This is a genomic window from Streptomyces sp. NPDC052016 (genome assembly GCF_044548445.1).
Classification (GTDB): Bacteria; Actinomycetota; Actinomycetes; order Streptomycetales; family Streptomycetaceae; genus Streptomyces.
On record NZ_JBIUBX010000027.1, the window covers coordinates 1 to 111,474 of the forward strand.

At 73.1% G+C, this 111,474-nt stretch carries 103 protein-coding genes, 3 pseudogenes and 2 riboswitches (1 of these 108 only partly in view); of the genes and pseudogenes, 60 read left to right on the plus strand and 46 right to left on the minus strand.

Going from position 1 to position 111,474, the window contains the following annotated elements; all coding sequences use genetic code 11:
• Positions 1-213, minus strand: a pseudogene (locus tag ACIHAR_RS29715) (esterase); the annotation flags it as partial.
• Between the two features lie 364 nt (positions 214-577).
• Here ACIHAR_RS29715 and ACIHAR_RS29720 point away from each other — a divergent pair.
• Positions 578-883, plus strand: a pseudogene (locus ACIHAR_RS29720) (amidohydrolase); the annotation flags it as partial.
• Positions 884-999: 116 nt separating this feature from the next.
• Here the strand turns inward: ACIHAR_RS29720 and ACIHAR_RS29725 are convergent.
• The 4 genes from ACIHAR_RS29725 to ACIHAR_RS29740 all read right to left on the minus strand — a co-directional run bounded on the left by ACIHAR_RS29725 (position 1,000) and on the right by ACIHAR_RS29740 (position 7,624).
• Positions 1,000-1,869 (minus strand): helix-turn-helix domain-containing protein, encoded by an 870-nt coding sequence (locus ACIHAR_RS29725; RefSeq protein WP_400022635.1) that lies wholly within the window; start codon positions 1,867-1,869, stop codon positions 1,000-1,002.
• A gap of 504 nt (positions 1,870-2,373) precedes the next feature.
• A complete protein-coding gene (locus ACIHAR_RS29730) occupies positions 2,374-4,278 on the minus strand; it encodes a BTAD domain-containing putative transcriptional regulator (RefSeq protein ID WP_400022636.1) in 1,905 nt (634 codons plus the stop codon).
• An 85-nt stretch (positions 4,279-4,363) separates the two neighbouring features.
• Entirely contained in the window at positions 4,364-7,231 is a 2,868-nt protein-coding gene (locus tag ACIHAR_RS29735; protein WP_400022637.1) for an AfsR/SARP family transcriptional regulator, read from the minus strand.
• A gap of 96 nt (positions 7,232-7,327) precedes the next feature.
• On the minus strand, positions 7,328-7,624 hold the full coding sequence (locus tag ACIHAR_RS29740) for an ANTAR domain-containing protein (protein WP_365470411.1): 297 nt from the start codon (positions 7,622-7,624) through the stop codon (positions 7,328-7,330).
• Positions 7,625-7,905: 281 nt separating this feature from the next.
• On the opposite strand from ACIHAR_RS29740, the gene ACIHAR_RS29745 reads away from it, so the two are divergent.
• Both ACIHAR_RS29745 and ACIHAR_RS29750 read left to right on the plus strand, forming a co-directional pair.
• The gene (locus ACIHAR_RS29745; RefSeq protein WP_365470414.1) at positions 7,906-8,862 is read left to right on the plus strand and encodes a helix-turn-helix transcriptional regulator; all 957 of its coding nucleotides are present in this window, start codon (positions 7,906-7,908) and stop codon (positions 8,860-8,862) included.
• A gap of 251 nt (positions 8,863-9,113) precedes the next feature.
• A complete protein-coding gene (locus tag ACIHAR_RS29750; protein ID WP_400022638.1) occupies positions 9,114-9,914 on the plus strand; it encodes a class I SAM-dependent methyltransferase in 801 nt (266 codons plus the stop codon).
• 36 nt (positions 9,915-9,950) lie between these two features.
• Here the strand turns inward: ACIHAR_RS29750 and ACIHAR_RS29755 are convergent, their stop codons facing one another.
• The 4 genes from ACIHAR_RS29755 to ACIHAR_RS29770 all read right to left on the minus strand — a co-directional run bounded on the left by ACIHAR_RS29755 (position 9,951) and on the right by ACIHAR_RS29770 (position 12,971).
• A complete protein-coding gene (locus tag ACIHAR_RS29755) occupies positions 9,951-10,286 on the minus strand; it encodes an SCO0607 family lipoprotein (RefSeq protein ID WP_400022639.1) in 336 nt (111 codons plus the stop codon).
• A gap of 384 nt (positions 10,287-10,670) precedes the next feature.
• Positions 10,671-11,243 (minus strand): phosphatase PAP2 family protein, encoded by a 573-nt coding sequence (locus ACIHAR_RS29760; RefSeq protein WP_365470420.1) that lies wholly within the window; start codon positions 11,241-11,243, stop codon positions 10,671-10,673.
• A 55-nt stretch (positions 11,244-11,298) separates the two neighbouring features.
• The gene (locus ACIHAR_RS29765; RefSeq protein WP_365470423.1) at positions 11,299-12,324 is read right to left on the minus strand and encodes a YihY/virulence factor BrkB family protein; all 1,026 of its coding nucleotides are present in this window, start codon (positions 12,322-12,324) and stop codon (positions 11,299-11,301) included.
• A 161-nt stretch (positions 12,325-12,485) separates the two neighbouring features.
• Complete coding sequence (locus ACIHAR_RS29770; protein ID WP_365470426.1) at positions 12,486-12,971, minus strand: MarR family transcriptional regulator; 486 nt, start codon at positions 12,969-12,971, stop codon at positions 12,486-12,488.
• Positions 12,972-13,155: 184 nt separating this feature from the next.
• On the opposite strand from ACIHAR_RS29770, the gene ACIHAR_RS29775 reads away from it, so the two are divergent.
• The 7 genes from ACIHAR_RS29775 to ACIHAR_RS29805 all read left to right on the plus strand — a co-directional run bounded on the left by ACIHAR_RS29775 (position 13,156) and on the right by ACIHAR_RS29805 (position 20,930).
• A complete protein-coding gene (locus tag ACIHAR_RS29775) occupies positions 13,156-14,313 on the plus strand; it encodes a PP2C family protein-serine/threonine phosphatase (RefSeq protein WP_365470489.1) in 1,158 nt (385 codons plus the stop codon).
• 325 nt (positions 14,314-14,638) lie between these two features.
• Positions 14,639-14,822, plus strand: a riboswitch (cobalamin riboswitch).
• A 29-nt stretch (positions 14,823-14,851) separates the two neighbouring features.
• A complete protein-coding gene (locus ACIHAR_RS29780; RefSeq protein ID WP_365470429.1) occupies positions 14,852-15,553 on the plus strand; it encodes an energy-coupling factor ABC transporter permease in 702 nt (233 codons plus the stop codon).
• On the plus strand, positions 15,550-15,987 hold the full coding sequence (locus tag ACIHAR_RS29785; RefSeq protein WP_400022640.1) for an energy-coupling factor ABC transporter substrate-binding protein: 438 nt from the start codon (positions 15,550-15,552) through the stop codon (positions 15,985-15,987). The genes ACIHAR_RS29780 and ACIHAR_RS29785 overlap by 4 nt, the downstream gene beginning before the upstream one ends.
• 6 nt (positions 15,988-15,993) lie before the next feature.
• Positions 15,994-16,743 (plus strand): cobalt ECF transporter T component CbiQ, encoded by a 750-nt coding sequence (gene cbiQ / locus ACIHAR_RS29790; RefSeq protein ID WP_400022641.1) that lies wholly within the window; start codon positions 15,994-15,996, stop codon positions 16,741-16,743.
• Positions 16,740-17,597 (plus strand): energy-coupling factor ABC transporter ATP-binding protein, encoded by an 858-nt coding sequence (locus tag ACIHAR_RS29795; RefSeq protein ID WP_400022642.1) that lies wholly within the window; start codon positions 16,740-16,742, stop codon positions 17,595-17,597. Before cbiQ ends, ACIHAR_RS29795 begins: the two co-directional genes overlap by 4 nt.
• 89 nt (positions 17,598-17,686) lie before the next feature.
• Entirely contained in the window at positions 17,687-18,877 is a 1,191-nt protein-coding gene (locus ACIHAR_RS29800) for an amidohydrolase (RefSeq protein ID WP_400022643.1), read from the plus strand.
• Positions 18,878-19,352: 475 nt separating this feature from the next.
• Positions 19,353-20,930 (plus strand): hypothetical protein, encoded by a 1,578-nt coding sequence (locus tag ACIHAR_RS29805; RefSeq protein ID WP_400022644.1) that lies wholly within the window; start codon positions 19,353-19,355, stop codon positions 20,928-20,930.
• Between the two features lie 122 nt (positions 20,931-21,052).
• On the opposite strand, the gene ACIHAR_RS29810 is transcribed toward ACIHAR_RS29805, so the two are convergent.
• Both ACIHAR_RS29810 and ACIHAR_RS29815 read right to left on the minus strand, forming a co-directional pair.
• Positions 21,053-21,325 carry a DUF6355 family natural product biosynthesis protein gene (locus ACIHAR_RS29810; protein ID WP_400022697.1) on the minus strand — a complete coding sequence of 91 codons (273 nt, stop codon included), beginning with the start codon at positions 21,323-21,325 and terminating at the stop codon, positions 21,053-21,055.
• 180 nt (positions 21,326-21,505) lie between these two features.
• Complete coding sequence (locus ACIHAR_RS29815) at positions 21,506-21,826, minus strand: DUF2795 domain-containing protein (protein WP_365470446.1); 321 nt, start codon at positions 21,824-21,826, stop codon at positions 21,506-21,508.
• A gap of 221 nt (positions 21,827-22,047) precedes the next feature.
• Between ACIHAR_RS29815 and ACIHAR_RS29820 the strand changes: the two genes are divergently transcribed.
• Both ACIHAR_RS29820 and ACIHAR_RS29825 read left to right on the plus strand, forming a co-directional pair.
• Positions 22,048-22,290, plus strand: coding sequence for a heavy-metal-associated domain-containing protein (locus ACIHAR_RS29820; protein WP_400022645.1), 243 nt, complete (start codon positions 22,048-22,050; stop codon positions 22,288-22,290).
• A gap of 109 nt (positions 22,291-22,399) precedes the next feature.
• Positions 22,400-24,691 carry a heavy metal translocating P-type ATPase gene (locus ACIHAR_RS29825; RefSeq protein ID WP_400022646.1) on the plus strand — a complete coding sequence of 764 codons (2,292 nt, stop codon included), beginning with the start codon at positions 22,400-22,402 and terminating at the stop codon, positions 24,689-24,691.
• Between the two features lie 36 nt (positions 24,692-24,727).
• On the opposite strand, the gene ACIHAR_RS29830 is transcribed toward ACIHAR_RS29825, so the two are convergent.
• From ACIHAR_RS29830 to ACIHAR_RS29850, 5 genes are all read right to left on the minus strand, one after another.
• Entirely contained in the window at positions 24,728-26,503 is a 1,776-nt protein-coding gene (locus tag ACIHAR_RS29830; RefSeq protein WP_400022647.1) for an FAD-dependent monooxygenase, read from the minus strand.
• A 205-nt stretch (positions 26,504-26,708) separates the two neighbouring features.
• Positions 26,709-27,911, minus strand: coding sequence for a Gfo/Idh/MocA family protein (locus tag ACIHAR_RS29835; RefSeq protein ID WP_400022648.1), 1,203 nt, complete (start codon positions 27,909-27,911; stop codon positions 26,709-26,711).
• Between the two features lie 14 nt (positions 27,912-27,925).
• Positions 27,926-29,269 carry an ABC transporter substrate-binding protein gene (locus ACIHAR_RS29840; RefSeq protein WP_400022698.1) on the minus strand — a complete coding sequence of 448 codons (1,344 nt, stop codon included), beginning with the start codon at positions 29,267-29,269 and terminating at the stop codon, positions 27,926-27,928.
• 16 nt (positions 29,270-29,285) lie between these two features.
• Positions 29,286-30,206 carry a carbohydrate ABC transporter permease gene (locus ACIHAR_RS29845; protein ID WP_400022649.1) on the minus strand — a complete coding sequence of 307 codons (921 nt, stop codon included), beginning with the start codon at positions 30,204-30,206 and terminating at the stop codon, positions 29,286-29,288.
• Positions 30,207-30,225: 19 nt separating this feature from the next.
• Positions 30,226-31,191: a sugar ABC transporter permease gene (locus ACIHAR_RS29850; protein ID WP_365470464.1), complete on the minus strand. Its 966-nt coding sequence runs from the start codon at positions 31,189-31,191 to the stop codon at positions 30,226-30,228.
• A 167-nt stretch (positions 31,192-31,358) separates the two neighbouring features.
• Here ACIHAR_RS29850 and ACIHAR_RS29855 point away from each other — a divergent pair, with 167 nt between their 5' ends.
• The 5 genes from ACIHAR_RS29855 to ACIHAR_RS29875 all read left to right on the plus strand — a co-directional run bounded on the left by ACIHAR_RS29855 (position 31,359) and on the right by ACIHAR_RS29875 (position 35,664).
• Positions 31,359-32,519: an ROK family protein gene (locus tag ACIHAR_RS29855; RefSeq protein ID WP_400022650.1), complete on the plus strand. Its 1,161-nt coding sequence runs from the start codon at positions 31,359-31,361 to the stop codon at positions 32,517-32,519.
• Between the two features lie 311 nt (positions 32,520-32,830).
• Complete coding sequence (locus ACIHAR_RS29860; protein WP_365470469.1) at positions 32,831-33,055, plus strand: hypothetical protein; 225 nt, start codon at positions 32,831-32,833, stop codon at positions 33,053-33,055.
• Between the two features lie 22 nt (positions 33,056-33,077).
• Positions 33,078-33,479, plus strand: coding sequence for a DUF4247 domain-containing protein (locus ACIHAR_RS29865; RefSeq protein ID WP_400022651.1), 402 nt, complete (start codon positions 33,078-33,080; stop codon positions 33,477-33,479).
• A gap of 137 nt (positions 33,480-33,616) precedes the next feature.
• Entirely contained in the window at positions 33,617-34,054 is a 438-nt protein-coding gene (locus ACIHAR_RS29870; RefSeq protein ID WP_365470474.1) for a DUF350 domain-containing protein, read from the plus strand.
• An 11-nt stretch (positions 34,055-34,065) separates the two neighbouring features.
• Positions 34,066-35,664, plus strand: coding sequence for a polyamine aminopropyltransferase (locus ACIHAR_RS29875; protein WP_400022652.1), 1,599 nt, complete (start codon positions 34,066-34,068; stop codon positions 35,662-35,664).
• Positions 35,665-35,812: 148 nt separating this feature from the next.
• On the opposite strand, the gene ACIHAR_RS29880 is transcribed toward ACIHAR_RS29875, so the two are convergent.
• A complete protein-coding gene (locus tag ACIHAR_RS29880) occupies positions 35,813-36,997 on the minus strand; it encodes an FAD-dependent monooxygenase (protein ID WP_400022653.1) in 1,185 nt (394 codons plus the stop codon).
• A 378-nt stretch (positions 36,998-37,375) separates the two neighbouring features.
• Between ACIHAR_RS29880 and ACIHAR_RS29885 the strand changes: the two genes are divergently transcribed.
• The 3 genes from ACIHAR_RS29885 to ACIHAR_RS29895 all read left to right on the plus strand — a co-directional run bounded on the left by ACIHAR_RS29885 (position 37,376) and on the right by ACIHAR_RS29895 (position 40,979).
• Positions 37,376-38,548, plus strand: a complete 1,173-nt coding sequence (locus ACIHAR_RS29885; protein WP_400022654.1) for a polysaccharide pyruvyl transferase family protein — start codon at positions 37,376-37,378, stop codon at positions 38,546-38,548.
• Positions 38,549-38,583: 35 nt separating this feature from the next.
• Positions 38,584-39,993, plus strand: a complete 1,410-nt coding sequence (locus ACIHAR_RS29890) for an FAD-dependent oxidoreductase (protein ID WP_400022655.1) — start codon at positions 38,584-38,586, stop codon at positions 39,991-39,993.
• Between the two features lie 74 nt (positions 39,994-40,067).
• Entirely contained in the window at positions 40,068-40,979 is a 912-nt protein-coding gene (locus ACIHAR_RS29895) for a polysaccharide pyruvyl transferase family protein (RefSeq protein WP_365469336.1), read from the plus strand.
• A gap of 588 nt (positions 40,980-41,567) precedes the next feature.
• Here the strand turns inward: ACIHAR_RS29895 and ACIHAR_RS29900 are convergent.
• Positions 41,568-42,566 (minus strand): DMT family transporter, encoded by a 999-nt coding sequence (locus ACIHAR_RS29900; protein WP_400022656.1) that lies wholly within the window; start codon positions 42,564-42,566, stop codon positions 41,568-41,570.
• Positions 42,567-42,647: 81 nt separating this feature from the next.
• Here ACIHAR_RS29900 and ACIHAR_RS29905 point away from each other — a divergent pair, with 81 nt between their 5' ends.
• A complete protein-coding gene (locus ACIHAR_RS29905) occupies positions 42,648-43,589 on the plus strand; it encodes a LysR family transcriptional regulator (protein ID WP_400022657.1) in 942 nt (313 codons plus the stop codon).
• 163 nt (positions 43,590-43,752) lie between these two features.
• Here the strand turns inward: ACIHAR_RS29905 and ACIHAR_RS29910 are convergent, their stop codons facing one another.
• On the minus strand, positions 43,753-44,613 hold the full coding sequence (locus ACIHAR_RS29910; RefSeq protein ID WP_400022699.1) for a pirin family protein: 861 nt from the start codon (positions 44,611-44,613) through the stop codon (positions 43,753-43,755).
• A 116-nt stretch (positions 44,614-44,729) separates the two neighbouring features.
• On the opposite strand from ACIHAR_RS29910, the gene ACIHAR_RS29915 reads away from it, so the two are divergent.
• The gene (locus ACIHAR_RS29915) at positions 44,730-45,188 is read left to right on the plus strand and encodes a carboxymuconolactone decarboxylase family protein (protein WP_365469327.1); all 459 of its coding nucleotides are present in this window, start codon (positions 44,730-44,732) and stop codon (positions 45,186-45,188) included.
• Between the two features lie 252 nt (positions 45,189-45,440).
• Here ACIHAR_RS29915 and ACIHAR_RS29920 read toward each other — a convergent pair whose 3' ends face one another.
• Together ACIHAR_RS29920 and ACIHAR_RS29925 are read right to left on the minus strand one after the other, a co-directional pair.
• Positions 45,441-45,935, minus strand: a complete 495-nt coding sequence (locus ACIHAR_RS29920) for a hypothetical protein (RefSeq protein ID WP_365469324.1) — start codon at positions 45,933-45,935, stop codon at positions 45,441-45,443.
• Positions 45,932-48,304 (minus strand): molybdopterin oxidoreductase family protein, encoded by a 2,373-nt coding sequence (locus ACIHAR_RS29925; protein ID WP_400022658.1) that lies wholly within the window; start codon positions 48,302-48,304, stop codon positions 45,932-45,934. Before ACIHAR_RS29925 ends, ACIHAR_RS29920 begins: the two co-directional genes overlap by 4 nt.
• 161 nt (positions 48,305-48,465) lie before the next feature.
• Here ACIHAR_RS29925 and ACIHAR_RS29930 point away from each other — a divergent pair, with 161 nt between their 5' ends.
• Positions 48,466-49,653 carry a bifunctional class I SAM-dependent methyltransferase/NUDIX hydrolase gene (locus tag ACIHAR_RS29930; protein ID WP_365469319.1) on the plus strand — a complete coding sequence of 396 codons (1,188 nt, stop codon included), beginning with the start codon at positions 48,466-48,468 and terminating at the stop codon, positions 49,651-49,653.
• A 413-nt stretch (positions 49,654-50,066) separates the two neighbouring features.
• Positions 50,067-51,296: a phosphodiester glycosidase family protein gene (locus ACIHAR_RS29935; RefSeq protein WP_400022659.1), complete on the plus strand. Its 1,230-nt coding sequence runs from the start codon at positions 50,067-50,069 to the stop codon at positions 51,294-51,296.
• A 13-nt stretch (positions 51,297-51,309) separates the two neighbouring features.
• Here ACIHAR_RS29935 and ACIHAR_RS29940 read toward each other — a convergent pair whose 3' ends face one another.
• The 6 genes from ACIHAR_RS29940 to ACIHAR_RS29965 all read right to left on the minus strand — a co-directional run bounded on the left by ACIHAR_RS29940 (position 51,310) and on the right by ACIHAR_RS29965 (position 56,577).
• On the minus strand, positions 51,310-51,504 hold the full coding sequence (locus ACIHAR_RS29940) for a hypothetical protein (protein ID WP_365469313.1): 195 nt from the start codon (positions 51,502-51,504) through the stop codon (positions 51,310-51,312).
• Positions 51,505-51,629: 125 nt separating this feature from the next.
• Positions 51,630-52,490, minus strand: a complete 861-nt coding sequence (locus ACIHAR_RS29945; RefSeq protein WP_400022660.1) for a phosphatidylinositol-specific phospholipase C/glycerophosphodiester phosphodiesterase family protein — start codon at positions 52,488-52,490, stop codon at positions 51,630-51,632.
• Positions 52,491-52,661: 171 nt separating this feature from the next.
• A complete protein-coding gene (locus tag ACIHAR_RS29950; RefSeq protein ID WP_400022661.1) occupies positions 52,662-53,753 on the minus strand; it encodes an acyl-CoA dehydrogenase family protein in 1,092 nt (363 codons plus the stop codon).
• Positions 53,750-54,931 (minus strand): acyl-CoA dehydrogenase family protein, encoded by a 1,182-nt coding sequence (locus tag ACIHAR_RS29955; RefSeq protein WP_400022662.1) that lies wholly within the window; start codon positions 54,929-54,931, stop codon positions 53,750-53,752. Before ACIHAR_RS29955 ends, ACIHAR_RS29950 begins: the two co-directional genes overlap by 4 nt.
• Positions 54,928-55,899, minus strand: a complete 972-nt coding sequence (locus ACIHAR_RS29960) for an NADPH:quinone oxidoreductase family protein (protein ID WP_365469301.1) — start codon at positions 55,897-55,899, stop codon at positions 54,928-54,930. Before ACIHAR_RS29960 ends, ACIHAR_RS29955 begins: the two co-directional genes overlap by 4 nt.
• Before the next feature lie 96 nt (positions 55,900-55,995).
• Positions 55,996-56,577 carry an XRE family transcriptional regulator gene (locus tag ACIHAR_RS29965; protein ID WP_365469298.1) on the minus strand — a complete coding sequence of 194 codons (582 nt, stop codon included), beginning with the start codon at positions 56,575-56,577 and terminating at the stop codon, positions 55,996-55,998.
• Positions 56,578-56,655: 78 nt separating this feature from the next.
• Here ACIHAR_RS29965 and ACIHAR_RS29970 point away from each other — a divergent pair, with 78 nt between their 5' ends.
• The 5 genes from ACIHAR_RS29970 to ACIHAR_RS29990 all read left to right on the plus strand — a co-directional run bounded on the left by ACIHAR_RS29970 (position 56,656) and on the right by ACIHAR_RS29990 (position 61,383).
• Positions 56,656-57,630 carry an NAD(P)/FAD-dependent oxidoreductase gene (locus ACIHAR_RS29970; RefSeq protein ID WP_400022663.1) on the plus strand — a complete coding sequence of 325 codons (975 nt, stop codon included), beginning with the start codon at positions 56,656-56,658 and terminating at the stop codon, positions 57,628-57,630.
• 29 nt (positions 57,631-57,659) lie between these two features.
• Entirely contained in the window at positions 57,660-59,198 is a 1,539-nt protein-coding gene (locus ACIHAR_RS29975; RefSeq protein WP_400022664.1) for an ATP-dependent DNA ligase, read from the plus strand.
• Positions 59,195-59,659: an NUDIX domain-containing protein gene (locus ACIHAR_RS29980; RefSeq protein WP_365469288.1), complete on the plus strand. Its 465-nt coding sequence runs from the start codon at positions 59,195-59,197 to the stop codon at positions 59,657-59,659. Before ACIHAR_RS29975 ends, ACIHAR_RS29980 begins: the two co-directional genes overlap by 4 nt.
• A 76-nt stretch (positions 59,660-59,735) precedes the next feature.
• Complete coding sequence (locus ACIHAR_RS29985) at positions 59,736-61,121, plus strand: NADP-dependent succinic semialdehyde dehydrogenase (RefSeq protein ID WP_365469285.1); 1,386 nt, start codon at positions 59,736-59,738, stop codon at positions 61,119-61,121.
• A gap of 25 nt (positions 61,122-61,146) precedes the next feature.
• Positions 61,147-61,383: a DUF6213 family protein gene (locus ACIHAR_RS29990; RefSeq protein WP_388760075.1), complete on the plus strand. Its 237-nt coding sequence runs from the start codon at positions 61,147-61,149 to the stop codon at positions 61,381-61,383.
• A 209-nt stretch (positions 61,384-61,592) separates the two neighbouring features.
• Here the strand turns inward: ACIHAR_RS29990 and ACIHAR_RS29995 are convergent, their stop codons facing one another.
• Complete coding sequence (locus tag ACIHAR_RS29995; protein ID WP_365469279.1) at positions 61,593-62,819, minus strand: acyl-CoA dehydrogenase family protein; 1,227 nt, start codon at positions 62,817-62,819, stop codon at positions 61,593-61,595.
• A gap of 169 nt (positions 62,820-62,988) precedes the next feature.
• Here ACIHAR_RS29995 and ACIHAR_RS30000 point away from each other — a divergent pair, with 169 nt between their 5' ends.
• Entirely contained in the window at positions 62,989-63,630 is a 642-nt protein-coding gene (locus ACIHAR_RS30000; RefSeq protein WP_365469276.1) for a TetR family transcriptional regulator, read from the plus strand.
• Between the two features lie 487 nt (positions 63,631-64,117).
• On the opposite strand, the gene def is transcribed toward ACIHAR_RS30000, so the two are convergent.
• Positions 64,118-64,669 carry a peptide deformylase gene (def, locus tag ACIHAR_RS30005; RefSeq protein WP_400022665.1) on the minus strand — a complete coding sequence of 184 codons (552 nt, stop codon included), beginning with the start codon at positions 64,667-64,669 and terminating at the stop codon, positions 64,118-64,120.
• 156 nt (positions 64,670-64,825) lie between these two features.
• On the opposite strand from def, the gene ACIHAR_RS30010 reads away from it, so the two are divergent.
• The 5 genes from ACIHAR_RS30010 (at position 64,826) to ACIHAR_RS30030 (ending at position 69,405) form a co-directional block, all read left to right on the plus strand.
• The gene (locus ACIHAR_RS30010) at positions 64,826-66,064 is read left to right on the plus strand and encodes a MurT ligase domain-containing protein (protein WP_365469270.1); all 1,239 of its coding nucleotides are present in this window, start codon (positions 64,826-64,828) and stop codon (positions 66,062-66,064) included.
• Positions 66,065-66,084: 20 nt separating this feature from the next.
• Positions 66,085-66,813 carry a glutamine amidotransferase gene (locus ACIHAR_RS30015; RefSeq protein ID WP_365469267.1) on the plus strand — a complete coding sequence of 243 codons (729 nt, stop codon included), beginning with the start codon at positions 66,085-66,087 and terminating at the stop codon, positions 66,811-66,813.
• 189 nt (positions 66,814-67,002) lie between these two features.
• Positions 67,003-68,028 (plus strand): 6-phosphofructokinase, encoded by a 1,026-nt coding sequence (locus ACIHAR_RS30020; protein ID WP_365469264.1) that lies wholly within the window; start codon positions 67,003-67,005, stop codon positions 68,026-68,028.
• 108 nt (positions 68,029-68,136) lie between these two features.
• Positions 68,137-69,087 carry a cytochrome c oxidase assembly protein gene (locus tag ACIHAR_RS30025; protein ID WP_365469261.1) on the plus strand — a complete coding sequence of 317 codons (951 nt, stop codon included), beginning with the start codon at positions 68,137-68,139 and terminating at the stop codon, positions 69,085-69,087.
• Positions 69,088-69,234: 147 nt separating this feature from the next.
• A complete protein-coding gene (locus ACIHAR_RS30030) occupies positions 69,235-69,405 on the plus strand; it encodes a hypothetical protein (protein ID WP_365469258.1) in 171 nt (56 codons plus the stop codon).
• A 12-nt stretch (positions 69,406-69,417) separates the two neighbouring features.
• Here ACIHAR_RS30030 and ACIHAR_RS30035 read toward each other — a convergent pair whose 3' ends face one another.
• From ACIHAR_RS30035 to ACIHAR_RS30050, 4 genes are read right to left on the minus strand one after another with little or no spacing between them, the layout of a single operon-like run.
• On the minus strand, positions 69,418-70,623 hold the full coding sequence (locus ACIHAR_RS30035; protein ID WP_365469255.1) for a histidine kinase: 1,206 nt from the start codon (positions 70,621-70,623) through the stop codon (positions 69,418-69,420).
• Positions 70,620-72,350: a cation acetate symporter gene (locus tag ACIHAR_RS30040; RefSeq protein WP_365469252.1), complete on the minus strand. Its 1,731-nt coding sequence runs from the start codon at positions 72,348-72,350 to the stop codon at positions 70,620-70,622. Before ACIHAR_RS30040 ends, ACIHAR_RS30035 begins: the two co-directional genes overlap by 4 nt.
• A gap of 49 nt (positions 72,351-72,399) precedes the next feature.
• Entirely contained in the window at positions 72,400-72,771 is a 372-nt protein-coding gene (locus tag ACIHAR_RS30045; RefSeq protein WP_365469339.1) for a hypothetical protein, read from the minus strand.
• Positions 72,772-72,773: 2 nt separating this feature from the next.
• Entirely contained in the window at positions 72,774-73,523 is a 750-nt protein-coding gene (locus ACIHAR_RS30050; protein ID WP_365469249.1) for a LytTR family DNA-binding domain-containing protein, read from the minus strand.
• A 77-nt stretch (positions 73,524-73,600) separates the two neighbouring features.
• Here ACIHAR_RS30050 and ACIHAR_RS30055 point away from each other — a divergent pair, with 77 nt between their 5' ends.
• The 6 genes from ACIHAR_RS30055 (at position 73,601) to ACIHAR_RS30080 (ending at position 81,405) form a co-directional block, all read left to right on the plus strand.
• A complete protein-coding gene (locus ACIHAR_RS30055; protein ID WP_365469246.1) occupies positions 73,601-74,095 on the plus strand; it encodes an Lrp/AsnC family transcriptional regulator in 495 nt (164 codons plus the stop codon).
• Positions 74,096-74,240: 145 nt separating this feature from the next.
• Positions 74,241-75,053 carry a dimethylargininase gene (ddaH, locus tag ACIHAR_RS30060; protein WP_400022666.1) on the plus strand — a complete coding sequence of 271 codons (813 nt, stop codon included), beginning with the start codon at positions 74,241-74,243 and terminating at the stop codon, positions 75,051-75,053.
• Entirely contained in the window at positions 75,050-76,273 is a 1,224-nt protein-coding gene (gene rocD, locus ACIHAR_RS30065) for an ornithine--oxo-acid transaminase (RefSeq protein WP_365469241.1), read from the plus strand. Before ddaH ends, rocD begins: the two co-directional genes overlap by 4 nt.
• Before the next feature lie 460 nt (positions 76,274-76,733).
• Positions 76,734-79,187 carry a SpoIIE family protein phosphatase gene (locus ACIHAR_RS30070; protein WP_400022667.1) on the plus strand — a complete coding sequence of 818 codons (2,454 nt, stop codon included), beginning with the start codon at positions 76,734-76,736 and terminating at the stop codon, positions 79,185-79,187.
• 94 nt (positions 79,188-79,281) lie between these two features.
• Positions 79,282-80,538: a SpoIIE family protein phosphatase gene (locus tag ACIHAR_RS30075; RefSeq protein ID WP_365469235.1), complete on the plus strand. Its 1,257-nt coding sequence runs from the start codon at positions 79,282-79,284 to the stop codon at positions 80,536-80,538.
• Positions 80,539-80,682: 144 nt separating this feature from the next.
• Entirely contained in the window at positions 80,683-81,405 is a 723-nt protein-coding gene (locus tag ACIHAR_RS30080) for a lysophospholipid acyltransferase family protein (protein WP_400022668.1), read from the plus strand.
• Positions 81,406-81,471: 66 nt separating this feature from the next.
• On the opposite strand, the gene ACIHAR_RS30085 is transcribed toward ACIHAR_RS30080, so the two are convergent.
• The 8 genes from ACIHAR_RS30085 to ACIHAR_RS30120 all read right to left on the minus strand — a co-directional run bounded on the left by ACIHAR_RS30085 (position 81,472) and on the right by ACIHAR_RS30120 (position 88,697).
• Positions 81,472-83,070, minus strand: a complete 1,599-nt coding sequence (locus tag ACIHAR_RS30085; RefSeq protein WP_400022669.1) for an alpha/beta hydrolase — start codon at positions 83,068-83,070, stop codon at positions 81,472-81,474.
• A 139-nt stretch (positions 83,071-83,209) separates the two neighbouring features.
• Entirely contained in the window at positions 83,210-83,965 is a 756-nt protein-coding gene (locus ACIHAR_RS30090; protein ID WP_365469226.1) for an urease accessory protein UreD, read from the minus strand.
• A gap of 1 nt (position 83,966) precedes the next feature.
• On the minus strand, positions 83,967-84,644 hold the full coding sequence (ureG, locus tag ACIHAR_RS30095) for an urease accessory protein UreG (protein WP_400022670.1): 678 nt from the start codon (positions 84,642-84,644) through the stop codon (positions 83,967-83,969).
• A 268-nt stretch (positions 84,645-84,912) separates the two neighbouring features.
• Positions 84,913-85,587: an urease accessory UreF family protein gene (locus ACIHAR_RS30100; RefSeq protein WP_365469220.1), complete on the minus strand. Its 675-nt coding sequence runs from the start codon at positions 85,585-85,587 to the stop codon at positions 84,913-84,915.
• 10 nt (positions 85,588-85,597) lie between these two features.
• Complete coding sequence (locus ACIHAR_RS30105; protein WP_400022671.1) at positions 85,598-87,319, minus strand: urease subunit alpha; 1,722 nt, start codon at positions 87,317-87,319, stop codon at positions 85,598-85,600.
• On the minus strand, positions 87,312-87,623 hold the full coding sequence (locus ACIHAR_RS30110; protein ID WP_365469214.1) for an urease subunit beta: 312 nt from the start codon (positions 87,621-87,623) through the stop codon (positions 87,312-87,314). The genes ACIHAR_RS30105 and ACIHAR_RS30110 overlap by 8 nt, the downstream gene beginning before the upstream one ends.
• An 11-nt stretch (positions 87,624-87,634) precedes the next feature.
• A complete protein-coding gene (locus ACIHAR_RS30115; RefSeq protein ID WP_365469211.1) occupies positions 87,635-87,937 on the minus strand; it encodes an urease subunit gamma in 303 nt (100 codons plus the stop codon).
• 130 nt (positions 87,938-88,067) lie between these two features.
• Positions 88,068-88,697, minus strand: coding sequence for a TetR/AcrR family transcriptional regulator (locus tag ACIHAR_RS30120; RefSeq protein ID WP_400022672.1), 630 nt, complete (start codon positions 88,695-88,697; stop codon positions 88,068-88,070).
• Positions 88,698-88,831: 134 nt separating this feature from the next.
• Here ACIHAR_RS30120 and ACIHAR_RS30125 point away from each other — a divergent pair, with 134 nt between their 5' ends.
• Entirely contained in the window at positions 88,832-89,845 is a 1,014-nt protein-coding gene (locus ACIHAR_RS30125; RefSeq protein WP_400022673.1) for an ABC transporter permease, read from the plus strand.
• 130 nt (positions 89,846-89,975) lie between these two features.
• Here the strand turns inward: ACIHAR_RS30125 and ACIHAR_RS30130 are convergent, their stop codons facing one another.
• A complete protein-coding gene (locus ACIHAR_RS30130; protein ID WP_365470995.1) occupies positions 89,976-90,254 on the minus strand; it encodes a type II toxin-antitoxin system Phd/YefM family antitoxin in 279 nt (92 codons plus the stop codon).
• 63 nt (positions 90,255-90,317) lie between these two features.
• Between ACIHAR_RS30130 and ACIHAR_RS30135 the strand changes: the two genes are divergently transcribed.
• From ACIHAR_RS30135 to ACIHAR_RS30145, 3 genes are all read left to right on the plus strand, one after another.
• Positions 90,318-90,953 carry an ATP-dependent Clp protease proteolytic subunit gene (locus ACIHAR_RS30135; protein WP_400022674.1) on the plus strand — a complete coding sequence of 212 codons (636 nt, stop codon included), beginning with the start codon at positions 90,318-90,320 and terminating at the stop codon, positions 90,951-90,953.
• A gap of 7 nt (positions 90,954-90,960) precedes the next feature.
• Positions 90,961-91,269: a hypothetical protein gene (locus tag ACIHAR_RS30140; protein WP_365471001.1), complete on the plus strand. Its 309-nt coding sequence runs from the start codon at positions 90,961-90,963 to the stop codon at positions 91,267-91,269.
• Between the two features lie 380 nt (positions 91,270-91,649).
• A riboswitch (cyclic di-AMP (ydaO/yuaA leader) is annotated at positions 91,650-91,828 on the plus strand.
• A 3-nt stretch (positions 91,829-91,831) separates the two neighbouring features.
• Positions 91,832-92,305 carry a C40 family peptidase gene (locus tag ACIHAR_RS30145; RefSeq protein WP_365471004.1) on the plus strand — a complete coding sequence of 158 codons (474 nt, stop codon included), beginning with the start codon at positions 91,832-91,834 and terminating at the stop codon, positions 92,303-92,305.
• Between the two features lie 1,008 nt (positions 92,306-93,313).
• Here ACIHAR_RS30145 and ACIHAR_RS30150 read toward each other — a convergent pair.
• Positions 93,314-93,772, minus strand: a complete 459-nt coding sequence (locus ACIHAR_RS30150) for an ATP-binding protein (RefSeq protein WP_365471007.1) — start codon at positions 93,770-93,772, stop codon at positions 93,314-93,316.
• Positions 93,773-93,986: 214 nt separating this feature from the next.
• On the opposite strand from ACIHAR_RS30150, the gene ACIHAR_RS30155 reads away from it, so the two are divergent.
• Together ACIHAR_RS30155 and ACIHAR_RS30160 are read left to right on the plus strand one after the other, a co-directional pair.
• Positions 93,987-94,847: a helix-turn-helix transcriptional regulator gene (locus tag ACIHAR_RS30155; RefSeq protein ID WP_365471009.1), complete on the plus strand. Its 861-nt coding sequence runs from the start codon at positions 93,987-93,989 to the stop codon at positions 94,845-94,847.
• A 9-nt stretch (positions 94,848-94,856) separates the two neighbouring features.
• Positions 94,857-95,099 (plus strand): DUF397 domain-containing protein, encoded by a 243-nt coding sequence (locus ACIHAR_RS30160; protein ID WP_365471012.1) that lies wholly within the window; start codon positions 94,857-94,859, stop codon positions 95,097-95,099.
• Between the two features lie 48 nt (positions 95,100-95,147).
• On the opposite strand, the gene ACIHAR_RS30165 is transcribed toward ACIHAR_RS30160, so the two are convergent.
• Positions 95,148-96,275 carry an 8-amino-7-oxononanoate synthase gene (locus ACIHAR_RS30165; RefSeq protein ID WP_365471015.1) on the minus strand — a complete coding sequence of 376 codons (1,128 nt, stop codon included), beginning with the start codon at positions 96,273-96,275 and terminating at the stop codon, positions 95,148-95,150.
• Between the two features lie 148 nt (positions 96,276-96,423).
• Between ACIHAR_RS30165 and bioB the strand changes: the two genes are divergently transcribed.
• The 4 genes from bioB (at position 96,424) to ACIHAR_RS30185 (ending at position 100,571) form a co-directional block, all read left to right on the plus strand.
• Positions 96,424-97,620 carry a biotin synthase BioB gene (gene bioB, locus ACIHAR_RS30170; RefSeq protein ID WP_365471018.1) on the plus strand — a complete coding sequence of 399 codons (1,197 nt, stop codon included), beginning with the start codon at positions 96,424-96,426 and terminating at the stop codon, positions 97,618-97,620.
• Positions 97,613-98,893: an adenosylmethionine--8-amino-7-oxononanoate transaminase gene (locus ACIHAR_RS30175; protein ID WP_365471021.1), complete on the plus strand. Its 1,281-nt coding sequence runs from the start codon at positions 97,613-97,615 to the stop codon at positions 98,891-98,893. Before bioB ends, ACIHAR_RS30175 begins: the two co-directional genes overlap by 8 nt.
• Before the next feature lie 3 nt (positions 98,894-98,896).
• Positions 98,897-99,613, plus strand: a complete 717-nt coding sequence (gene bioD, locus ACIHAR_RS30180) for a dethiobiotin synthase (RefSeq protein ID WP_365471022.1) — start codon at positions 98,897-98,899, stop codon at positions 99,611-99,613.
• A gap of 244 nt (positions 99,614-99,857) precedes the next feature.
• The gene (locus tag ACIHAR_RS30185; protein ID WP_365471025.1) at positions 99,858-100,571 is read left to right on the plus strand and encodes a class I SAM-dependent methyltransferase; all 714 of its coding nucleotides are present in this window, start codon (positions 99,858-99,860) and stop codon (positions 100,569-100,571) included.
• Positions 100,572-100,642: 71 nt separating this feature from the next.
• On the opposite strand, the gene ACIHAR_RS30190 is transcribed toward ACIHAR_RS30185, so the two are convergent.
• Together ACIHAR_RS30190 and ACIHAR_RS30195 are read right to left on the minus strand one after the other, a co-directional pair.
• Entirely contained in the window at positions 100,643-101,017 is a 375-nt protein-coding gene (locus ACIHAR_RS30190; RefSeq protein WP_365471028.1) for a fic family toxin-antitoxin system, toxin component, read from the minus strand.
• A 4-nt stretch (positions 101,018-101,021) separates the two neighbouring features.
• Entirely contained in the window at positions 101,022-101,282 is a 261-nt protein-coding gene (locus tag ACIHAR_RS30195) for a toxin-antitoxin system HicB family antitoxin (protein ID WP_365471031.1), read from the minus strand.
• 136 nt (positions 101,283-101,418) lie between these two features.
• Here ACIHAR_RS30195 and ACIHAR_RS30200 point away from each other — a divergent pair, with 136 nt between their 5' ends.
• From ACIHAR_RS30200 to mug, 9 genes and pseudogenes are all read left to right on the plus strand, one after another.
• Positions 101,419-102,267 carry an ABC transporter ATP-binding protein gene (locus ACIHAR_RS30200; RefSeq protein WP_400022675.1) on the plus strand — a complete coding sequence of 283 codons (849 nt, stop codon included), beginning with the start codon at positions 101,419-101,421 and terminating at the stop codon, positions 102,265-102,267.
• Positions 102,268-102,271: 4 nt separating this feature from the next.
• Positions 102,272-104,839: an ABC transporter permease gene (locus tag ACIHAR_RS30205; protein ID WP_400022676.1), complete on the plus strand. Its 2,568-nt coding sequence runs from the start codon at positions 102,272-102,274 to the stop codon at positions 104,837-104,839.
• 46 nt (positions 104,840-104,885) lie between these two features.
• A pseudogene (locus ACIHAR_RS30210) lies at positions 104,886-105,772 on the plus strand (LLM class F420-dependent oxidoreductase).
• Positions 105,773-105,876: 104 nt separating this feature from the next.
• The gene (locus ACIHAR_RS30215) at positions 105,877-106,302 is read left to right on the plus strand and encodes a GNAT family N-acetyltransferase (RefSeq protein ID WP_365471043.1); all 426 of its coding nucleotides are present in this window, start codon (positions 105,877-105,879) and stop codon (positions 106,300-106,302) included.
• 168 nt (positions 106,303-106,470) lie between these two features.
• Positions 106,471-107,805, plus strand: a complete 1,335-nt coding sequence (locus ACIHAR_RS30220; RefSeq protein WP_400022677.1) for a hemolysin family protein — start codon at positions 106,471-106,473, stop codon at positions 107,803-107,805.
• A complete protein-coding gene (locus ACIHAR_RS30225) occupies positions 107,802-108,815 on the plus strand; it encodes a hemolysin family protein (RefSeq protein ID WP_365471049.1) in 1,014 nt (337 codons plus the stop codon). Before ACIHAR_RS30220 ends, ACIHAR_RS30225 begins: the two co-directional genes overlap by 4 nt.
• Before the next feature lie 90 nt (positions 108,816-108,905).
• Positions 108,906-109,694 (plus strand): SGNH/GDSL hydrolase family protein, encoded by a 789-nt coding sequence (locus tag ACIHAR_RS30230; protein WP_365471052.1) that lies wholly within the window; start codon positions 108,906-108,908, stop codon positions 109,692-109,694.
• A 336-nt stretch (positions 109,695-110,030) separates the two neighbouring features.
• Positions 110,031-111,473: an adenylosuccinate lyase gene (purB, locus tag ACIHAR_RS30235; protein ID WP_400022678.1), complete on the plus strand. Its 1,443-nt coding sequence runs from the start codon at positions 110,031-110,033 to the stop codon at positions 111,471-111,473.
• Positions 111,470-111,474 carry the start of a G/U mismatch-specific DNA glycosylase gene (mug, locus tag ACIHAR_RS30240; protein WP_400022700.1) on the plus strand. It continues 541 nt past the right edge of the window, so only the first 5 of its 546 coding nucleotides appear in the window; the start codon lies at positions 111,470-111,472; its stop codon lies off the right edge, out of view. Before purB ends, mug begins: the two co-directional genes overlap by 4 nt.

The window sequence follows — 111,474 nt, forward strand, 5'->3', positions numbered from 1 at the left end:
GGCGCGGACGCTGCCCGTGGGACCGCCGGAGACGGTGATCCACTCCTCGTCGACGGCGGGCTTGTCGATCTCGCCGGACTGCACCTCGTCCACGGCCTTGCGGCCCTCCGCCGGCGGCAGGTCGAACAGGTACGGCGGGTTGGCGGTCGCCTCGGCGAACGCCGCGGCCTCGGGTTCCAGCACCGGTCGAACCGGCTCGACGACGTCGGACATGGCTGTCTCCTGCTGTTATCGGTGTGCGCTGTCTTGCCCCGCCACGCTATTTCCGCCGGGCTTGCGGACATTGCCCGCGCGCGCACCGGCACTTTCCCCACAGCGCACTGACGTCCCGTGCACGGTGAGGACTTACGCAGTGCGCTCACGGAACACGGCGCGAACCGCGGGCACGTTCGGATGGTGGGTGAACCAACCGCCGTGCGTCGCACAGGAAGACGTGAATCAAATGATCGGGGTTACGGGATCACGGGGTTACGGATTCACGGGGTCACGGGGTCACGGGGTCACGGGGTCACGGGGTCACGGGAGGGATGTCACACCGGGACCTGGCCGCCCGCATCGGTCCGCGGCCGCCGGGTGATCGACGCCGGTCAAGGCCACCACGCTCCAGGGCGAGGGCCGGAGGACCTGCACCCGGCACTTCCTGCGCGAACGCAACCGCATCGCGTACCGCCGTTTCCCGCGGACACGGGCAGGAGATCGACGATCTCACCCGGTGGATCGAAAAGGCGCACCCCGAGGACGGCGGCGAATGGCTGCGCCTCAACGGGGAGGCGAAAACCTCCCCTGGGCGGCCGCCGATTTCCAGCACTTCACCCGGCCCCGGCCGGAACTCGCCGAACGCGAGCCAGAATCCGAGAAGGCCGTCCGGCTCCTCGTGGAGAACGCGCGCCCCCGTCCGTGCGGAACCGTCTCCGCCGCTCGCGGTCACCGCGGTGACCACGCACCGCGCCTCCCGGCCCGGACGCGTCGTACGCACGGCCGCGGAGGTGAGGCGCGAGCTCAGCGGCGCCCGGCGGCGTCCCGCCACTCCCGGGGCGACATCCCGTAGGCGGCGCGGAAGACGCGGCTGAAGTGGGTGGGGCTCGTGAAACCCCACCGGCCCGCCACCGCCGCTATGGTGCGGCTTCCCCGCCCGTACCGCGTCAGGTCGCGCCGGCACTCCTCCAGGCGGCGGCGCAGGATCCAGCGGCCGACCGTGGTGCCCTCGTCCTGGAACAGCTTGTGCAGGTAGCGCACGGATATGTGGTGCGCTCGGGCGATGGCCTCTGGGGAGAGGTCCGAGTCGGTCAGGTGGAGTTCGACGTACTCCATGATCCGGCCCAGTACCGGCGCCTGCCCGTCCGGTGAGCCCGGCGCGTGGGCGGCCAACTGCTCGGCGGCCAGGGTCGCCAGCATGCTCACGGCGTTCGAGGCGAGCATCTCGCCGACCGGCGGCCGGGCCTCGAACGCGGTGCGGGCGAGGTCGGCCAGCAGCGGCGAGAGCAGCGTGCCGAGCCGGGACGCACGGGGCACCGGCGTCCGCGTGATCCGCCGTGCGTCGGCGGGCGTCAGCGCCAGCAGGTCGCCGGGGACCAGGAACACCGTCGCCCGGAACCGCTCGGGGAAGTCGAGGATCGCCGGTTGGTGGGCGTCGTAGAAGCAGAGGTCGCCCGGCGCGAGGTGCACGGCGACGGGGTCGGTGCCGGGCGGGGCGGGAGCGCTCCGCAGGCCCACGAAGAGGTACGCGCCGGCGTCGGTCGCGTGAATCCGGTGCGCCGGGTCCGCCGCCCGGGCCCCCGGCAGCCGGCCGGGGCCCCGCTCACCGGTCACGATCTCGACGCCCAGGGGCGTCCGGCAGACGCGTGTGTCGATGGCGCTGGTAGTGGACATCCGCTGTTGCCTCCGGAACGACTGTCGGTCTCGTCGCCCGGACGGTAGACCGGGAGAAGTGCAAAAAGAGTGACAGCGCGGTGACCACCCCTGCTCAGGGCCCCGGAACACCGTCGGCGAGCCTCCGGAACGCCTCCCTCCGCGGCGGGTTCGACGGGCGGGCCGCAGGGGGGCCGTGCCGCGCGGAACAGCCCGGGCGCGGCCCGGTGACGACACGGGCGTCGCCCGGTTGCAGAAGGACGGACGGGCGCCGGCGGTTCGCGCGGTACGCAACGACCCTGCGCCGACCCGATGACCTCACGAGCGCTCGGCCGCCTCCGAGAGACGCCCGCCGGACGCGCCAACCAGCACCGGCACCCCACAGCCGCACAGGCCAACCAGTACCAACACCCCACAGCCGCCCAGGCCAACCAGTACCAACACCCCACGGCCGCACGGGCCAACCGATACCGTCGCCCCACGGCCGCGCGGGCCAACGCACCGGCGCCCCGCCGCCGGCGCTCCTCACCCGGTGGCCTCGACGCCCTCCGTCGCGGCGCGTTCCGCTGCGAACGCGCGCAGCAGGTCGTGCAGCGTGTAGTGGCCCGGCGCGTGCTCCGTGAGCAGGTGGGCGTCGGCGAGCTCCCCCAGGAGCAGACGGGTGCGGCGGACCGGCAGGCCGGCGAGCGCCGCGGCGGCGGCCGGGGTGACATCGGGGCCGGTGTGCCGGGGCAGCAGGCGGAACAGGTGGGCGCTCTCCGGAGGCAGGAGGCGGTAGGAGCGCAGGAAGGCGGAGCGGACGTCGGACGTGGTGGCGGGGGTGGTGCCGGGGGCGGAGAAGACGTCGAGCGTGCCCGCGGCGTCGCGCAGTTCCGCGGCGACGGATGCCAGGGACACGTCCCGTCGGCCGGTGACGCGGGCGGCGACGGCGGCCAGGGCGAGCGGCAGCCGGCCGCACCGGGCGACGATCTCGTCGGCGGCGTGGGGCTCGGCGGCCGGGCGGTCGAGGCCGATCCGCAGGGCCAGCGCCTCCCGTGCGTCCTCCGCGGAGAGCGGCTCGAGGCGCAGCGGGCGGGCGCCGGAGGCGACCATGCCGGGGAGGGCGTGGCGGCTGGTGACCAGCGCGAGACAGCCCGGTGCGGCGGGCAGCAGCGGACGCACCTGCTCGGTGCCGACGGCGTCGTCGAGAACCACGAGGACGCGTCGGCCGGCCAGCAGGGTGCGGTACAGGCCGGTCATGGCGGCCAGGCCGGCCGGCATGCGCGGCGCGGGGACGCCCAGCGCCATGAGCATCCCGCGCAGCGCCTCCTCCGGCTCCACGGCGGGCCCCGACGGATCGAACCCCCGCAGCCCGACGTGCAGTTGGCCGTCCGGGAAGCAGTGGGCGGCGCGGTGAGCCCAGTGCTCGGCGAGGGTGGTCTTGCCGACGCCCGCCATCCCGCCGATCAGCACGGCCGCGGGTGGTTCCGAACCGCCCGCCGCGGTTCCGGCCGCCGATCCCGCCTGGGCCGTCAGCCACTCCAGTTCGGCCCTGCGTCCGGCGAAGGCAGGTGGGTCGGGGGGCAGTTGGGCCGGTCGCGCGGCAGGGGGCAGCGCGGCCGTCCCGGGTACGGCGGCCACGTGGACCATGGGCGCCTCCCGTCCGACGTCCACGGTGGGCCCGGACGTCAGCCGCCCCACCTCCTGGCGCAGTACCCGGGTGTGCGCCGCCGCGAGTTCGGCGCCGGGGGCGATGCCGAGCTCCGCCGTCAGCCGGCGGCGGACGTCCTGGTACGCCGTGAGGGCCTCGGCCTGCAGACCGCAGGCCGCGAGGGAGAGGACCAGCCGGGCGTGGAGCGGCTCGTCGAGGGGGTCGAGTGCGGTGGCCCGGCGCAGGGCGGGCAGGACCTGCTCGACGCGGCCGCACAGCAGGGCCGCGTCGGCCGCCAGTCCCGCCGTGTTCAGGAGTTCGCGCTCGACGGCCGTGAACTGCACGTGCTCGCGCACGGTGGCGGGTATCCCCATCGCCACCGGCCCGCGCCACTCCCCCAGCGCCTCGGTGAAGCGCAGGGCCGCCGTCTCGGGCCGCCCGGTGGCCGCCGCCCGCTTGCCCTGCCGGGTCAGTTCACGGAAACGCAGCAGGTCGACCTCGTCCCGGTCCGCCTCCAGGAGGTAGCCGCCGGGGCGGCGGAGCAGGCGCCTGCCGGGGGCGCGGGGCGGCAACTCCGGCTCCAGCAGCCGCCGTAGCGCACCGGCGTAGCGGCGCACGACGTTCAGTGCGCTGGCGGGCGGGCGTTCGGCCCACAGCACGTCGAGGATCTCGCTCGTCGGCACGGGCCGGCCGGTGTGGGCCAGGAGCAGGGCGAGGAGGGCGCGTTGCTGGGGGAACCCGAGGTCGAGTTCGTGTTCCCCCCGCCACGCCCGAACCGGCCCCAGCACCTCGAACCGCATCGCCTCGCCCCGCTCCGTCGCCGGCTCCCCGGCGCCCGGTGCAGGAACGCGTCCCAGGGGGGTGCCACCGGGCACGGCGGTGGGGTCAGCAGGCGCCGGCACGGCCGTCCCGTCCGGTCAGGCGGTCCTCGACCCGCTCGGCGTCGGGGTGGCCGAGGCTCCGGAGCAGGGTGAGTGCCTCCGCCCAGGCGGTGCGGGCCCCGTCCTCGTCGCCCATGGCCCGGTGGGTGTCGCCCATGCGGGTGAGGATGTCGGCCTCGAGGTAGGGCACGCCGAGTTCGCGCAGGAGGGCGAGGGCGTTGCGGTAGCCGAGGAGGGCGTGCGGGTGGCGGCCGAGATGGTGGTGGGCGTAGGCGATGCTGTCCCAGGTGGCGGCCTGGCCGTAGCGGTCGCCGAGTTCCTGGAGCGTGGTCAGGGCTTCGAAGCAATGTGTCAGGGCCTGCCGGTACTGGCCGAGCAGGGCGTGGTACCAGCCGACGGAGTTCAGGACGCCGGCCTGCGCGGCGCGGTCGCCGAGGGTGCGGAACAGGCGGAGGGCGAGCTGGTTGTGGTGCAGGGCGCCCGGAAGGTCGCCGCGTTGCTCGTGCTCCCAGCCGAGGCTGCGATGGGTGTTGGCGCGGCCGGTGTCGTCGCCCAGTTCGGTGAAGAGGGCCAGGGCCTTGTGGAGGCGGGGGACGGCCGCGCCGTGCAGGCCGAGCCGGCCTTCGATGCGGGCGAGTCCGCGCAGCCCGCGGGCCTCCATGACGGGGTCGGCGAGCCGCAGGGCGGCCTCGAGGGCGGTGCGCTGGACGGCGAGCCCGTCGTGCCAGTGGCCGCGCCGGTCGAAGAACGGCTCCAGGGACCAGGCGAGATGGCAGGCGAGCCGTTCGTGCCCGCGGGCGGCGGCCGAATCGACGACGGCGAGCAGCGCGGCGTGCTCGGCGCTGAGCCAGGCCAGGGCACGGTGATCGTCGGCGAGCGGCTTGGGCTGCACGCCCTCGGGCGGGGGCGGCGGGGGCAGCGGGTCGGAGCTGGGCGCGAGCAGCCGGTCGGCGGCGTGGGCGGTGTGCACGTAGTGGTGGTAGAGCCGGTGCAGGGCCTCCTGCCGCTCGTCCTCGGTGTGCTGTTCGGCGACGAGTTCGCCGGCGTGGGCGCGCAGCAGGTCGTGGAAGGCGTAGCGGCCGGGACTGTGTTCGGTGACGAGGTGCAGGCCGGTGAGCTCGGCCAGCAGCGGCCGGGTCCGGCGTATCGGCACACCGGCCAGCGCGGCCGCCGCCGGCAGGGCGAAGTCGGGGCCGGGGTGCAGGGCGAGCAGCCGGAACAGTCGGGCGGCCTGGTCCGAGATCTCCCGAGAGGACCAGGAGAACACCGTGGCCACGTCGACGGAGGCGTCGGAGCGGGCGAAGGCGTCGAGGCTGCCGTGGGCCTCGCGCAGTTCGGCGGCTACGGCCGCGAGCGGGAAGCCGGGGTGGGCGGCGGCGCGGGCGGCGACGCAGGCGAGGGCGAGGGGCAGTCCGGCGCACAGCTCGCCGATCTCGCGGGCGGCGTGCGGCTCGGCCTCGACCCGCTCCGCGCCCAGGCGGCGGACGAGGAACTCCCGCGCCTGACGTGCGTCGAACGGCTTCAGGGTGAGGGTGTGGGCGCCGTGGGCGGCGACCAGCCCCGACAGGTCGTCGCGGCTGGTGACGAGGGCGAGGCAGCCGGGTGAGCCGGGCAGCAGCGGCCGTACGTGCTCGCTGTCGCGGGCGTTGTCCAGGACGACGAGGACGCGCCGCCCGGCCAGCACAGTGCGGTAGAGCGCGGTCTGCGCGTCCAGGCCGTGGGGAACGCGTTCCGGCGGCACCCCGAGCGCGTCCAGGAAGCCGCGGACGGCCTCGCCCGGCTCCATGACGGCGCCGGACGGGTCGAAGCCGCGCAGGTTGACGTAGAGCTGCCCGTCGGGGAAGCGGTCGGCGACGCGGTGGGCCCAGTGCACGGCGAGGGTGGTCTTGCCGACGCCGGCCATGCCGCCGATGGCGCTGATCACGACGGTGCCGGCCGGCTGCCCGGCCCCGCCGGACGCAGCGAGGATCGCGTCCAGCTCGGCGTGGCGTCCGGTGAACGCCGGTATGCCGGGGGGGAGTTGAGCAGGAGTGGCGAGGGCCGCCACGGGGGTGCCCGGTGCCCCGCCGCCGCCGGTCGCCCCGGTCGAGGTCCCCGCGCCGTCGGCGGGAGCGCCGCGCAGCACGGTCTCGTGCGCCTCGCACAGCTCCGGCCCCGGGTCGATCCCCAGCTCCTCGGCCAGCCGCCGCCGTACGGCGTCGTAGGCGCCCAGCGCCTCCGGCCGGCGGCCCGCCGCCGCGAGGGCGAGGAGGAGGCCGGCCTGCACGGGCTCGTCCAGCGGGTGCTCGGCGGCCGCGACGCGCAACTGCGGCAGCACCGCGTCCGGCGTTCCCGCGCGCAGGGCCGCCTCGGCCGCCTCCCGTACGGCCGACAGCCGTTCCCGGACGACGGCGTCGAACGCCGGGTGCGCGCGGGCCGCTTCGGGGATGCCGGCGGCGACCGGTCCCCGCCACAGCGAGAGTGCCTCGGTGAGCAGTTCCACCGCCCGCGCGGGTGACTCGTCCGCGCTCCGTCGCGCCGCCTCCCGCAGCGTGCGGAACCTCAGCAGGTCCAGGGAGTCACCGGGTGTCACGAGCCGGTATCCGCCGGCGTCCCGCACCAGCCAGCGTCCTTCGGCGCGCGCGGCGAGCGAGGGCTCCAGCAGGCGTCGCAGCGAACCCACGTGCCGGCGCACCACGTTGACGGCGCTGCGGGGCGGACTCGTCCCCCACAGCACGTCGACGATCTCGTCCACGGCGACCGGCTGCCCCGCCCTGACCAGCAGCAGTGCGAGGAAGGCGCGCTCCTGCGGCCCGCCCGGCTCCAGTTCCGTCTCTCCCCGCCAGACCCGCACGGGTCCCAGGACCGCGAACCGCACCGGCTCCAGCGGCACGTCAACCCCCTCCGGTGATCCTCCCCGGACGTCGACTGTACGTCACCTGGAAAGTTACCGAGAGTTACGTCCGAGGGGCGGGCACCGCGGGAGGGCTCACCGCGTCTTCGCGCGCTTGAGCGCGTGCACCAACGCCCGATGGATCTCGTCGGGCAGCCAGCGGCAGTGGGCGCCCTGCACCACGTACTCCGCGACTTCCCGCAGTTTGGTGTTGGTGTGCTGGGAGATCTCCTTCAGGACCTCCCAGCCCTGCTCGGGACGGAGGTGGCCGACGGCGATGACCACGCCGATCGCCTGGTCGACGACGGTGTGGGAGACGACGGCGTGCCTGAGCTGGCCGATCTCCTCCTCGAGGGCGTCGATCCGCTCGTTGAGCTCCTCCTCCGTGGCCATGCTGAACCGCCTCTCACTCCTGTTACGAGATCCGCGCGGCCGGGTCCACGGAGATCACGTCGATCCCTCCCAGCGTGCCTGCCGCGAGCCGCGGCGGCGGCACGCACGACGAAGACCCTCGCCGCCGTCAATCCAGAAAACGAATGCGCGCCCCGATGCGGGGCAGGAGTGCGTGGCGGGCGGCCGGCGCTCCGCCACTCCCCCAGGGCGTGGGCGGGCACCGCCGGGCGTCGTGCCCCGCACGGTGCGGGGCGGCCCCACGGAAACGGACGAGGCGTTTGATGGACACGCTGCTCTTCGACAGTGACGACCTGGGCCTGACCGAGGACTTCCTCAGCCGGGCCTACGCACGCATGAGCATCGGCAGCAGCGACCCGGCGGCCGGCCGGGCACGGATCGTCCGCACGGCCATCCCCTCGGTGAGCGTGGACGAACTCGACCTCGGGTTCGAGATGAGCTACTCCGTCACCCCTCTGGGCCGGATCTGCCTCTGCCTCGTCCACGAGGGCACCATCCGGGACCACGTCTTCGACGGCGTCGAGGACTCCTTCGGCCCCGGTGACGTGGTGTCCTTCGCGCCGCCGGACCTGCCCTACTCGGGCCGGGTCTGCAACGCCCGGTACAACATCACGATGCTGGACCCCGGCCTGCTCGACCAGGTCGCCGCCGGGGCTCCCGGGCGCAAACCCGAACCGGTCCGGCTGACCGGTCACCGGCCCCACTCCCCGGCCGCGGCACAGCACCTCCGCCACACCATCGGCTACCTGCGCGACCACGTCCTGGCCGACCCCGGTCTCGCCGGCCAGCCCCTGATCGCGTCCACCGCCGCCCAGCACCTGGCGGCGGGGGTCCTGGCCACCTTCCCCAACACGGCGTTCACCGACCCCACCGCGACCGACCGCAACGACGCCCGTCCCGCCACACTGCGCCAGGCTCTCGCCTACATCGACGACCACGCCGACGAGCCCCTCACCGTCGCCGACATCGCCGAGGCCGCGCACGTCACCGTCCGGGCCCTCCAGTACGCCTTCCGACGCCACATGGAGACCACCCCGCTGGCCCATCTGCGCCGGGTCCGCCTGTCCCACGCGCACGCCGACCTCCTGGCGGCGACCCCGCAGGACGGCACCACGGTCGCCGACATCGCGGCCCGCTGGGGCTTCTTCCACCCGGGCCGCTTCGCCGCCCAGTACCGCAGGACCTACGGCCGGGCACCGCACCGGACCCTCGCCGACTAGGCGTGACCAGGAGCGGGAGCACGCTCCCCGGCCGTCGCCCGGGTGCCGGAGCGCGGTCGGCAGGGCCGGTTCGCGGCCGTGACCGCACCGGCCGGGGCCGGGAGCGTCCCGTCGGGCGGCAGGCCGCCTCCGCTCCCTTCACCCGGACGGACCTATGCGCTGGTCCCGGAGCGGAAGGGGTGGTCCCGTGGAGTGAGCGCCGTCAGCGGCCTGTCCCCGCGTCGGGGACCGACCCGTAGGAGGTCACCGTCATGGCCCGGCACACGAAGTCGTGGAGCGAACGTGAGCGCGACCGTTCCACGCTCACCCACAAGGTCGGCTACGCCCTGACGCACCCCGGCCAGGTCGCCCCGTACCTCCGGCGCGCCACCAGAGACAGGTGGCTGCGCCTCAGGCATCCCGACCACGTCGGCTACTACCGGGCGGTGATGGCCTCCGACACGCGGCGCAACGCGGAGGCCGCCGTCGGGAGCCGGACGCACGAGCGCTGGCTGGCGCTCGGGCGGATGCAGTTCGACTACCTCGTCGGACACGGTCTCCTGCCCGAGCACAGGATGCTCGACATCGGCTGCGGCAACCTGCGCGGAGGCTGGCGGTTCATCGACTACCTCGACACCGGCCACTACTACGGCATCGACATCTCGCCCGACATCCTGCTCGCCGCCAAGAGGACGCTCACCGAGCGCCGGCTCCAGCACAAACTGCCGTACCTCACCCTCACCGGCGACCTCACGCTGGACTTCCTCCCCGGCGACCGCTTCGACGTGGTCCACGCGCACAGCGTCTTCTCCCATTCCCCGCCGCAGGTCATCGACGAGTGCCTCGCCCACGTCGGGCGCGTCCTGACGGACCAGGGGTTCTTCGACTTCACCTTCGACCGCACCGAGGGCACCGAGCACGAGGTACTGCGCGAGGACTTCTACTACCGTGCCGAGACCCTTCTCTCCCTCGCCCGCGAGCACGGCCTGCACGCGCGGCTGATGGACGACTGGGAACAGCTGCCGCACGGCCAGTCGAAGATCCGGGTGCGCCGCTCACCGCCGCCCGCGTGAGACCGGGCCCGGGACGCCGGTGCACGGGCCGCGCGGTCACTGGCCCTCGGGCACCTCGATGATGTCGCCCTTCTCGTCGAGGGTGTGGGTGCTCCAGTACTCGTCCCACTTGTCGCCGACGTGCTCGGGAACCTTTCCTTCCGGATAGCGCGCGTACCCCGCCGGCGGCTGCTCGCCGTCGGGCACGCACGCGCTGCCCGTGCTGCCGACCGCCAGGACCGGGTACTCGCCGCCGCCGCAGCTCGCCTCCTCGATGGAGCAGCCGGTGAGCAGCACGGCGGTCAGGCCGGCCAGGGCGAGACCCAGGGCGGACCTCCCCGCACCACGGCTGACGGCGGACGACGGGCTCTGAACGCTGCTGACGCTTCGCACTGACGGCTCCCTCTCGCTTGCTTGTGCGACCAGCCTGCGCCCCGGCGGGCAGAGCCCTCATGAGTACCCGTACTCAGGTGCGGTGGGCCGGGCTACCCGAGTCGACCGACCCCGACCCGGCGGCCGCGGTCGCCCCACCGGACGCTGACGGCCACCGGCGCCGGTCCGCCCGGTGAACGGCGAACGGCGGCCGGTCCGCCCGGCGAACGGCGAACCAGGTCCCGGCCCGCCGAGCTGGCCGTCCTGTCGGACGGGGTTGCGGACACCGGCACCTCGCCCCCTGCGAACGGCGAGTGAGGCCGACCGGAGGAGCCCGGCCCGCCCTGACGGCGTCCGCCACCGCGCGTGTCCGCCCGGCGCGCGGCTCCCGCCGTGTCCTCACGTCTACGTGATCCCGGCGGCGAGGGCGCGGAGCGTCAGGCGGGGTACGCGTCGGGTCACGGCCGCCGCCGTCACGCCGACGGCGGCGCCGGCGGCGACGTCGGAGGGGTAGTGGGCGCCGGTGTGGACCCGCTCGAGGGCCACCATCACCGTCGGCACCGCGCACGCCGCGCCCGCCCAGGGCCACACCGCGGCCACGGCGGCGGTGAAGCCGACGGCCGCGGCGGTGTGGCCGGAGGGGAAGGACGAGGAGTCGGGGCGGTCGTGGACCTCCTGGTGCGCGATCCACTCCTCGGGCGGCCTGCGCCGCTCCCACAGCTGCTTGACCACGCAGTTGGACACGGTCTCCGCCACCGCCATGCTGAGCAGGCCCGACGCCGCGGCCCGGCGCCCCCGCGATCCGCCGGCCGTGGCCATGAGGAGGGCGGCGCCCCACCACAGCTTGGTGTGCTGTGCCGCCTCCTCCACCGCCGGCAGCAGGCGCCGCGCGCAGGACGACCGCCATGACGCCACCCGCCGGGTGAGGCGGTGGTCCTCCTCCCGGAGATCCACCCGAAGATCCGTCAACACGCTCACCACCTGCACCTCCCCCGTCCGGCCCGGACCCGGCACGGCCACCTGCCGACCCCGCTCATCCCAGACGACGCTGGTCCTCCTCGGTCCAGGCACGGGTGTCCCGGGGCGGCACGTACGGTTCCTCGTCGTGCGGCAGTCCGCCCGCGACGGCGCGCTGGCGGGCCATCTCCGCGTCGAACTCCAGGCCGAGCAGGATCGCGATGTTGCTGATCCACAACCACACCAGGAAGACGATCACACCGGCGAGCGTGCCGTAGGTCTTGTTGTAGGAGGCGAAGTTCGCCACGTAGAACGCGAAACCGGCGGAGGCGATCATCCAGATCAGCAGGGCGAGCACACTGCCGGGGGTGATCCAGCGGAAGCCGCGTCCCTTCACGTTCGGCGTCGCCCAGTACAGGAGCGCGATCATGAGGGTGACCAGGACGACCAGCACGGGCCACTTCGCGATCGACCACACGGTCAGGGCGGTGTCCCCGATGCCCAGCGCCTCGCCGGCCCGGCTGGCCAGGGCCCCGGTGAACACCACGATCAGCGCGCTGACCACGGCCAGCACGAGCAGCACCACCGTTACGCCGACGCGCACCGGCAGCACCTTCCACACCGGGCGGCCCTCCGGCATGTCGTACACGGCGTTGGCGCTGCGGATGAAGGCGGCGACGTATCCGGAAGCCGACCACACCGCGAGGACGATACCGACGAGCGCCATGATGGAGCCGATTCCGCCCCGGCCCTGGAGCTGCCGCACCGCGTCGCTGATGATGTCCCGGGCCGAGCCCGGGGCCAGGTTCTGGAGGTTCCGCAGCACCTCGTCCGTGGCGGACCTGCCCGAGATGCCCAGCAGGGACACCAGGACGAGCAGGGCGGGGAACAGCGACAGCACGCCGTAGTAGGTCAGGGCGGCCGCGCGGTCGGTGAGCTCGTCGTCCTTGAACTCCTTCACCGTGCCCTTGAGCACCGCTGCCCAGGAGCGCTTCGGCAGGTCGGTCGGCTCGTCCGGGGCCCGCTGCTCCACCTGCTCGTCCGGCCCCGGCTGCTGTGCGTCCGTCCCGGGCGTCGGCCGGGATCTCGATGTCCGTGACATACCACCGGAGTAACCCCCAGCGTCCGCCTCATGCGTCGGTACGGCGGTCGGCCGACGCAGGGGCCCGCCGAGATCCTGCCCACAGCCGACGCAGGTCGGACGGGGTTCGGGGTATCCGCTGTTTCCGGGAGGCGACAGTCAGTGGGAGGGAGCGCGAATGATCAGGCGATCCGGCTGCCGGAGTCCCCGGCGTCCTCGTGGATGCGTGTCGCCGCCGCGTCGCAGAAGGCCTCCAGGCCCTCCAGCAGCGCGACCCGCTTGGCGGCGGGCATCACCGCCAGCACCGCCTGCAGCTGCTGCTCCCTGCGCGCGCGCAGGTCCGCGAGGAAGGCCCGCCCCCTGTCGCTGAGGCGCAGCCTCAGCTCGCGCCGGTCGGCGGGGCTGACCACGCGCTCGACGAAGCCGGCGGCCTGCAGCCGGTCGCACAGGCGGCTGGTCGACGGCGGCGTGGAGGCGAGGGAGTCGGCGAGAGTGCGCAGATTGATCCCCTCGTGGTGCTCGAGGATCAGCAGCACGCGCAGCTGGGAGGCGGACGCCGGAGCGGTCGAGGCCCGGCCCCACAGGACTTCCAGCAACTCCGCGGCCGTCGAGGTCAGCCGTGCGACTTCCTCGGGCTCCGGGCGGTGGCGGAAGGCAGTCACGGTCACACTCTCGCAGGCACTGGGACGACCGCCAGCGTACTAGGGCGCGTCAGCGAAGTGGCGCCTGTCCCGCGACGCCGGGCACGCGTGCCGGCGGGAGGTGACCCCGCGGCGAACGCGCGGCCGCGACGAGGGCCTCGTGCTGCCGACGAGGCCCGAGAAACTTACACGAGAGGTTGGTGTGTTGACCATGAGGAACGGCCTGGCGACCGTGGAGCGTGCTCTGCGGACGGCGGCGGCCCACGAGTTGCCCGACGCGGTCCGCGGTGTCCTGGTCGAGCGGTACGCGGCGGACTCCGTCGAGCTGTACCTGGCCGACTACGGGCTCACGGTGCTGCAACCGGTGTCCGTGCCGCCGGACGCCGGGCAGCCGGTGCCGGTGCACGACAGCCCGGCCGGCCGGGCCTTCGGCGCGCAGGAGCCGTTCGTGGAACCGGTCGGGGGCGGACGGGTGCGCGCGCACCTGCCCGTCACCGTGCGCGGCGACCGGCTCGGTGTGCTGACGATGACGCTGCCGGGTCACGGGGACGGCGTCCTGGCCGAGTTGGCGGAGATCGCGCAGGTGCTCGGGCACGAACTGATCGTGGCCGAGCGGGACACCGACCTGTATCTGCGGGCGAGACGCAGAGACCGGCTCACCCTGGCCGCGGAGATGCAGTGGGACCTGCTGCCGGGCCGTTCCTGCACCGGCCCGGAGTTCGACCTGGGCGCCCAGCTGGAGCCCGCCTACGCGGTCTTCGGCGACAACTACGACTGGTCCGTGACGGCCGACCGCCTGATGCTGTACGTCACCGACGGCATGGGCGAGGGCATGGAGGCCGCCCTGCTGACCAGCCTGACCGTCAACGCCCTGCGCAACGCACGGCGGGCCGGCATCCCCCTGGCCGACCAGGCCGCGCTGGCGGACCAGGCCGTCCACGCCCACTACCGGGGCCGCTGCCACCTGTCGGTCCTCATGATCGACGTCGAACTCGCCACGGGACGCGCCCAGGTGGTCGACGCCGGCTCCCCGAGGATGCTGCGGCTGCGGAACGGGACCGTGGAACGCGTCCGCTTCGACGCCCAGCTGCCGCTGGGCATGTTCGAGGAAACCGACTACGTGGCGCAGGAGTTTCGGATCGAGCCCGGTGACCGGCTCGTCCTCGTCAGCGACGGCGTCCACGCGCTCGCCTCCCCCGACGCGGAGGCGTCCGCGGACGCCTCTCTGGCGAGGGCGATCCTGTCCACCCGTCTGCTGCCCGCGGCCGAGGTGCCGCACGCCGTCCTGCGGGAGTCGGCCCGCCGCGGCGGCCGGCGGGTCCCGGACGACGACGCCCTGGTGGTCTGCCTGGACTGGCGCGGCCGCTGATCCTCGGGACCTGCGTCCGGGCCGGTACGGCCGCCGGTCCGCGTACGCCCCCCACGGCACCTGCGCCGTTCCGCGCGCCACGGCGGTTCGGGCCGCGGCGCGCGCGGCCTCCGCGGCCAGGTGACCCGCCCTGTCGCATCAGCGCCCGCACGGCGTCGCCGTCGACCGTCTCGCCGCGCACGGTCAAGTGGCCCGCCAGGACGTCGATGTCGACCTTCAGCAAGCGCGTGCCGCGTCGGCGCGAGGTGTCCGTGCGCCGGGGTGTGAGCCGTCGCCCGCCGTCCGCGCGCCCCCGTTGCCGCTTGTCACCGCCCCTGTCGGCGCACTACTGTCACCACGCCTTGGTGAACGGGAAATCCGGTGTGATGCCGGTGCGGCCCTCGCCACTGTGATCGGGAAGTCCGGCTCCGGCCCTCACGGGCAGCCACTGGGTCCTCGGACCCGGGAAGGCGGAGCAAGGGCGGTGGTACCCGTCAGCCAGGAGACCGGCCAAGGCGTGTCAACCATCCACGAGGTGCTGGAGAGGGTCTGCTGAGCCATGCACATAGCCGAGGGTTTCCTTCCTCCGGCGCACGCGGTCGCCTGGGGCGTCGCGTCGGCGCCGTTCGTCGTCCACGGAGTCCGCGCACTCACCCGCGAGGTCCGTGAACACCCCGAGAGCACGCTGCTCCTCGGCGCCTCCGGCGCCTTCACATTCGTCCTGTCCGCGCTGAAGCTTCCCTCGGTGACGGGAAGTTGCTCCCACCCCACCGGCACCGGTCTGGGCGCCGTCCTCTTCCGGCCGCCGATCATGGCGGTCCTGGGCACCATCACCCTGCTGTTCCAGGCACTGTTGCTCGCGCACGGCGGCCTGACCACGCTCGGCGCCAACGTCTTCTCGATGGCCATCGTCGGACCGTGGGCCGGTTACGGGATCTACCGGCTGCTGCGGCGGTACGACGTGCCGCTGATGGTCGCGGTGTTCTTCGGCGCGTTCGTCGCCGACCTGTCCACGTACTGCGTCACCAGCGTGCAGCTGGCGCTGGCGTTCCCGGACCCGGGCAGCGGGTTCCTGGGCGCGCTCGGCAAGTTCGGCTCCATCTTCGCCGTCACGCAGATCCCGCTCGCGGTGAGCGAGGGCCTCCTCACGGTGTTCGTGATGCGGCTGCTCGTACAGTCCAGCAAGGGCGAACTGACCCGGCTCGGCGTGCTCGTGGCCGGGAAGCGGGCGCAGGCCGGGACGGAGGCGATGGCCCGATGAGCCGGAACACGAAGATCAACGCCCTGCTCCTGCTCGTGGTGGTCGCGCTGGCCGTGCTACCGCTGGCCCTGGGCCTGGGCGACCACAAGGAGGAGCCGTTCACCGGCGCCGACGCCGAGGCGGAGACGGCGATCACCGAGATCGATCCCGACTACGAGCCGTGGTTCTCGCCGCTGTACGAGCCGCCGTCCGGGGAGATCGAGTCGGCGCTGTTCGCCGTGCAGGCGGCCCTCGGCGCGGGCGTCCTCGCCTACTACTTCGGCCTGCGCCGGGGGCGCCGCCAGGGCGAACTGCGGGTGCGTTCCGGGGCCGGGGCCCAGGACACCGCGGACACCGCGGACACCGTGGGCCCCGAGGGCGCGGAGAACACGGAGAGCGCGGCCGGTACGGAACGTGCGGCCGACGCCGAGAAGTCCGCGCCGGGACGGGTCTGAGCGTCCGTGCTGCCGATCGACGCGGCGGCGCACAGCAGCCGCTGGCGCCGCCGTCATCCCGTGGACAAGGCCGTGCTCGGCCTCGGTCTCACCGTGCTCGCGATCTCGCTGCCGCCCTGGCCGGGCGCGGCCCTGGTCCTGGTGACGGCGCTCGCCGTGCTGCTGGGACCGGCGGGTGTGCCGGCCCGCCGGCTGTGGCGGGCCTACCGGGTGCCCCTGGGCTTCTGCGCCACCGGCGCGATCACCCTGCTCGTCCAGGTGGGCGGGCCCGGCGGGTTCGTGAGCTGGGCCGACGGCGGCGCCGTGCGCGCCGGGGAGCTGATGCTGCGCACCTCGGCCGCCTCCCTCGGCGTCCTGTTGTTCGCGTTCACCACGCCCATGTCGGACCTGCTGCCCCGGCTGGTGCGGGCGGGCGTACCCGCGCCGGTCGTCGACGTCGCCCTGGTGACGTACCGCATGAGCTTCCTGCTGCTGGACTCCGTGCGCCGGATCCGGGAGGCGCAGGCGGCCCGGCTGGGGCACACCTCGCGGGCCGCCGAGTGGCGTTCGTTGGCCGGTCTCGGGGCCACCGCGTTCGTGCGGGCCTTCGGCCGGGCGGCGCGGCTCCAGGCCGGACTGGCCGGGCGCGGCTACGACGGCACGCTGCGCGTCCTGGTCCCCGAGGCCCGCGTCTCCGTCCCCTTCACGGTCGCGGCCTGCGGGCTCCTCGCGACGCTGACCGGCCTGACCCTCGTACTGGAAGGACCCCTGTCATGAGCGAGCTGGTCGCCCTGCGGGGCGCCTCCTTCGCCTACGAGGAGGGCCCCACCGTCCTGGACGGCCTCGACTTCGGGATCCGCGAGGGCCGCGCGCTCGCCCTGCTCGGCCGCAACGGAAGCGGCAAGACGACCCTGATGCGGCTGCTGAGCGGCGGACTGCGGCCGCGCACCGGCACGTTGACGCTCGAGGGGCGGCCGGTGACGTACGACCGCAAGGGGCTGACCCGGCTGCGGACGACCGTGCAGCTGGTGGTGCAGGACCCGGACGACCAGCTGTTCGCCGCGTCCGTCGCGCAGGACGTGTCGTTCGGGCCGCTGAACCTCGGCCTGTCCGACGCCGAGGTGCGGGACCGGGTGGAGGAGGCGCTCGCCGCCCTGGACATCACCGCCCTCTCCGACCGGCCCACCCATCTGCTCTCCTACGGGCAGCGCAAGCGGACCGCGATCGCGGGCGCCGTCGCGATGCGGCCGCGCGTGCTGATCCTCGACGAGCCGACCGCCGGACTCGACCCCGACGGGCAGGAACGCCTCCTCGCCACCCTCGAGGCCCTGCGCGTGTCCGGTACGACGGTCGTGATGGCCACCCACGACGTCGACCTCGCCCTGCGCTGGGCCGACGACGCCGCGCTGCTCACCCCGTCCGGCGCCCACACCGGCCCCGCGGCGGCGGCCCTGGCCCGCACGGACCTCCTCCTGCAGGCGGGACTCCGGCTGCCCTGGGGCATCGCCGCGGCCCGGCTGCTCCGCGCCCAGGGGCTGTTGACCGAGTCCGAGGCCGGCCCGCGCAGCCCGGAGGAGCTGGCCGCGCTGGCGGCGGCGCCCGCCGTGCCCCCGGTACCGGCCGACGGCTGAGCCCCCGGCGCGTCGCGGGCGTGTCGGCGTGGCGCCCGGTGGAACCCGGAGTCACGGAAGGAACCTCCGCCGACGCCCGGGAGGCCCGCGTGTCCCCTACCCCCGACGCCACGTACCGCCGCATCCACCAGGAGGTCACCGACCGGGCCGACGCCCTGTGGAAGGTCGCGTCGGCGCTGCACGGCGATCCCGAGTACGCCTTCGCCGAGCGGCGGGCGGCCGCCCTCCTGACGGGTGAGCTGCGCCGGGGCGGGTTCGAGGTCCACCAGGACGTGGCGGGCATGCCGACCGCCTTCACCGCGCGCTCCGGCGAGGGCCGGCCCGTGGTGGCGCTGCTGCTGGAGTACGACGCGCTGCCCGGCCTGGGGCACGCCTGCGGGCACAACCTGATCGCCGCCGCCGGCCTCGGAGCCGCGCTCGCCGCCCGCGCCGCGCTGGAGCCGGGTGCCGGATCGGTGCTGGCGGTGGGCAGCCCGGCCGAGGAGAACGGCGGCGGCAAGGTCCTGGAGGTGGAGGCGGGCGTCTTCGACGAGGTGGACGCTGCGCTCATGTTCCATCCGGGGGTGTACGACTGGGCCCGGGCACCGCTGACGGCCTCGGAGCAGTACCGCGTCGGTTTCCACGGCCGGGCGGCCCATCCGACGGGCAGTCCCACGGAGGGCATCGACGCGCTCGCGGCCCTCGTCGAGCTGTTCAACGTGCTGTCCGCGCTCGGCCGGCGCCTCCCCGAGGCCTCCCACGTGCAGGGCGTCATCACGCACGGGGGCAAGGCCACCAACATCGTCCCCGAGTACGCGGAGGGCCTGTTCGGTCTGCGCGCGGCCACCACCGGCGCCCTGGACGACCTGGCCGGACAGCTGCGCTCCGCGGCAGCGGGGGTGGCGCAGGCCACCGGCACCCGGTGCGCCGTCGACCGTACCGGGGTCCGCTACGAGCACTTCCGCGACAGCGAGGTGCTCTCCGGGCGCTTCGCCGCGCACCTGGGCCGTGCCGGGATCGCGCTCACCCCGCCCGCGCCCGGCGTGTACCTGGGCTCCTCGGACATCGGCAACGTCAGCGGCCGGGTGCCGGCCATCCACCCGTTCGTCGCGATCATGCGTGAGGACGGCTCCGACCACACGCCCGAGTTCGCCACCGCGGCGGCCTCCGAGCGGGCCCGGCAGGTCCTGTCGGCCGCCGCGGAGGCCCTGGCGTGCACCGCGGTGGACGTCCTGTACGACGCGGAACTGCGGGCCGAGGCCTGGAGCGGGCACCGGGGCACGGTCGGCTCCCCGCGCTGACCGCTGCCGGACCGGTGTGCGGTCTTCGACCGGCTGGAGAAGTCGGGTCTCCGGCAGGTCTCCGGCAGGTCTCCGAGACGGACGCCCGGGACGGCACGAGCGGCGACCGGTGGCGCCGTGCGCGACAACCGGCCTGCTCCGACTCCGGTGAGCCGCCCTGCCCCGCAGGCAGACGGAGAGCACCTCCGCCGAGACGGCGGCGAGCAGGTCGGGCTGCCGGTTCGGCAGTGCGGTTCCCGAAGTCCGCGGTGCTGGGTATGGCCCAAGCCGTCGGTCAGGTACCGGCTCACCCGGCGGCCGGAGGCGAGGGGCGTCACCAGACCTGACGGCCCTGGCACCGCACCCTCTCCACAGGGCGGAGCCTCCCCCCGCGGAGACCACGACTCCGGCCCGCCGCCGCCCTGTTCGGCTGTCACTCTTCGCCCGTACACTCACAAATCACAGGGGTGCGGACACTGTTGACGGGGGGCCAGCCATGTCCGGCGATGGGTACGGCACGCACGACCACACCTACTCCTTCCCGCCCATGCCGCCGATGCCGCCGGCCCCGCCGCCGGCCCCGGCGGACGGCGCGCGGGCCGTCGCGGTGGCGGTCCTCAATCTCGGCGGCCTCGGCCTGGGGTACGCGCTCGTGCGCCGCTGGGGACTCATGCTGCTGTGCTGGATCGCCACGGCCGCCCTGCTGTTCGCGGTGCTGCCGGCCGACCCGGACGGCGTGCCGGTGTTCGCCCTCGTCCTGTACGGCGTGTTCCTCGCGGCCGTGGCGGCGCACGGCGCGCGCGTGGGCCTGCGCGCCCGTCCGACGTGGCCCAGACAGGCGCCCCTCGCCCTCCTGCTCGGGCTCGTCCTGCTCGCCGTACCGGCCGGGGGCGTCGTGCTGTACGACGACGCGCGTGACGAAGCGGTGCAGCAGATGCTGCTCGACCGGCTGGAGCGCGCCGACCGTCTGGTGGCGAAGGCCGGCACACAATCGTTCAGCCTGGGCAGGGACGGCTACCGCCAGGCGGTGGAGGTCTACGAGAACCTGAGCGCCGACCACCCCGGCTCCCGCGCGGCCGACCGGGTGCCCGGCCGGATGAAGACCTTCTACGCGACGGTCGGCGAGGCGTACGCCCAGGGCGACCACTGCGGGGCGATCGAGCCGCTGACCTATCTGCGCACGGTGCCCAGGAGCATGCCCCGGACGGACCTCGGGGAACTGACGGACTGGCCCGACGACCGTCTGGCCACGTCCCTGTACGCGTGCGCGTCGCAGGGCCTCACGGCCGGTGACACCACCTGGGCGTCACAGTTCGGCGAACTGCTGACCACCTTCCCCGAGTCCGACCAGGCCGCGAAGGTGGAACCGGCGGTGCGCGCCGCCGTCACCCGGACGTCGAGGGACCTGCAGGGCAGCGAACCCTGCGGCGCGGTCGAGCGGCTGCGGAGCCTCAGCAGCGAGATCGACGGGCTGCCCGGCGAGGAGGCGGGCGTCGACGACGCCCTGGCCCGTGACGCCCGGCAGGCCACCGCCAACGCGGACTCGGGCGCCTACCTGTGCGGCGTGGACCAGTACAGGGACGGTGACTTCGAGGCGGCGCAGACCACCATGAACACGTTCGTCGAGGCGAACAAGAACCACAAGAACCGGGCCCGCGCCCAGAAGATCGCGATCGCCGCGGAGATCGCCCAGACGGTGCCGGCCGCGGGGAAGAGCCTGCCCACGACCCGTACGGGCGGCAGCATCTCGGTCACCGTGCAGAACGACAGCCCCGACGACATCACGGTGCTCTACACGGGTCCGGTCACCGGAAGTTTCACCCTGAAGGCGTGCGGCAGCTGCACCACGTACTCCTTCAGCAGCACCCTCTCCCCCGGTTTCCAGCCCTGCAGCGACAGCGGCAAGAACTACCCGGAGCGGACCATCAGCCTGCCGCCCGGTACCACGTACTTCCTGCACAAGCCGAACAACGACAGCCTCTCCACGCCCGCCTCGGACACGGCCAAGCTCCGGTCCGGCTACATCTACACGGAGTGCGCCTACGCGACGCAGACGCTGGGGTCCGGCTTCTGACCGCCGGGGAGCCCGCGGTGGCCGGCCGGGACGGGAAGGGAGCCCCGGACCCGCTCCGCGGGCGGGACACCGGCCCGTGACGGGAGCGCCCCGGCTCGCGGGGCGCTCGGTGGAACGACGCGTCAGCAGGTGCGGCCCACGTAGTAGGCACCCTGGATCTTGTCGGCGGGGCCCAGCCAGGTCTTGCCCGGGGCGACGCACCGCTCGTAGTCGGGCGCCCAGGCGACCTCCACCCTGATCACCACCCGTGAGCCGTCGGACGTGCAGTGGTTGTAGAACGCGTCGGAGCCGGTCTCGTAGAAACCGCACGGGTCCGCTGTCGCCGGGACCGCGGCGGCGGTCACCGCGCCCAGCGAGGTGAGGACGAGAGCCGCGGAACCGAGGGCGCCGGTCACCATACGACGTACACGCAAAGCAGGACTCCTTGCCTGTGAGGGATTGCCGGCCCAGGTTGGTCCCGCCGCGGGCCCGGTGGTCGGTGGTACCGCCCGGTTCACCCAGTGGATCGTTTCGGCCCTCCGCCGAACGGGTGAGCTGCCGCCCTCCCCGGCGTGAGGGGGACGGCGGACTGCTGCTCAGCGGTCCAGTTCCTCCTCCACCGGTGGCCGCGGCACCTCGCGCAGGTGCTGGGACTGGCCGGGCCTGCCGCCCTCACGGGCCTGCTCGGCACGCTGGGCGGGGCTCAGGTCCAGGTCGGAGTCGGGGGCGACGCGCACCGACCGGGCCACCTCCTCGCGGTTGGCGTACTGCTCGGGCGGGATGCCGCGCAGCGCCTTGACGACCTCCTGCGAGGCGCCGGCCCGGTCGGCCGCCTGGATCAGTTCCTCCTTGCCGGCCGGGAAGTCGACGTCCTTGATGGCGTCGACCACGTCCCGGGCGCTCGTGCTGTGGGCCATGGCTTCTTCTCCTCTCGGCTCGCAGCGGGTGCGGGACATACCGGGTAACCGCCATCACCCCGTCCCTCACCTCCCCCGGCTCCCCGCTTCCTCTCCCGCGACCCGTGCCCCGCGAGCTACACCCGAGATACCCTGGGGGGGTATAGTGGCGAGGCGCTCGGGAGGAGCGGGGACGCGCTCCCGCCCGGCGTTCACGTGTCGACATCCGAGAAGAGGAAGCCATGACCGACCTGCAGAACACCGGACCCGGCGACGTCACCACCGTCTACAAGGTGTCCGGCATGACCTGCGGGCACTGCGAGGGCGCGGTGTCGCAGGAGATATCCGCGCTGGACGGCGTCACCGGGGTCACGGCGGTCGCCCGGACCGGTGAGGTGACCGTCACCTCCGCAGCCCCGCTCGACGAGGAGGCCGTCCGCGCCGCCGTCGACGAGGCGGGCTACGAGCTCGTCGGCTCGGTGTGAGCCAGGCCGGGGCCGAGCGGCCCCGGACCACGCGTCTTCCTCCCCGCCGGGACGTGCCGCTCCGCTGATACGGACGCCGTGCGTCCCGGCCTTCCCCAGGAGAATCCCCATGACCAGCACGGCACCCGAGAAGACCCGCCCCGGTGAGGCGCCCGAACCGGCGTCCGCCTCCCGGGTCGAGCTCTCCATCGGCGGCATGACCTGCGCCTCCTGCGCGGCCCGCATCGAGAAGAAGCTCAACCGGATGGACGGCGTGACGGCCACCGTCAACTACGCCACCGAGAAGGCGAAGGTCTCCTACGCGCCCGGGATCGAGGTCGCCGACCTCATCGCCACCGTCGAGAGGACCGGCTACACCGCCGAGGAGCCGTCTCCCCCCGCCCCACCCGCCGGGGCCGGGGACGACGTCCCGACGGCGCCGCCCGCCGCGGACGCCGAGCTGCTCTCCCTGCGGCAGCGCCTGTTCGCGTCGCTCGCCCTGTCGGTGCCCGTCGTCCTGATGGCGATGGTGCCCGCCCTGCAGTTCGACAACTGGCAGTGGCTGTCACTGACCCTGGCCGCCCCGGTCGTCGCCTGGGGCGCCTTCCCCTTCCACAGGGCAGCCTTCACCAACGCCCGGCACGGCGCCGCGACCATGGACACGCTGGTGTCCCTCGGCACGCTCGCCGCCCTCGGCTGGTCGCTGTGGGCGCTGTTCTTCGGCGACGCCGGGATGCCCGGCATGCGGCACGGCTTCGACTTCGCCCTCTCCCGAGCGGACGGCTCCTCCGCGATCTATCTGGAGGCCGCGGCCGGCGTGACCGCCTTCCTCCTCGCCGGGCGCTACCTGGAGGCGAAGTCCAAGCGCAAGGCCGGTGCGGCTCTGCGGGCGCTGCTGGAGCTGGGCGCCAAGGACGTCGCCGTGCTGCGCGACGGAACGGAAGTGCGCGTCCCGGTGTCGCAGCTGACGGTCGGCGACCGGTTCGTCGTACGGCCCGGCGAGAAGGTCGCGACCGACGGCACCGTCGTCGAGGGCGCCTCCGCGGTGGACGCCTCCATGCTGACCGGTGAGTCCGTCCCCGTGGACGTGGGCGTCGGCGACGCCGTCACCGGGGCGACGGTGAACGCCGGCGGGCGGCTGGTCGTCGAAGCGACCCGGGTCGGCGCCGACACCCAGCTCGCCCGCATGGCGAAGCTCGTCGAGGACGCCCAGAACGGAAAGGCCGAGGTGCAGCGCCTCGCCGACCGGATCTCCGGCGTCTTCGTCCCGGTGGTCCTGCTGATCGCCGCGGCCACCCTCGGGGGGTGGCTCGGCGCCACCGGTGACGCCACGGCCGCCTTCACCGCCGCCGTGGCCGTCCTGATCATCGCCTGCCCGTGCGCGCTGGGCCTGGCCACCCCGACGGCGCTGATGGTCGGCACGGGACGCGGCGCCCAGCTCGGCATCCTCATCAAGGGGCCGGAGGTACTGGAGTCCACGCGCCGTGTCGACACCGTCGTCCTGGACAAGACGGGAACCGTCACCACCGGCCGGATGCGGCTCCAGGAGGTGCTCACCGCCCCAGGGGTGACCGAGGACGAACTCCTGCGCCTGGCCGGTGCGCTGGAGCACGCCTCCGAGCACCCGATCGCCCGGGCCGTCGCGGCAGGCGCGGCCGAGCGGGTGCGGACCCTCCCGGTCCCCGAGGACTTCGAGAACGCAGCGGGCCTCGGCGTCCAGGGCGTGGTCGACGGACACGCCGTGCTCGTCGGCCGCGAGAAGCTCCTCGAGGAGTGGGCCATCGAACTGCCGCGCGACCTGGCCGAGGCCAAGGCCGCCGCGGAGGCCGACGGGCGTACGGCGGTCGCCGTCGCCTGGGACGGCGAGGCACGCGGTGTCCTCACCGTGGCCGACGCGGTCAAGGAGACCAGCGCGGAGGCGGTGGCCGAACTGCGCCGGCTGGGCCTGGAGCCCGTCCTGCTCACCGGCGACAACCGGCTCGTCGCCGCATCGGTCGCCCGCGCCGTCGGCATCGACGAGGTCATCGCGGACGTGCTCCCCGAGGACAAGGCCGACGTGGTCAGGCGCCTCCAGGCGGAGGGCCGCAGGGTCGCCATGGTCGGCGACGGCGTCAACGACGCGGCCGCCCTCGCCACCGCCGACCTGGGCCTGGCCATGGGGACCGGCACGGACGCGGCGATCGAGGCGGGCGACCTGACCCTCGTCCGCGGCGACCTGCGGGTGGCGGCGGACGCCATCCGGCTCGCCCGCAGGACACTGGCCACGATCAAGGGAAACCTGTTCTGGGCCTTCGGCTACAACGTCGCCGCCCTGCCGCTCGCCGCCGCTGGCCTGCTCAACCCCATGATCGCCGGCGCCGCGATGGCCTTCTCGTCGGTCTTCGTCGTCACCAACAGCCTGCGCCTGCGGTCCTTCCGGTAGCCGTTCGAGCGGCCCGCCCGCCGGGCCGCTCGCGGTTCACCACGGTGCCGGCTGCGGCGCGGACACGGAGGCGAGGTAGTGGGACAGGGCCGCGGCGGTACCGGCGAGCGGGAAGCGGGCGCCGACGTGTCCGTCCGGACGCACGACGAAGCCGGTCGCGCCGTCGGGGCGGTAGAGCCGGGCGAACTCCCCGGCGGCGTCGCGGTATCCGGGGACGGCCAGGGTGTCGACGGCGTCGGGTGCGGCTTCGCGGGCCAGCACGGCGACGGCCTGCGGGCCGGTCCCGGCCGGCGGGCCGTCGGGCAGGCCCCGGCCGCCGTCCGCCGCCGGCGGCACTCCGGCGGGCCCGGCGATCCGTGCGGGTCCGGCGGTACCGGGGGGCTGCGAGATATCGGCGATCCCGGTGGCGGCGGCCGCCTCGGCGGCCTCGGCCAGGGCGGCCGGGTCGGCCGCGTACAGGAGCACCACATGCCCCGTGCGGCCGCGCAGCACGTCCAGCAGCCGCCACGGGTAGGCGGCCGCGGGCGCGGTCAGCCCGGCGCAGTCCGGGGCCCGGTCGCCGGGCTGGGGAGCGTCCGCCGGACCGTACGGGCTGCCGGCGAGCGGGCCGCCCCGGTAGCCGACGAGCAGCTGGGCCTCCCGCCGCATCAGGGTCCGCGGGTCGTCGGGGTCGGCCTCGATGCCCTGCCGGGCGTGGCGCACGGTCCGGCCGACGACCTCCTCGCCGACCGGGCGGCGCTCGGCGTCGTAGCTGTCGAGCAGCGCCGGACCCGCCTCCCCCCGTACGACGAGGGCGAGCTTCCAGGCGAGGTTGCAGGCGTCCTGTATGCCGGTGTTCATGCCCTGGGCACCGGTGGGCGGGTGGATGTGCGCGGCGTCGCCCGCGACGAAGACACGACCGTCGGCGTAGCGGTCGACGATGCGGTGGCTGATCCGGAAGACGGACGACCATCGCAGTCGGGACAGGACCGCCGGCCGGGGGGCGAGGCGGTCGACGACGGCCTGCAGGTCGGACAGCTCCGGGGCGCGGCCGCCCTCCATGCCGTGCGCCACACCGTCGCCCCGTGCGGGCCCCTGTCCGCCCGTCCGTGTGGAGAGCTCGGGCGGGGCCGGCATCGACATGCGGTAGCGGCCCCGGCCGGGCAGGGGGATGCAGACCAGCACGTCGTCGGTGGCACCGTCGGCGGCGCGGTGGACGGAGCGGATGCCGTAGCCGTGGGGCATGTCCCAGTCGGCCTCGACGTCACCGAGCATGTACTCCTCGGCGAAGGCCGTCCCCTCGAAGCCGAGGCCCAGCCCCCTGCGGACGGTGCTGTGCGCACCGTCGCAGCCGATCAGATAGCCGACCCGCAGCTCCTCCCCGACGCCGGTGGCGGTCCGCAGCCGGGCAGTGACGCCGCCCTCGTCCTGCGTGAACGACAGCAGTTCGGTGCCGCGTTCGATGAACGTGCCCAGGCCGACGACGTACTCCTCCAGGAGGCGTTCCGTCTCGTACTGCGGCAGCCCGGCGAAGCCGTAGGGCACCTCGGGCGGCAGGGTGAGGTCGATGCGCGCCTGCTCCCGGCCGTCGACGTACAGCAGCCGGCCGCGCATCACCGTGGCGGCCTCCAGGACGGGGCGGGCCAGGCCCATCCGGTCCCAGATCTCCAGGGTGCGCGGCTGGATGCCGACCGCCTTCGCGTACGGCATGCGGGCCGGCAGCCGGTCGACGAGCCGGACCCGCACGTGGTGGCGGCGCAGCTCGGCGGCCGCGCTCAGGCCGACGGGGCCGGCGCCCGCGATCAGTACGTCGGTTGTTGCGATGTGCGCCACGGGTGCCTCCCAGCGCCTTGCCCCGGACCGCTCCCTTCCCCATGCTCTCCCGCTGGTGGGCGAGCGGCGAGCCGGGCACCGCGCGGAGCACGCCGCTGCCGGTGGGCCGCACGGCCGCCCGGCGGCGGCGGTGACGCGCCTGCCGGTGGGCGGCGGCCCGGGCGCCCCGCATGACCGGGCACCCGGGCCGCCGCCCGACGGCGCGTCAGTCCGTCGGCGCGTCGCCGATGTCCGGGATCTCCAGGCGGGCTCCGCCCTGTCGTGCGGACTCGTGCGCGATGATGCCCGGCAGGGTGTAGCGGGCGGCCACCCAGGCGTTCACCGAGGGCAGGGCGTGGGTGTTGACGGCGGTGACGAAGTCGTCGACCAGGAAGTGGTGGCTGCCCTCGTGCCCGTTGTGCAGGTGGTCGAACTCCCGCGGCAGCCGGGAGCGGTCGTGCACCGGTGCGGAACCGGAGGTGAACGCGGCCCGCAGCTCGGGGGCGATGTGCTGGAGCGACGGGTCGTCGGGGGACAGGGTGGGCTTGGGTTCCAGGAGTTCGCTGATGTCCTGGACGCCCTTCTTGTCCTGCCACAGGGCGACCGTGGCGAGCTGTTCCATGCTCGCCTCCGTTCCGAAGAACCGGAAGCGTGACTCCCGGATGTGGGAGGGGTAACCGACCCGCCGGAACTCGTTCGTGCGGAACGAGCCGCCGCCCGCCACCTCGAAGAGGGCGGTGGCGTTCGAGAAGTCGTTGCCGAACCGGCTGACGGACTTGTCGAAGACGCCGTCGCCGCGCTCGTCGACGACCCCGATCGCGGACACGCCGATCGCGTGCGTCCGCCAGGCGCCCAGCACTCCGCCCACCGAGTGCGTGGGGTAGAGCAGCGGCGGGTAGCTGGCGGTCTCCTTCCAGTTCTCGCCGCCGCTGTACCGGTACGCCTCGTAGAAGCCCAGGTCCATGTCGTGGACGTAGTCGCCCTCGGCGTAGAAGAGGCGGCCGAAGGCGCCTTCCGCGATCCGGTTGCGGGCGTGGACCGTCGCCGGGTTGTACTGGCTGGTCTCGCCCATCATGTACGTCAGCCCGGTCGCCTCGACCGCGTCGATGATCGCCGCGATCTCCTCGACGGTGATCGCCATGGGGACCGCGGAGTAGACGTGCTTGCCCGCGTCGAGGCCCCGCAGCACGAGCGGGCCGTGGGTCCAGCGCTGGGTGAAGATCGCGACCGCGTCGACGGCCTCCGACTCCAGCATGGCGTCGTACGAGGGGAAGGTGCCGGCCAGTCCCTGCGCGCCGGCGAGCTGTTCGGCCCGCTCGGGCAGCAGATCGGTGACGTACACGTCGCTGACGCCGGGGTGGGCCTGGAACAGCGTGGCGAACTGGCCGGAGAACTGGCCGGCGCCGACGATGCCGAGGGAGAACGTCATGTGTGGCGTGCCCTTCACTGGTCGAGGATCAGGTCGATCTGGCTGTTGGTCTCATCCAGGCTGCTCACGGGGGTGCCGTTGCCGTAGATGTCCTGCATCGCGGGGTGCATGAGGGCGTAGACGTCCGCCGCGTGGTCGGTGATCGGATAGGAGAAGGTCGTGAAGTCCTTCTTGTCGGCGACCGGTTCGGTGAACGCGGAGACGTCGATGCCCTTCTTCTCGTACGCCGCCACCGCGGCCTCGGTGCCGTCGGGCGTGGCCGGGAAGACGATGCCGTAACGGCCCACCGTGCGCTGGCAGGCGTCGGACGACAGGTACGTAACCCACTTCAGGGCGCCCTGCTTGTTGTGGGCGTTCTTGGTGACGGAGTCGGCGAGGCCGTTCATCATCGTGGCGCGCTTGCCGGTCGGGCCCTCGGGGGTGACGGCGGTGCGAATCTTCATCCCCTTGAAGCCGGCGTACGTCGAGATCATCCAGGCACCGTCGAAGGCGGACGCCGCCTTGCCCGCCGCCACCTGCGCGTTGGCCTGGTTGGACTGGGAGTTGTAGTCGGTGAAGGGCGCCATGTAGCCCTTCTCCGCGAGACCGAAGTACCACTTGATCACCGACTGGAACGTCCTGCTGTCGTACTGGTACTCGGTGCCCCACCGCTTCCTGTCGGTGTAGGTCCAGCCGGCGGAGGCGGTGAAGGTGCTCCACTGGGTCTGGCCGTCGCCGTCTCCGCCGCCGTTGGTGGCGAGGCCGTACACCGCGACGTTGTTCTTGTCGAAGCCGGGCTCGTCGCCCCGCCTGCCGTTCCCGTCCACGGTGAGACGGGCGACGGCCTTCTCGAAGGTGCCGCCGTCCTCGGGGTTCCAGGTCAGGTCGCCGAGTTGGTCGGCGGTGAGGCCGGCGTCCTTCGCCATCTCCTCGTTGTAGAAGAGGGCGACGGTGTCCCAGTCCTTGGGAGCGCCGTAGCGGTGGCCGTCCTGGCCGATCCAGTTGGCGGCCAGGCCCGGCTGGTAGGCGGAGTCCTCGATGCCGAGGTCGTCGAGCGGCTCGAGCACCTGGAGGTCGGCGAACTGGCCGAACTTCTGGATGTGGTCGGTGAACACGTCCGGCTGGGTGCCGGCGATGAAGCTCGCGGTGAGCTTGGTCCAGTAGTCGTCCCAGCCCATCTGGGTGATCCGCACGTGCAGGCCCGGGTTGCGCTGCTCGAAGTCCTTGGCGCAGGCCTGGTACGCGGGCAGTTGGTTGGCGTCCCACAGCCAGTACGTCACCGTGTCCGACGACGATCCCGCCGTGCCGCCCTTGGCGCACCCGCTCGCCAGGGACAGCGCCAGCGCCGCGGTCAGCGCCGCGACCGTACGCAGCCGAATTCGCATGGGTGTCCCCTCACTTGATGCCGGTGAAGCCGATGGTGCTGACGATGCGGCGCGCGAAGAACCCGAACAGCACCAGCATCGGCAGGGCCGCGACGAGCGTGGCCGCCATGAGCCCCGACCAGTCGACGCCGGTCTGCGGGGTCTGGGCCCGGAAGACGGCCAGGGCGACGGTGAGGACGCGCGAGCTGTCGCTGTAGGAGACCATCAGCGGCCAGAAGTAGTCGTTCCAGGAGGTGATGTACGTCAGCACGGCCAGCGTGAGGACCGGTGTGGAGGCCATCGGCAGCAGCACCCGGAAGAAGATCCTCACCTTTCCCGCTCCGTCGAGCAGGGCCGCCTCCTCCACCTCGCCCGGAATGTTCAGGAAGAACTGCCGCAGGAAGAACACCGCGAACGGCGTCATGAACAGTGTCGGCAGGGAGATGCCCAACAGGGTGTCCCCCAGGCCGAGTTCCTTGATCAGGACGAAGTTCGGCAGCAACGTGAAGATCGTCGGCACCATCAGGCCCGCGAGGAACAGGGCGAACACCTTGTCCCGGCCGCGCCACCGCAGCCGTGCGAAGGCGTAGGCGGCCATCGCCGAGAAGAGGATCTGGCAGACGGTGACCAGCGTGGAGACGATCACCGAGTTGAGCAGGTAGCGCCAGAACTTCAGGCCGCCGCCCGCACCGCCCTGGGCGATCGCCTCCTGGGTCGACTGGAGACCGAGTGCGCGTTCGAAACCGCCGGTGGTCGGGTCGACCGGCAGGGGGTCGCCGGGGCTCGCGGCGAGCCCGGAGTTGGTGGACAGCGCGGTGCGCAGGATCCAGTAGAACGGCAGCAGGGTGATGAGCACGATCGCGGCCATCACCGCCCAGGCCGCGATCCGCCCCGGGGAGGGGCGGCGCCTGCGGGGCCGTGCGATGGCCGACGTCGCGGTCACAGCAGCCATGTCGGTGTCTCCCCTCTCCTCAGCCCAGATCCGACTGACCGGCCCGGGTGATCCGGTACTGCAGGACGGTGATCGCGCTCAGCACCACGAGCAGGGCCACCGACATCGCCGAGGCGTAGCCGAACTGGAAGCGGCCGAAGGCGGCGCCGTAGATGTAGAACTGGAGCACGTTGGTGGCGTTCGCCGGACCGCCCCCGGTCGTCACGGCGACCGTGTCGAACACCTGGAACGAACCGATCACCGTCATGATCATCACGACCGCGAGGACCGGTCGCAGCAGCGGCAGGGTGATCCGCCGGAACATCCGCCACTCGCTCGCGCCGTCGACCTTCGCGGCCTCGTACATGTCGTTCGGGATCGCCTGCAGCCCGGCGAACAGCAGCAGCGCCGTGTAGCCCACGTGGCGCCACACGTTGATCAGGGCGATCGTCGGGATGGCCCACGTCTCGTCGGCGAGGAAGGGGATCCGGTCGAAGCCGAGCCCCGCGACGATCTCGTTGCCGATGCCGAGCTGGGTGTCCAGGATCCAGAGCCAGACGATGCCCGCGACGACGTTCGACATCAGGTACGGCGTCAGCACGACGCCGCGCAGCACCGCCGACTGCGTCAGCCGCTGGAGCAGGACGGCGATGGCGAGCGCCGCGACCGTCTGCACCCCGATGTTGATGACCACGTACACGACGGTGACCCGGAGCGCGTCCCAGAAGATCGGGTCGTGGACCATCCGCACGTAGTTGTCGAGGCCCACCCACTCCGCCGGGGTGAGGAGGTTGAAGCGCGTGAAGCTCAGGTAGACGCCCCGCAGCGTCGGCCACACCAGGAAGACCAGGAAGCCCAGCAGGGCGGGGGCGAGGAACACCGCGGCGAGTCGTCCGTCACCCCGGTCCTCACGGCCTCCCACCATCCGAGTCGTCGACTTCGTGGGGGCCCTCTCGGCGCTGCCCAGCGGCAGGCGCGACGGAGGGCTGTTGGAGGCGATGGTCATCGGGAGACTCCCTCGTCCGCGGCGGCTCGTCCTCGACGATTTACTTTTGTTCCGGAAGAATCGAGCCGTCAAGACTCTTGCGTTCATCTTTTCCCAGCCTCGACAGCGCCATAGAATGGGCCGTATTGCTTCTACGGCGAAAGAAATCATGTGGGAGTCTGACCTTCATGACCGCAGTTGCCGCCAGCTGGCTACCCCTGAGCACCGGCGAACGCTCGGTGGCGATCGAGGTCCTCGTGCACGGCCCCCTGTCGCGCACCGACCTCGCCCGCCGGCTGAACCTCTCCGCAGGCAGCCTGACCCGGCTGACGAAACCGCTCATCGAGTCGGGACTCCTCGTCGAGATCACCGACCCGGGGCCGGGCGCCGAGGCGCGGCAGGGCCGCCCCTCGCAGCCCCTGGACGTCGTCGCCGACTCCCGGTCCTTCGTCGGCCTCAAGATCACCGGCGACAGGGTGTACGGCGTGGTGACGAATCTCAGGAGCGACATCGTCACCCGCCTCGACCGGCCGCTCACCAGCCACGATCCCGGCGAGGTCGTCGACGTGCTGGCCGGGATGACCGCGGACCTCGCCGCCGAGCACCGCGGGCTCGCGGGGATCGGCATCGGTGTGGGCGGCCTCGTCCGGAACAGGGCCGTGGTGGAGGAGTCCGCCTTCCTGTCGTGGCGGGACGTCCCGCTGGCCGCGCTCCTCGAGGAGGCCACCGGTCTGCCGGTCGTCCTCGAGAACGACGTCGCCGCCCTCGTCGAGGCCGAGACCTGGTTCGGCGCCGGACGGGGACTCGACCGGTTCGTCGTCCTCACCATCGGTGCGGGCATCGGCTACGGACTGGTCCTGGGCGGCAGAAGGGTGCCCTGCGCGGAGGAGGACCGCGGCTTCGGCCGCCACTGGATCATCAACCCCAACGGCCCGCTGACGCCCGAGGGCGAGCGGGGCAGCGCCGTCTCGCTGCTGACCATCCCCAGCATCCGCTACCAGGTCCGGGCCGCCGCCGGACGGGACTACAGCTACGAGGAGATCCTCGCCCTCGCCGCCGCCGGTGACCCCATGCCGGCACGGGTCGTCGACGAGGCGGCGCGAGCCCTGGGCACGCTGGTCGCCCAGATCGCCAACTTCGCGATGCCGCAGAAGATCCTCCTCGCCGGGGAGGGCGTCGGACTGATGGACGTCGCCGGCCGGACCGTCGAGGAGACCCTGCGCGCTCACCGCCATCCCCTGGCCGCACCGGTCGACCTGGAGACCAAGGTGTCCGACTTCCACGACTGGGCCCGCGGGGCCGCCGTCCTCGCCATCCAGGTGCTCGTGCTGGGCGGGACCGGGGAGTGAGTGCGGGGTGGCACGGGCGGCGCGGAGACCGCCGCTCACGCCACCCGGCATGGACCGCCCTGCCGTGCCGAGCCCTCCTCGGTCCTCGCGGGAGTCGTCGCCTCACCGCCCTCTTCGGGCGCCCCTTCACAGGAACCGACCATTCCTGCGCCGTCACTTAAACCCCCCGCTCCTCATGTGCCATACTCGGCGCCGCTTGTAGCAAGATCCGACCGGGGGGCCCTCTGTGTACGCCATTTCCCTGGCCGCCCCTTGCCCGGACACAGGACGCGGATCGGCTCTGCTTCCCGCTGGATCCCGGGGTGCGGCCGGTGCTCGCCGAACGCCCGGCGACCATGGGCGGCATCGACGTCCTGGTCATCGGGCCCGAAGTCGAGACGCGACCGCGTCCGCCCGGTGCCCGCGACCAGGTCCGCACCGGCCCCGAGAAGCCCGGCGGCAGACGCCCGAGCGGTACGGCGCCCAGGCGGCGCACCGCCGGCGGGCCGGCCCGGCGCATCCGGCGCACGTATCCGCGCAACGGCCCGATCGTCTGACGCACACCCGCCTGGAGGCCCGATGAAGAGCGCCCGACTCGTCCGCGCAGCGGTGGCGGCCGCGCTGGCCGCGGTCCTGCTGACCGCCTGCTCCTCCGACGGAGGGGACGGGGTCCCGCGCGGCTGGATCAGCGACAAGTACAAGGAGGACGGGGACGACTGGCTCGATGAGGACAGCTCCCCGACCCAGGTCGCGAACGCGATCCACAACCACCGCGGGGCGATCGACCGTGCCTCCGGCGGCACCATGCAGTTCCTGCGCTACGGCGACGACATGGTCACCGTCTCGCCGTACCGGAACGGCAGCCGGATAGAGATCGAGGACTACCGCAACGGCTACCACCGGCACAGCCAGCACCTCAGCACGTGGCCCAACCCGGACAGCGCCAGCTTCCGCGGCGGCGGCCCCGGCGAAGGCAAGTAGACCCCGGCGGAACGGACTTCCGCCCGGATCGTCGACGCACGCGCCCGGCACCCGGTGCACGGACCGCCCCGCGCGGGACTTCCCGGCGCAGGCACGCACCCCCAGACCCCGACGACGCCCTGAAGAAAGGCAACGCAGTGACCGAGATCTTCGAGTCGACCGGCCAGGCCCTGCTCTACGGAGTCGTGGGCCTCGTCGTGATGGCCGCCGGCTTCCTCGCCCTCGACCTCGTCACGCCCGGCAAGCTCTTCCACGTGGTCTGGACGGACCGCAACCGCGGCGCGGCCGTCCTGCTGGGCAGCCAGTCCGTGGCCGTGGGCCTGGTGATCATGGAAGCCATAAGGGCCAGCGAGTCCGAGCGGGGCCTGGGCTACGGCCTGGCCAGCACGCTCCTGTACGGACTGGCCGGCGTGCTGGTGATGACGCTGGTCGGCATCGTGATCGGCCTGCTCACGCCCGGCCAGATGGGCGCGGTCGTCCTCGACGACGAGGCCGGCCGTCCGCACCCCGGCGCCTGGGTCCAGGCCGGCATGTACCTCGGCACCGCCTTCCTGGTCGGTGCGGCGGTCTCCTAGGCACCGCACCCATGACCGCCACCACCCTGCAGGGCCGCGACACCGCGGCACCATCCCGCCCCCCGGTCGTCCGGCACTCCCGGGGGGCGCGCTTCCTCCTCCTGCTCGCCGTCTTCCTCTGCGCGGCCTGCGGCCTCGTGTACGAACTGGCGCTCACCGCGCTGGGCAGCTACCTCATCGGCAACTCGGTGCTGCAGACCTCCGTGGTCATCTCGGTGATGGTCTTCGCCATGGGCATCGGCTCGCTCGCCGCCAAGCCGCTGCGCCGCCGCCCGGTGGGCGCGTTCGCCCTGGTGGAGGGGGTACTGGCGCTGGTCGGCGGGCTGTCCGTGCTGGTGCTGTACGCGGCGTTCGCCTGGCTCCAGGTCTACACCCCGGCGATGATCGTGGTCGCGCTGCTGGTCGGACTCCTGATCGGCGCGGAGATCCCGCTGCTCATGACACTGCTGCAGCGGATCCGGCGGCAGGAGGCGGGCAGCGCCGTCGCGGACATGTTCGCCGTCGACTACATCGGGGCGCTCGTCGGCGGACTGTGCTTCCCGCTCGTCCTCCTGCCCACGTTCGGCCAGTTGAAGGGCGCGCTCGTGGTCGGCGCGGTCAACGCGGTGGCCGGTGTCATCGTGGTCGTGTTCATCTTCCGCCGGCAGACACGGCGCTGGGTCCGGATCGGCCTGCTCTCCGGTGTCGCGGCCGTGCTGGCGGTGCTCGGCACGGCGTACGTGCTGGCCGACGACCTCGAGGTCACCGCACGGCAGCAGATGTACCGGGACCCGATCGTCCACACCGAGACCACGCCGTACCAGGAGATCGTCGTCACCCGCTCCACCGCCTTCACGGGGAATCCGGACATGCGGCTCTTCCTCAACGGTGACCTGCAGTTCAGCTCCGTCGACGAGTACCGCTACCACGAGTCGCTCGTCCACCCCACGCTGTCGGGCCGCCGCGGCAACGTGCTGATCATGGGCGGCGGCGACGGGCTCGCGCTGCGCGAGGTGCTGCGGTACGACGACGTACGGCACGTGACCCTGGTCGAACTGGACCCGGCGATGACCCGGCTGGCCCGCGGCTTCGATCCGCTGCGCGAGCTGAACGACGGCGCGCTGGACGACCCGAGGGTCGAGGTGGTCAACGCCGACGCCTTCAACTGGCTGCGCGACGCCCGGCAGCGGTACGACGCGGTCGTCATCGACTTCCCGGACCCGGACACGGCGGCGCTGGCCAAGTTGTACTCGGTGGAGTTCTACACCCTCCTCGGCCAGGTGCTGACGCCGCAGAGCAAGGTGATGGTGCAGAGCGGGTCGCCGTTCTTCGCGCCGAAGACGTTCTGGTCGATCGCGAAGACGATCGAGGCGGCGGGTCTCGCGACGACGGAGTTCCAGGTCGACGTGCCGAGCTTCGGCAACTGGGGGTTCGTCCTGGCCACCCCCGGCGACACTCCCCCACCGCTGCGGCTCGCCCCGGACGCGCCGCGGCTGCGCTACCTCGACGACGCGGTGCTGACGGCCGCCACCGTGTTCCCCGTCGACCGCCGCCGCGAGGACGTACGGCCGAGCACGCTGATGGATCCGGCGGTCCTGGAGTACGTACTGAACGAGTGGGAGAACTACTGAGTCCCGGGTGAGACCCCGGACCACAGCGGGCGAGGCCCCGGATCACACCGAGAGACCCTTTGCAGCCCGGCGAGACCCCGCTTCAGACCGGGTGAGAGCCCCCATCGGACCGGACGAGAGCCCGCATCGGACCGGACGAGGCCCTGCCTCAGACCGGGCGGGTCCGCGGCTCGTCAGGGGCGTCGAGATCCCACGCGACCGCATGCGGCCCGAATTGCCGGTCGGCCGCGTACGCCGCCATGCGGGCGTTCCGCGCCTGCGCCTCGGGTCCGTCCGGCAGGTGGTAGTCCTCACCGGCCCGCGCGGAACCGGCCTGCACGCTCGTGGCCGTCGGGAGCCGCCGGCGCACGTACCGGTCGAGCGCGTCCGGCACCTCGGCCGGCGTCACACCCGCCAGGACGTCGCCGAGCACGGCCGCGTCCAGAAAGGCCTGCGCCGCCCCCTGTGCCTGGAACGGCACCATCGCGTGGGCGCTGTCGCCCAGCAGGGTCACCCGGCCGACGTTCCACCGCGCGAGCGGGGCACGCGTGTAGATGCCGTAGCGGAACACCTGCCCGGCGCGTTCCAGGAGGCTGAGCACCCGGGAGTCCCACCCGTCGAACTCGCGCAGCTGCTCCCCCGGCTCCGCCCTGGCGGTCCACGACTCCCGCGCCGACTCCGCCCCGACGACGGCCACGACGTTGAGCAGCTCTCCACCGCGCACCCGGTAGTGGACGACGTGCCGGCCCGGGCCGAGCCAGATCCCGTACTCCGGCAGCTCCAGATCCGCCACGGCCTCGGCGGGGAGCAGCGCCCGGTAGGCGGCGGTGTGCGAGAAGACCGCCCCGTCGGCGCCGAAGAGCCGCTCACGGGCCGCGGACCGCACCCCGTCCGCGGCCACGACCAGGTCCGCGGCCAAGCGCTCGCCGCGCTCCGTGGTCACGTGGGCGGACGCGTCGTCCTGGTCGATCCCCACGACAGCGGTGTCCAGGCGCACGGTCCGGGGCGACACGGCGGCGGCCAGGGCCCGGTGCAGATCGGCCCGGTGGACCTGGAGGTAGGGCGCCCCGAACGCGTTCTCGGCCGCGCGTCCGAGCGTGTAGTGACAGATCTCGGCCCCGTCGGACCAGGTCCGGAAGCTCAGCCGGGAGGGACGGGCGGCCCGTGCGGCGACAGCGTCGAGCAGGCCCAGCCGGCGAAGCACGCGCGTGGCGTTGGGCGCGAGCTGGATCCCGGCACCGATCTCGGCGAACCGCGGAGTCCGCTCGAGGACGGTGACCTCACAACCGGCACGGCGCAGGCTCAGCGCCGCGGCCAGTCCCCCGATGCCCGCCCCCACGACGATCGCTCTCATGCGCCGGCCCCCGCCTCCGCCGATCCCCCTGCCGGCCGTCGCGCCCGCCGGCGTGCCCGAGGACAGAAGTCTCCCAGACCTGCGCGGCGGTGACAGCGGGTTGTGCCGGCCGGGGCGGCGCACTCCGTGGTACGACGCCCGGCCGGTGGCAGGGTGTGCTCCACGACGCCGGTGGCCGCCGTCCGCGTCGTCGGCCGACCCGTTCCGCCGGTCACCCTCCGGGCGGGCGATCTGGTGCAGAAGCATCTAAAAGGGTGCAACATGGCAGGGACCCGAGGATGTCCATCGGCTCGGTGTCCCGCACGGTCCCAGCCACGCTTCCGCCCTTGACCGGGCGAGCCGTGGGTGCGACTCCGGCGAAACTCGTAAGGGGGCCTCATGGGCGGCCTGGGCGGCGTGACAGTGGGTGTGCTGGGGTCCTACGGGGGCCGGAACGTGGGCGACGAGGCGATCCTCACCGCCATGCTGGACCGGCTACGGGCCGGACGGCCGGACGCCCACTTCGTGGTCTTCTCCCGCAATCCCGACCACAGCCGCGGCATCCACCCGGATGTCGAGGTGGTCGGCTGGGAGGGCGTGTGCAGGGAGCGGATCTCCGAGCACCTGCGTCGGCTCGACGTGCTCCTGCTCGGTGGCGGCGGGATCCTCTACGACACGGAGGCCCGCCGCTATCTGCGGATGGCCCGCACCGCCCAGGAACTCGGTGTGGCGGTCTTCACCTATGCCCTCGGGGCCGGTCCGCTCACCGACGAGACGGACTGTGCATGGGTCCGTACCACGCTCTCCGACGCGGTGGAGGTGACGGTCCGCGACGAGGAGTCGAAACTCGTGCTGGAAGAGGCCGGACTCACCCGGCCCATCACCGTCACCGCCGACCCGGCGCTTCTGCTCGCACCCGGAGATCTCGGAGGCGAACTCCTGCGGGCGGAGGCCGTGCCGCGCGGCGTGCGACTGGTCGGGATGAGCGTGCGGGAGCCCGGCCGCGCGGCGGAGCACCTCGACGAGGAGGGATACCACCAGCTCCTCGCCGGTGTGGGCGACTTCCTCGTCCACCGGCTGGACGCCCACGTCGTCTTCGTGCCGATGGAACGCGACGACATCCGGCACGCGCACGCGGTGGTGTCCCGGATGGCCGACGCGGAGCACTGCACGGTGCTGCACGGCAACTACCGGCCGCAGCAGGTCCTCGACATCGTCAAGCACCTGGACCTGGCCGTCGGCATGAGGCTGCACTTCCTGATCTTCGCCGCGCTCGCGGGCATCCCTCTGCTGCCCCTGCCCTACGCGGGGAAGGTCTTCGACTTCGCCCAGCGGATCGGCGCACCGGCTCTGCGCGGCGTGGTCAGGGAGACCGCGGGGCTGCTCCTCGCGGAGGTGGACCGCCTGTGGGACGAGCGGCCCGCCCGCGCGGCCGACATGGCCGCGCGGACGGCGTCGATGCAGCTGCAGGCCGCACGCACCGCCGATCTGCTCCTCGCCTACCTGGATCGCACCACCCCGCACCCCCTCATCCGCCACAGCGCGCCGACCCCCGCGTCCGCGGCCGGCTGAAGCGGCCGGCTCCCTGGTCCCCGAGGGAGGAAATCGTGTCCTACCTGATGCCGCCCCGCGTCCCCCGGAGCGTGGAGCTCCCCCCGCGCCAGGCACTGCACGCCGGTTCCGTCCAGGTGCTGGTGGTCGGCGGCGGACCGGCCGGCATCGGCGCGGCCCTCGGGGCCGCCAACGCCGGTGCCGAGGTGGCCCTCGTCGAGCGGTACGGATTCCTCGGCGGCAACGCCACCGCGGCGCTGGTGATGCCGCTGATGAGTTTCCACAACGAGGTCAAGCAGGCCGTCGGCGGCGATGCGGCCCGGCTTCTGCCGCCCGATCACGGCGAGGGGGAACCGGTCGTCGGCGGCGTGCTGTGGGTGCTGCTCGACAAACTGGTGCGCACGGGCGCGGCCATCCGCCCCTCCCTGGAGACCGGGTACACGGTGCCCTTCGACGCGGAGCTGTTCAAGCTGGTCGTGTACGAACTGCTGGAGATGCACGAGGTGCGCACGCTGCTCCACGCCTTCGCCTCCGGCGTCCTCTCCCTGCCCGATCGCATGCGCGCGGTGTTCGAGACCAAGTCGGGTCCGCTCGTCATGGACGCGGACGTCATCGTCGACTGCACCGGTGACGGCGACATCGCCGCGGCGGCCGGAGCCGCCTACGAGATCGGCCGCCCGGAGGACGGCTGGACCCAGCCCATGACGCTGATGTTCCGCATGGTCCGCTTCGACCAGGCGGAGTTCGCCGCTTACGCACGCGCCCACCCGGACCAGTGGAAGGGCGTGCACGGGCTGTGGGACCTGGTCCGCGCCGCCACCGACGCCGGGGAACTGGACCTGCCCCGCGAGGACATCCTGTTCTTCGCCACGCCGAACGCCGGTGAGGTGGCGGTCAACTCCACCCGCGTCACCGAAGCGCTCGGCACCAGCGTCTGGGACCTCACCCGCGCCGAGTTCACGGCTCACCGCCAGATGGCGCAGATCGCGCGTTTCCTGCACGACCGCGTGCCGGGCTTCGCCGACTCCTACGTCGTGCAGAGCGGCGTCCAGGTCGGTGTGCGGGAGACACGCCGGATCATGGGCGAGTACCAGCTGACGGGCGAGGACGTGCTGACCGCCCGCAAGTTCGGCGACGCCGTCGCCCGGGGCGCCTACCCGGTGGACATCCACAACCCGAGCGGCCGCGGCACCACACTCAAACGGCTACCGCGCGGCCAGTCCTACGACATCCCCCTGCGCTGCCTGCTCCCCCGGGACCTGGACCGGATCCTGGTCGCCGGCCGCTGCATCTCCGGCGACCACGTGGCCCACTCCTCCTACCGCGTCATGCCCATCTCCATGGCCACCGGACAGGCGGCGGGCGTCTGCGCCGCGCTCGCGGCGACCCAGGGCAAGAAGCCGCGGGACGTTCCGGTGAACGCCGTCCAGAAGGAACTCCGCACCCAGGGCGCCAGCCTCCGCTAGCCGACGGGAGGCCTGCGTCCGGGCGGACGGCTTGCGGGTGATTGCCGCCCGGTCGGGAGGGCACCCGGCTGGCCGTGGGCGAGCGGCCGCGGATCCTGCTGACGGGGTGGTTCGGCTTCCTGGACGGGGAGGCGACCGCCGGGGACGTGCTGGCGCTGGAGCGGGTGCGGGCCGTGCTCCGGGGGCGGGGGCTGGACCACGACGTGGCGTGGAGCCCGGGATTCCGGCCGGAGGGGCCGTCGCTGACGCAGGTCCGCCCCGAGGACTACTCGCACCTGGTGTTCGTCTGCGGTCCGCTGCACGGGCCGCAGATCGAGGAGCTGCACCGCAGGTTCGCGCACTGCGTGCGGATCGCCGTCGGCACCTCCGTCGTCGACGCGGGCAGCCCGGCCGCCACCGGCTTCCACCACGTGCTGGCCCGGGACGCCCCCGGCAGTCCGCCGACGCCCGACCTGGCGGCGCGTGCACCCGCCCTGCCCACCCTTCCCGTCGCCGGGGTGATCCTCACCCACGGACAGCACGAGTACGGCGCGCGCCGACGGCACGGGCGGGTCGCGGACGCAGTGACGCGCTGGCTGTCCGGCCGGGACTGCGCGCGCCTGGAACTGGAGACGCGGCTGGACGTGCGCGACTGGCGGCTGAGCGCGACCCCCGCCCAGCTGGAGTCGGTGCTCGGCCGGCTCGACCTGGTCGTCACCGACCGGCTGCACGGCATGGTGCTCGCCCTGCGCGCGGGGGTTCCCGCCCTGGCCGTCGACCCGGTCGAAGGGGGTGCGAAGGTGACGGCGCAGGCGCGGGCCTGCGGCTGGCCGGCGCTGGTGCCCGCCGAGCGGCTCGACGCGTCCGTGCTGGACCGGTGGTGGGACTGGTGCGTGACCTCGGGCCGCGGGCTGGCCCGGGAGATCGGTGCCGGTTTCCGCCGGGGTACGGCGGCGGACAGCGCGGAGCGGCTGCTCGAGACCCTCCGACCGCGGGGCGGCGGTTAGGGCCTGTTGCCGGGTTCAGATCCCAGGGGATCGACGGCACCTGTCCACCCTGGTGAGCGGGGCCTGGTAGGTCGAGCCGCACGGCGGAGGAGGGCGTCGACGTGGGGCATCGGCAACCGACGACAACGCCGCAGACGGGCGTGCCGGTACCTTCCTCTGCGGCGTGATCCGAACGACGGGGCCTGGGTCCTCGGCCCCAGGAACACCCCGCCCGCAGGCCGGAGGGCCCGGACCGAGTACGCCTCGACCAGGTCACCCGGTCGCCTCCGCCCCGGCCGGGCCGACCCGGGTTCCTGGTCACCGCGCGGGCGGGGCCGGGCGGGGCTCGGGAAGCCTCGTGGGAACGGTGCGCCGCGTACAGGGGCCGCGGCGCGGGTCGGGGAGACAGGGCGGGCGGCGCGCGGGCAGCGGACTGCCCGCGCCGCACGCGGGGCGCCGCAGCCGGGACCGAGCGGCTGACGCGTGCCCGACCGGTGCGGCGGTCCTCGGTGTATCGGGCGTTTGCGGTGTTTCCGGCATTGCCGGTGTTTCCAGTGTTCCCGGTGTTTCCGGCGCCGCGCCGCCCCGGCGGGAGCGCTCACCGCGGTCTCATCCCGGGGCAGCGGCCGGAGAACACCGGGGGCACGCGGGAGTCGCCGCTGTGGCGTTCTCACGCGGTGCGGTCCCGCAGCAGCCGGCTCCGGTCGCCTCCGGAAGGGACGCGCGAGGGGAAGCGCGGTGGACGCGTTCGACGGCCTGCCCCCAGTACGTACCGGTGACGATCAGCGCGGCCCCGAGGAGGGAGAGCGGGGTGAGACGTTCGTCGCCGAAGCCGAGGCCTACCAGGAGGGCCCAGACCGGTTCGGTGCCGAGGAGGAGACTGGCCCGGGTGGCGGAGGTGCGCTGCACCGCCCAGGTCTGGGCCAGGAAGGCGAACAGCCCGCACAACAGGGCCAGGTGGACGAGCTGGGCCCAGGTCGCGGCGTCGAAACGGGCGGCACCCGGCAGATCGCCCGCCGCGGGCAGGAGGAACATCGCCGCGCCGACGACGCTCTGCACGGCGGTGAGCTGCAGCGGGCGCAGCGTCCGGGCCGCGGTCACCCGTCCGACCAGCACCACATGTCCCGCCCGGACCACGGCCGCCGCGAGGATCAGCAGGTCTCCGGTTCCGGGCGCGCGCAGACCGTGGCCGGACACGAGCAGGCCGACGCCCCCGACGCACAGACCGGCCGCGAGGAAGAACCTCCCCGGCAGACCGCCCGGTCGTCCCACGCGGTCCAGGACCGGTGTGAGCACGAGGGTGAGGCTGATGATCAGGCCCGCGTTGGCCGCGCTGGTGTGCGCGACGCCGTAGGTCTCCAGTGCGAGGACGGCGCTCTGGGTGAGACCGAGCAGGGAGCCGTGGAGCATCTCGTCCCGGGTGAAGGGCCGGCGTCTCCGCAGGGCGGCGACGACGGCCACGCAGGCGAGCGCGGACAGGAAGGAACGCAGGAAGAGGACGATCGGCACCGAAGTGGCGTCCGTGGCCGCTTTGGCCGTCAGATAGCTGGAGCCCCAGACGACGGCGACGGCCAGGAGCACCACGTCCGTACGACGGGTGTCTGGCATGGCGCCCACGATTCACGAGCAGCACGTTGAAGTAAACGACGAGTTGCTCAAGGAACCCTTTAGCGAAGCTACACTGGCAGCGTGGACGAGAGACAACTGCGCGTCCTGCGCGAACTCGGGGAGCTGGGAAGCGTCACCGCGGTCGCGGAGGCGATGCGGGTGACACCCTCGGCCATCTCGCAGCAGCTCCGCCTGCTGCAGCGTTCGATCCCCGTCCCCCTCACCGAGCGGGACGGGCGGCGTCTGGTGCTCACGGCCGCCGGGCAGGCCCTGGCCGACGCGGCGATCGGGGTGGAGACGGCTCTGGCCCGAGCGCGGCACACCATCGACGAGTTCGTCGACGAGCCCGACGGCGTCGTGTCGGTGGCGGCCTTCCACAGCGGAGCCGCCGCGTTCTTCCCGCTGCTGCTGCGGCGCCTCCAGGGGCCGGGATCTCCCCGGCTCTCCCTCCACGACGAGGACGTCGCGCAGGACGACTTCCCGCGCCTGACCCGCCACTACGACCTCGTCATCGCCCACCGGCTCGACCACGCGCCGGCGTGGCCCCGGACCGCGACGGCCACCGCCCTGTTGCGCGAACCTCTCGACGTCGCCCTCCCCGCCGACCACCCCCTGGCCGCCAGACCTCGCCTGACCCCCCGCGATGTCGCCGGTCTGCCCTGGATCACGGTTCACGACGGCTTTCCGCTCCTGGCCACCATCGAGGCCGTCTCCGCGGCCGCCGGACGACGGCTCGACATCGCGCATCGCATCAACGAGATGTCGGTGGTCGCCGAGGTGGTCGCCGCCGGCGGCGGCGTCGCGCTGATGCCCCGCTGGACGGCCCGCCCGCACCCGGCGGTGGTCCTCAGGCCCCTGGACGGCGTGCACGCCCGCCGCCACGTCGACGTCCTGCACCGTCCCGAGCGTGTGGCGCGCAGGGCCGTGCAGACGGTTCTGACCGCGCTGTCGTCCGCCGCGGAAGCGGTGCGGAGCCGGGGCGGCGATGCCGAGGCTGAGGGCGCCGGCGCGGAGCACCGGTAGGGCCGACGGGGCACGGCGGGGAGTGCGCCGACGCGTACGGCGCTCACCGCGTCGGCGGGCACGGGTCCCGGGTGCCGCCGTCGTGCGCGGCCCGCCCCTCGGCGGAGGAACCGGGACGAGGGCCTACGCCTTCCGGCGGCGGCCCTCCCGGCAGCGCCGCCGGTCAGTGGACCCTTCGTCGCGGCTTCAGGGGAACCGACGGCAGCTCCGGCGCCGGCAGCGGTGCTCCCTCGTACCCCCGCACCTCACCGAAGCGAGGGCCGCCGAGCTCCGCCATCCAGTCCTCCCGCGCCCGCGCGATGTCCTCGTGGCTGCGCCCGATGAAGTTCCACCACATGACGATCTCCTCCTCGAACGGAGTCCCGCCGAGCAGCACGGCGCGCGCCGTGCCGTCGGACTCGTTCGCGAGGGTGAGGTGGGCCGCCCCGGCCTCGAGGTAGCCCAGTTCGGCCGGTCGCAGCGCTGTCCCGGCGAGGCGGATCTCTCCCGTGTCGACCAGCAGCCCGTGCTCGAAGGCGGGATCGACGGACAAGGTGATCTCCGCGCCCGGCTCCAGGAGGAGCTCCGCGCCGAGGAGGGGCGTGAAGGTCCGCACGGGGGAGGTGGAGCCGGCGAGTGTGCCGAGGAAGACCCTGATCTCGGCGCCGGCGAGCCGGACCGCCTCGGGTGCGTGGTGCTGGAAGTCCCGTGCCGTGGCGCGGTGTTCGTCGGGCAGGGCCACCCAGAGCTGGACGCCGTGCAGGACCGTGGTGCCCGGGGTGGAGACCTCGGAGTGGCTGATGCCGTGTCCGCCGGTCATGAGGTTGAGCTCGCCGGGGCGGACGAAGGCGTGGCTGCCCAGGCTGTCGCGGTGTTCGATCTCGCCGCTGAACAGCCAGCTGACCGTCTGCAGTCCGGTGTGCGGGTGCGGGGCGACGTCCATGCCGCCGGTGTCGGCGACGTCGTCGGGGCCGTAGTGGTCGGCGAAGCACCAGGCGCCGATCAGGGAGCGGGTACGCTGCGGCAACGTCCGCCGTACGGTCATCGCCCGTGGGCCGCCCAGCGGTACGTCCCGCGGGGTGAGTACCTCGACCTTGCTCACTGCGGGCCACCTCTCGTCGGTTCCATCCCGGCCCTCCCAGGAATGTTCGATATTAAACTATGTCTTCCGTGAATCGAAGGATCTTCATCGACAAGCAGAGCCCCAAGGCCTACCACGCGCTCGTCCAGACGTCCGAGGCGGTACGTGCGACCGCCGCCGACGCCGGTCTGGAGCGCACTGTGGTCGAGCTGGTCAACCTGCGCGTCTCGCAGCTCAACGGCTGCGCCTACTGCCTGGACCTGCACACCAGGGCGGCGCTGCGCGGGGGTGAGTCGACCCGGCGGCTGGGGGTGCTCGCCGCCTGGCGGGACACCGATCTCTTCACTCCCCTGGAGCGGGCGGCCCTCGCGCTGGCGGAGGCGACCACCGCCCCGTCCGACGGCGCCGCGCAGGAAGCCGCGTACGCCGAGGCCCGGGAGGTCCTCACCGAGGACCAGATCTCGGCGGTGATCTGGGTGGCGGTCACCATCAACGCCTTCAACCGGGTTTCCGTCATGAGCGGGCATCCGGTGCGCTGAGGCCGGTGGCGGAGGCGGGCGGCGGAGGCGCCCCCGCGGTCCGGGGCGCGGCCGTTCCCCGTGGGTCCGGCCGCACCGTGCGCTCAGGGGCTCCACCTGTGCGCTGCCGGACCGCTCACCCGGCTCCGGGCTGCCTGGCGTCGGCGCGTACGTTCGGCGCAGCACGGCGGGCGGCGCCCATGAGCACACTGGCTGTGCGCTCGTGAGGCACACGCTCCCGAGGCCGCCGCACGAACCGCGCCCAGGCCGCGCCTAGACCGAGGTGAGCAGTTGCGGCGCCTGCTCCTTGATCACCGTGTTCGTCCAGCGCATCTGCCGCAGCGTCTGCGGATGGCAGGAGCTCACGAGGTCCAGGAGTTCCTCGTCGCGCAGTGCCTGGGCGGCCTGGGCGAGCATCACCCAGTGCAGCGAGTTGCGGGCGGCCGCCAGGTGGAGGTCCCGCAGGTCGTGCAGGAGCAGCAGACCCGTCGCGGAACGCCGGCCGAGCGCTTCGGCCGTCTTCTCGCGCAGTGCGGCGAGGGCGCCGGGGGCCGGGTCGTCCGGCGGTCCCGGCAGGTCGAGTCCGTGCCGGCGTCCCGTCTCGGCCAGCCGGGTGGTGTGCTCGCGGGACCAGCGGGCGAGGTCGGTGGCCACGTGATGGACCTCGTGCTCGGTGCGGTGCCGCTCCGCCACGGCCAACAGGTCCCGTTCCAGGGTGCGTTCGCCGTCGTGGAGGGCGCGCAGGGTCGCGGCTACGCCGTTCGTCATGCCCGTTCCCCTTCCTCGTTCCCGGTCCCGCGCCGCGCGACGAGCGTGACGCGGGCGGCGCCCGTCTTGAACAGGGGCTGCTTGGAGACCGGGTCCCAGTCGGTGACCGTCGTCTCGTTGGCGGCCCGCCCGGCGGCGCCGTCGGGCGGGCGATAGCCCTCGGGCGTGTCCCAGTAGCCGTAGTGGAACGGCAGGAAGACCGTGCCGTCGCGCATGGCGGTGGTCCGCAGCCGGGCGCGCACCGCGCCGCGCGGGGTGGCGACCTGCACGAGGTCGCCGTCGGACAGTCCCTGCCGGGAGGCCTCGGAGGGGGACAGCTCCGCCCATACGTCGGGGGCGGCGGCGTCGAGTTCGGGGGCGCGCCCGGTCTTCGTGCGGGTGTGGAAGTGGTAGACGGTCCGTCCGGTGATCAGCCGGAGGGGGAAGTCGGGTGACGCCTCCTCGTGCGGGGGCAGGTACTCCGCGGCCTTGAGGACGGCCTTGCCGTCCGGGTTGAGGGAGCGGTACTCGACGGGCTCCACGGGCGCCCCGGTGACGAGGTCCTTGCCGTAGCTCTCGCAGGCGTCGGGGTGGGCGTAGGCGAAGCCGTCGGTGTAGAGGCGCGCGGTGCCGTCGGGGGCCTCGCCGGTGCAGGGCCACTGGATGCCCCCGGCCTCGCGCAGGCGGTCGTAGCTCAGGCCCGTGTAGTCGCAGGGGCGTCCCGCGCTGCACCGCTGCCAGGCCGCGAACGCCGACTCCGGGTCGTGCCAGGTGATCAGCGGGGCGCCGTCCTTGTCCCGGAAGTCCATGCGGGCGGCGTAGGCGAGGAAGATGTCGAGGTCGGCGCGGGCCTCGCCGGGCGGGTCGACGGCCTTCTCCGAGAGGTGGACCGTGCGGTCGGCGTTGGTGAAGGTGCCCGTCTTCTCCCCCCAGGTCGCGGCGGGCAGGACGACGTCCGCCAACTGCGCCGTCTCCGTGAGGAAGAGGTCCTGGACGACCACGAACAGCCGTTCCTGGGCGAGGATCGCGCGGATGCGGGACAGCTCCGGCAGGGACACGGCCGGATTGGTGCCGGTGATCCACAGCATCCGGATCGAGCCCTGCTCGGCGTTGCGGAAGATCTGCATGGCGTGGGTGGGCGGCGCGTAGTGCGGGATGCGCTCGGGCTCGACGTTCCAGATCCGGGCCAGGTCGGCGACGTGCGCGTCGTTCTGCCAGTTGCGGAAGCCCGGCAGGTCGCCGTCGGCGCCGCACTCGCGCGTGTTCTCCGCGGTGGGCTGCCCGTTCATCTGGAGCAGCCCCCGGCCGGGGCGGCCCAGCATGCCCCGGACCAGGTGCAGGTTGTTGACCTGGACGGCGGCCGCGGTGGCCTGGTGGGACTGGTAGAAGCCCTGCAGGACCGTCGAGAGCAGCCGCTCGGCGCCGCCGAGGATCTCCGCCGCCCGTTCGATCTCGGCGGCCGGGACGTCACAGATGCCGGCGGCCCACTTCGGGGTGCACGGCTCGACGGCGGCGGCCAGCTCCTCGAAGCCGACGGTGTGCCGCTCGATGTAGTCACGGTCGATCCGGTCGGTGCGGACGACCTCGTGCAGCAGGGCGTTGAGGAGGGCGACGTTCGTGCCGGGGCGGGGCGCCAGGTGCACGTGGGCGTGGCGGGCGACGTGGGTGCGGCGCGGGTCCACGCACAGCAGCGTGGGCGGTTCGGGTCCGGCGAGCCTGTCGAGGACGCGCGCCCACAGCACGGTCTGGGTCTCCGCCATGTTGTGCCCGAACAGGGCGATGGTGTCGGCGTGGTCGATGTCCTCGTAGGAGCCGGGCTGCCCGTCGGAGCCGAAGGACTGCTTCAGGGCCTCGGCGGCGGTGGCCGTGCACAGCCGGGTGTTGCCGTCGAGGTGGTTCGTGCCGATGCCGGCGTGGGCGAGGACGCCGAGCGTGTAGTACTCCTCCAGGAAGAGCTGACCGGTGGTGTAGAAGCCGAGGGCGCCCGGTCCGTGCTCGTCCAGCAGGTCCCGCGAGCGGGAGACGATCCGGTCCAGCGCGGTGTCCCAGTCGCACTCGACCAGCCGTCCGCCCTCGCGCACCAGCGGACGGGTCAGCCGGTCGGGTGAGTTGTTGGCCTGCCAGCCGTACAGGTCCTTGGGCCCCAGACGGCCGCGGTTGACGCGGTCCCCGGCCCGGCCCCGCACGCCGACGATCCGCCCGTCCCGTACGGCGATGTCCATGGCGTCGCCGTTGGAGTGCAGCAGCGAGGCGGAGGGCACCCACCGCTGTACGTCCTCCTCGGTGAGCCCGTCGGCGAGGTGGAGGTCGGTACGGACCGGCCAGGGAGTGCCGGGACCGTAGGGGGTGCGGGCGCCCCAGGGGTCCTCGATGCGCTCGGGTCCTTTCACCACCACGTCACCTCCACGAACCGGACACGGTCGTTCCGCCGCCTCGGGCGAGTACCCCCTTGCGGCGATCCCGTGCACGGTCCACGGAAACGGCGATTGACCGCCCCGCCCGCCGGTAAGAATCCCCGGGCCGCGCAACCGCCCGCCCCGGAGGCCGCCCCATGCCGCACCCCGTCGTCCCGGACGATCCGGAGGCCGTCAACGCCGACGCCTGGCAGGCCTACGCCGCACACCATCTGCGGCGCGGGACGGTCGTCGCGGAGGCGGAGCGCATCGACTGGGGGTTCCCGGGCGCCGGGCCGGACGACGCGTTCCTGGGGGACCTGAAGGGCCGGCGCGTGCTGGACCTGGGCTGCGGCACCGCCCGGCACGCCGCGCGGCTCGTGCGCGCGCACGGCGCCGAGGTGGACGCGGTGGACCGCGCGCCGGGCCAGATCGAACGGGCCCGGGCCCGCTACGGCTCCCTCCCGGGCCTGCGCCTGGTCCACGCGGACGCGGTCGCCCACCTGCGCGCGGCCCGGCCGTACGACGTCGTCTGCTCCGTGAACGCCGTGCCGTACGTGGACCCGCGCCGGCTGCTGCCCGCGCTGGCGACGGCGCTGAGGCCCGGCGGGACGCTGTGCTTCTCGGTGCTGCACACGAACTCGCATGGTGACGGGCCCTCGTCGGAGGTCGTCTCCCGGCCGGAGACGCTGCTCTTCGCGGGCGGCGGCAGGACGACGGTCCGTATGTGGGTGCTGACCACGGAGCTGTGGGAACGGCTCCTCACCGACCACGGGCTGCGGGTCGAGGAGGTGGTGGAGGTGACGTCCCCGGACCCCGCCAACCTCGCCTCCTACCGCGTCTTCCGGGCCCGGCGGCCCGTCCGCGTCTCCTCCCGGCCGCGCACCGCGCTGCCGCCCGTCGCCCACGCGGCGCTCGGCGTCGGCGCCGTCCTGTACGGGCCGGGCGGGCTGCTCCTGGGCCGTCACCGCCGGGGCACCTGGGAGCTCCCCGGCGGCACCGTGGAGCCCGGCGAGTCGCTCCAGGAAGCCGTGGTGCGGGAGTTGCGGGAGGAGACGGGCCTGCGGGCCCACGCCTCGGACGTACGGCTGCTGGGGACACTGCTCGACCACGCCGACGGCGTCGTCCGTGTGACGGTCGGCGCCGTCGTCACCGACTGGCGGGGCGAGCCGATCGACCAGCCGGGCGAACGGGTCGGCGACTGGCGCTGGTACGCCCTGGACCAGCTGCCGCCGTCCCTGTTCGTGTGCAGCGCCCAGACCCTCACCGCCTGGCGCCCGGACCTGCCGATCGACCACGCGCCGGCCCACTTCACGCCGTACGAGGGCCACGTCGTGGCCCGTTGACCACGGGGCCGTGCTCGCACACGGCGACGAGGCCCGAACCCGCCGGGCCGCCGGGCCACTTGGTCCGCCCCCGCCTCGTATCGACGCGTATGCCTGCGCCGACCGCACTCGCCCGTCGGGCAGCGCGCACCGTTCGCCCGGTCGGCCGTCCCTTCGATCCGGTGCGGCGTCCGGCGTCCGCCGACGAGCCTCCGGCGTCCGGCCGGACGCCGGAGGAGGCACCCGAACAGAGGACCCGCGGAGCGCGCGCACAGGCGTCCGAGTACACGGGCCAACGGGTGAACGGCGCGGTGGAAATCGCGCCATTTCCGACTCGTTCCCCGTCGTTCCGGTGGTGTTGACACCGACCCCCCGGCCGCCGTCCTCGCAGGTCATGAGAGAGTTGCGGCTGCTCACACCAGCCAGGGGGGTCTGTGACACGACATCAGAAACGGTTCAGGACGCGCAGAACGACGCTCACGGTACTGACGGCACTCGGCACCGTGGCCGCCGGCGTCCTGGTCGGGGCGGCGCCGGCCGGCGCCGCGACCTGGACCACCATCGCGGCGGGCGTGGCCTACCGTCAGTACGACCTGCCGGCCGCGGCCGGCACCACGCACGTACACGTGCTGAGCGTCGACCTGACGAACACCCACGTCCGTCTCGGCCTGCTGTACCCGGGGGAGGTGGCGTCGCGCGCGACCGTCTCCCAACTGGCCACCGCGCAGAAGGCCGTCGCCGGTATCAACGGCGACTTCTTCAACATCTCCGAGGTCCAGCACCCGGGCGTCGTCGCGACCGGCGCCGCCGTGGGCCCGGCGATCGCGGCGGGGAAGGTGCTCAAGGGCGCCGTTCCGGACGGCCAGCGGTTCGGCCCCGCGCTGCCGCCGGGCACCACCACGAAGAACGTCGTCGGCGTCGGCACCGACGGACGGGCCCGGCTGGACAGTCTGACCCTCAAGGGGTCGGTCAGCGCCTCCGGGCGCCTGCTTCCGCTCGCCGGGCTCAACCAGTACGCGCTGGCGGAGAACTCCATCGGGGCCTACACGTCCGACTGGGGCAGCGTGTCCCGGGTACGGGCGACCTGCGGCACGGACACCGAACGGGCCGCGGGATGCAGCGCGAGCACCTACGAGGTGACCGTGCGCAGGGGTGTGGTGGTGTCGGCCTCCGCCACGCCGGGCAGCGGCTCCATCGCGGCGGGCACCACCGTGCTCCTCGGCCGGGAGGCGGGCGCGCAGCGCCTGCGCACGCTCGTCAGGGGGCAGCGGGTGGCGGTGCGGTACGGCCTGACGGCCGCGTCGCAGCGCGCGTACCGCTTCGCCCTCGGCGGCTACCCGGTGCTCTCCGGAGGTCAGCCCCTGACCGGGCTGGACGCGCGGACCTCGGCCGTGCGCACGGCCGTGGGGATCGCGGCCGGCGGGCAGCGGGTGCTGCTGTTCGCGGTGGACGGCGGGGCCGCCTACCGCAAGGGCCTGACGATCGCCGAGGTCGCCACGGCCCTGAAGAACCTCGGCGCCACCGAGGGCTTCAGCCTGGACGGCGGGGGGTCGTCGACCCTGGTGGCCCGGGCGCAGGGCGCCTCGAAGGTCACGGTGCGCAACCACCCCTCCGACGGGGCGGAGCGTCCCGTACCCAACGGCATCGGCGTGTTCACGCAGTGATCCGCGGACGGCCTCACGGCCGCAGACTGCCGACGATGTCGGCGGTCGCCGTGAGGCCGCTGTGGATGGTCGGGGCCATGCTCGTGCCGGCCAGGAAGAAGCCGAGCAACAGGCAGACCAGCGCATGCGAGATCTTCAGTCCGCCGTTGCGCACGAAGATCACCGCCAGGATCAGCAGCAACAGCACCGCGGAAATGGAAACGGCCACGTCAATCTCCTCCACAACGTCCGCTTACGCGGCATTCGGCCGCAAGTGTGGCGCAGTGGAGGGGTCGTCGGTGTGGCCTGCCCGTCCTCCGAACGGGTGGTGTCCACGGCCGTGGCCGCGGGCGTCTAGACCGACCGGCGTGCGTCGAGGAACGCCTCCAGGCCGGCCAGGTCGTCGGTGTTGAGGTAGTCGACACCGGCGTCGAGGAGTTCGCCCCACAGAGCGTCACGGGCCGGGCCGGGCACGTCCGGGGTGGCCCAGAACCGCACCTTCTGCCCGCGCCGGTGCGCCGCGCCGACGATCCCGCGCAGCTTCTGCCGTTCCGTGTCGGGGAAGGCGCCGACGCCCCGCCAGCCGAAGTGCAGGGTCCAGTTGTCGCTGATCAGCGAGGCGAAGGAGGCCTCGGTGCCGCCGAGGTCCGTCAGCCTGCCGTCGTAGAAGGCCCGGCGCACGGTCTGTGCCTCCATGGGCACGCGGGCGGCGCGGTCTCCGGAGATGACGGCGGTGACCGGGCCCCGGCGCACCCGGCCGTGCGCGTACGTGGTGAACAGGTGCTGGTGGCGCTGGAGCTGACGGTCGAGTTCGAGGTACGTCGAGGCGCCCTCGGTCTTGATGTCGATCAGGAGCTGCAGGGGGGTGCGCGAACCGCGGTACACCGAGCCGTGGTTGGCCTTGGCGCGGGCGGCGAGCGGGGCGAGGTAGAGGGACTCCAGGGTGCGGGCCGGATCGAGGTCCACGGGGTCGTGGGCGACGAGGAGCTGCCCGTCGACGAGGAAGATGTCGGCCTCGACGCTGCCGAAGCGGTGGTCGAGGGCGTCCAGGAGGGGGCGCTGGTGCTCGTAGTCGTTGTGGGCGTGGGCGCGCCACAACGGGCGGACGCCGTGCTTGTGTTCGGCCGCCAGCGCCTGGCCGGCGGGCAGGGCGACCGCGCCGGCGAGGGCGGCGCCGAGGGTGGTGAGGGCTCTGCGACGGGTGGTGAGGGCCATGCCTGCCTCCCTGGGGATGCCGTACGGGACGCAGCGAGTATCACGTTCCACAGCCCCCAAGGGATCTGTACGCGATAGGAGTTGGCCGGACCGCCGCCGCCCGTTCACCGGGCGCACGGGAAAGCCCGCCCCAGGTGGGGCGGGCTTCGCCGGTGCTTCGGCTGCCGTACGTCAGGGCGCCCGGAGGTCGACCAGTTCGGCCAGCGCCTCCCGGTGGGCGCCCGCGGTGCCGTAGGCGACGGAGTCGGCCTTGGCCCGCTTCAGGTAGAGGTGGACGGGGTGCTCCCACGTCATGCCGATGCCGCCGTGCAGTTGCAGCGCCTCCTCGGCGGCGCGGACGGCGACGGGCCCCGCGTAGGCCTGGGCGACGGCGACCGCCACGGCCACTTCCTCGGCGGACTTCCCGCTTGCGAGCGTGTCGGCCGCGTTGCGGGCGGCCGCGCGGAGGTTGACGACCTCCAGCCACAGCTGGGCCAGCCGGTGCTTGAGCGCCTGGAAGCCACCGACCGGCCGGTTGAACTGCTTGCGCTCCTTCAGGTAGCGGACGGTCTCGGTCAACGCCCAGTCGGCGGCGCCGAGCTGCTCGGAGGCGAGCAGCCCGGCCCCGGCGCGCAGGGCGCGGCGCACGGCGGGTTCGGCGTCACCGAGCAGGCGGCCCGGCGCCCCGTCGAGGAGGACCTTCGCCACCGGCCGGGTCAGGTCCAGGGACACCTGGGGGGTGATCGTGGCGGCGGAGGCGTCGACGGCGTAGAGACCGCCGTCGTCGGCCGGCACCAGCAGCACGTCGGCGACGGCCGCGTCCGCGATGCCGGTCAACTCACCGTGCAGACGACCGTTCTCGATCCGTACGACCTTGTAGGCGCCGCCGGCGGTGACGTGCAGGGCGACCGCGAGCGCGCCGATCACCTCGGCGGACGCCAACCGGGACAGCAGGTCGCCGTCCCCGCACTCCAGCACGGCCTCGGTGGCGACGACCGCACTGGTCAGATACGGCACGGGGGCGACCGCGCGTCCCAGCTCCTCCAGGACGACCGCGGCCTCCCGGTGCGTGGCGCCCTGACCGTCGAGTTCCTCCGGTACGAGCAGGCCCGCGAGGCCCATGCCGTCGGCGAGCGCCTTCCAGAGCGCGATGTCGTGCGGCGCGCCCGACTCGGTGCGGGCGATCACACGTGCCGCCTCGCAGTGGTCGGTGAGCAGGTCCCGGACGGCGGCGCGGAGGGCCTCTTCCTCCTCCGAGTACAGCAGGTCGGGCTGTGTGCTCATCGGGCCAGGTCCTTCCATGCGACGTCCTTGTCGGTGCGCGGCTCGGCGGGCAGGCCCAGGACGCGATCGGCGACGATGTTCAGCAGGACCTCGCTGGTCCCGCCCTCGATGCTGTTGCCCTTGGAGCGCAGGTAGCGGTAGCCGGCCCCACGTCCGGTGAAGTCGACGAGCTCGGGCCGGCGCAGGGTCCAGTCGTCGTACAACAGTCCCTCCTCGCCCAGGAGTTCGACCTCCAGGCCGCTGATCTCCTGGTTGAGGCGGGCGAAGGCGAGCTTCATGCCCGCGCCCTCGGGGCCGGGCTGGCCGGCGACGAGCTGCTGGCGCAGGCGTTCGCCGGTGAGGCGGGCGACCTCGGCCTCGACCCACAGCTTCAGCAGCCGCTGGTGCAGGTCGTGGGTGCGCAGCTCGGGCCGCTCGCGCCAGGTCCTGGACACCGGGCCGATCATGCCGCCCTCGCGGGGGAGCCGCATGCCGCCGATGGCGACGCGTTCGTTGTTCAGCGTGGTCTGCGCGACCCGCCAGCCGTCGCCGACGTCGCCGAGCCGCCGGGAGTCGGGGATGCGGACGTCGGTGAGGAAGACCTCGTTGAACTCGGCCTCGCCGGTGATCTGCCGCAGCGGCCGGACCTCGACGCCCGGGTCCGTCATGTCGCAGACGAAGTAGGTGATGCCCGCGTGCTTGGGCACGTCCGGGTCGGTACGGGCGATGAGGATGGCCCAGCGGGCGTTGTGGGCGCTCGACGTCCACACCTTCTGCCCGTTGACGACCCAGTCGTCGCCTTCCCGGACCGCACGGGTGCCGAGCGCGGCCAGGTCGGAGCCGGCGCCGGGCTCGCTGAAGAGCTGGCACCAGACCTCCTCGCCGGTCCACAGCGGCCGCAGGTAGCGCCGCTTCTGCTCCTCCGTACCGAAGGCGAGGATCGTCGGGGCGGCCATGCCGAGTCCGATGCCGATGCGGCGCGGGTCGTTGTCGGGGGCGCCCGCGGCCTCCAGTTCGGCGTCCACGAGGGCCTGGAGGGAGCGCGGGGCGCCGAGTCCGCCGAGACCCGCCGGGTAGTGCACCCACGCGAGCCCCGCGTCGAAGCGGGCCCGCAGGAAGTCGAGGCGGTCGGTGGTGGCCGGTGGGTGCGCGGCCAGCAGCTCCTCGGTGCGGCGTGCGAGTTCGGCTGCGTCGGTCATGCGGCGGCTCCGTTCTGCGGTACGACGGCGACCCGGCCGGTGGTGACACCGTCGCCGACCCGCTGGACGGCCGCGGCGGCCTCGCCCAGCGGCACGCGCTCGCTCACCAGCGGCTTGACGGCGCCCCGGGCGGCCAGTTCGGTGAGCTGCTCGTGGCAGTGCTGGACCAGCTTCGGGTTCTTGGTGTTGTACAGGCCCCAGTGCAGGCCGAGGATCGAGTAGTTCTTCACCAGGGCGTGGTTCAGGCCGGGGTTCGGGATGGTGCCGCTCGCGAAGCCCACGACCACGATCCGGCCCTCGAAGGCGACGACCTTGGCGGACTGTGCGTAGGCCTCGCCGCCGACGGGGTCGTAGATCACGTCGGCGCCCCGGCCGCCGGTGGCGTCCTTCACGGCGGCGACCACGTCCTCGCCGCGCCGGTCGATCACCACGTCGCAGCCCAGTTCCCGGGCGACGGCGGCCTTGTCGGCGCCGCCGACGACCCCGATGACGGTGGCGCCGGCCGCCTTGCCGAGCTGCACGGCCGCGCTGCCCACCCCTCCGGCGGCGGCGTGGACGAGCAGCGTCTCGCCGGCTTCGAGGCGGGCCCGCCGGTGCAGACCGAACCAGCCCGTCTGGTAGCCGATGTGCAGCGCGGCGGCCTCGGCGTCGTCCAGCGAGCCGGGCGCGGGCAGCAGCGCGGCGGCGTCCGCGACGGCGTACTCGGCGAAACCGCCGTACGGCAGCGCGGGGTTGGCGATCACCCGGCGGCCGTCCTCGGTCTCACCGCAGATCTCCACCCCTGGCGTGAAGGGCAGCGGGGGCCGGACCTGGTAGTGGCCCCGGCACATCAGCACGTCCGGGAAGTTGATGTTCGCGGCGCGCACCCTCAGCAGGACCTGGCCGTCGCCGGGCGTGGGCCGCTCCACTTCCCGGAGCCGCATCACCTCGCTCGGCTCGCCGTTCTCGTGCACCTGCCATGCCTGCATGCGGAGCCTCCACGGGACTGCGTCGTCTGACCGGGATGACCGGGGGTCGTTCGCATACTAAGCGGTCGCTTGCCGTGAGGGAACCCGTGACGCTCCTCACGACCGCCGGGGACGCGCCCGCACGTGCATCCGCTCCCCCTGCGGTCCGAACAGGCTGAGGAACTCCGCCGGCCCCTCCCCCGTCGATCCGAACCAGTGCGGCACCCGGGTGTCGAACTCGACGGCCTCCCCCGCCGTCAGCACGATGTCGTGATCGCCGAGGACCAGCCGCAACCGCCCGGACAGGACGTACAGCCACTCGTAGCCCTCGTGGGTGCGCGGCTCCGGCTCGTCCGTGCCCCGCGGCACCAGCACCTTGAAGGCCTGGAGGCCGCCGGGCTGACGGGTCAGCGGCCAGTAGGTGCGCCCGTGCCGCACGATCGGCTGGGCCCGCACCCGGGGGTCGCGCACCGACGGCACACCCACCAGTTCGTCCAGCGCCACCTCGTGGGCCCGCGCGATCGGCAGCAGCAGCTCCAGACTGGGCCTGCGCAGGCCCGACTCCAGCCGGGAGAGGGTGCTCACCGAGATGCCCGTCGCCTCGGACAGCCCGGCCAGCGTCGCTCCCCGTTCCTTGCGGATCCGCCGCAGCCGCGGGCCGACCTCCGCGAGCACCTGGTCCATGTCGTCGTCGCTCATGAGGACATTGCAGTTTCGGCAAACATGTTTGTCAACGCGGCAGTGGCTGGGCGACCGTGCCCGTGGAGGTGGTCAGACATGACCGAGAACTACGAAGTGATCGTGATCGGCGGGGGCGCGGCGGGCCTGTCCGCCGCTCTCGTCCTGGGCCGGGCCCGGCGCCGCACGCTGGTGGTCGACGCGGGCGAGCCGCGCAACGCGCCCGCCGCCCACATGCAGGGCTACCTGTCCCGGGACGGGATGCCACCGGCCGAGTTCCTCGCCGCCGGCCGCCAGGAGATCGCCCGGTACGGCGTGGAGCTGGTGCGCGACCGGGCGGTGGACGCCACCAAGGGCGAGGACTTCGCCGTACGGCTCGCCGGGGGCACCCCCTCCGGGGGAGGGCGGACCGTCCACGCCCGGCAGCTCGTCGTCGCCACCGGCCTCAAGGACGAGCTTCCGCCGGTCGAGGGCCTCGCCGAGCGGTTCGGACGGGACGTCCTGCACTGCCCGTACTGCCACGGCTGGGAGGTCCGCGACCAGGCCTTCGGCGTCCTGGCGACCAGCCCGCTGAGCGTCCACCAGGCGCTGATGGTCACCCAGTGGTCCAAGGACGTGACGCTTTTCCTGCACACGGTCACCGAGCGGGAGCTGTCGGACGAGGACCTGCGCCGGCTGGCGGCGGCGGGCGTGACCGTGGTGCCGGGCGAGGTGGCCGGACTGGTCGTCGAGGACGACCGGCTCACCGGGGTCCGGCTCGCCGGGGACACCCCCTCCGGGGAGGGGGCGGTCCACGACCGGGAGGTGCTGTTCGTCGCGCCCCGCGCGGTCCCGCGGAACGGGCTGCTGGAGCGGCTGGGCGCCGAGATGACCGAGACGCCGTTCGGCACGTACCCGGTGGTCGACGGGCGGGGCCTGACCAGCGTTCCCGGCCTGTGGGCGGCGGGCAACGCCTCCGGCTTCGCCGAGCAGGTGGTGAACGCGGCGAGCCGGGGCTACCGGGCCGGAGCCGCGATCAACGGGGAACTGCTGATGGCGGACATCGACAGGGCCGCCGCGGCACTGCGGGTGTAGTCCGGGCGCGGCCGTTGCACCATGGCTGCATGCTGCTGACCCGGCTCGCCGACGTGTCCCGGGAGGTCGCCGCCACCTCGGCGCGCTCCCGCAAGATCGCTCTGCTCGCCGAACTCTTCCGGGACGCGGAGGCGGACGACGTCCCGATCGTCATCCCCTATCTGGCCGGACGCCTTCCGCAGGGGCGGCTCGGCGTCGGCTGGAAGGTGCTGGGCCGTCCGGTCACCCCGGCCGGCACCCCGCAACTGACCGTGCGGGAGGTGGACGCCCGGCTGACCGAGCTCGGCAAGGTGGCGGGTCCGGGCTCGCAGGCCGAGCGCGCCCGGCTGGTCGGCGCGCTGATGGGCGCGGCCACCGCCGAGGAGCAGCGCTTCCTGCTCGGGCTGATCACCGGCGAGGTCCGGCAGGGCGCGCTGGACGCGGTCGCGGTGGAGGGGCTGGCGCTGGCGACCGGGGCGGCCGCGCCGGACGTACGGCGGGCGGTGATGCTGGCCGGCTCGCTGCAGACGGTCGCGCAGGCGCTGCTCACGGACGGTCCGGCGGCCCTGGACCGCTTCCGGCTCACCGTGGGCCGCCCGCTCCTGCCGATGCTGGCGCACACCGCGTCCTCGGTGGGTGAGGCGGTCGGCAAGCTCGGCGCGTGCGCGGTCGAGGAGAAGCTGGACGGCATCCGCGTGCAGGTCCACCGGGACGGCGACAGCGTACGGGTCTACACCCGCACCCTCGACGACATCACCGACCGCCTGCCCGAGCTGACCTCCGCCGCGCTGGAGCTGGCGGGCGGGCGGTTCGTCTTGGACGGCGAGGTCATCGCCTTCGACGAGAGCGGGCGGCCCCGCACCTTCCAGGAGACCGCGGGCCGTGTCGGCTCCCGCGTGGACGTGGCGACGGCCGCCGGGGCGGTTCCCGTCTCCCCCGTCTTCTTCGACGCGCTCTCCGTGGACGACCGCGACCTGCTCGACCTGCCGTTCACCGCACGGCACGCGGAGCTGGCCCGGCTGGTGCCGGAGCCGATGCGGGTGCGGCGCGCGGTGGTGTCCGGCCCGGAGGACCTCCCGGCCGCCGAGGAGTTCCTCCGGCAGACGTTGCTGCGCGGCCACGAGGGCGTGGTCGTGAAGTCCCTCGACGCGCCGTACAGCGCGGGCCGGCGCGGTGCGTCCTGGCTGAAGGTGAAGCCCGTGCACACGCTCGACCTGGTGGTCCTGGCCGCCGAGCGGGGCCACGGGCGGCGCACCGGCAAGCTGTCCAACCTGCACCTCGGCGCCCGCACCGCCGACGGCGGCTTCGCCATGCTCGGCAAGACCTTCAAGGGCATGACCGACGCGATGCTCGCCTGGCAGACCGAGCGCCTGCGGGAGCTGGCCGTCGAGGACGACGGCTGGGTGGTCACCGTGCGCCCCGAACTCGTCGTCGAGATCGCCTACGACGGTCTGCAGCGTTCCACCCGCTACCCGGCCGGCGTCACCCTGCGCTTCGCCCGGGTGGTCCGCTACCGCGAGGACAAGCGCCCCGAGGAGGCCGACACGGTGGAGACCCTGCTGGCCGCGCACCCCGAGGTGAGGCCGTGAGCGGCAGGCGCAGCGCCGGCCTGCTGCTGTTCCGGCACACCGACGACGGCTTGGAGGTGCTGCTCGCGCATATGGGCGGCCCCTTCTTCGCGAGGAAGGACGCCGGGGCGTGGACCGTCCCGAAGGGCGAGTACGAGGCCGACGAGCCCGCCTGGGAGGCCGCCCGCCGTGAGTTCCGGGAGGAGCTGGGGGTGGCGCCGCCCGACGGGGAGGCGATCCCCCTCGGGGAGGTCCGGCAGACGAACGGCAAGATCGTCACGGCCTGGGCGGTCGAGGCGGACCTCGACCCGGTGTCCATCGAGCCGGGGACGTTCGTCATGGAGTGGCCGCCGCGGTCCGGCCGGACGCAGGAGTTCCCCGAGGTGGACCGGGTCGCCTGGTACGGCCTGGACCGGGCCCGCGAGGTGATCGTGAGAGCCCAGGCGGCGTTTCTGGACCGGCTGGCGGAGCACTCGGACTGAGCGGGACGCGCACGCGTTGCGGGGCTCGGCGCGGCGCGCGAAGGTCGAAGCACAGCAAGTTCCCAGGAGGTCGGTCATGCCCATCGCGACGGTGAACCCGGCGAACGGCGAGACGCTCAAGACGTACGAGGCCATGGGCGAGGAGGAGCTCGAACGCCGGCTCCAGCTCGCGCAGGCCACGTTCCGCACGTATCGCACGACGGCGTTCGCCGAGCGCGCCCGGCTGCTGAACCGGGCCGCCGACCTCCTCGACGAGGACCAGCCGGAGATCGCCCGGGTGATGACCACCGAGATGGGCAAGCCGGTCAAGCAGGCGCGGGCGGAGGCCGCGAAGTGCGCCAAGGCGATGCGCTGGTACGCCGAGCACGCGGAGGCGCTGCTCGCCGACGAGGAGCCCGCCGAGGCCGACGTGCGGGACTCCGGCGCCTCCCGCGCGCTGGTCCGCTACCGGCCGATGGGCCCCGTGCTCGCGATCATGCCGTGGAACTTCCCGCTGTGGCAGGTGGTCCGCTTCGCGGCGCCCGCCCTGATGGCGGGCAACGTCGGTCTGCTCAAGCACGCCTCGAACGTCCCGCAGACCGCCCTGTACCTGGAGGACCTCTTCCACCGGGCCGGCTTCCCGGAGGGCAGCTTCCAGACCCTGCTCATCGGCTCCGCCGCGGTCGACGACATCCTGCGCGACGAGCGGATCAAGGCGGCCACCCTCACCGGCAGCGAGCCCGCGGGACGGGCGGTCGCCTCCACCGCCAGCGAGATGATCAAGAAGACGGTGCTGGAGCTGGGCGGCAGCGACCCGTTCGTCGTCATGCCGTCCGCCGACGTCGACCGGGCCGCCGAGGTCGCGGTGACCGCGCGCGTGCAGAACAACGGGCAGTCGTGCATCGCCGCCAAGAGGTTCATCGTCCACACGGACGTGTACGACCGGTTCGCCGAGCGCTTCACCGAGGGGATGAGGGCACTGAAAATCGGCGACCCGCTGGAGGAGGACACCGAGGTCGGCCCGCTGGCGAGCGAGCAGGGGCGCGGCGACCTGGAGGAGCTGGTGGACGACGCCAGGCGCAGCGGCGCGGCCGTGCTGTGCGGCGGCGAGCGGCCGGAGGGGCCCGGCTGGTACTACCCGCCGACGGTCCTCACCGGTGTCACCCGCGAGATGCGCATCCACCGCGAGGAGGCCTTCGGACCGGTCGCGACGCTGTACCGGGCCGGGGACCTGGACGAGGCGGTCCTCATCGCCAACGACACCCTGTTCGGACTGAGTTCCAACGTCTGGACGCGGGACGAGGCCGAGGTCGACCGCTTCGTACGGGATCTGGAGGCCGGCGGCGTGTACGTCAACGGCATGACGGCCTCCCACCCGGCGTTCCCGTTCGGCGGGGTCAAGCGGTCGGGCTACGGGCGTGAGCTGTCCGGGCACGGAATCCGGGAGTTCTGCAACATCACCACGGTTTGGCACGGTGCGTGACGCTTCCGCGGCTACGATCCCGTCTGTGAACCGCGAAGTGACTCTGCCTCTGATCGTCGACGACCGCGGGCACTTGCAGGTGGCCGCGGCCGACGTGAGCAAGCTGCTCCGCACGTTGGGTGGACGGTGGCTGCATCTTGTCGAGGCGGGCGCGGACGGACTCGACGAGGACACCGTCGCGGCGCTGACCATCGAACTGGCGAAGCTGGCGGACCGCATCGACGTGGCGTGCATCGCCCACAGCAGCGGGAGCACTGCGTAGGAATGCGGATGCGCCGCGGGGTGCGGCCGGTCGTGGCCGATCGCGCCCAGGCGGCCGAGCCGCACATCGACACAGCCCCGCATCCCTGGGCCGGCTGTCCCGCCGCGCCCTCTCAAGCACCTCCGACCGCCCCCACCGCGGGGCGCGGGAAACCGCCCGACCGGCCACGGCGCACCCGCCGGCCGCATCGCGCAGCTCCCCGCACGGCGTTACCGGATCGGCATCCCGGACAGGGTCCGGGCGATGACGAGCCGCTGGATCTCGCTCGTCCCCTCGAAGATCGTGTAGATCGCGCTGTCGCGGTGCATCCGCTCCACCGGGTACTCCCGCGTGTAGCCGTTGCCACCGAGGATCTGGACGGCCTGGGCCGTGACCTTCTTCGCGGTCTCACTCGCGAACAGCTTGGACATCGAGCCCTCCGCCGCCGTGAACGGCTTCCCGTTGATCGCCATCCAGGACGCGCGCCAGACCAGCAGCCGCGCCGCGTCGATGGACGTCCGCATGTCCGCGAGCTGGAAGGCGACGCCCTGGTTGTCGATGATCGGCCGGCCGAACTGCTCACGGGTCTTCGCGTAGTCGAGCGCCACCTCGTACGCGGCGCGGGCCGTCCCGACGGCCATCGCGCCCACCGCCGGCCGCGACGCCTCGAAGGTGGCCATCGCCGCGTTCTTCACGCGCTCGCCGCCCGCCTTGGCCCGCTCCCGGGCCCGGGCCAGCCGCTCGTCCAGCTTCTCCTTGCCTCCGAGCAGGCAGGAACCGGGGACGCGCACGTCGTCCAGGATCACCTCGGCGGTGTGCGAGGCGCGGATGCCGTGCTTCTTGAACTTCTGCCCTTGGGCGAGACCGGGCGTGTTCGGCGGGATGATGAAGGACGCGTGGCCCTTGGAGCCCAGCTCCGGGTCGACGACCGCGACGACCACGTGGACGTTGGCGATGCCGCCGTTGGTGGCCCACGTCTTCGTGCCGTTGATCACCCACTCGTCCTTGGCCTCGTCGTACACGGCACGCGTGCGCATGGAGGCCACGTCGGAGCCGGCGTCGGGCTCGGAGGAGCAGAACGCGGCGACCTTGACGTCGTTGGCGTCGCCGTACATCTGGGGGATCCAGGTGCCGATCTGCTCCTCGGTGCCGTTGGCCAGGACGCCCACGGCGGCGAGGCCGGTGCCGACGATGGACAGGGCGATGCCGGCGTCGCCCCAGAACAGCTCCTCCATGGCCATCGGGATGCCGAGGCCGGTGGGGTCGAAGTACTGCTGGGCGTAGAAGTCGAGCGAGTAGATGCCGACCTTCGCGGCCTCCTGGATGACCGGCCAGGGAGTCTCCTCACGCTCGTCCCATTCGGCGGCCGCGGGACGGATGACGTCGGCGGCGAAACCGTGCAGCCAGTCCCGGACCTCCTTCTGTTCGTCGTTGAGCTCCATGGTGAACTCGGCCATGATCCCTCCAGCGCAGCACGTGCGTGTTACTTGCGGTAACCGCAGTCTGTTACCCGTCGGTAGGAAAAGTCAACTCCTGCTGACACCTCGGCAGCCCGTTCGATGCGAGGCCCCTGTCAGGTGTTAGTTTGCGCAGGCGTCACCGAATCAGCACAGGTGGGGAGAGCACATGGACACCACGCAGCGGACCGAGCAGCAGCGGTCCGCCGACCGCCGACGGCGCGAGCTGCTGGAGGCCGCGGACCGAGTGGTGCTCCGGGACGGGCCGCAGGCGTCGATGAACGCCATCGCCGCCGAGGCCGGCATCACCAAGCCGATTCTCTACCGCCACTTCGGCGACAAGGGCGGGCTCTACGCCGCCCTCGCCAAGCGGCACACGGACGCGCTGCTGGATTCGCTGCGGGCGGCGCTGGACGCTCCCGCGGAGCGCCGGGAGCGGGTCGAGGCGACCCTCGACACCTACCTCGCCGCGATCGAGGCCCGTCCTCAGGTGTACCGGTTCCTCATGCATCCGGCGGAGGGGTCGCCGGGCGACCAGGGTTTCGACGTCGGCAAGCACTCGGCTCCGCTGCTCCGGCGGATGGGTGAGGAACTGGCCCAGGTCATCGAGGACCGGCTGGACCTCGGGCCCGGGAGCCAGCAGCTCGCCCGTGTCTGGGGGCACGGGATCGTCGGAATGATGCACGCGGCCGGCGACTGGTGGCTCGGGGAACGGCCGTGCTCCCGGGCCGAACTGGTGCGCAGCCTCGCGGACCTGCTGTGGGGCCGCCTCGCGGCGGCGGGGGACAAGATGGGCGGCCCGGGGTTCTGAGGGCCGGCTGTCCGGCAGCGGGCGCGGGCATGCTGACGGTCGGCTGTCCGGCAGCGGGCGCGGCATTCTGACCGCGCACCGTCCAGCCGCCGGCGCGGGCTTCCGACAGCCCGCCGGTCCAGCCGCGGGCCACGGATCCTCACGGCCCGCCGTCCAGCCGCCGGCCCTAATTTCCACGGCCCGCTGTCCGGCCGCCGGCCAATGTTCTGACGGCGCGCTGTCCGGCTGCAGGCCCGGGATTCTGACGGCGGGCAGTCCAGCGCCGGCCCGCACTCTGACGGCCCGTTGTCCGGCCCGGCGTTCTGACGGCGCGCTGTCCGGCCGCAGGCCCGGCGTCAGGCGGGCAGTCCAGCCACCGGCCCGTATTTTGCGGACCCGCCGTCCAGCCGCGGGCCCGGCGTTCCGCGGGCGTACTGTCCAGCCGCCGGCCGTCGGAAGGCTGGTCGCGTCCGCGCGGCGGAGCCGCGGGCCGACACGGTCCCGCCCCCTAGGGGGTGTCCGCCCTGCTCCAGGAAGCCCGGGTGGCCTGGCGCATCAGCCGTCTCCTGCGCCAGCCCGTCACGCGGTCCGCGTACACCCTCCCCTCCAGGTGATCGCACTCGTGCTGCAGGCACCTGGCGAAGAATCCCGTGCCGTGGACCCGCACCGGCTCCCCCGTCATCGTGACCCCCTCGACCACCGCGTGGTCGTACCGCTCGGTCCCCGCCTCCAGCCCCGGCAGGGACAGGCAGCCCTCCGGGCCCCGGATCACGAACCCGTCCGCCTCCACCAGCCTCGGGTTCACGACATGGCCGAGGTGCCGGACGTCGTCGTCGTCGGGGCAGTCGTACACGAACACCCGTAGGGGCTCCCCCACCTGGTTGGCGGCCAGGCCGACTCCCCGGGCCGCGTACATCGTGGCGAACATGTCCTCGACGAGGCGGGCGAGTGCGGGGCCGAAGTCGGTGACCTCCCGGCAGGGTTCCCGCAGAACGGGATCGCCGAGCAGAGTGAGGGGCCGGACCCGCCCTTGGGCGCCCGGGATGGAGCCGTGTCGCATGGCGGCAAGGGTACGGTCCTTTCTGACACGCGCATGCCGCACGGGCGTGAGGCGGTGCCGGGATTCGGGAGTGCGAATGGATCTCGATAGGCTGACCACCTACCACGTTGCCGTCAGGCAGAGGCGCGGCGCGTACGCAAGGAGGATCGAGAACTGATGGCAGGCAACTCGGACCCGCTCACGCCGCGGGCCAAGCTGGCCGTGACCGCGGGCAAGGCGGTCGCGGCGGCATCACGCGCCGCGGGGCGCGGCAGCGGTTCGGTGATCGGCGGCCGGGTGGCGCTGAAACTCGACCCCGACCTCCTTGCCCGGCTCGCCCAGAACCTGGACGTCGTTCTGGTGTCGGCGACCAACGGCAAGACCACCACGACGCGGCTGATCGCGGAGGCGCTGCGGGCCGCGGGCCCGGTCGTGTCCAACGCGCTCGGCGCCAACATGCCGGCCGGCATCACCTCGGCGCTGGCGGGCGGCTCGGACGCGAGATACGGCGTGATCGAGGTCGACGAGAAGTACCTCGCGGGCGTGGCCCGCGACACCGACCCCAAGTGCATCGCACTGCTCAACCTCTCCCGCGACCAGCTCGACCGCGCGGCCGAGACCCGTATGCTCGCGGAGAACTGGCGTGAGGGCCTGACCGGTTCCAAGGCCGTCATCGTCGCCAACGCCGACGACCCGCTGGTGGTGTGGGCCGCGTCCTCCTCCCCCAACGTGATCTGGGTCGCCGCCGGGCAGATGTGGAAGGACGACGCCTGGTCCTGCCCGTCCTGCGGCGGTGTGATGCAGCGTCCGGGCGACGACTGGTTCTGCGGCGAGTGCGGCTTCCGCCGGCCGACGCCGAGCTGGGTGCTCTCCGGGGACCACGTCCTCGACCCGCACGGCTCCGCCTGGCCGATCCACCTCCAGCTGCCGGGCCGCGCCAACAAGGCCAACGCCGCGTCCTCCGCCGCCGTGGCCGCCGTCTTCGGCGTGCCGCCGCAGGTGGCCCTGGAGCGGATGTACCAGGTGCAGGCCGTCGCCGGACGCTACGACGTCGTGCAGTTCATGCAGCGCGACCTGCGGCTGCTGCTCGCGAAGAACCCGGCGGGCTGGCTCGAGACGTTCAGCCTGATCGACCCGCCGCCCACCCCGGTCATCCTGTCGGTGAACGCGCGCGGCGCGGACGGCACCGACACCTCCTGGCTGTGGGACGTCGACTACACGCGGCTGACCGGCCACCCGATCTTCGTCATCGGTGACCGCAAGCTGGACCTCGCGGTGCGTCTGGAGGTCGCCAACCAGCACTTCCAGGTCTGCGAGAGCGTCGACCAGGCCGTGCAGATGGCGCCGCCCGGCCGGATCGAGGTCATCGCGAACTACACCGCCTTCCAGGACCTGCGCCGCCGCGTCGGCAACTGAGCTCTAGGGACCATCACGTGATGAGTGACAACCAACTGCGGGTCGTCTGGGTCTACCCGGACCTGCTCAGCACCTACGGCGACCAGGGCAACGTCCTGGTCGTGGAGCGCCGGGCGCGGCAGCGCGGCCTCGACGTGGCCCGGCTGGACGTGCGCAGCGACCAGCCGATCCCCACCTCCGGCGACATCTACCTGATCGGCGGCGGCGAGGACCGTCCGCAGCGGCTGGCGGCCGAGCGGCTGCGCCGCGACGGGCATCTGTATCAGGCGGTGCAGAACGGCGCGATCGTGTTCGCGGTCTGCGCCGGCTACCAGATCCTCGGCCACGAGTTCGTCAACGACCTCGGCCAGCGCGAGCCGGGTCTGGGCCTGCTGGACGTCACCACGACCCGTGGTGAGGGCGAGCGGTGCGTCGGCGACGTCCTCGCCGACATCGACCCTCGCCTCGGCCTGCCGCCGCTGACCGGCTTCGAGAACCACCAGGGCGTCACCCATCTCGGCCCGACCGCCCGCCCGTTCGCCCGCGTCCAGCTCGGCAAGGGCAACGGCACCGGCGACGGCACCGAGGGCGCGTACAACGACACCGTGTTCGGCACGTACATGCACGGCCCGGTGCTCGCCCGCAACCCGCTCATCGCGGACCTGCTGCTCAAGCTGGCGCTGGACGTGAACGCGCTCCCGCCGATCGACGACCGTTGGTACGAGGCGCTGCGCAACGAGCGGATCGCGGCCGCGCAGCAACCCGCCTGACGCGCGGTTCACCCGATTGCCGGACCGCCGTCAGCAGCCCGTCTGACGGTGCGTCCGCACAGGTGAGCGGGCACGTCCAGCAGGCGGACGTGTCCTTCGGCCCCGCCCCCTTCTGCCGCTAGGGTGGCGGGGATCGAGCCGGACAGCGTGGTCCGGACCCGGCCCACGTCAAGAAGGTTGTTTCGGGCTATGCGCATTGGTGTCCTCACGTCCGGCGGCGACTGCCCCGGCCTGAACGCCGTCATCCGGTCCGTCGTGCACCGTGCCGTCGCCGACCACGGCGACGAGGTCATCGGCTTCCGGGACGGCTGGAAGGGCCTCCTGGAGTGCGACTACCTCAAGCTCGACCTCGACGCGGTGGGCGGCATCCTCGCCCGCGGCGGCACGATCCTCGGCTCCTCCCGCGTCCAGCCCTCGCACCTGCGGGACGGTGTGGAGCGGGCCCGGGGACACGTCGAGGAGCTCGGCCTCGACGCCATCATCCCGATCGGCGGTGAGGGCACGCTCAAGGCGGCCCGGCTGATGTCGGACAGTGGCCTGCCCATCGTCGGCGTGCCGAAGACCATCGACAACGACATCGCCGTCACCGACGTCACCTTCGGTTTCGACACGGCCGTCGGTGTCGCGACGGAGGCGCTCGACCGGCTCAAGACCACCGCCGAGTCCCACCAGCGGGTGCTGGTCGTGGAGGTCATGGGGCGGCACACCGGCTGGATAGCGCTCCACTCCGGCATGGCGGCGGGCGCCCACGCCATCGTCGTCCCGGAGCGCCCCTTCGACATCGAGGAGCTCGCCCGGCGGGTCGGTGAGCGGTTCGAGGCGGGCAAGCGGTTCGCCATCGTCGTCGCGGCGGAAGGCGCCAAGCCGCGGCCCGGCACCATGGCATTCGACGAGGGCGGCAAGGACATCTACGGGCACGAGCGGTTCGCCGGCATCGCCCGTCAGCTGTCCCTGGAGCTGGAGTCGCGGCTCGGGAAGGAAGCCCGTCCGGTCATCCTCGGGCACGTGCAGCGCGGCGGTACGCCGACCGCGTACGACCGGGTGCTCGCGACCCGGTTCGGGTGGCACGCGGTGGAGGCCGTGCACCGGGGCGAGTTCGGCCGGATGACGGCCCTGCGGGGGACGGACATCGTGACGGTGCCCCTGGCCGAGGCCGTCGAGACGCTGAAGACCGTGCCCGCGGAGCGCTTCGCGGAGGCGGAGACCGTCCTCTAGGCGCGGCGGTGAGCTGCGGCGGCCCCCGGTGACTGCGATCGCCGGGGGCCGCTCTAGTCTTGGGGGGCTGGAAACGTACAAACCCCCCACGAATCAGGAGCCGGCGCAATGGATCACAGCGGGCACGGCATGACCATGGATCTGCCGCCGTTCACGCTGGGACGGGGTCTTCAGTGGTCGGCGGACCCGTTCTTCCTCGTCGCCTGCCTGGTCGGGCTGGGCCTGTACGCGTGGGGGGTCCTGCGGCTGCGGCGGCGCGGGGACGCGTGGCCGGTGGCACGGACCGTGTCGTACGTCGCCGGCGTGCTGAGCGTGGCGCTGGTGATGTGCACCAAGCTGAACGACTACGGGATGGTCATGTTCAGCGTGCACATGGTGCAGCACATGGTGATCAGCATGGTGTCGCCCATCCTGGTCCTGCTCGGCGCCCCGATCACGCTGGCGCTGCGCGCGCTGCCGACGGCGGGCAGGGGGCGCAAGGGGCCGCGCGAGCTGCTGCTGATGCTGCTGCACAGCCGGTACATGCGGGTCATCACGCACCCGGCCTTCACGATCCCGCTCTTCATCGCCAGCCTGTACGCGCTGTACTTCACCCCGCTCTTCGACTTCCTGATGGGCTCCAGGACGGGGCACGTCGCGATGATGGTGCACTTCCTCGCCGTCGGCGTCGTGTTCTTCTGGCCGATCATCGGCGTGGACCCGGGGCCGCACCGGCCGGGGTACCTCATGCGGATGCTGGAGCTGTTCGCGGGCATGCCGTTCCACGCGTTCTTCGGCATCGCGCTGATGATGGCGTCGACGCCGATGGTCACGTCGTTCGAGAACCCGCCCGCCTCCCTGGGCATCGACGCGCTCTCCGACCAGAACGCGGCCGGCGGCATCGCCTGGGCGTTCAGCGAGGTCCCGTCGGTGCTGGTGCTGATCGCGCTGCTGTTCCAGTGGTACGGCTCCGAGCAGCGTCAGGCCCGGCGCAAGGACCGGGCCGCCGACCGGGACGGCGACAAGGAGCTCGAGGCGTACAACGCCTACCTGGCCGCCTTGAACGCGCGGAAGGGCTGACGGGCGGCTCCGTCCCCGCTCCCGGACCGGCGACGGAGCCCGTGATTCCGGAACATGTGACGCCGTCGGCACCGTGCGGAAGCGCGACGCGGGGCACCATGGAGGGGAACGCGCCCTGAGGAGGGTGCGCCGGAGGAGGGTGTCGCGATGCCCGGTTCCACGGACGGTTCCACGAAGACCATGGGGGTGCTCACCCTCGGCGGACTGGTGGTGGTGACGGCCTACACGGTGGCGCTCGGCAGCAACGGCTGGCTGTGGTTCGGCTGGGTCGTGCTCGGGTTGATCACCCTCGCGATGGTCGCGATGCGCACGACCTGAGATCCGCGGGATTCACTCGGGCCCGAGCCGGGCCCCGGAGTGCACCCCCGGCTGGTACTTCGGCAGCCGGGCGGTGATCTTCATGCCCGCCCCGGGCGCGGTCTCGATGACCAGGCCGTGGTCGTCGCCGTACACCTGGCGGAGCCGGTCGTCGACGTTGGACAGGCCGATGCCGCCGGAAGGGCTGATCTCGCCGGCCAGGATGCGGCGCAGCAGGTCCGGGTCCATCCCGGCGCCGTCGTCCTCGATGACCACGAGGGCCTCGGCGCCGCTGTCCTGCGCGGTGATCTGGATGTGGCACTTGTCGGCCTTGCCCTCCAGGCCGTGCTTGACGGCGTTCTCCACGAGCGGCTGGAGGCAGAGGAAGGGCAGGGCGACCGGGAGGACCTCCGGGGCGATCTGCAGGGTGACGGAGAGGCGGTCGCCGAAGCGGGCACGGACGAGGGCCAGGTAGTGGTCGATGGCGTGGAGCTCGTCGGCGAGGGTGGTGAAGTCGCCGTGCCGGCGGAACGAGTAGCGGGTGAAGTCGGCGAACTCCAGCAGCAGTTCCCGGGCGCGCTCGGGGTCGGTGCGGACGAACGAGGCGATCACCGCGAGCGAGTTGAAGATGAAGTGCGGGGAGATCTGGGCGCGCAGGGCCTTGATCTCCGCCTCGATGAGGCGGGTGCGGGATCGGTCGAGGTCGGCCAGTTCCAGTTGGACGCTGACCCAGCGGGCCACCTCGCCCGCGGCTCGGACCAGGACGGCGGACTCCCGGGGCGCGCAGGCGACGAGGGCGCCGTGCACCCGGTCGTCGACGGTGAGCGGGGCGACCACGGCCCAGCGCACGGGGCAGTCGGGGGCGTCGCAGGTCAGCGGGAAGGCCTCGCCGCGCCCGGTGTCCAGCGGGCCGGTCAGCCGGGCCATGATCTCGGTGCGGTGGTGGGCACCGACCCCGTCCCAGACCAGGACCTGACGGCGGTCCGTGAGGCAGAGGGCGTCCGTGCCGAGGAGGGTGCGCAGCCTGCGGGCCGACTTGCGGGCGGTCTCCTCCGTCAGGCCGGCCCGCAGCGGGGGCGCGGCGAGGGAGGCGGTGTGCAGGGTCTGGAAGGTGGCGTGCTCGACGGGGGTGCCGAGGCCGCCGAGGTTCTCGGGACGGGCGGTGCGCCGGCCGAGCCAGAAGCCGAGGGCGAGGAACGGCAGGATCGCGATGCACAGGCCCGCCAGGAATCCGCTCATGCCTTGCCCTCCGCCGCCCGCAGCTCCTCCGCGCGCAGTTCCTCGGGGAGGTGGAAGCGGGCCAGGATCGCCGCCGTCCCGGCCGGGACCCGGCCCGGCGTGGCCAGCGACACGAGGATCATGGTGAGGAAGCCCAGCGGCACGGACCACAGGGCGGGCCAGGCGAGCAGGGCGTGCGGGGTGCCCGTCACCGGCAGGCCCGCCATGGTCGCGGCGACCGCGAGGAACGCCGAGCCGCCGCCCACGAGCATTCCGGCGGCCGCCCCGGGCGGGGTGAGCCTGCGCCACCAGATGCCGAGGACGAGCAGCGGGCAGAACGACGACGCGGACACCGCGAAGGCGAGCCCGACCGCGTCGGCCACCGGCAGCCCCCCGACCAGGACGCTCGCCGCGAGCGGTACCACCATCGCGAGGCCGGTGCCGAGCCGGAAGTGGCGTACGCCCCGTGAGGGCAGCACGTCCTGGGTGAGCACGCCCGCCACGGCCATGGTCAGTCCCGACGCGGTGGACAGGAACGCGGCGAAGGCTCCCCCGGCGACCAGCGCGCCGAGCAGGTCGCCGCCGAGGCCGCCGATGACGCGGTCGGGCAGGAGCAGGACGGCCGCGTCGGCGTCGCCGGTGAGGACGAGTTCGGGGGCGTACAGGCGGCCCAGGGCGCCGTAGACGGGCGGCAGGAGGTAGAAGCCGCCGATGAGGGCGAGGACGGCGACGGTGGTGCGGCGGGCGGCGACGCCGTGCGGGCTGGTGTAGAAGCGGACGACGACGTGCGGCAGGCCCATGGTGCCGAGGAAGGTGGCGAGGATCAGCCCGTAGGTGGCGTACAGGGGGCGTTCGTCGCGGCCGGCGGTGAGGGAGGTGGACATGCCGCCGTTGCTGCCGCGGTCGGCGGTGGGGACGGCGGTGCCCTCCGGGAAGGTGAGCCGGGTGCCCCCTTCGACGCGGTGGGTGCCGGCGGGCAGGCGGAGTTCGGTGTCGTCGTGCGCGCGGCCGTCGACGGTGCCGCTCACGGTCACGGTCAGGGGCCGGTCCAGCTTGAGGTCGAGGGTGTCGTCGACGCGGACGGAGCGCTGTTCGCGGAAGGCGGGCGGTTCCTGGAACGCGTGCCGGGGGGCGCCGTCGTCCTGCCAGGCCAGGACCAGGAAGAGGGCGGGGACGAGGAGCGCGGTCAGCTTCAGCCAGTACTGGAAGGCCTGTACGAAGGTGATGCTGCGCATGCCGCCCGCGGCGACGGTCGCGGTGACGACGACGGCGACGATCAGCCCGCCGAGGGTGTCGGGGGCGCCGGTGAGGACGGTCAGCGTCAGTCCGGCCCCCTGCAGCTGCGGCAGCAGGTAGAGCCAGCCGACGCCGACGACGAAGGCGCCCGCGAGCCGTCGTACCGCCTGGGAGGCGAGGCGGGCCTCGGCGAAGTCGGGCAGGGTGTAGGCGCCGGAGCGGCGCAGCGGGGCGGCGACGAAGAGCAGCAGCACGAGGTAGCCGGCGGTGTAGCCGACCGGGTACCAGAGCATGTCCGGGCCCTGGACGAGGACCAGGCCGGCGATGCCGAGGAAGGAGGCGGCGGAGAGGTACTCGCCGCTGATGGCGGCCGCGTTGAGGCGGGGTCCGACGGTGCGCGAGGCGACGTAGAAGTCGGAGGTCGTGCGGGAGATGCGCAGGCCGAAGGCGCCGACGAGGACGGTCGCCACGACGACGAGGGCGACGGCGGGGACGGCGAAGGCCGAGGTCACGGTGATCCCGCCCCTCGCCGCGCCGGTGCCCGCCGCAGGGGTGCTCGTCTCATCGGTCCTCGACCAGGCGCACGAGGTCGCGTTCGTTGCGTTCGGCGCGGTGGACGTACCAGCGGGCGAGCAGGACCAGCGGGACGTAGAGGCCGAAGCCGAGGATCGCCCATTCCAGGGGGCGGGCGTCGGGCATCGCCGCGAACAGCAGGGGCAGCGGCCCGATGAGGAGGGCCAGGACGGCGAAGACGGTGAGCGCGGCGCGCAGCTGGGTGCGCATCAGGGAGCGGACGTAGGTGTGGCCGAGGGTGGTCTGCTCGTCGATCTCGGTGCGCGGGCGGTGGTAGCCCGAACCGCGGCGGGTGCGGCGGGTGCGGCGGGGCGGGCCGGTGACGACGACGCGGCGCTCGGCGGGGTCCTGGTTCGGCACGGTCACGGCCTCCGCATCAGCAGGTCCCGCAGTTCGCGGGCGTGGCGGCGGCTGACCTGGAGCTCCTCGCCGCCGACCAGCACGCTGACTGTCCCGGCGTCCAGGCGGAGCTCGCCTATGTGGCGGAGGGCGACGAGGTGGCGGCGGTGGATGCGGACGAAGCCACGAGCGCGCCAGCGTTCCTCCAGGGTGGAGAGCGGGATGCGGACGAGGTGGCTGCCGCGGTCGGTGTGCAGGCGGGCGTAGTCGCCCTGGGCCTCGACGTGGGTGATGTCGTCGACGGCGACGAACCGGGTCACGCCGCCGAGCTCGACGGGTATGTGGTCGGGGTCGGGCTCGTGGACCGGGATGCGAGGCGCCGTTCCGCGCAGTTCGGCGGCGCGGCGGACGGCCTCGGCGAGGCGCTCCTTGCGGACGGGTTTGAGCACGTAGTCGACGGCCTTGAGGTCGAAGGCCTGGACGGCGAAGTCCTCGTGGGCGGTGACGAACACGACCAGCGGCGGCCGGGCGAACCCGGTGAGCAGCCGGGCCAGGTCGAGGCCGTCGAGGCCGGGCATCTGGATGTCGAGGAAGACGACGTCGATGGCGTCCGGGCCGTCCGGGCCGGACGCCAGGGCGCGGTTGATCCGGCGCAGCGCCTCGGTCGCGTCACCGGCGCCCTCCACGCTCCCGATCCGGGGATCCGCGGTGAGCAGGTACAGCAGCTCCTCCAGTGAGGGGCGTTCGTCGTCGACGGCGAGGGCGCGCAGCATGAACGTGGAGTGTAGGGGCGATCCGCACGGCTGGGCACGTGCCGGGGGCGGATGTATCCGCTGGATACAGTGCCGCCATGAACAGCACCCCGCCGCCGTTCGACGAACTCGACCGCAAGATCCTCACCGCGCTGATGGCGAACGCCCGGACGAGCTTCGCCGAGATCGGCTCGGCGATCGGCCTGTCGGCGACGGCGGTCAAGCGGCGGGTGGACCGGCTGCGGGACAGCGGGGTGATCACCGGCTTCACGGCCACGGTGAAGCCGTCGGCGCTGGGCTGGCGCACGGAGGCGTACGTCGAGGTGTACTGCGAGGGCGCCGCGCCGCCGCGGCGGCTGGCGGAGGTGGTGCGCAACCATCCGGAGATCACCGCGGCGATGACGGTGACGGGTGGGGCCGACGCGCTGCTGCACGTGCGGGCGCGGGACGTGGAGCACTTCGAGGAGGTGCTGGAGCGCATCCGCGTCGAACCGTTCATCCGGAAGACGATCAGCGTGATGGTGCTGTCGCACCTGCTGCCGGAGAGTCCGGAGGCCGGCGCCACCCATGCGGCCCCGAATGACCCGGACTGACGCAGCACCCGTGCGCGGAGCCGGGGCATCACGCAGCGATACTGCGTGAACACGCAGCGATGGTTCCTTGTCGGGCGTCCCCGTCGCTTTCTACCGTGGTGTCAACCCCAAGTCGACATCGCAGGAAATACGGAGGAACCCCTCTGTGTCCGTCAGTCGTGTGTCGCGCCCCCGGCGCTTCCTGGTCTGTGAACCCAGACACTTCGCCGTGCGGTACGCGATCAATCCCTGGATGCGTCCCGACACCCCCGTCGACCTCGATCTGGCGCAGGAGCAGTGGCGCACGCTGATCAGCGCCTACCGCGCCCACGGCCACACCGTCGACACCGTGGAGCCGGCCCCCGGTCTGCCCGACATGGTCTTCGCCGCGAACTCCGCGGTCGTGGTCGGCGGCCGTGTCTTCGGCTCCCTCTTCCACGCGCCCGAGCGGCGCCCCGAGTCCACCCACTACGACACGTGGTTCAAGGCGGCGGGATACGACGTCCATCGGCCCGAGTCCGTCTGCGAGGGCGAGGGCGACCTGGTGTGGACGGGCCGGTACGTGCTGGCCGGCACCGGGTTCCGTACGACCCGTGAGGCGCACCGCGAGGTGCAGGAGTTCTTCGGCCACCCGGTGATCAGTCTGACCCTGGTGGATCCGCACTTCTACCACCTGGACACGGCGCTGTTCGTCCTGGACGACGACAACATCGCGTACTACCCGGAGGCGTTCTCACCCGGCAGCCGTGAGGTGCTCGCCCGGCTGTACCCGGACGCGGTGCTCGCCACCCGCGACGACGCGATGACCTTCGGTCTGAACTCCGTCTCCGACGGCCGTCACGTCTTCATCGCCCCCCGCGCCGAGGCCCTCGCGGCCCGCCTCGCCGAGCGCGACTACGTCCCCGTCCCCGTCGACCTGTCCGAGTTCCAGAAGGCCGGCGGTGGCATCAAGTGCTGCACCCAGGAGATCCGCTCATGACCGCTCCCGCCCGTACGCGTACCTCCGCCGACCTCATCAAGGCCGAGGCGCCCGTCCTCGCGCACAACTACCACCCGCTGCCCGTGGTCGTCTCGCGGGCCGAGGGGGCGTGGGTGGAGGACGTCGAGGGCCGCCGTTACCTCGACATGCTGGCCGGCTACTCGGCCCTCAACTTCGGCCACCGGCATCCGGCGCTGATCGAGGCGGCCCACCGCCAGCTGGACCGCCTGACCCTCACCTCCCGCGCCTTCCACAACGACCGCCTCGCCGAGTTCGCCGAGCGGCTGGCGGAGCTGACGGGCCTGGACATGGTGCTGCCGATGAACACCGGCGCCGAGGCGGTCGAGAGCGGCATCAAGGTGGCCCGCAAGTGGGCGTACGAGGTGAAGGGGGTCCCGGCCGACCGGGCGACGATCGTGGTGGCGGCCGACAACTTCCACGGCCGTACGACGACGATCGTGAGCTTCTCGACGGACGAGACGGCGCGGCAGGGATTCGGCCCGTTCACGCCGGGCTTCCGGATCGTGCCGTACAACGACCTCGCCGCGCTGGAGGCGGCGGTCGACGAGACGACGGCCGCGGTGCTGATCGAGCCCATCCAGGGCGAGGCGGGCGTCGTCATCCCCGACGACGGCTATCTGGCGGGCGTGCGTGAGCTGACCCACCGGGCCGGCTGCCTGTTCGTCGCGGACGAGATCCAGTCCGGGCTCGGCCGCACGGGCCGCACGCTGGCGGTGGAGCACGAGGGGGTCGTACCCGACGTGCTGCTGCTCGGGAAGGCGCTGGGCGGCGGCATCGTGCCGGTGTCGGCGGTCGTCGCGCGGCGGGAGGTGCTGGGGGTCCTCCGTCCGGGCGAGCACGGGTCGACCTTCGGCGGCAACCCGCTGGCGGCCGCGGTCGGCACGGCGGTGGTGGAGCTGCTGGAGACCGGTGAGTACCAGCGCCGGGCCGCGGAGCTCGGCGTGGTCCTGCGCGACGGCCTGACGGGCCTGGTCGGCAAGGGCGTGGTGGGCTTCCGCGCGCGTGGCCTGTGGGCGGGGGTCGACGTGGACCCGGCGGTCGGCACCGGGCGGGAGATCGGGGAGCGGTTGCTCGCGGAGGGCGTGCTGGTGAAGGACACGCACGGCTCGACGATCCGCCTGGCACCGCCCCTGACGATCACCGGGGAGGAACTGGAGGCAGCACTGGGAGCGCTGGGCAAGGTCCTGGCGGAGGGCTGAGAAGGGGGCTCCGGGACCGGCGTTGAAGGGGCGCGGGGAACAGCGCGGCAGGTGCCGCAGAACCCAGGCCAGCGCTAAAGGGGCGCGGGGAACAGCGCGACCAGCCACAACGGCACCGCACCCACCGGCGGTCGGACCGCGCCCCCGGAGACGCACCGAACCCGACGGCCCCGCGCCCCAGGGACGCATCGGAGCCGCGGGGAGCCGCCCGCCTCCCCGCGCGACACCCGCCGCGTCGGCTCCCGGCCGCCGGGGGGTGCCGCGTCACCGGAGGGCACCGCGTCGGCTCCCGGCCGCCGGGGGTGCCGCGTCACCGGAGGGCACCGCGTCACCGGAGGGCACCGCGTCGCCGGAGGGCACCGCGTCGCCGGAGGCCACCGCGTCGCGCACATCGTCGCTGCGCAGGGTGAAGATGGAGGCAAGTGGTGGTAGACCACTCTCAGCGACAGAGAGGTCGACCGTGGGCACACACGACGAGGACGACGTTCCCCGCCGGCGGTTCGACGTGGCGGATGCCGCGCCCCTGCTGATCGACGCGCGGGGCGTGGTGACGAGCTGGACCAGGGAAGCCGAGCGGCTGCTCGGGTATCCGGCCGCCGAGGCGGTGGGGAAGGACCTGGCAGGGCTGCTGACCCACGTGGACGCCGGGCGGGTGCCGGACGTGCTCGAGCGGTGCCGCCGCGACGGCGGGTGGACGGGGCTGCTGTCGGCCCGCCGCAGGGACCGGGAGCCGCTTGCGCTCATGGCCCGGATCACCTCGGCGGACGAACCCGGCGGCCCGGCGCGCTGGCTGGTGCTGCTCAACGAGATGGGGGACGCCCCCGGCTGGGACATGAGCCGTTCCGCGCTGGAGCAGATGGTGGGCGGCTCGCCGATCGGCATCGCGATCGTCGACACCGACCTGCGTTTCGTCTGGTCGAACGCGGCCCTGAGCCGGTTCGGCGGCGGCCCGCCCGAGCGCCGGCTGGGTCTGCGGTTCGGGGACGTCCAGCCGGGCCTGGACGCGGAGGCGGCCGAGGCGCAGATGCGGCACGTGCTGGAGACCGGCGAGTCCGTCGTCGGCTACGAGCACGTCGGCCGGGTCCGGGCGGCACCGCACCAGGAGACGGCGCACATGCTGTCGTTCACCCGTCTCGACGACGAGGACGGGAACCCGATGGGCGTCTACTACACGGTCGTGGACATCACCGACCGTCACCGCGCCCGGCAGCGCCTGGCCCTGCTGGACCGGGCCGGCCGGCGCATCGGCCGCACCCTGGACATCGCGCGGACCGCGCAGGAGCTCGCCGACGTGGCGGTGTCCGGCTTCGCCGACGCCGTCGCCGTGGATCTGCTGGAGGGGGTGCTGCGGGGTGCCGAGCCCGGAACGGGGCGGGCGGAAGCCGCGGGTGTGAAGCTGCGGAGGGTGGGACAGCGCTCCGCGGCGGGGTACGAGCCCCTCACCGGGGCGGACGCCGTCGTGGCCTACGCGGAGGATGCGCCTCCCGTCTCCTGTCTCACCACCGGGGCGACCTGGCGCGCGGAGCGGCTCGGACCCGAGGACTGGCGGCCGGTCCTTCCTCCGGTCGGCGGGGAGCATGCCGGGCAGCCCAGTGTGCTGGTCGTCCCGGTCCGGGCGCGCGGCACCACCCTCGGCGTCACCACGTTCCTGCGCCGGCCCACGCAGGAGCCTTTCAGCGAGGACGACGTCGCCCTGGCCGAGGATCTGGTCTCGCGGGCGGCCGTCTGCGTGGACAACGCGCGCCGCTACACCCGCGAGAGGAACGCGGCGCTCGTGCTCCAGCGCAGCCTGCTCCCCCACCGGCTGCCCGACCAGGACGCCGTCGAGGTGGCCGCCTGCTACCGGCCCGCCGACGAGCTGACCGGCCTCGGCGGCGACTGGTACGACCTGATCCCGCTGTCGGGTGCCCGGGTGGCCCTCGTGGTGGGCGAGGTGCCCGGGCACGGCATCGACGCCGCCGCGGCCATGGGACGGCTGCGCACCGCCGTCCGCACGCTCGCCGCGCTGGAGCTGCCGCCGGAGGAGATCCTCGCCCACCTCGACGACGTGGTCGCGCTCACGGCCCACGAGGACTCCGCCGGCACGGACGCCGTGGACGACGGGGCGGAGACCATGGCCGAGGGGACGGAGGCCGCGGGGTCGGCGTGCCTGTACGTCGTCTACGACCCGGTCGACGGGGGGTGCGTGATGGCCGCCGCGGGGCACCCCGCCCCGGCCGTCGTCCTGCCCGACGGCACGGTCACCTTCGTCGACCTGCCGCAGGGGCCGCCGCTGGGCGTGGGCGGGCCGCCGTTCGAGGCGGTCGAGCTGGAACTGCCGCCGGACAGCACGCTCGCGCTGCACACGGACGGATTGCTGGCCCGCGGCGAGGAGTGGGCGCTCGACACCGACCGGGAGCGGCTGCGGCGCGCCCTGGAAGGGCGGGAGCCCTCACTCGAACTGCGCTGCCGGACGGTGATCGACGTCCTCGTGCCGGACCGTCCGCACGACGACGTGGCCCTGCTGCTGGCCCGCACCCGCCGACTGTCCCCCGACCGGGTCGCGGACTGGGAGCTGCCCGCCGATCCGGCCGCGGTCGCCGAGGCCCGCAAGGCGGCGAGCCGCCGACTGGCCGACTGGGACCTCGTCGAGCTGGTGTTCACCACCGAGCTGGTGGTCAGCGAACTGGTCACCAACGCCATCCGTTACGCCGAAGGCCCCATCCGGCTGCGCCTGATCCGTGGGCGCGCCCTCATCTGCGAGGTGCACGACGGCGGGGCCACCGCTCCCCATCTGCGCCATCCGCGCACCACGGACGAGGGTGGGCGGGGCCTGCTGCTGGTCTCGCAGGTCACCCGGCGGTGGGGCACGCGCTTCGTGCCCGACGGGAAGATCATCTGGGCCGAGCAGCCTCTCACGGGTGCCGAGATGTGACGGGAGAGCCGCTCGGTGCCGCACCCCATGAGAAAATGTCGCAATATCCACATATCGGACATCAGCGGGTCATGGGTCGGATGGGGCTTGGGTCATGAACGACACGGCGATCGACTACGCGGCGGTGTTCCAGACCCTGCCGGGCATGGTGGCGCTCCTGACCCCCCAACTGGTCTACGCGGACGCCAACGAGGAGTTCCTGCGGGTGATCGGCCGCACGCGCGAGCAGGTGGTCGGGCGCCACCTCTCCGAGGTCTTCCCGGACAACCCCGACAACCCGTCCTCGCACGGCATAAGCAGTCTGCGGACCTCCCTGCAGCGGGTCCTGGCCACCGGCGAGCGCGACACCATGGCCCTGCAGCGCTACGACGTCGAGTCGCGCGACCGGCCCGGGGAGTGGGAGGAGCGCTACTGGAGCCCCGTCAACGCGCCGGTGCACGGCCCGGACGGCTCGGTGGTGCTGCTGGTGCACCGCATCGAGGAGGTCACCGAGCTGGTCCGGGCCCACGGGGTCCGGGGGAGCAGCAGCTCGCCCGAGGACGGGACGGGCAGCCGGTCCCGGGTTCTGGAAGCCGAGCTGTACACCCGCGCCCGCGAACTCCAGGAGCTCAACGAGCGTCTGCGCCTGGCCCACGCCCGTGAGCGCGAGGTCGCCCTCGCCCTCCAGGAGGCGATGCTGCCCGCGCCCCGGCAGGTCCGCCACCACAGTGCGGCCGTGCGCTACCGGCCGGCGGTCGGCGCGCTGAACGTCTGCGGCGACTGGTACGACCTGGTCGACCTGGTCGGCGGCCACCGGATCGGGGTGTCGGTCGGCGACGTCGTCGGGCACGGTCTGCCGGCCGCCGGGGTGATGGGCCAGCTGCGCAGCGCGCTCAGCGCCGCCTCCCGGGTCGCCGCGGGGCCCGCCCAGGCCCTGGACGTCCTGGGCCGGTACGCGCACGTGGTGGACGGCGCGGAGTCGGCCACGGCGGTGACGACCTTCATCGACTTCGACCACCACACCATCACCTACAGCAGTGCGGGCCATCCCCCGCCGATGCTCATGCACGCCGACGGCCGCGTGGAGTTCCTGGACCGGGCCACCGACACCCCACTGGACGCCCGCCCCGACCCGGTTCCCCGGCCGCAGGCGACCACGGACTTCGACACCGGCGCCACCCTCGCGCTGTACACGGACGGCCTGGTGGAGCGGCGGCGGGAGGACATCGACACCGGGCTGGCCCGGCTCGCCGACGCCCTCGTCCGGCACCGGGACGCCGACGCCGAGACCCTCGCCGACGCCGTCCTGCTGGAGCTGCTGCCGCCCGGGGGCGCGACCGACGACACGGCGCTCGTCATCGTGCGGCTGTGAACGCGTCCCGCGGCGGGGTGACGCACCGTCACGCGGCCGGGTTCCGGCGGCATCCGCCCGCGCCTAGACTGGCAGCCCCATTCTGCCGGTTGACCTGCCGGAAGACGGCGGCCCCGCCGATCCGCCGGACCGAGGAGCGACCTCTTGTTCTACTACCTCCTGAAATACGTGGTACTGGGACCGCTGCTGAGGCTGCTGTTCCGGCCCCGAATAGAGGGGCTCGAGCACGTTCCGGCGTCCGGCGCGGCGATCATCGCGGGCAATCACCTGTCGTTCTCGGACCACTTCCTGATGCCGGCGGTCCTCAAGCGGCGCATCACCTTCCTGGCCAAGGCCGAGTACTTCACGGGTCCCGGCATCAAGGGGCGGCTGACCGCGGCATTCTTCCGCAGCGCCGGGCAGATCCCGGTCGACCGCTCCGGCAAGGAGGCCGGCCAGGCCGCGATCCGCGAGGGCCTCGGCGTCCTGAGCAAGGACGAGCTGCTGGGCATCTACCCGGAGGGCACCCGCTCGCACGACGGCCGTCTCTACAAGGGCAAGGTGGGCGTCGCGGTGATGGCTCTGAAGGCCGGCGTGCCGGTGGTGCCCTGCGCGATGATCGGCACGTTCGAGGCGCAGCCGCCCGGCAAGGTGATCCCGCGCATCCGCCCCGTCGTCATCCGCTTCGGCGAGCCCCTGGACTTCTCCCGCTACGCCGGCATGGAGAACGAGAAGGCGGTCCTGCGCGCGGTCACCGACGAGATCATGTACGCGATCCTGACGCTGTCGGAGCAGGAGTACGTCGACCAGTACGCCGCCGTGGTCAAGGCGGAGGAGGAGGCGGCCCGCGAGAAGGCGCGCAGGTTCCCGCGGCTCCCGCTGAGTTGAGAACGGGCGGACGGCGACGAGGGGCGGACGGTGCGATCCGGCCGCCCCTCGTTGCCTCGGTGGTGGCTACGGCTTGGGCGTGGCGTGCGGGGCGCAGGTCACGTCCGCGGTGTCCAGCCCGCCGGTGAGCAGGTAGGCGTCCACCCGGGTGTTGACGCAGGAGTTGACCAGGCTGGTGACGCCGTGGGAGCCCGCGTCCTTCTCGGTGATGAGGCGGGAGCCCTTGAAGCGCTGGTGCAGTTCGACGGCGCCCTCGTACGGGGTGGCCGCGTCACGTTCGGACTGCACGATCAGCACCGGCGGCAGGCCCTTGTGGGTCTTGACGTCCACCGGGGTGTGCTGCTTGGTCGGCCAGAAGGCGCAGGGCAGGTTCATCCAGGCGTTGGCCCAGGTCATGAACGGGTGGTCCTTGTGCAACTGGGTGTTGTCACGGTTCCACGTCCGCCAGCTCGTTGGCCACTTGGCGTCGGCGCACTCGACGGCCGTGTAGACGGCGTTGCCGTTCTCGGAGGCGGCGTTGCCGGCGGTGTCCGTGAGGTCGGGGGCGGCCGCGTCGACGAGGGCCTGGGTGTCACCCTGGAAGTACTTGCTGAAGACGGTGGCGACCGGCACCCACGAGGAGTCGTAGTACGGCGCGCTCTGGAAGAAGGAGATCAGCTCGGCCGGGCCGACGACTCCGCCGATGGGGTTCTTCTTGGCGGTGGCGCGCAGCGCGAGCCACTTGGCCTGGACGGCGTCACGGGTGGTGCCGAGGTGGAAGGTGGCGTCGTTGGCGGCGACCCAGTCCTGCCAGTCCTTCCAGCGGCCCTCGAAGGCGACGTCCTGGTCGAGGTTGGCCTGGTACCAGATCTTCTCGCGGGACGGGTTGACGACGCTGTCGACGACCATGCGGCGGACGTGACCCGGGAAGAGGGTGCCGTAGACGGCGCCGATGTAGGTGCCGTAGGAGACGCCGAGGAAGTTCAGCTTCTTCTCGCCGAGGGCGGCGCGGATGACGTCCAGGTCGCGCGCGGTGTTCGGCGTGGTCATGTACGGCAGCATCTCGCGGCTGCGCTCGTAGCAGCCCTCGGCGTACTCGCGGGCCAGCTTGATCTGCGCCAGCTTGTCGGCCTCGCTGTCCGGGACCGGGTCGGCCTTGGGCGCCTTCACGAAGTCCGTCGGGTCGACGCAGGAGATGGGCGCGGACTTGCCGACACCGCGCGGGTCGAAGCCCACGAAGTCGTAGGCCTTGGCGATGTTGGCCCAGACGGGGGCCTTGGTGGTCACGCGGCGCGGGAAGCGCAGGCCCGAGCCGCCGGGGCCGCCGGGGTTGTAGACGAGGGCGCCCTGGCGCTCCTCCTTGGTCCCCGTGTTGCCGATGCGGTCGACGGCGAGCTTGATCTGCTTGCCGTTGGGCTTGGCGTAGTCGAGCGGCACGGTGACCCAGCCGCACTGGATCGGCTTCTCCAGTCCCCAGTCGGCGGGGCAGTCCTGCCAGTCGACGCCGGCCTCGGCCGCGCGCTCGGCGGCGATGGCGGCGCCGCGCATCTCCCGGTCCTGCCCCGAACGGCCGCTGGTCGCGCTGGCCGTCGGCGCGGCGATCGCACCGGCCATCAGGGTGGCGGTGACGAGCACACCGGCCGAGCCGAGTGCCGCCGTCCGCCTGTTCGGTCGTATGTCCCTCAAGAGGGTTCCTCCCCGTACCTAGTGACAACAGGTACGGGGATCCTTGCTGCTGTGAGGTGCCTGGGAACAGGTGTGGTTGACCTTCTTTGCCAATCCGATAACCGGAGAAGTACCTCCGCTGACCGGATGAACGCGCTTGTCAGCACAGCGACTTGAGTGCCTCGTCCAGAACGCTCCGCAGTCGCAGCCCGTCCGGGGCGACGGCGGTCACCAGGGCGGCGGGCCCGGCGAGCGGCATGAGGGCGGCCGTCTCGCCGAGCACCCGGGCGGCCACCGGACGGTCAGCGAACTCCGGGCGCACGACGAGCAGTTGACCGACGGCCCGATGTCCCGCGAGGCCGGCGGGCCCGTCCCAGCCGCCGGGGGCGCCGGGCCCGCACGCCAGCTCCTGATCGAGCACCACCTTCCCGCCGACCCGTACGACGAGCCGGCCGGCCAGCCGTCCGGGCTCCTCCCCCGCCCGCCCGAGCACCTGCTCCTCGCGCAGCACGAGCCGCGCGCCGGGGGCGAGGTCGGCGCGGGTGGAGACGTGCAGGTCGCTGCCCTTCGCGGAGATCAACGGTTCGGGCATCCAGTGCAGTTCGCCGTCGTCGGCGACGTCGATCCGTACGTCGTAGCGGGCCTCGTCCTTGGTCTGACCCGGCAGGGCGATGGTGGCGGCGGCCGAGCCCACCCTCAGCCGGGCGCCGCTCCCGACGGCCGCCTCGACGGCGAAGCGGTCGCCGCCGAGGGGCCCGCTCATCGCGCCGACGAGCACCACACGCGCCTCGCCGCGGTCGCCGCCCCGGGTCCGCCGCAGCGCGAGGGGCCCGTCGCTGTCGAGGACGGGCAGCACGGTCCCCCCGCGCCCGTCCGCACGCGCCCCGATCCGCGCCGTGGCGCGCACCCCGCTCATCTCACGCCACCCAGGCGGCAAGCCGCGCCCGCACCCACGCGGCGACGTCCCGCACGCCCGTCTCACTCCGCAACGACTGGAACACCACGGGGAGCTCGGCCCGCTGCGCCTTCGCGTCGGCGGCCATCCGGGCGAGGTCGGAGCCGACGTACGGCGCGAGGTCGGTCTTGTTCACGACGAGCAGGTCGGCGGTGGTGACGCCGGGCCCGCCCTTGCGGGGGATGTCGTCCCCGCCGGCCACGTCGATCACGAAGATCTGCGCGTCCACGAGCCCCTTGGAGAAGGTGGCGGTGAGGTTGTCCCCACCGGACTCGACCAGGATCAGATCCAGCGGCCCGACCTCATCCTCCAGGTCTTCCACGGCCTCGAGATTGGCGGAGATGTCGTCCCGGATCGCGGTGTGCGGACAGGCGCCCGTCTCGACGGCCGCGATCCGCTCGGGCGGCAACACGGCCTCCCGGAGGAGGAATTCGGCGTCCTCCCGGGTGTAGATGTCGTTGGTGACGACGCCCAGCGACAACTCGTCGCGCAACACCCGGCACAGCGCGGCCACGGTCGCGGTCTTCCCGGACCCGACGGGCCCACCGAGCCCGATCCGCAGCGCACGCCGACTGCCGTCGGCCCGCCGCGCGTCGGCACCGACGGCGGCGGCGCCCTCGTGAGAGTGGTCGAGATGCATGTACGGCTCCTTCGAAGACCCGACTACGAGCACCGGCCAGGAGAGCTCGGCCCGTCCGGCGATGACTTGACGAACGCCGGCCAGGACACACCAGCCCGTCCGGCAAGGACTTGACGAACGCCGGCCAGGACACACCAGCCCGTCCGGCGTTTGAGGACGAGGCCCGTTCAGGGCCGATCGGGGGTCCAGGGGGCGAAGCCCCCGGCCGGGGCGCAAGGGGCGGAGCCCCTGGGAACGGGACGGGAAGGGGCGGCGGGGGCGAGCACCCCTACGACGCGAACAGACGTACAGGCCACGCCGCATGCACCTCCGCCCCCACCTCCAGCAACGGCGCCGACGTCGCCGGAAGGGCGTCGACACCGCTCTCCCGCGTCGCCCTCCCCGCCGCCACCGCCCGGTCGACCACCCGGTCCACCTCCGGCGCCAGCCGCGCCAGCACCGCCGTGGCCTCGAACGGATCGAGACTCAGCAGCCGCACCACCGCCGTGGCCGGCCCGCTCACGCTCTCGTACGCCGCGCAGTACGCCGCGTCCTCGGGCCCGAGCCCGGCCGCCCGGGCGGCAAGCCCCAGCACCACCGGCTGATGGGCTCCCTTGGGGAACTCCCGTGCCAAGGCGTCCAGCTCCCCGCTCGGCCAGATGGCCCGAGCCGCCCGCGTCAACTGCCGCCCCAGCTTCCGCGAGGCGACCCGCAGCGCGGGGGACGGGGTCCGGGCGTCGGCCGCCGCGTCGAGCTCAGCCGGGTCGCACCCGGCGGCGGCCGCCGCGGCCAGCGCCGCCGCCACCAGGCCCGCCGTGTGCAGCCGGCCCCGGCAGAAGGACTCGAGAGTCGCCGCGCCGGTGATCCTCCCGGCCTTGGCGGCCTGCTCCGCCCCGCCGGAGTGCGCGTGCCCTCCGGCGGGGAAGCGGCCGTCGGCCAGGACGAGAAGTGCTGCCCGTGTCATGGCGACGCCCTCAGAACAGGAAGTAGCGCTGGGCCATGGGCAGTTCGGCCGCCGGTGTGGCCTCGACGAGTTCCCCGTCGATGTGCACGGCGAAGCTGTCGGGGTCGACCTCGACCCGTGGCCGGGCGTCGTTCTCCCGCATGTCCGCCTTGGTCACCCCCCGGGTGGAGTCGATGGCGACGAACTTCTTGCCCAGCTGCAGCCGCTCCGGCAGCCCGTCCTCGATCGCGAGCGGCGCGACGAAGTTGAAGGAGTTCGCGGCCGGCGCCCGCCCGACCGCCCCGTACATCGGGCGCGGGAGGACGGGTTGCGGGGTGGGGATGGAGGCGTTGGCGTCGCCCATCTGCGCGTACGCAATCTGCCCGCCCTTGATGACGAGGTGCGGCTTGACGCCGAAGAACGCCGGCTCCCACAGGACGAGGTCGGCGAGCTTGCCGGTCTCGACGGAGCCGATCTCCCGGGCCAGGCCCTGCGCGAGTGCCGGATTGATCGTGTACTTGGCGACGTAACGCCGTACGCGGTGGTTGTCGGCGCGGCCGTCCCCCGTCAGCGCGCCCCGCCGCCGCTTCATCACGTGGGCGGTCTGCCAGGTCCGCAGGATCACCTCACCGACGCGGCCCATCGCCTGCGCGTCGGAGGAGATGATCGAGATGGCGCCGAGGTCGTGCAGGACGTCCTCCGCCCCGATGGTGGACGGCCGGATCCGGGACTCGGCGAACGCCAGGTCCTCCGGGACCGCGGGGTTGAGGTGGTGGCAGACCATCAGCATGTCGAGGTGTTCCTCGGCCGTGTTGACGGTGTAGGGCCGCGTCGGGTTCGTCGAGCTGGGCAGGACGTGCGGCTCGGAGACGACGGTCATGATGTCCGGCGCGTGCCCGCCTCCCGCACCCTCGGTGTGGTACGCGTGGATGCCGCGTCCGGCGATCGCGGCGAGCGTGTCGCCCACGAATCCGGCCTCGTTGAGGGTGTCCGTGTGGATGGCGACCTGGATGCCGGTCCGGTCGGCGACGGTCAGCGAGGCGTCGATGACGGCGGGCGTGGACCCCCAGTCCTCGTGCAGTTTCAGGCCCAGCGCGCCGCCCCTGATCTGCGAGAGCATCGCCTCGTGCGAGACGGTGTTGCCCTTGCCGAGGAACCCGATGTTCAGCGGGTAGTGCTCCATCGCCTCCAGCATGCGGGCGAGGTGCCAGGGGCCCGGCGTCACGGTGGTCGCCTTGGAGCCCTCGGCCGGTCCGGTGCCGCCGCCGACCAGCGTCGTCACACCCGAGGCCAGCGCCTCGTCGGCGATCTGCGGGCAGATGAAGTGGACGTGGGCGTCGATCGCGCCCGCGGTGAGGACGCGGCCGTTGCCGGCGATGACCTCGGTCTCGGGGCCGATCACCAGGTCCGGGTGCACGCCGTCCATGGTGTCCGGGTTGCCGGCCTTGCCGATGCCCGTGATCCGGCCGTCACGGATGCCGACGTCGGCCTTGACGATCCCCCAGTGGTCCACGATCACGGCGCCGGTGACGACGGTGTCGGGCGTCCCCTCGGCCCGGGTGGCACGCGACTGTCCCATGGACTCCCGGATGACCTTGCCTCCGCCGAACACGGCCTCGTCCCCGGCGCGTCCGGGCCCGCCGCAACGATCCTCCTCGATCTCGACGATCAGATCGGTGTCGGCGAGCCGGATGCGGTCGCCCGTGGTCGGGCCGAACAGGTCGGCGTACGCGGCACGCGAGATCTCAGGCATCGAGGGCACCTCCGGTCTCCCCGCGCAGTCCGGGCACGATCCGGGCTCCGGTGAGCGGTACGAGTTCGACGTCGACCGGGATCCCGGGCTCGAAGCGCACGGCGGTGCCCGCGGCGACGTTCAGCCGCTTGCCGCGCGCGGCGGCGCGGTCGAACTCGAGGCCGGGGTTGGCCTCGGCGAAGTGGTAGTGGGAGCCGACCTGGACGGGCCGGTCGGCGGCGTTGAGGACGGTGAGCCGGGTGACCTCGCGGCCCCCGTTGCAGACGATCGGGTCCTCGGCGAAGAGGATCTCTCCGGGAATCATCGAGGCCCCCCTCAGACGATCGGGTCGTGGACGGTGACGAGCTTGGTGCCGTCCGGGAAGGTCGCCTCGACCTGCACGTCGTGGATCATCTCGGGTACGCCGTCCATCACGTCGTCCCGGGTGAGCAACTTGCGCCCGGAGGACATGAGCTCGGCGACGGTACGGCCGTCCCGTGCCCCCTCGAGGATGTGCGACGTGATGAGGGCGACGGCCTCGGGGTGGTTGAGCTTGAGCCCGCGGGCCCGGCGCTTCTCGGCGACGTCGGCCGCCACGTGGATCAGCAGCCTCTCCTGCTCGTGCGGGGTCAGTTGCACGTCCCACCTCACCTCCTCGCTCCGGGCCGTGCGGGGCCCGGTTGCCGCGGCCACGGGGCAAAGTGCCTGGTGGCGTGGAGGGGCAGGCTAGTTGGGGCGCATTTCGCGCATGTTAACCAAGCTGTGATCCTCAGGCTTTCGGCTCCGCGTCCGTCATGCTCATCAACGCGCGCAGACCGTCCCGCAGGACCTCCACCGGGGCGGGCCCGAACAGCGACTGCTGGGCGATGAAGCCCAGGACGCCGGCGATCATCGTGCGGGCCACATGGTCGGGTGGGACGTCCGCCCGCATCCTCCCGGCCTCCTGGTAGGCCTGGACGATCCGCCCCCAGGCCGCGCGCACCGCGGTGTACCCCTCGCGCAGGACGGCCGCCAGCTCGTCGTTGCGCGGGATCTCCGACCACACCTGGACGACCAGGCGCGGGAAGGCGGGGGCGCCGTCGAGGGTGAGGGACTCGCGCTGCGCCAGGGTCCGGCTGAGGACGGTGGCCACGAGCTCGTCGGGCGGCGGGGTGGGGCTCTGCCCGGCCGCCGCCTCGAAGGCGGCGCGGACCTCGCCCAGCACCTCCGAGACGATCGCGGCGATCAGCTCCTCCTTGCCGCTGAAGTAGCGGTACACGGCACCGGCGGAGAGGTCGGCCTCCTTCAGGACGTCCTGCATCGACGTGGCGTGGAAGCCGTTGCGGGCGAAGCAGAGCGCGGCGGCGTCGAGGATCTGCCGACGGCGGGCGTCGAGGTGGGCCTGGGATACGCGTGCCATGGCCACCAACCTAAAACGAACGTTCCTTCTTGACAAGCGCACTCGCCGGGAGCACGGTGGAAAACGTAAAACGAACGATCCTTCTTTTTGAACGGCTCGCAGGCCCAACGGCCAGGAGCCCAGAGGAGACCCCCATGTCCACCGCTCCCGCCCTCTCCACCAGGGCCCCCGCCCGGCGCGTGATCGCGGTCGTCGTCCTCGTGCCGTTGCTCGCGGCGCTCGCCCTGTGGGCCTTCGCCTGGCCCGCCGCCCGCACCGCACCCCGTGACCTGCCGCTCGGCGTGGCGGGGCCGGCCGCCGCTGCCGCACAGGTGGAACAGCGCCTCCGGCAGCAGGAAGGCGCCTTCGAGATCCACCGCTACGCCGACGAGGCCGCCGCCCGCGCCGCGATCGAGGACCGGACCGTCTACGGCGCCGTGGTCGTCACCGCACAGGGCCCCGAACTGCTCACCGCCTCGGCCGCGGGCCCCGTCGTCGCCCAGCTGCTGCAGCAGGCCATGGCCCAGCAGGCCGCCGCCGGGGGCACCGAGGTGCGTACGGTGGACGTCGTCGCCGCACCCGAGAAGGACCCGCGCGGGGCGGCGTTCACCTCCGGCGTGCTGCCACTGGCACTGGCCGGCATCGCCGCGGGCACGGTGGTGACGCTGCTCGGACTGCGCGGGATCCGTGCCGCGCTCGCCCTGGTCGGCGCCGCCGCCCTGGTGGGCCTGGTCGCGGCGGCCCTCGCGCACAGCTGGCTCGGCGCGCTCGCCGGCGACTGGTGGGCGGAGGCCGCGACCTTCGGCCTGGCGACGCTGGCGGTGAGCGCGGCCGTGGCCGGGGCCGCCGCGCTGATCGGCCCGGCGGGCATCGGCCTGATGGCGTTCACGGTGATGTTCCTCGGCAACCCCTTCTCCGGGGCGGCCTCGGCCCCGGAGATGCTGCCCGAGCCGGCCGGTGCGATCGGCCAGTGGCTGCCGCCGGGTGCGGGGACGACGCTGCTGCGCTCGGTGTCGTTCTTCGACGGCGCGGCGGCGACCGGCCCCGCCCTGACCCTCACCTGGTGGGCCGCGCTGGGACTCGGGGCGGTGCTGTTGGGCACCGCGATGAGGGAACGCGGCACGAAGACCGCGCAGACCTCCGAGCGGGAGCCCGCCCTCGCCGGCTGACCCACCGGCCGCCGGACCGACCGTGCACCTCCGCTGTAGCGGACGGGGGTGCGCGGTCCTTCTCTTTCCCGGTCGCTGCTTCCTGTCGTCGAGCAGCCGGCTCCTTCACGGCAGGCGCGAGGCCGGCTTCCTAGGAGGGGTTCGGCCCCCGGTGCTCCGCCGCGATCCCGAACCGCTGCCGTTCCCGCGGGGCGGACGCGGCCTCGCGGACCGCGGAGACCGAGCTGATCACCTGCTCGTCGGCCGGTGCGTCGAGCGCGTCGAGCCGCTCCAGGTCGGCGGCGGAGACGAGGGCGACGAGGGGCTTGCCGTGCCGTGTCACGACGACGCGCTCACCGCCGTACACCACCCGGTTGATCAGGTCGGCGAGCTCAGCCCTGGCTTGCGTCACCGGAATCTCGTAGGCCATGACCCCATTCTAACGTGACGTACATCCTGTACATTTTTTACAGACGCAGAAGGAGGGGTTGCCATGAACCGACCGCCCACCCGCCACGTCCTGCCCGAGTTCACCGAACGCGCGGGATCCGGGCACCGGACGCTGGATCCGTACTCCAAGCTCCTGGACGAGCGGATCATCATGCTCGGGACACCGGTCGACGACACCGCGGCGAACGACGTGATGGCGCAGCTCATGTACCTGGAGCACAAGGACCCGGACCGGGACGTCTCGCTGTACATCAACTCCCCCGGCGGCTCGTTCAGCGCCATGACGGCCGTCTACGACACGCTCCGTTACGTCACCTGCGACGTGGAGACCGTCTGCCTGGGCCAGGCCGGCGCCTCCGCCGCCGTACTGCTGGCCGCGGGCACACCGGGCAAGCGGTACGTGCTGCCGGGCGCGCGCGTGGTGCTCCGCCAGCCGGCCCTGCCCGAGCCGATCGAGGGCCAGACCAGTGACCTCGCCGTCCGGGCCGCGGAGTTGACGCGCGTCCGCGCCCGCCTGGAGGAGATGCTCGTCCGGCACACCGGGCGCGGTGCGGAGCAGGTCTCCGCGGACCTCGAGCGGGACCGCGTCCTGGACGCACGGGAGGCCGTGGAGTACGGGCTGGCGGACGGGATCGTGCCGACCCGGCGCGTCCCGCACGGCGCGCCGGACGCGAGGTAGGCCGCCCGTGCTGCCTCCCGAGCTGCCCCCGCTGCCGGCGCTGACCCGGGCCGAGGCCGAGCTGATCGACCGTTACCTGGAGGTGGTCGACCTGCTGGGCCGCATCAACCCCGCCCACCACGGCGACACCTACCGCGGACTGCGCGCCGCCCAGGCGCTGGTCGGCCGCGCGGCCGCGCTGCGCGACGCGCTGACGCTGATGCACCAGCGCGGCGAGAACGAGCTGCACGCGCCGACGTTGGCGCGGGCGCTGCGCGTCCTGGACGGGGAGCGCCGCACGGCGCGCGTCACGGTGCCCCCGCTCCCCGACAGTTGACGCAGGCGCGTCCGGTCCGGGCGGTGTTCGCGGAGAGCGTGACGTCCGGACCGGAGCCGAAACGCACCAAACGACGTACCCCTGTTCGGCGTATCCCTGGCCGCTTTTTCCAGCCCACACGGGTTGCGCGATTGCCGGGGCCCGACACCGGAACGAAAGGTTCCTGCGCAGGTCCGGGGGCATTTCGTCTCCTTGACATCTGACCGGTCATCAGGGTGTCCACCCGAACGGGTGAGTGGTGAGTAACCCCACAAATCCCCGGTTGCGTTGGGATTTTCGGACATCGGTGCGCCAAGATCCCTGTCTGACGACAAGCCCCCGCCACAAGCGGCGGGGCGGTCCGGGCGGACGCCGAGTCCTGCCGCCGCCCGGATGACCGGTCGACAGAAGTGCATCGGCAGGAGTGGAGGACCCAAGCAAGCCGGGTCGCCGGGACGGTCGACTCCCCAGGGAGGCGCCGGGCCGAGCAGCCCTTGGGGTGAAGCCGCAGCAGCGGCCGGGCAACTTCGCCAGCCCGAATCCGACAGGTCATCCTTCACAGGCGGCTGACGAAGGGTTGCGCATGACTGCGCTCAATCGTGTCCCGTCGCTCATGGCCCGGGCCGGTACGGCCTCGGCCTTCGCCATCGCCGCCGTGGGCGGCTCGATCGTGGTCCCGGGTGTCGCCTCCGACGCCTCGGCCGCCACCGCTGCGACGAAGGCGCTCCAGGTCGCGGCCTCCAAGAAGGGTTCGCCCTACAAGTACGGGGCCACGGGGCCGAACAGGTTCGACTGCTCCGGGCTCACGCTGTACTCGTACAAGAAGGCGGGCAAGAAGCTGCCCCGTACGGCGGCCCAGCAGTACAACAAGACCCGCCACATCTCGGCGAGCAAGCGCAAGGCCGGAGACCTCGTGTTCTTCCACTCGGGGTCGTACGTCTACCACGTCGGGATCTACGCCGGTAAGGGCAAGATCTGGCACTCGCCGAAGACCGGGGACGTGGTCCGGCTGCAGAAGATCTGGACCAAGAGCGTGTGGTACGGCCGGGTCAAGTGATCTTCCGGGGCGGTGGCGGTGACCTGACGCGCCGCCGCCGCCCCGGAACGCACGCTGGTGCATGGACGGCGGTGCGGGGCGAGAGGGGTGCTCGGAGCGGGCTGTGCGGCCGGGAGCGGCGGCTTCTCGGCCACCGGCCAGCTCACGTCCGCCGTCCGCCGTCCGTCATCGGCCGGCGGGCGCCCGCGTCGCCCGACCCGCCGTGGGCGGACCGGCGGGACCGCCGCAGGACTCCGGCGACATCCGGGGTTTTCTCGCCCCCGCCGCCCCTGCCCTTTCCCGACCTCGGGGGCTGCCGCCCCCGACCCCCCGCATCGGCCCTGAACGGGCCTCGTCCTCAAACGCCGGACAGGCTGAAGTCGCCGTACCCGGCACCACAGCCGAGCCGCATGCTGGGGCAGCCGCACCCGCCCGACCGCGGGCAGTCGTGCCGCTGGGGCGGCACGAGTGGGCGCGGACGACACCCGCAACACCAGGCAGCGCGACACCCCCCAGCGCGACGCCCCACCAGCCAGGGCAGCCACACCCGCCCAACTGCGGGCAGTCGTGCCGCTGGGGCGGCACGGGTGGGCGCGGACGACACCCCGCAACGCCGGGCTGCGCGACACCCCCAGTGCGACCCCACCAGCCAGGGCAGCCGCACCCGCCCGACCGCGGGTAGTCGTGCCGCTGGGGCGGCACGGGTGGGCGCGGGCGGTACCCCGCAACGCCGGGCTGCGCGACACTCCCCCCGGGACCGAGCGCGGCGCCTTGTCAGTGCGGGGCTGTGACACGGGCGGGGAACGACTGCCGGGGCACCGATGTCAGAGGCCTCGTCGGCGCCGCCCCGTGCGTGGCAGCCGTCCGCCGGCGCCTCTGTGGGCGGTAGCCGCTCCGTGGGCGTCCCCCGCGCGGCAAGCCGCTCCGCGGGCGCCCGTGGGCTCGTCCAGAGGTCGCCGGCGACTTCCGCCGGCGCTTCGGCGGTCAGGTGTGTCCCTGCGCGGACGTCGGGACCGTCACCCGTGTGGGTCAAGGGTCTTGTTGGCCGGCGGTCGGCACCGGTTCCGCGGTGACCGACCACGGGAGGTGGATGGAGACGGTCTTGCCTCCCTCGCGGGTGGGGCGGACGCGCAGTTTGCCGCCGCACTCGGCGGTCAGCCAGCGGATGATCACCATGCCGCGGCCGTTGTCCTGCTGGACGGCGGCCGGCAGGCGCTTCGGGAAGCGCGGGTGGCTGTCGGTGACGCCGATGCGCAGCTGCTCGTCCCGGTCGAGCACGAGGTCCACCGTGAAGGTGGGTGACTGCCCGAAGGTGTGCTGTACGGCGTTGGTGGCGAGTTCGGAGACGATGAGGCGGATCGTGTCCGCCGCCTCCGTCTCGGCGGGGAGGCCCCACTCCCCGAGGGTGGTCAGCACGAACGCGCGGGCCGTGGACACCGAGGCGGGATCGCTCGGCAGAGTGACGGATGCTTCCAGATGGTCTGCCATGGCGACGTCGTCCCTTTCCCACGGGACCGGAGTCCGACACGGTGCGGATGGTTCGAGTACGGTCCCGGACTGGTGCTTCGTCGTCAGACTGCCACTGCCGCGTCCGTCACGGGTGGCGATCCACCAAGTTATGCATATATCTGTCGCCCGATGCGGTGAACTCTGCTACGGCAGAGCGTATTTGGACGGCCCGGAAGCTGTAAGGAGAACGCCCATGCAGCACGGTCCCGCGGTGCGCCGCCGGAAACTGGGCGCCGAACTGCGGGCCTTGCGCGCCCGCGTGGGTCTCACCAGTGGTCAGGCGGCCCGGCTCGTGGGCTGGCACCAGTCGAAGGTGAGCCGGATCGAGACCGGCACCAGCGGTACGAAACCGGCCGATGTGCGGTTACTCCTCGACGCCTACGGTGTGACCGATCCCCAACTGCGTGAACTGATGCTCGCGTTGGCGGGATCGGTCGAGAGTGGCGGACGGGACCACTGGGTGCATGCCTACCGCGGGGTGCTGCCGCCCGCCTACCGGGACTTCATCAGCCTGGAGTCGCAGGCCACCGCGATGCGCACGCTGGAGACGACCGTGGTGCCGGGGCTGCTCCAGACGCCCGAGTACGCGCGAGCGGTGACCCGGGCCGCCGTCGAGGGCGTCGACGAGGAGCAGGTGGACACGCTGGTGGAGGTGCGGCTGGCCCGGCAGGACGTGCTGCGCGTCCGGCCGCCGCTGGAACTGAACGCGGTGCTGGACGAGGCGGTGCTGCGGCGGGAGGTGGGCGGTCCCGAGGTCATGGCGCGGCAGCTGGAGCGGCTCATGGAGGCGGCCCGGCTGCCGCAAGTGACGCTTCGGGTACTGCCGTTCACCGCCGGAGCGCACATCGGGGTCACCGGCTCTTTCGTTATCTTCTCATTTTCGAGCACTTCTGATCTGGATGTGGTTGTTCTCGACCACTTGACGAGTAGCCTCTACCTCGAACGGAAAGAAGACCTCCAGGCCTACACGGAGGCCTTCAATGCCCTCCGGGCGCACGCTCTTTCGCCCGCAGACACACTGGAATACATCGCCGCGACAGCTGACGGCGCGTAAGGAGGCACCATGACCGCACTGCCTCGGAACGTACCTTCCAGCACCGACCTGCACGATCGCCATCATCCGCAGGGCCTGCCGTGGCTGCGCAGCAGCTACAGCACGGGAGCCAACAACTGCGTCGAGACGGCCCGCCCAGCCTCCGGACCGTGGGCCGGTCTGCTCGCCGTACGCGACTCCAAGGACCCGGCCGGTCCCGCCCTGCTCTTCTCCCCCGAGAGCTGGACAGGTTTCACGGCCGCGTTCCGCTGACCCGTCACCCCCCACCCGTCAGCCGGTGCACGGCCGTGTCACGCCGACTCATGGTCGTGCCCCGTCGATCACTCGTACAGCGCGTTCGATCTGAGCCTCGGTGAGGTCCGCGCGGGCGGTCAGCCTCAGGCGCGAGATGCCATCGGGTACGGAAGGAGGGCGGAAGCAGCCCACGGCGAGGCCTGCCGCCCGGCAGTCCGCCGCCCAGCGCACGGCCTGCTCCGGGGACGGCGCCCGCACGGAGACGACCGCGGCGTCCGGACGTACCGCCTCCAGACCCGCGGCCGTCAGCCGTGCGTGCAGGTCGCCCGCCACCGCACGCGCGCGTGCCGCGCGGTGCGGCTCGCGGCGCAGCAGTCTCAGGGCCGCCAGGGCGGCGCCCGCCGCCGCCGGGGCGAGGCCGGTGTCGAAGATGAACGTCCGCGCCGCGTTGACCAGATGGTCGATCACGCGTGCCGGGCCGAGCACGGCTCCGCCCTGGCTGCCGAGCGACTTGGACAGCGTGACCGTGACGACGACGTCCGCGGCGCCCGCCAGCCCCGCGGCGAACGGGGCGCCACGGCCGCCGTCCCCCAGAACCCCCAGCCCGTGGGCGTCGTCGACGACCAGCCCGGCGCCGTGCTCCCGGCACACCCCGGCGAGGGCGGCCAGCGGCGCCGCGTCGCCGTCGACCGAGAAGACCGTGTCGGAGACCGCCACCGCCGGGCCCGCGTGCGTGCCGAGCGCCTTGCGCACGGCGTCCGGGTCGGCGTGGGCGACCACCTGGGTGGTGCCGCGCGCCAGCCGGCAGCCGTCGATGAGCGAGGCGTGGTTGCCCGCGTCGGAGACGATCAGGCTTCCGTGCGGGGCCAGCGCGGTGACCGCGGCGAGGTTGGCCGCGTAGCCGGAGGAGAAGACCAGGGCCGCCTCGAAGCCGCAGAAGTCCGCCAGTTCCCGCTCCAGCTCGCCGTGCAGCTCGGTGGTGCCGGTGACCAGCCGGGAGCCCGTCGAGCCGCCGCCCCAGGTCCGCGCGGCCCGGGCCGCGCCCTCGGTGACCTCGGGGTGGCGGGCCAGGCCCAGGTAGTCGTTGCTCGCCAGGTCGAGGAGCGGCGAGTCGGCCGGCCGGGGCCGCAGGGTCCGTACCAGTCCGGCGCGGTGGCGCAGCTCCGCCTGCTCGTCGATCCAGCCGAACGCCATGGGTCCTCCGGGGCTTTTGTAGGTAGCGGACAGACACTAGCGGGACGGGCGGCCACCCATGGTGTGGCAATACCCACACGTCGAGGAGGGTGTGTTGTGCGATCCCTACCTTGGCCCGGAGCGGGTCGGTAGGACAGGATCGGCTCTCATGGACCTGCTGAACACGCTGGTGGACAAGGGGCTTCGGCGCGAGCTGCCGACCCGCGAGGAAGCACTGGCCGTCCTCGCGACGGCCGACGACGACCTGCTCGACGTGGTGGCCGCGGCCGGGAAGGTGCGCCGGCACTGGTTCGGGCGCCGGGTGAAACTCAACTACCTCGTCAACCTCAAGTCGGGGCTGTGCCCCGAGGACTGCTCCTACTGCTCCCAGCGGCTCGGCTCCACGGCCGGCATCCTCAAGTACACGTGGCTCAAGCCCGACGAGGCCTCCCAGGCGGCGGCCGCGGGGCTGGCCGGCGGCGCCAAGCGGGTGTGTCTGGTGGCCAGCGGGCGCGGTCCGACCGACCGGGACGTGGACCGGGTCTCCGAGACCATCAAGGCCATCAAGGAGCAGAACGAGGAGGTCGAGGTGTGCGCCTGCCTCGGTCTGCTCTCCGACGGCCAGGCGGAGCGGCTGCGCGAGGCGGGCGCCGACGCCTACAACCACAACCTGAACACGTCCGAGGGGACGTACGCGGACATCACGACCACGCACACGTACGCCGACCGGGTGGACACGGTCCAGAAGGCGCACGCGGCGGGACTGTCCGCCTGCTCCGGTCTGATCGCGGGCATGGGCGAGAGCGACGAGGACCTGGTGGACGTGGTCTTCTCGCTGCGCGAGCTGGACCCGGACTCGGTGCCGGTCAACTTCCTGATCCCGTTCGAGGGCACCCCTCTGGCCAAGGAGTGGAACCTGACCCCGCAGCGGTGCCTGCGGATCCTGGCGATGGTGCGGTTCGTGTGCCCGGACGTCGAGGTGCGCATCGCGGGCGGCCGTGAGGTGCATCTGCGCACGATGCAGCCGCTCGCGCTGCACCTGGCCAACTCGATCTTCCTCGGGGACTACCTCACCAGCGAGGGGCAGGCGGGCAAGGCCGACCTGGAGATGATCGCGGACGCCGGTTTCGAGGTGGAGGGCGCCGACCAGGTGACGCTGCCGGAGCACCGGGCCGCCGCCGCCGGCGGTGGGTGCGGGTCCCACGAGAGCGCGGGCTGCGGGTCCCACGAGAGCGCGGGCTGCGGATCGCACGAAGGCGGCGGTGTCTGCGGTTCCGCTCCGGCCGCGCCGGCCGGCGAACCCCGTACGGACCTGGTCGCCGTCCGCCGCCGCGGCGCCGGGACGGATCTCGCGCCCAATGCCTGAGCCGACCGTGTCCGAACTGCTGGAACTGGACCGGCGGCATGTGTGGCATCCGTACGGGCCGATGCCCGGCCGGGTCGAACCGCTCGTCGTGGAGTCGGCGAGCGGGGTCCGGCTGCGGCTCGCGGACGGCTCGGGCGAGCTGGTCGACGGCATGTCGTCGTGGTGGTCGGCGATCCACGGCTACAACCACCCGGTGCTGAACGAGGCGGCGCGCGAACAGCTCGGGCGGATGAGCCACGTGATGTTCGGCGGGCTCACCCACGAGCCCGCCGTCCGGCTCGCGAAGCTCCTTGTCGACATCTCGCCGGAGGGCCTGGAGCACGTGTTCCTCGCCGACTCGGGGTCGGTGTCGGTCGAGGTCGCGGTCAAGATGTGCCTGCAGTACTGGCGCTCGCTGGGCCGTCCCGGCAAGCAGCGGCTGCTGACCTGGCGCGGCGGCTACCACGGCGACACCTGGCAGCCGATGTCGGTGTGCGACCCCGAAGGCGGGATGCACGGCCTGTGGAGCGGGGTGCTGCCCCGCCAGGTGTTCGTGGGGCCTCCGCCCGCCGACTACGACGAGTCCTACGCCGAGGAGCTGCGCGCGGCGATCGAGCGTCACGCCGACGACCTGGCCGCGGTGATCGTCGAGCCGGTGGTGCAGGGTGCTGGCGGGATGCGGTTCCACTCCCCCGCGTATCTGCGGGTGCTGCGGGAGGCGTGCGACGCGCACGACGTGCTGCTGGTGTTCGACGAGATCGCGACCGGGTTCGGGCGCACGGGCGCCCTGTTCGCGGCGGAGCACGCGGCGGTCACGCCGGACGTGATGTGCGTCGGCAAGGCGCTGACCGGCGGTTACCTGACGATGGCCGCCACCTTGTGCACGGCCCGGGTGGCCGACGGGATCTCGCGGGGCGAGGTGCCGGTGCTCGCCCACGGGCCGACCTTCATGGGCAATCCGCTGGCGGCGGCGGTCGCCCGCGCCTCCGTCCGGCTCCTCCTCGGGCAGGACTGGCTCGCGGAGGTCAAGCGGATCGAGGGGGGCCTGCGGGAGGGCCTGGCTCCCGCGCGGGAGGTGCCCGGCGTGAAGGACGTACGGGTTCTCGGGGCCATCGGGGTCGTCCAGTTGGACCACGACGTGGACATGAGGGCCGCCACGGACGCCGCCGTACGGGAGGGCGTGTGGCTGCGGCCGTTCCGCGACCTCGTCTACACGATGCCGCCGTACGTCACCGGCGACGCGGACGTGGCACGGATCGCCCGCGCGGTGTGCGCGGCGGCGCGGGAGGGATGAGCGATGCCGATCCTGGTGATCACGGGGACGGGCACGGAGGTCGGCAAGACCGTCACGACGGCGGCCCTGGCCGCGGCGGCCCTCGCGGCCGGCCGGTCGGTGGCCGTGCTGAAGGCGGCGCAGACCGGCGTACGGCCGGACGAGCGCGGCGACGCCGACGAGGTCGCGCGGCTGGCGGGTGCGGTCACGACGGCCGAACTCGCCCGCTATCCGGATCCGTTGGCCCCGGCGACGGCGGCCCGGCGGGCCGGTCGCGCACCGGTGCGTCCGCGGGACGTCGCGGAGGCCGCCGCGAAACTGGCGACCGAGCACGACCTGGTCCTCGTCGAGGGGGCGGGCGGGCTGCTGGTGCGCTTCGACGAGGCGGGCGGGACGCTGGCCGACGCGGCCGAGCTGCTGCGGGCGCCGGTGCTGGTGGTGGCGTCGGCGGGCCTGGGCACGCTCAACACGACCGAACTGACGGCCCGTGAACTGCGCATCCGTGGGCTGGAGTTGCTGGGCGTCGTCATCGGCAGCTGGCCCGGCTCCCCCGATCTGGCGATGCGGTGCAACGTCACCGACCTGCCGGACGTCGCCGGCGCACCGCTGCTCGGAGCCCTGCCCGGCGGCGCCGGTGCGCTCCCGCCCGCCGACTTCCGTACGGCGGCGCCGGGCTGGCTGGCGCCGCGCCTGGACGGTACGTGGGAGGCGGAGGCGTTCCGGGCGAGTGCGACGTCCTGAAGGCCTGTGCGGGTCAGGTCGCGGGCGATCGGCGGCGCCTCCTCGGCGCGGGTGAGCGGGGCCGCCCCCGTCGGCGTCGGGCGCGTCCCGCACACCGACGTGGACGACGACCGCTCCGTCCCGACGAACAGGTGCGCGACGTCCTCCCATAGGACCCGTTTCCGGGCCGAGTGGGAAGAGCGGGGGTGCGACGGGCCTGCACGGGGGAGAATCCCGGTAGGCCCGTCCTGCCCGGGAGGTCGCCATGCCGCTCTGGTCCGGCTCCGGCAAGGTTGCCGGTGATCCCGTCCACCACCCGCTGTTCGCCCGGTGTTATGCCCGGCTCAGCGTGGCCGCGGAGGCCCGTGCCGGGCTGGCCGGGCTGCGCGGCAGGCTGCTTGACGGGCTCTCCGGCCGGGTCGTCGAGATCGGCGCCGGCAACGGCCTGAACTTCGGGCACTACCCGGGCGCGGTCTCGGAGGTCGTCGCGATCGAACCGGAGCGGCATCTGCGGCGGCTGGCACGGGACGCGGCCGCGCGCGCCGAGGTGCCCGTCGACGTCGTCCCGGGCGTGGCCGAGGCGCTGCCGGTCAAGAGCGAGGCCTTCGACGCGGCGGTGCTGTCGCTGGTGCTGTGCAGCGTGCGGGACGTGCCGCGGGTGCTCGCCGAGCTGCGGCGGGTGCTGCGGCCCGGCGGCGAGGTGCGGTTCCTGGAGCACGGCCTGGGCGGCGGACCCGCCATGAACCTCACCCAGCGTGCGCTGGACCGGACGGTGTGGCCGCTGGTCAGCGGCGGCTGCCACCTCTCCCGCGAGCCGGTCCGCGCGCTGCGCGACGCCGGCTTCGCGCTCGGCCCCTATCGCCGGCTGGTGCTCCCGGAGAAGGGTCCGAGGCTGCCGGTGTCGTACTGCGTCCTGGGGACGGCCTGGCGGCCGCTCGACGACGAGGCCCGCGTCTCACGGCCCGGCGGCGGGACCTGAGCCGCACGTCCTCCCGGCCTCGCGGGTCGCGCCGAGTGCGCGGGCACCGGAGCGTACGGACCGCACCGGCCTCACAGACTCCACTGGCGCAGCTCCTCCGCGATGTCGTACACCGACGCCTCCCCGCTCTTGACCAGACGGGCCAGGTCGCGGACCTGCTCCGGCGAGGTGACGACCTTGACCCCGCTGGCCACGAGGTAGGCGTACGCGACGGAGCAGGCGAAGAGGGCGTTGGAGCGCTCGAGTGCGGGGACGTGGAGGAGGAGCTGGAGCAGTGAGGCGGCGCGGGCGTGCGGCGTGTCGTAGACGGGGACGTCGAAGATCTCGGCCCGATGGCGCGCCACGGCGGCCACCAGGGCACCCCAGTCGGTGACCTGGGGATCGCCCGGTGTCTTCTGTTCGGCGAGCATCAGGAGCCAGGCGAGGTCGATGCTGAGGTCGTCCAAGGGTTCAGCGACGACCTTCGCGCGTGCCGGGGTGTGCGGGGTGTGCGCCCTCACGGGCCGCGCCGAACTCCTCGGCGAAGACGGTCTCGTACTGCTTCATGAAGTCCGCGGCGGCTTCCACGAAGGTGTGGCCCGCCTCGCCGGTGTCCTGTCTGACCAGCTCTTCGATGTAGCGGTTGACGCTCATGCCGCGCGCGGTGGCGCGTTCGCGGGCGGCGCGGGCCGTGCCCTCGTCGACGCGTACGTTCAGCTGGGTCTTCGCCATGCCTCGAAGCTAGCGCCGGAACGCTAGCACCGGCAAGGGCGGCCCGCGCCGAAAAGGGATACCGGGTGTGTGCCCGGTCACACTAGTGTCGGCCGGACAGGTACGTCGGCCCGTCCACGCGAGCGAGGAGACAGCCTTGTCCACGACCGCTGCGCAGAACACCCCCGGCCTGGCCTCGTCCGACGACCTGGCGGCCCGAGCCCGCGGCCTGACCAAGGCGTACGGCTCCGGCGAGACCACCGTGCTCGCCCTCGACTCGGTGGACGTGGACATCGTGCGGGGACGCTTCACCGCGGTGATGGGGCCCTCGGGCTCCGGGAAGTCCACGCTGATGCACTGCCTGGCCGGACTCGACACCGTCTCGGCCGGACAGGTGTGGCTCGGCGACACCGAGATCACGGGTCTGAAGGAGCGGGAGCTGACCCGGCTGCGCCGCGACCGGATCGGCTTCATGTTCCAGTCGTTCAACCTGATCCCGACCCTGAACGCGGCCGAGAACATCACCCTGCCCATGGACATCGCGGGCCGGAAACCCGACCCGAAGTGGCTGGACCAGGTGATCGACACGCTCGGGCTGCGGGACCGCCTCGGGCACCGGCCGTCGCAGTTGTCCGGAGGCCAGCAGCAGCGCGTGGCCTGCGCCCGGGCGCTCGTCTCCCGGCCGGAGCTGATCTTCGCGGACGAACCGACGGGGAACCTGGACTCGCGCGCCGGTCTCGAGGTCCTCGCCTTCCTGCGCCAGGCGGTGGACAGCCTGGGCCAGACCGTCGTCATGGTCACCCACGACCCGGGCGCCGCCGCCCACTCCGACCTGGTGCTCTTCCTCGCGGACGGGAGCATCGTGGACGAGAGGGAACATCCGACGGCGGAGGCGGTGCTGGAGCGGATGCGCCTCTTCGCCGGAGGGGCGACCCGGGCACCGGGCTCCGAGGCGCTCGTCGCCGGGACCGGCGGGCCGCCCGCCGACAGCCCCGAGGAGGAATGAGCCGGTGCTGAAGGCCACGCTGCGGAGTTTCGTCGCGCACAAGGGCCGCCTGCTGCTGTCGGCCCTCGCCGTCGTGCTCTCGGTGGCGTTCGTCGCGGGCAGCCTGATCTTCTCCGACACGGTGACGCGCACCTTCGACCGCCTCTTCGCCTCGACCTCGGCCGACGTGACGGTCGAACCGGTGGACGACCTGCATGCCTCCGTGCCCACCGGCGCGGTGCAGACCCTGCCCGCCGCCCTCGCCGACCGGGTCGCCCGCGTCGACGGGGTGGCCTCGGCCCATGCCGACGTGGGCGTGGACAACGTCACGGTCGTCGACGGCGACAACGAGTCCGTGGGGCCGACGACCGGCGCGCGGACGGTCGCCGCCGACTGGTACGTCACCGAACGCAGCCCGGTGGAGCTGACCTCAGGACAGGCCCCGCACGGCGCCGGCGAGGCGCTGCTCGACGCCGACACCGCCGGCAGGAAGGGCGTGGAGATCGGTGACACCCTGACGGTCATGGCCCAGCCGGGTTCGTTCGAGGTCAGGGTGGTCGGCATCGCCACCTTCAGGACCACCAACCCGGGCACTGCCCTGGTCTTCCTGGATCCCGAGGTCGCCGCCCGGCAGCTCCTGGGATCGGCGGACCGGGCGACCGGCATCTCCGTCGACGCGGCGGAGGGGGTGACCGACGCCGAGGTCAAGCGCCGGGTGGCCGCCGCGGTCGGCCCCGGCCCCTACACCGTGAAGACGGCCGACGAGCAGGCGGAGTCGGCGGCGGAGAGCCTGGGCGGCTTCCTCGACGTGATCAAGTACGTGATGCTGGGCTTCGCGGGGATCGCCGTCCTGGTGGGTGTGTTCCTGATCGTCAACACGTTCTCGATGCTGATCGCCCAGCGCACCCGCGAGCTGGGCCTGCTGCGCGCCCTGGGCGCGGACCGCCGGCAGGTACGGCGTTCGGTGCTCACCGAGGCGGTCCTGCTGGGGCTGGTCGGCTCGACGCTGGGCCTCGCGGCCGGCATCGGACTGGCGGCCGGACTGATCCGCCTGATGAGCGCGTTCGGCATGAACCTCAAGACGACGGAGATGGTCGTCGGCTGGGCGACCCCGGTGTCGGCGTACGTCGTCGGCGTCGGCGTCACCTTCGTGGCCGCCTACCTCCCGGCCCGGCGCGCGGCGGCCGTCTCACCGATGGCGGCCCTGGCGGACGCCGACGTGGCGGGCGTGGGACGGCCGCTGAAGGTGCGCGCCGTGGTCGGGGCGGTCGTCGGCGCTCTCGGGGTCGCCGCCCTCGCGGGCTGTGCGGCCGCGTCGGAGACCGCGTCCGCGGCCTCCCTGCTGGGCCTGGGCATCGTCCTCACCCTCGTCGCCACCGTCGTCGCGGGCCCCCTGCTGGTGCGTCCGGTGATCCGGGTGCTGGGCGCGGCCTTCCCGGCCCTGTTCGGCCCCGTCGGCCGGATGAGCCAGCGCAACGCCCTGCGCAACCCGCGCCGCACCGGTGCCACCGCCGCCGCGCTCATGGTGGGCCTCGCCCTGGTCGGCGGCATGTCGGTGGCGAGCGCCTCGATGGCGAAGTCCTTCGACCAGCAGATCGACAAGACCCTCGGCGCCGACTTCGTCATCCAGAGCGCCAACTTCATCCCGTTCCCCCAGGAGGTCACCGACCGCGTCCACGCCACCGACGGCGTAGGGGTCGTCGTACGGCAGCGGTTCGCGCCGGTCGCCGTACGGCTGCCGGACGGCGAGCGGGTCGAGACGACGGCCGCCGGGTACGGCGAGGGGGTCGACGAGGTCGCGCACGTGACGTACGCGCAGGGCGGCTCGGCGGCCGCGCTGGCCGACGGGGCGATCGGGATGGACGTGGACTTCGCGCGGAACCACGGCGTGCGGATCGGCAGCGTGCTCCCGGTCGAGTTCCCCGGCGGCCGGACGGTCTCGCTGAGGGCCGGCGCGTTCACCGACCAGGACGCCGCCGAGGGCTTCGGCGTGCGGGGCGGGCTGTTCCTCGGCATCGGGACCGTCGAGGAGTACGTGCCGGGCGGGCAGGACTCGGTGCTGTACGTCAACGCCGGCCCGGGCACCGGCGCCGACGAGCTGCGGCCCCGGCTGGAGCGGGCGCTGGAGCCGTTTCCGCAGGTGCAGGTGCGCGACCAGGCCGACTACAAGGAACTCGTCCACGACCAGATCGCCGTGCTGTTGTACCTCGTGTACGCGCTGCTCGGGCTCGCGATCGTCATCGCGGTGCTCGGCGTGGTCAACACCCTGGCGCTGTCGGTGGTGGAGCGGACCCGGGAGATCGGGCTGCTGCGGGCCATCGGGCTGGCCCGGCGGCAGCTGCGCCGGATGATCCGGCTGGAGTCCGTGGTGATCGCCGTGTTCGGCGCGGTGCTGGGGCTCGTGCTGGGGCTGGTGTGGGGCGTGTGCACGCAGCAGGTCCTGGCCCTGCAGGGCATGAGGGCGCTGGCGATCCCGTGGGGCACGATCGTCGCGGTCGTCGTCGGCTCCGCCGTGGTCGGCGTCGTGGCGGCCCTCCTCCCGGCACTGCGCGCATCCCGCATGAACGTGCTGGCGGCCATCGCGCACGAGTGATGGAATCGCGGCGCAGGCTCGAGTCGCTGTGCGCTGAGGAGAATTCATGTCGCGCCCGTTCCGTTTCGGAGCCAGTCTGAATCGACCCCGCGCCGGCCGACGAGTGGCGCGCCAAGTGCCGCCGGGTCGAGGAGCTCGGCTACGACGTGCTGCTCGTCCCCGACCATCTGGGGATGCCGGCGCCGTTCCCCGCGCTGGTGGCGGCGGCCGGGGCCACCGAGCGGCCGCGCCTGGGCACGTTCGTGCTCAACGCCGGCTTCTGGAACCCCGCGCTGCTCGCGCGCGAGGTGGCGACGACGGACGCCCTGACGGGCGGGCGCCTGGAACTCGGCCTCCACCGGGTACGTACGGGCGGAGCACGAGACGGCGGGGCTGCCGTGGGGGTCGCCGGGTGAGCGGGTGGACCGTCTGCGGCGGACGGTGGAGGAGGTCGAGCGGTCGCTGGGGGCGCGGGAGCACCTGCCGCGGCCCGTGCAGCGCCCGCGGGTGCCCCTGCTCATCGGGGCCAACGGCGACCGGATGCTGGAACTGGCCGCGGAGCACGCCGACATCGTGGGCTTCACGGGGGCGCGCCCGTCGGCGCGGAGTGCGACCGGGCTGACGCCCATCACGGCCGGCGAGCTCGACGAGCGGGTGGCGCGTTACCGGGACCTGGCCCGTGGACGGGAGGATCCCGCGGAGCTCAACCTGCTGATCCAGATGGTGATCGTCACCGAGGACCGTGAGGCGGCGGTGCGGCCCTTGCTGGAGCGGGCACCGCAGCTGACCCTGGAGCAGGCGCTGGAACTGCCCCTGTTGCTGGTCGGCACGCTGGAGGAGATCGTCGCGCAGGTGCGGGCACAGCGGGAGCGGTACGGGTTCTCGTACCTGACCGTCCTGGAGCCGTACGTGGAGGCCCTCGCGCCGGTGCTGGCGGAGTTGCGGGGGAGGTAGCCGTTCCCGCGCGGGTGCGGGGTTCCGGATGCTCCCGCGCGGGTGCGGGGGTCCGGATGCTGGAATTCCCCGTCGAAGGGCACCGGCCGTGATGGGATCTCACCATGTCTGAACTGCGGATACGGGCCGCGACGCCCGACGACCTCGACACCGTGCTGGCCTTCTGGAAGACCGCCGCCGAGGGCACGAGCATCAGCGACGACCGGGACGGCGTGGAGCGGCTGGTCACCCGCGACCCCGAGGCTCTGATCCTGGCCGAGCAGGGCGGCGAGCTGGTGGGCACGGTGATCGCCGGCTTCGACGGGTGGCGCTGCCATCTGTACCGGCTGGCCGTGCATCCGCAGCGCCGCCGTGCGGGAATCGGCTCCGCGTTGCTGGCCGCCGCCGAGGAGCGGTTCGCCGGGCTGGGCGGGCGGCGCGGGGACGCGATGGTGCTGACGCGCAACGAGACGGCGCACCATGCGTGGCGCGCGGCGGGGTACACGCCTCAGGAGCAGTGGCGGCGCTGGGTCAAGCCGTTCGGCGACTGACCCCGCCGGTTTGCTTTGCCGACCCTTTACCATTGGGGGATCGTGCGGACCGCACGATCCCCCACCGGTTGATGAAAGGTGTGAGCGTCCGCCCATGGGCGAGCCTCCCAGTACGCGACATCGCGCGATCCTCCCCGACCTGCCCGAGGATGGGACGGAGGTGACACGATGACGGAATTCCTCCTGCTGCTGGTGGCGATCCTGCTGTCGCTCGCGTGCGGCGCCTTCGTCGCGGCCGAGTTCTCGCTGACCACGGTCGAGCGCGGCGAGCTGGAGCGGGCCGTGGAGCGCGGCGAGACCGGCGCGGCCGGCGCCCTCAAGGCCGTCCGCAACCTCACCTTCCAGCTCTCCGGCGCCCAGCTCGGCATCACCGTCACCAACCTGGTGGTCGGCATGCTCGCCGAGCCGTCGATCGCCAAACTGATCTCCAGTCCGCTGGAGGCGATCGGCCTCTCGCGCGGCGCGGCGAGTTCGGTCGCGCTGGTGCTGGGCACGGCCCTGTCGACCGTGTTCCTGATGGTGGTGGGCGAGCTCGTCCCGAAGAACTGGGCCATCTCCGCCCCGCTGGCCGTGGCCAAGCGGGTGGGCAACGCGCAGCGCTGGTTCAGCGCCGCGTTCCGCCCCTTCATCACCCACCTGAACAACACCGCGAACCGTGTCGTGCGCCGGATCGGCCTGGAGCCCGCCGAGGAACTGGCCTCCGCCCGCAGCCCCCAGGAGCTGGCCGCGCTGGCCCGGCACTCCGCCAAGCAGGGCGCCCTGGAGGCCGACACCGCCGAGCTGTTCGTACGGACCCTGAACCTGGCCGACCTGACCGCGGAGAACGTGATGACCCCGCGCGTCCAGGTCATCGCCCTGGAGGCCGCGGCGACCTGCGAGGACGTGGCGAACGCCACCCGGGCGACCGGCCTGTCCCGCTTCCCCGTCTACCGGGGCAACCTGGACACGGTGGTGGGCACCGCCCACATCAAGGACGTCCTGGCGATGCCGGCGGAGCGCCGTACGCGCGTGCCCGTGGCCGAGATCATGCGTGAACCGCTGCTGGTGCCCGAGTCCCTGACCGTGGACCGCCTCCTGGACCGGCTGTCCGGCAAGCGGACGATGGCCGTGGTCATCGACGAGTACGGCGGCACCGCGGGCGTGGCGACGCTGGAGGACATCGTCGAGGAGGTCGTCGGCGAGGTCCGCGACGAACACGACCCGCACGAGACGCCCGACCTGGCCCCCGCGGGCACCGACGACGCCGGCCGCGTCCTGTACTCGGCCGACGGCGCCGCCCGCACCGACCAGCTCGCGCGCGTGGGCCTGCACGCACCGGAGGGCCCGTACGAGACGCTCGCCGGCCTGGTCGCCACCGAACTGGGCCGCATACCCGCCGTCGGCGACAGCCTCGACATCGCCGGCTGGCGCATGGACGTGGTGGACGCCTCCGGCCGCAGGGCCGCGCGGGTCCTGCTGCACGCGCCGCTCGTCCAGCCGTGGGAAGAGGAGGTCGGCACGTGACCGCCGTCCAGTTGCTGATCGGCCTGGCGACCCTGGTCGTCAACGCCTTCTTCGTCGGCGCGGAGTTCGCGCTGATCTCCGTCCGCCGCTCCCAGATCGAGCCGTACGCCGAGCGGGGCGACCGGCGCGCCAAGAGCGTGCTGTGGGGGCTGGAGCACGTGTCCGCGCTGATGGCGGCCGCGCAGCTCGGCATCACGCTGTGCACCCTGGTCCTCGGTGTGGTCGCCGAACCGGCGATCGCGCACCTGCTGGAGCCGGCGTTCCACGCGCTCGGCGTCCCCGAGGGCGCGGGGCACGCGGTGTCGTTCGTGATCGCGCTGACCCTGGCGACCTACCTGCACATGCTGCTGGGCGAGATGGTGCCGAAGAACATCGCGCTCGCCGAGCCCGTGCGCAGTGCCCTCCTGCTGGGGCCGCCGCTGGTCGCGCTCTCCCGGGCGCTGCGTCCGGTGATCTTCGCCATCAACGCCTTCGCGAACGGCCTGCTGAAGCTGCTGCGGATCGAGGCCAAGAACGAGGTCACGGCCACGTTCTCGGACGCGGAGCTCGCCCAGATCGTCAAGGACGCCGGTGAGGCCGGTCTCCTCGACGACCGCGCCCAGGAGCGGCTGCACGACGCCCTGGAACTGGGCCGCCGTCCGGTGCGGGACGTCGTCCTGCCGCTGGAACGGGTCGTCTACGCGCGCGTGGGCGTCACCCCCGAGGAGCTGGAGCGCCTCGCGGGCGAGTCCGGGTTCTCCCGCTTCCCCGTCGTCGACGAGGGGCGCCGGATCGTGGGCTACCTGCACGTCAAGGACGCGCTGGACACCTCGCCACGGAACCTGCCGTTCCGGCTGCGGGACCTGCGGCCCATCGCGCGCGTGCGGGAGAGCACGCCTCTGGACGACGTGCTGACGGCCATGCGGGGCAGCCGTACGCACCTGGCGGCCGTGCTCGGCGCCGACGGGCGGCTCGCGGGGCTGGTGACCATGGAGGACGTACTGCGGGAGCTGTTCGGCCAGCGGGTGTGAGCCGGGCGGGGGGGTGTGGCCGGGGCTGCGTTCGGGGCGTGGAGGCCGACCGACCGGCGGGTATGTGAACGGGTTACCATCACTGACGCCATGCAGACGAACACCACACCCCCGTACTCCAGCCTGGTCGCGGTCGGCGACTCCTTCACCGAGGGCATGTCGGACCTGCTGCCCGACGGCACCTACCGGGGCTGGGCGGATCTCCTGGCGGGCCGGATGGCCGCCCACGTCCCCGGCTTCCGGTACGCCAACCTCGCGGTGCGCGGCAAGCTGATCGGGCAGATCGTCGAGGAGCAGGTGGCCGTGGCGGCCGCGATGGGCGCCGATGTGATCACCCTGGTCGGCGGCCTCAACGACACACTGCGCCCCAAGTGCGACATGGGGCGCGTGCGGGCGCTGCTGACGGAGGCCGTGGAGCGGCTGGCGCCGTCCTGCCGGCAACTGGTGCTCATGCGCAGCCCCGGCCGGCAGGGCCCGGTGCTGGAGCGGTTCCGGCCGCGCATGGAGGAACTGTTCGCCTGCGTCGACGACCTCGCCGCCCGGCACGGCGCCGTGGTCGTCGACCTGTACGGCGCCCCCTCCCTGGGCGATCCGCGGCTGTGGGACGTGGACCGGCTGCACCTGACGCCCGAGGGCCACCGGCGGGTCGCCGAGGCGGTGTGGCAGACCCTCGGCTACGACCCGGAGGACACCGAGTGGCACACGCCGATGCCGGCGAATCTGCCGCCCGGCTGGCTCACCCGGCGCGTTGCGGACGCCCGGTTCGCCCGGCAGCACCTGCTGCCGTGGATCGGCCGCCGCCTCACGGGCCGCTCCTCCGGCGACGGCCTGCCGCCGAAACGGCCTGATCTGCTGCCGTACGAGGGCCCGCCGGCGTAAGCGCTCCGCGCGGTCACGCGGGGGCTCGGCGTCCGGAGCGGCTCCACCGGCTCCACGCGTCCGGCCTGTGGCCGACCCCTGGCCGGCACACGTCGGAGCCCTCGGAGGTGGTCCGTGCCGGCCGCCGTCCGAGGCGGTGGGGCGGCCTGCCGGCCCGGGCGCGGCCGAAACCCGGTCCGGAGCGCTGCCGTGCCGCGCCGGCCTGCCGGAGCCGGCTCGCCGAGTCCGCAGTGACGCAGGTCGTGCGGGTCCGCACGCGGTGACGCAGGTCTCGTAGGTTCCGCCGAACCGGCCCGCGGCGCTGGCCTGCACGAATCGCCAGTAGAATCCGTACACGTGACTTCCGCTCCCGCCAAGCCCCGCATCCCCAACGTCCTCGCCGGACGCTACGCCTCCGCCGAGCTCGCCACACTCTGGTCGCCCGAGCACAAGGTGAAGCTGGAGCGTCAGCTCTGGCTCGCCGTGCTGCGGGCGCAGAAGGACCTCGGGATCGAGGTGCCGGACGCGGCGATCGCCGACTACGAGCGTGTCCTCGACCAGGTCGACCTGGCCTCCATCGCCGAACGCGAGAAGGTCACGCGGCACGACGTGAAGGCACGGATCGAGGAGTTCAACGACCTCGCCGGTCACGAGCAGGTCCACAAGGGCATGACGTCCCGCGACCTGACGGAGAACGTCGAGCAGCTCCAGATCCGGCTGTCGCTGGAACTGGTGCGCGACCGGACCGTCGCCGTCCTCGCCCGTCTGGGCAAGCTGGCCGGCGAGTACGGCGAGCTGGTCATGGCCGGACGCTCGCACAACGTGGCCGCGCAGGCCACCACCCTCGGCAAGCGGTTCGCGACCGCGGCCGACGAGCTGCTCGTGGCGTACGGGCGGGTCGAGGAGCTGCTCGGCCGCTACCCGCTGCGCGGCATCAAGGGCCCGGTCGGCACGGCGCAGGACATGCTCGACCTGCTCGGCGGGGAGGCCGCGAAGCTGGCCGAGCTGGAGGACCGGATCGCGCGCCACCTGGGCTTCTCGCAGGCGTTCACCTCGGTCGGCCAGGTCTACCCCCGCTCGCTGGACTACGAGGTCGTGACCGCGCTGGTGCAGCTCGCGGCGGCGCCGTCGTCGCTGGCGAAGACGATCCGGCTGATGGCCGGGCACGAGCTGGTGACCGAGGGCTTCAAGCCCGGGCAGGTCGGCTCCTCGGCCATGCCGCACAAGATGAACACCCGTTCCTGCGAGCGCGTCAACGGCCTCATGGTCATCCTCCGCGGCTACGCGTCGATGGCGGGCGAGCTGGCGGGCGACCAGTGGAACGAGGGCGACGTGTCCTGCTCGGTGGTGCGCCGGGTCGCGCTGCCTGACGCCTTCTTCGCACTGGACGGCCTGCTGGAGACGTTCCTGACGGTGCTGGACGAGTTCGGCGCGTTCCCGGCGGTCGTCTCGCGCGAGCTGGACCGCTACCTGCCGTTCCTCGCCACCACCAAGGTGCTGATGGGCGCGGTGCGCGCGGGCGTGGGCCGTGAGGTCGCGCACGAGGCGATCAAGGAGAACGCCGTCGCGTCCGCGCTGGCGATGCGCGAGCAGGGAGCCGAGCGCAACGAGCTGCTGGACAAGCTCGCCGCCGACGCACGCATCCCGCTGGACCGCGCGCAGCTCGACGCGCTGATGGCCGACAAGCTGTCCTTCACGGGTGCCGCCGCCGACCAGGTGGCCACCGTCGTCGGCCGGATCGAGGAAATCGTGAAGCAGCGCCCGGATGCCGCGGGCTACACCCCCGGAGCGATCCTCTGAC

What these genes read in the sequence shown, in the direction of transcription:
- ACIHAR_RS30165 (WP_365471015.1), bottom strand. Translation starts at nt 96,275, where the DNA reads ATGGCGTTCGGCTGGATCGACGAGCAGGCGGAGCTGCGCCACCGCGCC.
- bioD (WP_365471022.1), top strand. Translation starts at nt 98,897, where the DNA reads ATGCCGATCCTGGTGATCACGGGGACGGGCACGGAGGTCGGCAAGACC.
- ureG (WP_400022670.1), bottom strand. Translation starts at nt 84,644, where the DNA reads ATGCATCTCGACCACTCTCACGAGGGCGCCGCCGCCGTCGGTGCCGAC.
- ACIHAR_RS29815 (WP_365470446.1), bottom strand. Translation starts at nt 21,826, where the DNA reads ATGGCCCACAGCACGAGCGCCCGGGACGTGGTCGACGCCATCAAGGAC.
- ACIHAR_RS29805 (WP_400022644.1), top strand. Translation starts at nt 19,353, where the DNA reads ATGTCCGGCGATGGGTACGGCACGCACGACCACACCTACTCCTTCCCG.
- ACIHAR_RS29975 (WP_400022664.1), top strand. Translation starts at nt 57,660, where the DNA reads ATGCTGCTGACCCGGCTCGCCGACGTGTCCCGGGAGGTCGCCGCCACC.
- ACIHAR_RS29910 (WP_400022699.1), bottom strand. Translation starts at nt 44,613, where the DNA reads ATGACCGTACGGCGGACGTTGCCGCAGCGTACCCGCTCCCTGATCGGC.
- ACIHAR_RS29780 (WP_365470429.1), top strand. Translation starts at nt 14,852, where the DNA reads ATGCACATAGCCGAGGGTTTCCTTCCTCCGGCGCACGCGGTCGCCTGG.
- ACIHAR_RS30185 (WP_365471025.1), top strand. Translation starts at nt 99,858, where the DNA reads ATGCCGCTCTGGTCCGGCTCCGGCAAGGTTGCCGGTGATCCCGTCCAC.
- rocD (WP_365469241.1), top strand. Translation starts at nt 75,050, where the DNA reads ATGACCGCTCCCGCCCGTACGCGTACCTCCGCCGACCTCATCAAGGCC.
- ACIHAR_RS30055 (WP_365469246.1), top strand. Translation starts at nt 73,601, where the DNA reads ATGAACAGCACCCCGCCGCCGTTCGACGAACTCGACCGCAAGATCCTC.
- ACIHAR_RS30110 (WP_365469214.1), bottom strand. Translation starts at nt 87,623, where the DNA reads ATGATTCCCGGAGAGATCCTCTTCGCCGAGGACCCGATCGTCTGCAAC.
- ACIHAR_RS29985 (WP_365469285.1), top strand. Translation starts at nt 59,736, where the DNA reads ATGCCCATCGCGACGGTGAACCCGGCGAACGGCGAGACGCTCAAGACG.
- ACIHAR_RS29825 (WP_400022646.1), top strand. Translation starts at nt 22,400, where the DNA reads ATGACCAGCACGGCACCCGAGAAGACCCGCCCCGGTGAGGCGCCCGAA.
- ACIHAR_RS29820 (WP_400022645.1), top strand. Translation starts at nt 22,048, where the DNA reads ATGACCGACCTGCAGAACACCGGACCCGGCGACGTCACCACCGTCTAC.
- ACIHAR_RS29855 (WP_400022650.1), top strand. Translation starts at nt 31,359, where the DNA reads ATGACCGCAGTTGCCGCCAGCTGGCTACCCCTGAGCACCGGCGAACGC.
- bioB (WP_365471018.1), top strand. Translation starts at nt 96,424, where the DNA reads ATGGACCTGCTGAACACGCTGGTGGACAAGGGGCTTCGGCGCGAGCTG.
- ACIHAR_RS29725 (WP_400022635.1), bottom strand. Translation starts at nt 1,869, where the DNA reads ATGTCCACTACCAGCGCCATCGACACACGCGTCTGCCGGACGCCCCTG.
- ACIHAR_RS29880 (WP_400022653.1), bottom strand. Translation starts at nt 36,997, where the DNA reads ATGAGAGCGATCGTCGTGGGGGCGGGCATCGGGGGACTGGCCGCGGCG.
- ACIHAR_RS30130 (WP_365470995.1), bottom strand. Translation starts at nt 90,254, where the DNA reads ATGGCCTACGAGATTCCGGTGACGCAAGCCAGGGCTGAGCTCGCCGAC.
- ACIHAR_RS30090 (WP_365469226.1), bottom strand. Translation starts at nt 83,965, where the DNA reads ATGAGCGGGGTGCGCGCCACGGCGCGGATCGGGGCGCGTGCGGACGGG.
- ACIHAR_RS29750 (WP_400022638.1), top strand. Translation starts at nt 9,114, where the DNA reads ATGGCCCGGCACACGAAGTCGTGGAGCGAACGTGAGCGCGACCGTTCC.
- ACIHAR_RS29795 (WP_400022642.1), top strand. Translation starts at nt 16,740, where the DNA reads ATGAGCGAGCTGGTCGCCCTGCGGGGCGCCTCCTTCGCCTACGAGGAG.
- ACIHAR_RS30175 (WP_365471021.1), top strand. Translation starts at nt 97,613, where the DNA reads ATGCCTGAGCCGACCGTGTCCGAACTGCTGGAACTGGACCGGCGGCAT.
- ACIHAR_RS30220 (WP_400022677.1), top strand. Translation starts at nt 106,471, where the DNA reads ATGACGGAATTCCTCCTGCTGCTGGTGGCGATCCTGCTGTCGCTCGCG.
- ACIHAR_RS30015 (WP_365469267.1), top strand. Translation starts at nt 66,085, where the DNA reads ATGAGTGACAACCAACTGCGGGTCGTCTGGGTCTACCCGGACCTGCTC.
- ACIHAR_RS29765 (WP_365470423.1), bottom strand. Translation starts at nt 12,324, where the DNA reads ATGTCACGGACATCGAGATCCCGGCCGACGCCCGGGACGGACGCACAG.
- ACIHAR_RS30000 (WP_365469276.1), top strand. Translation starts at nt 62,989, where the DNA reads ATGGACACCACGCAGCGGACCGAGCAGCAGCGGTCCGCCGACCGCCGA.
- ACIHAR_RS29775 (WP_365470489.1), top strand. Translation starts at nt 13,156, where the DNA reads ATGAGGAACGGCCTGGCGACCGTGGAGCGTGCTCTGCGGACGGCGGCG.
- ACIHAR_RS29875 (WP_400022652.1), top strand. Translation starts at nt 34,066, where the DNA reads ATGACCGCCACCACCCTGCAGGGCCGCGACACCGCGGCACCATCCCGC.
- ACIHAR_RS29950 (WP_400022661.1), bottom strand. Translation starts at nt 53,753, where the DNA reads ATGAGCACACAGCCCGACCTGCTGTACTCGGAGGAGGAAGAGGCCCTC.
- ACIHAR_RS29835 (WP_400022648.1), bottom strand. Translation starts at nt 27,911, where the DNA reads ATGACGTTCTCCCTCGGCATCGTCGGCGCCGGCCAGTTCTCCGGCCAG.
- ACIHAR_RS30120 (WP_400022672.1), bottom strand. Translation starts at nt 88,697, where the DNA reads ATGGCACGCGTATCCCAGGCCCACCTCGACGCCCGCCGTCGGCAGATC.
- ACIHAR_RS29945 (WP_400022660.1), bottom strand. Translation starts at nt 52,490, where the DNA reads ATGGCCCTCACCACCCGTCGCAGAGCCCTCACCACCCTCGGCGCCGCC.
- ACIHAR_RS29930 (WP_365469319.1), top strand. Translation starts at nt 48,466, where the DNA reads ATGCCGCACCCCGTCGTCCCGGACGATCCGGAGGCCGTCAACGCCGAC.
- ACIHAR_RS30125 (WP_400022673.1), top strand. Translation starts at nt 88,832, where the DNA reads ATGTCCACCGCTCCCGCCCTCTCCACCAGGGCCCCCGCCCGGCGCGTG.
- ACIHAR_RS29915 (WP_365469327.1), top strand. Translation starts at nt 44,730, where the DNA reads ATGTCTTCCGTGAATCGAAGGATCTTCATCGACAAGCAGAGCCCCAAG.
- ACIHAR_RS30030 (WP_365469258.1), top strand. Translation starts at nt 69,235, where the DNA reads ATGCCCGGTTCCACGGACGGTTCCACGAAGACCATGGGGGTGCTCACC.
- ACIHAR_RS29865 (WP_400022651.1), top strand. Translation starts at nt 33,078, where the DNA reads ATGAAGAGCGCCCGACTCGTCCGCGCAGCGGTGGCGGCCGCGCTGGCC.
- ACIHAR_RS29845 (WP_400022649.1), bottom strand. Translation starts at nt 30,206, where the DNA reads ATGGCTGCTGTGACCGCGACGTCGGCCATCGCACGGCCCCGCAGGCGC.
- ACIHAR_RS29885 (WP_400022654.1), top strand. Translation starts at nt 37,376, where the DNA reads ATGGGCGGCCTGGGCGGCGTGACAGTGGGTGTGCTGGGGTCCTACGGG.
- ACIHAR_RS30215 (WP_365471043.1), top strand. Translation starts at nt 105,877, where the DNA reads ATGTCTGAACTGCGGATACGGGCCGCGACGCCCGACGACCTCGACACC.
- ACIHAR_RS30100 (WP_365469220.1), bottom strand. Translation starts at nt 85,587, where the DNA reads ATGACACGGGCAGCACTTCTCGTCCTGGCCGACGGCCGCTTCCCCGCC.
- ACIHAR_RS30150 (WP_365471007.1), bottom strand. Translation starts at nt 93,772, where the DNA reads ATGGCAGACCATCTGGAAGCATCCGTCACTCTGCCGAGCGATCCCGCC.
- ACIHAR_RS30105 (WP_400022671.1), bottom strand. Translation starts at nt 87,319, where the DNA reads ATGCCTGAGATCTCGCGTGCCGCGTACGCCGACCTGTTCGGCCCGACC.
- ACIHAR_RS29785 (WP_400022640.1), top strand. Translation starts at nt 15,550, where the DNA reads ATGAGCCGGAACACGAAGATCAACGCCCTGCTCCTGCTCGTGGTGGTC.
- ACIHAR_RS29900 (WP_400022656.1), bottom strand. Translation starts at nt 42,566, where the DNA reads ATGCCAGACACCCGTCGTACGGACGTGGTGCTCCTGGCCGTCGCCGTC.
- ACIHAR_RS29995 (WP_365469279.1), bottom strand. Translation starts at nt 62,819, where the DNA reads ATGGCCGAGTTCACCATGGAGCTCAACGACGAACAGAAGGAGGTCCGG.
- ACIHAR_RS30035 (WP_365469255.1), bottom strand. Translation starts at nt 70,623, where the DNA reads ATGAGCGGATTCCTGGCGGGCCTGTGCATCGCGATCCTGCCGTTCCTC.
- ACIHAR_RS29920 (WP_365469324.1), bottom strand. Translation starts at nt 45,935, where the DNA reads ATGACGAACGGCGTAGCCGCGACCCTGCGCGCCCTCCACGACGGCGAA.
- ACIHAR_RS30145 (WP_365471004.1), top strand. Translation starts at nt 91,832, where the DNA reads ATGACTGCGCTCAATCGTGTCCCGTCGCTCATGGCCCGGGCCGGTACG.
- def (WP_400022665.1), bottom strand. Translation starts at nt 64,669, where the DNA reads ATGCGACACGGCTCCATCCCGGGCGCCCAAGGGCGGGTCCGGCCCCTC.
- ACIHAR_RS29970 (WP_400022663.1), top strand. Translation starts at nt 56,656, where the DNA reads ATGACCGAGAACTACGAAGTGATCGTGATCGGCGGGGGCGCGGCGGGC.
- ACIHAR_RS30195 (WP_365471031.1), bottom strand. Translation starts at nt 101,282, where the DNA reads ATGGCGAAGACCCAGCTGAACGTACGCGTCGACGAGGGCACGGCCCGC.
- ACIHAR_RS30160 (WP_365471012.1), top strand. Translation starts at nt 94,857, where the DNA reads ATGACCGCACTGCCTCGGAACGTACCTTCCAGCACCGACCTGCACGAT.
- ACIHAR_RS30050 (WP_365469249.1), bottom strand. Translation starts at nt 73,523, where the DNA reads ATGCTGCGCGCCCTCGCCGTCGACGACGAACGCCCCTCACTGGAGGAG.
- ACIHAR_RS30230 (WP_365471052.1), top strand. Translation starts at nt 108,906, where the DNA reads ATGCAGACGAACACCACACCCCCGTACTCCAGCCTGGTCGCGGTCGGC.
- ACIHAR_RS30025 (WP_365469261.1), top strand. Translation starts at nt 68,137, where the DNA reads ATGGATCACAGCGGGCACGGCATGACCATGGATCTGCCGCCGTTCACG.
- ACIHAR_RS30075 (WP_365469235.1), top strand. Translation starts at nt 79,282, where the DNA reads ATGAACGACACGGCGATCGACTACGCGGCGGTGTTCCAGACCCTGCCG.
- ACIHAR_RS29955 (WP_400022662.1), bottom strand. Translation starts at nt 54,931, where the DNA reads ATGACCGACGCAGCCGAACTCGCACGCCGCACCGAGGAGCTGCTGGCC.
- ACIHAR_RS29740 (WP_365470411.1), bottom strand. Translation starts at nt 7,624, where the DNA reads ATGGCCACGGAGGAGGAGCTCAACGAGCGGATCGACGCCCTCGAGGAG.
- ACIHAR_RS30135 (WP_400022674.1), top strand. Translation starts at nt 90,318, where the DNA reads ATGAACCGACCGCCCACCCGCCACGTCCTGCCCGAGTTCACCGAACGC.
- ACIHAR_RS30020 (WP_365469264.1), top strand. Translation starts at nt 67,003, where the DNA reads ATGCGCATTGGTGTCCTCACGTCCGGCGGCGACTGCCCCGGCCTGAAC.
- ACIHAR_RS29960 (WP_365469301.1), bottom strand. Translation starts at nt 55,899, where the DNA reads ATGCAGGCATGGCAGGTGCACGAGAACGGCGAGCCGAGCGAGGTGATG.
- ACIHAR_RS30155 (WP_365471009.1), top strand. Translation starts at nt 93,987, where the DNA reads ATGCAGCACGGTCCCGCGGTGCGCCGCCGGAAACTGGGCGCCGAACTG.
- ACIHAR_RS29850 (WP_365470464.1), bottom strand. Translation starts at nt 31,191, where the DNA reads ATGACCATCGCCTCCAACAGCCCTCCGTCGCGCCTGCCGCTGGGCAGC.
- ACIHAR_RS29730 (WP_400022636.1), bottom strand. Translation starts at nt 4,278, where the DNA reads ATGCGGTTCGAGGTGCTGGGGCCGGTTCGGGCGTGGCGGGGGGAACAC.
- ACIHAR_RS30010 (WP_365469270.1), top strand. Translation starts at nt 64,826, where the DNA reads ATGGCAGGCAACTCGGACCCGCTCACGCCGCGGGCCAAGCTGGCCGTG.
- ACIHAR_RS29965 (WP_365469298.1), bottom strand. Translation starts at nt 56,577, where the DNA reads ATGAGCGACGACGACATGGACCAGGTGCTCGCGGAGGTCGGCCCGCGG.
- ACIHAR_RS29745 (WP_365470414.1), top strand. Translation starts at nt 7,906, where the DNA reads ATGGACACGCTGCTCTTCGACAGTGACGACCTGGGCCTGACCGAGGAC.